At 67.6% G+C, this 112242-nt stretch carries 122 protein-coding genes, 1 tRNA gene and 1 other RNA gene (1 of these 124 only partly in view); 40 read left to right on the top strand and 84 right to left on the bottom strand.

Going from position 1 to position 112242, the window contains the following annotated elements; translation table 11 throughout:
* A protein-coding gene (locus tag AX676_RS16005; protein ID WP_066476291.1) for a vWA domain-containing protein crosses the window boundary here: on the top strand, positions 1–1097 show its 3' portion. Its footprint begins 82 nt before the window's first position; 1097 of the gene's 1179 nt are visible here — the last part of the coding sequence; its start codon lies off the left edge, out of view; the stop codon is at positions 1095–1097.
* Between the two features lie 106 nt (positions 1098–1203).
* Here AX676_RS16005 and AX676_RS16000 read toward each other — a convergent pair whose 3' ends face one another.
* Complete coding sequence (locus tag AX676_RS16000) at positions 1204–1497, bottom strand: Hpt domain-containing protein (RefSeq protein WP_066476297.1); 294 nt, start codon at positions 1495–1497, stop codon at positions 1204–1206.
* 110 nt (positions 1498–1607) lie between these two features.
* Here AX676_RS16000 and AX676_RS15995 point away from each other — a divergent pair, with 110 nt between their 5' ends.
* Complete coding sequence (locus AX676_RS15995; RefSeq protein ID WP_156437612.1) at positions 1608–3890, top strand: hypothetical protein; 2283 nt, start codon at positions 1608–1610, stop codon at positions 3888–3890.
* A gap of 26 nt (positions 3891–3916) precedes the next feature.
* On the opposite strand, the gene AX676_RS15990 is transcribed toward AX676_RS15995, so the two are convergent.
* The 33 genes from AX676_RS15990 to tkt form a co-directional block, all read right to left on the bottom strand.
* Positions 3917–4177, bottom strand: a complete 261-nt coding sequence (locus tag AX676_RS15990) for a DUF1467 family protein (protein ID WP_066476300.1) — start codon at positions 4175–4177, stop codon at positions 3917–3919.
* A gap of 4 nt (positions 4178–4181) precedes the next feature.
* Complete coding sequence (locus AX676_RS15985) at positions 4182–5816, bottom strand: ribonuclease J (protein WP_066476592.1); 1635 nt, start codon at positions 5814–5816, stop codon at positions 4182–4184.
* A 40-nt stretch (positions 5817–5856) separates the two neighbouring features.
* Positions 5857–6663, bottom strand: a complete 807-nt coding sequence (locus tag AX676_RS15980) for a type III pantothenate kinase (protein WP_066476302.1) — start codon at positions 6661–6663, stop codon at positions 5857–5859.
* Positions 6664–6684: 21 nt separating this feature from the next.
* Positions 6685–7428 (bottom strand): biotin--[acetyl-CoA-carboxylase] ligase, encoded by a 744-nt coding sequence (locus AX676_RS15975; protein WP_231726069.1) that lies wholly within the window; start codon positions 7426–7428, stop codon positions 6685–6687.
* On the bottom strand, positions 7395–8840 hold the full coding sequence (gene nuoN / locus AX676_RS15970) for an NADH-quinone oxidoreductase subunit NuoN (RefSeq protein WP_066476304.1): 1446 nt from the start codon (positions 8838–8840) through the stop codon (positions 7395–7397). Before nuoN ends, AX676_RS15975 begins: the two co-directional genes overlap by 34 nt.
* Complete coding sequence (locus AX676_RS15965; protein WP_082731188.1) at positions 8840–10447, bottom strand: NADH-quinone oxidoreductase subunit M; 1608 nt, start codon at positions 10445–10447, stop codon at positions 8840–8842. Before AX676_RS15965 ends, nuoN begins: the two co-directional genes overlap by 1 nt.
* On the bottom strand, positions 10444–12543 hold the full coding sequence (gene nuoL / locus AX676_RS15960; RefSeq protein WP_066476306.1) for an NADH-quinone oxidoreductase subunit L: 2100 nt from the start codon (positions 12541–12543) through the stop codon (positions 10444–10446). The genes AX676_RS15965 and nuoL overlap by 4 nt, the downstream gene beginning before the upstream one ends.
* Before the next feature lie 148 nt (positions 12544–12691).
* A complete protein-coding gene (gene nuoK, locus AX676_RS15955) occupies positions 12692–12997 on the bottom strand; it encodes an NADH-quinone oxidoreductase subunit NuoK (RefSeq protein WP_066476309.1) in 306 nt (101 codons plus the stop codon).
* A 106-nt stretch (positions 12998–13103) separates the two neighbouring features.
* On the bottom strand, positions 13104–13715 hold the full coding sequence (locus AX676_RS15950) for an NADH-quinone oxidoreductase subunit J (protein WP_066476311.1): 612 nt from the start codon (positions 13713–13715) through the stop codon (positions 13104–13106).
* Positions 13716–13900: 185 nt separating this feature from the next.
* Positions 13901–14386, bottom strand: coding sequence for an NADH-quinone oxidoreductase subunit NuoI (gene nuoI / locus AX676_RS15945; RefSeq protein WP_066476314.1), 486 nt, complete (start codon positions 14384–14386; stop codon positions 13901–13903).
* The gene (gene nuoH / locus AX676_RS15940) at positions 14383–15564 is read right to left on the bottom strand and encodes an NADH-quinone oxidoreductase subunit NuoH (RefSeq protein WP_066476317.1); all 1182 of its coding nucleotides are present in this window, start codon (positions 15562–15564) and stop codon (positions 14383–14385) included. Before nuoH ends, nuoI begins: the two co-directional genes overlap by 4 nt.
* Before the next feature lie 115 nt (positions 15565–15679).
* On the bottom strand, positions 15680–17686 hold the full coding sequence (gene nuoG, locus AX676_RS15935) for an NADH-quinone oxidoreductase subunit NuoG (protein WP_066476319.1): 2007 nt from the start codon (positions 17684–17686) through the stop codon (positions 15680–15682).
* On the bottom strand, positions 17686–18990 hold the full coding sequence (gene nuoF / locus AX676_RS15930) for an NADH-quinone oxidoreductase subunit NuoF (RefSeq protein WP_066476597.1): 1305 nt from the start codon (positions 18988–18990) through the stop codon (positions 17686–17688). Before nuoF ends, nuoG begins: the two co-directional genes overlap by 1 nt.
* Positions 18990–19223 (bottom strand): hypothetical protein, encoded by a 234-nt coding sequence (locus AX676_RS15925; RefSeq protein WP_066476321.1) that lies wholly within the window; start codon positions 19221–19223, stop codon positions 18990–18992. The genes nuoF and AX676_RS15925 overlap by 1 nt, the downstream gene beginning before the upstream one ends.
* Complete coding sequence (locus AX676_RS17970) at positions 19223–19393, bottom strand: hypothetical protein (protein WP_156437613.1); 171 nt, start codon at positions 19391–19393, stop codon at positions 19223–19225. Before AX676_RS17970 ends, AX676_RS15925 begins: the two co-directional genes overlap by 1 nt.
* Positions 19390–20061, bottom strand: a complete 672-nt coding sequence (locus AX676_RS15920; RefSeq protein ID WP_066476326.1) for a complex I 24 kDa subunit family protein — start codon at positions 20059–20061, stop codon at positions 19390–19392. The genes AX676_RS17970 and AX676_RS15920 overlap by 4 nt, the downstream gene beginning before the upstream one ends.
* A complete protein-coding gene (locus tag AX676_RS17965) occupies positions 20054–20308 on the bottom strand; it encodes a hypothetical protein (protein WP_156437614.1) in 255 nt (84 codons plus the stop codon). The genes AX676_RS15920 and AX676_RS17965 overlap by 8 nt, the downstream gene beginning before the upstream one ends.
* Positions 20305–21537, bottom strand: coding sequence for an NADH-quinone oxidoreductase subunit D (locus AX676_RS15915; RefSeq protein ID WP_066476342.1), 1233 nt, complete (start codon positions 21535–21537; stop codon positions 20305–20307). The genes AX676_RS17965 and AX676_RS15915 overlap by 4 nt, the downstream gene beginning before the upstream one ends.
* The gene (locus tag AX676_RS15910; protein ID WP_066476345.1) at positions 21537–21905 is read right to left on the bottom strand and encodes a cupin domain-containing protein; all 369 of its coding nucleotides are present in this window, start codon (positions 21903–21905) and stop codon (positions 21537–21539) included. The genes AX676_RS15915 and AX676_RS15910 overlap by 1 nt, the downstream gene beginning before the upstream one ends.
* Before the next feature lie 2 nt (positions 21906–21907).
* Positions 21908–22840, bottom strand: coding sequence for an NADH-quinone oxidoreductase subunit C (locus tag AX676_RS15905; RefSeq protein WP_066476348.1), 933 nt, complete (start codon positions 22838–22840; stop codon positions 21908–21910).
* On the bottom strand, positions 22833–23081 hold the full coding sequence (locus tag AX676_RS15900; protein WP_082731187.1) for a hypothetical protein: 249 nt from the start codon (positions 23079–23081) through the stop codon (positions 22833–22835). Before AX676_RS15900 ends, AX676_RS15905 begins: the two co-directional genes overlap by 8 nt.
* Positions 23078–23629: a NuoB/complex I 20 kDa subunit family protein gene (locus AX676_RS15895; RefSeq protein ID WP_443026010.1), complete on the bottom strand. Its 552-nt coding sequence runs from the start codon at positions 23627–23629 to the stop codon at positions 23078–23080. The genes AX676_RS15900 and AX676_RS15895 overlap by 4 nt, the downstream gene beginning before the upstream one ends.
* The gene (ndhC, locus tag AX676_RS15890) at positions 23626–24000 is read right to left on the bottom strand and encodes an NADH-quinone oxidoreductase subunit A (protein WP_066476354.1); all 375 of its coding nucleotides are present in this window, start codon (positions 23998–24000) and stop codon (positions 23626–23628) included. Before ndhC ends, AX676_RS15895 begins: the two co-directional genes overlap by 4 nt.
* A gap of 128 nt (positions 24001–24128) precedes the next feature.
* Positions 24129–24944 (bottom strand): inositol monophosphatase family protein, encoded by an 816-nt coding sequence (locus tag AX676_RS15885; RefSeq protein ID WP_066476355.1) that lies wholly within the window; start codon positions 24942–24944, stop codon positions 24129–24131.
* A 128-nt stretch (positions 24945–25072) separates the two neighbouring features.
* Positions 25073–25390: a cupin gene (locus AX676_RS15880; RefSeq protein WP_066476357.1), complete on the bottom strand. Its 318-nt coding sequence runs from the start codon at positions 25388–25390 to the stop codon at positions 25073–25075.
* Between the two features lie 5 nt (positions 25391–25395).
* Entirely contained in the window at positions 25396–25959 is a 564-nt protein-coding gene (gene efp, locus AX676_RS15875; RefSeq protein ID WP_066476360.1) for an elongation factor P, read from the bottom strand.
* A gap of 206 nt (positions 25960–26165) precedes the next feature.
* Entirely contained in the window at positions 26166–28487 is a 2322-nt protein-coding gene (locus tag AX676_RS15870; protein WP_082731186.1) for a TonB-dependent receptor, read from the bottom strand.
* 249 nt (positions 28488–28736) lie between these two features.
* Entirely contained in the window at positions 28737–29453 is a 717-nt protein-coding gene (gene thiE, locus AX676_RS15865; RefSeq protein ID WP_066476363.1) for a thiamine phosphate synthase, read from the bottom strand.
* A 7-nt stretch (positions 29454–29460) separates the two neighbouring features.
* Positions 29461–30366 carry a fructose bisphosphate aldolase gene (locus tag AX676_RS15860; RefSeq protein ID WP_156437615.1) on the bottom strand — a complete coding sequence of 302 codons (906 nt, stop codon included), beginning with the start codon at positions 30364–30366 and terminating at the stop codon, positions 29461–29463.
* A gap of 33 nt (positions 30367–30399) precedes the next feature.
* Positions 30400–31590 (bottom strand): phosphoglycerate kinase, encoded by a 1191-nt coding sequence (locus AX676_RS15855; RefSeq protein ID WP_066476368.1) that lies wholly within the window; start codon positions 31588–31590, stop codon positions 30400–30402.
* Positions 31587–32045, bottom strand: coding sequence for an MOSC domain-containing protein (locus tag AX676_RS15850; RefSeq protein ID WP_066476369.1), 459 nt, complete (start codon positions 32043–32045; stop codon positions 31587–31589). The genes AX676_RS15855 and AX676_RS15850 overlap by 4 nt, the downstream gene beginning before the upstream one ends.
* A 9-nt stretch (positions 32046–32054) precedes the next feature.
* A complete protein-coding gene (gene gap, locus AX676_RS15845; protein WP_066476370.1) occupies positions 32055–33062 on the bottom strand; it encodes a type I glyceraldehyde-3-phosphate dehydrogenase in 1008 nt (335 codons plus the stop codon).
* Between the two features lie 24 nt (positions 33063–33086).
* Positions 33087–35051, bottom strand: a complete 1965-nt coding sequence (gene tkt / locus AX676_RS15840) for a transketolase (RefSeq protein ID WP_066476373.1) — start codon at positions 35049–35051, stop codon at positions 33087–33089.
* A 166-nt stretch (positions 35052–35217) separates the two neighbouring features.
* Here tkt and AX676_RS15835 point away from each other — a divergent pair, with 166 nt between their 5' ends.
* The 6 genes from AX676_RS15835 to AX676_RS15815 all read left to right on the top strand — a co-directional run bounded on the left by AX676_RS15835 (position 35218) and on the right by AX676_RS15815 (position 38510).
* On the top strand, positions 35218–35433 hold the full coding sequence (locus AX676_RS15835) for a hypothetical protein (RefSeq protein WP_066476376.1): 216 nt from the start codon (positions 35218–35220) through the stop codon (positions 35431–35433).
* Positions 35430–35732 carry a cell division protein ZapA gene (locus tag AX676_RS15830; RefSeq protein WP_066476377.1) on the top strand — a complete coding sequence of 101 codons (303 nt, stop codon included), beginning with the start codon at positions 35430–35432 and terminating at the stop codon, positions 35730–35732. Before AX676_RS15835 ends, AX676_RS15830 begins: the two co-directional genes overlap by 4 nt.
* Positions 35733–35743: 11 nt before the next feature.
* Positions 35744–35902: non-coding RNA, 6S RNA (ssrS, locus tag AX676_RS18595), on the top strand.
* Positions 35903–36221: 319 nt separating this feature from the next.
* Positions 36222–36785, top strand: coding sequence for a 5-formyltetrahydrofolate cyclo-ligase (locus tag AX676_RS15825; RefSeq protein WP_066476380.1), 564 nt, complete (start codon positions 36222–36224; stop codon positions 36783–36785).
* Complete coding sequence (locus AX676_RS15820; protein WP_066476385.1) at positions 36785–36991, top strand: DUF2842 domain-containing protein; 207 nt, start codon at positions 36785–36787, stop codon at positions 36989–36991. The genes AX676_RS15825 and AX676_RS15820 overlap by 1 nt, the downstream gene beginning before the upstream one ends.
* Before the next feature lie 154 nt (positions 36992–37145).
* Positions 37146–38510: an ABC1 kinase family protein gene (locus AX676_RS15815; protein WP_066476388.1), complete on the top strand. Its 1365-nt coding sequence runs from the start codon at positions 37146–37148 to the stop codon at positions 38508–38510.
* 29 nt (positions 38511–38539) lie between these two features.
* Here the strand turns inward: AX676_RS15815 and AX676_RS15810 are convergent, their stop codons facing one another.
* The 3 genes from AX676_RS15810 to AX676_RS15800 all read right to left on the bottom strand — a co-directional run bounded on the left by AX676_RS15810 (position 38540) and on the right by AX676_RS15800 (position 40348).
* The gene (locus AX676_RS15810) at positions 38540–38896 is read right to left on the bottom strand and encodes a PRC-barrel domain-containing protein (RefSeq protein ID WP_066476393.1); all 357 of its coding nucleotides are present in this window, start codon (positions 38894–38896) and stop codon (positions 38540–38542) included.
* A gap of 128 nt (positions 38897–39024) precedes the next feature.
* A tRNA-Asp gene (locus AX676_RS15805) sits at positions 39025–39101 on the bottom strand.
* 23 nt (positions 39102–39124) lie between these two features.
* The gene (locus AX676_RS15800; protein WP_082731185.1) at positions 39125–40348 is read right to left on the bottom strand and encodes an AI-2E family transporter; all 1224 of its coding nucleotides are present in this window, start codon (positions 40346–40348) and stop codon (positions 39125–39127) included.
* 70 nt (positions 40349–40418) lie between these two features.
* On the opposite strand from AX676_RS15800, the gene glpK reads away from it, so the two are divergent.
* The 7 genes from glpK (at position 40419) to AX676_RS15765 (ending at position 47382) form a co-directional block, all read left to right on the top strand.
* Positions 40419–41891, top strand: coding sequence for a glycerol kinase GlpK (glpK, locus tag AX676_RS15795; RefSeq protein ID WP_066476394.1), 1473 nt, complete (start codon positions 40419–40421; stop codon positions 41889–41891).
* 58 nt (positions 41892–41949) lie between these two features.
* Positions 41950–42585, top strand: coding sequence for a phosphoribosylanthranilate isomerase (locus AX676_RS15790; protein ID WP_066476395.1), 636 nt, complete (start codon positions 41950–41952; stop codon positions 42583–42585).
* Positions 42586–42634: 49 nt separating this feature from the next.
* Complete coding sequence (gene trpB, locus AX676_RS15785) at positions 42635–43864, top strand: tryptophan synthase subunit beta (protein WP_066476397.1); 1230 nt, start codon at positions 42635–42637, stop codon at positions 43862–43864.
* A gap of 34 nt (positions 43865–43898) precedes the next feature.
* Positions 43899–44690, top strand: a complete 792-nt coding sequence (gene trpA, locus AX676_RS15780; protein ID WP_066476400.1) for a tryptophan synthase subunit alpha — start codon at positions 43899–43901, stop codon at positions 44688–44690.
* Positions 44687–45544, top strand: a complete 858-nt coding sequence (gene accD, locus AX676_RS15775) for an acetyl-CoA carboxylase, carboxyltransferase subunit beta (protein ID WP_066476403.1) — start codon at positions 44687–44689, stop codon at positions 45542–45544. Before trpA ends, accD begins: the two co-directional genes overlap by 4 nt.
* A 19-nt stretch (positions 45545–45563) precedes the next feature.
* Positions 45564–46886: a bifunctional folylpolyglutamate synthase/dihydrofolate synthase gene (locus tag AX676_RS15770; RefSeq protein ID WP_066476405.1), complete on the top strand. Its 1323-nt coding sequence runs from the start codon at positions 45564–45566 to the stop codon at positions 46884–46886.
* Between the two features lie 70 nt (positions 46887–46956).
* The gene (locus AX676_RS15765) at positions 46957–47382 is read left to right on the top strand and encodes a DUF6628 family protein (RefSeq protein WP_066476408.1); all 426 of its coding nucleotides are present in this window, start codon (positions 46957–46959) and stop codon (positions 47380–47382) included.
* A 117-nt stretch (positions 47383–47499) separates the two neighbouring features.
* Here AX676_RS15765 and AX676_RS15760 read toward each other — a convergent pair whose 3' ends face one another.
* Positions 47500–49152, bottom strand: coding sequence for an AmpG family muropeptide MFS transporter (locus AX676_RS15760; protein ID WP_066476606.1), 1653 nt, complete (start codon positions 49150–49152; stop codon positions 47500–47502).
* 56 nt (positions 49153–49208) lie between these two features.
* Between AX676_RS15760 and AX676_RS15755 the strand changes: the two genes are divergently transcribed.
* Positions 49209–50342, top strand: a complete 1134-nt coding sequence (locus AX676_RS15755) for an aromatic ring-hydroxylating oxygenase subunit alpha (protein ID WP_066476411.1) — start codon at positions 49209–49211, stop codon at positions 50340–50342.
* Entirely contained in the window at positions 50339–50710 is a 372-nt protein-coding gene (locus AX676_RS15750) for a YdeI/OmpD-associated family protein (protein WP_331709948.1), read from the top strand. Before AX676_RS15755 ends, AX676_RS15750 begins: the two co-directional genes overlap by 4 nt.
* Here AX676_RS15750 and AX676_RS15745 read toward each other — a convergent pair.
* Positions 50682–51116, bottom strand: coding sequence for a response regulator (locus AX676_RS15745; protein WP_066476414.1), 435 nt, complete (start codon positions 51114–51116; stop codon positions 50682–50684). The genes AX676_RS15750 and AX676_RS15745 overlap by 29 nt on opposite strands.
* Positions 51117–51290: 174 nt before the next feature.
* Between AX676_RS15745 and AX676_RS15740 the strand changes: the two genes are divergently transcribed.
* From AX676_RS15740 to AX676_RS15725, 4 genes are all read left to right on the top strand, one after another.
* Positions 51291–52322 carry a pseudouridine synthase gene (locus AX676_RS15740; protein ID WP_231726071.1) on the top strand — a complete coding sequence of 344 codons (1032 nt, stop codon included), beginning with the start codon at positions 51291–51293 and terminating at the stop codon, positions 52320–52322.
* On the top strand, positions 52323–52862 hold the full coding sequence (gene rsmD / locus AX676_RS15735; RefSeq protein ID WP_066476419.1) for a 16S rRNA (guanine(966)-N(2))-methyltransferase RsmD: 540 nt from the start codon (positions 52323–52325) through the stop codon (positions 52860–52862).
* 50 nt (positions 52863–52912) lie between these two features.
* Entirely contained in the window at positions 52913–55195 is a 2283-nt protein-coding gene (locus AX676_RS15730) for an ATP-dependent helicase (protein ID WP_066476429.1), read from the top strand.
* A 347-nt stretch (positions 55196–55542) separates the two neighbouring features.
* Complete coding sequence (locus AX676_RS15725; RefSeq protein WP_066476432.1) at positions 55543–56559, top strand: glycosyltransferase family 2 protein; 1017 nt, start codon at positions 55543–55545, stop codon at positions 56557–56559.
* Between the two features lie 21 nt (positions 56560–56580).
* Here AX676_RS15725 and ispG read toward each other — a convergent pair whose 3' ends face one another.
* Positions 56581–57696, bottom strand: a complete 1116-nt coding sequence (gene ispG / locus AX676_RS15720; protein ID WP_066476435.1) for a flavodoxin-dependent (E)-4-hydroxy-3-methylbut-2-enyl-diphosphate synthase — start codon at positions 57694–57696, stop codon at positions 56581–56583.
* 118 nt (positions 57697–57814) lie between these two features.
* Between ispG and AX676_RS15715 the strand changes: the two genes are divergently transcribed.
* The 3 genes from AX676_RS15715 (at position 57815) to AX676_RS15705 (ending at position 61138) form a co-directional block, all read left to right on the top strand.
* Positions 57815–59023, top strand: a complete 1209-nt coding sequence (locus AX676_RS15715) for an acyltransferase family protein (protein ID WP_231726129.1) — start codon at positions 57815–57817, stop codon at positions 59021–59023.
* A gap of 46 nt (positions 59024–59069) precedes the next feature.
* Positions 59070–60020 carry an isoaspartyl peptidase/L-asparaginase family protein gene (locus AX676_RS15710; protein ID WP_066476612.1) on the top strand — a complete coding sequence of 317 codons (951 nt, stop codon included), beginning with the start codon at positions 59070–59072 and terminating at the stop codon, positions 60018–60020.
* A gap of 227 nt (positions 60021–60247) precedes the next feature.
* The gene (locus tag AX676_RS15705; protein ID WP_066476438.1) at positions 60248–61138 is read left to right on the top strand and encodes a S1/P1 nuclease; all 891 of its coding nucleotides are present in this window, start codon (positions 60248–60250) and stop codon (positions 61136–61138) included.
* 236 nt (positions 61139–61374) lie between these two features.
* On the opposite strand, the gene AX676_RS15700 is transcribed toward AX676_RS15705, so the two are convergent.
* From AX676_RS15700 to thiS, 28 genes are all read right to left on the bottom strand, one after another.
* The gene (locus AX676_RS15700) at positions 61375–62361 is read right to left on the bottom strand and encodes an alpha/beta hydrolase (RefSeq protein WP_066476441.1); all 987 of its coding nucleotides are present in this window, start codon (positions 62359–62361) and stop codon (positions 61375–61377) included.
* 73 nt (positions 62362–62434) lie between these two features.
* Complete coding sequence (locus AX676_RS15695) at positions 62435–62656, bottom strand: hypothetical protein (protein WP_156437617.1); 222 nt, start codon at positions 62654–62656, stop codon at positions 62435–62437.
* Positions 62653–62856 carry a hypothetical protein gene (locus AX676_RS15690; RefSeq protein WP_066476446.1) on the bottom strand — a complete coding sequence of 68 codons (204 nt, stop codon included), beginning with the start codon at positions 62854–62856 and terminating at the stop codon, positions 62653–62655. Before AX676_RS15690 ends, AX676_RS15695 begins: the two co-directional genes overlap by 4 nt.
* A 10-nt stretch (positions 62857–62866) precedes the next feature.
* Entirely contained in the window at positions 62867–63763 is an 897-nt protein-coding gene (locus tag AX676_RS15685) for an SPFH domain-containing protein (RefSeq protein WP_066476449.1), read from the bottom strand.
* A gap of 67 nt (positions 63764–63830) precedes the next feature.
* Positions 63831–66188: a fimbrial biogenesis outer membrane usher protein gene (locus tag AX676_RS15680; protein ID WP_066476450.1), complete on the bottom strand. Its 2358-nt coding sequence runs from the start codon at positions 66186–66188 to the stop codon at positions 63831–63833.
* A gap of 22 nt (positions 66189–66210) precedes the next feature.
* The gene (locus AX676_RS15675) at positions 66211–66888 is read right to left on the bottom strand and encodes a fimbrial biogenesis chaperone (RefSeq protein WP_197417155.1); all 678 of its coding nucleotides are present in this window, start codon (positions 66886–66888) and stop codon (positions 66211–66213) included.
* 139 nt (positions 66889–67027) lie between these two features.
* Positions 67028–67522, bottom strand: a complete 495-nt coding sequence (locus AX676_RS15670) for a Csu type fimbrial protein (RefSeq protein WP_197417154.1) — start codon at positions 67520–67522, stop codon at positions 67028–67030.
* A gap of 151 nt (positions 67523–67673) precedes the next feature.
* Entirely contained in the window at positions 67674–68192 is a 519-nt protein-coding gene (gene pal / locus AX676_RS15665) for a peptidoglycan-associated lipoprotein Pal (RefSeq protein ID WP_066476463.1), read from the bottom strand.
* A gap of 43 nt (positions 68193–68235) precedes the next feature.
* Complete coding sequence (gene tolB, locus AX676_RS15660) at positions 68236–69573, bottom strand: Tol-Pal system beta propeller repeat protein TolB (protein WP_443026008.1); 1338 nt, start codon at positions 69571–69573, stop codon at positions 68236–68238.
* A gap of 62 nt (positions 69574–69635) precedes the next feature.
* On the bottom strand, positions 69636–70136 hold the full coding sequence (locus tag AX676_RS18410) for a hypothetical protein (RefSeq protein WP_066544441.1): 501 nt from the start codon (positions 70134–70136) through the stop codon (positions 69636–69638).
* 52 nt (positions 70137–70188) lie between these two features.
* Positions 70189–70518, bottom strand: coding sequence for a hypothetical protein (locus AX676_RS18405; RefSeq protein WP_066544440.1), 330 nt, complete (start codon positions 70516–70518; stop codon positions 70189–70191).
* Positions 70515–70955: a protein TolR gene (gene tolR, locus AX676_RS15645; protein WP_066476471.1), complete on the bottom strand. Its 441-nt coding sequence runs from the start codon at positions 70953–70955 to the stop codon at positions 70515–70517. The genes AX676_RS18405 and tolR overlap by 4 nt, the downstream gene beginning before the upstream one ends.
* Positions 70956–70959: 4 nt before the next feature.
* The gene (gene tolQ / locus AX676_RS15640; RefSeq protein ID WP_066476473.1) at positions 70960–71646 is read right to left on the bottom strand and encodes a protein TolQ; all 687 of its coding nucleotides are present in this window, start codon (positions 71644–71646) and stop codon (positions 70960–70962) included.
* Positions 71646–72104, bottom strand: a complete 459-nt coding sequence (ybgC, locus tag AX676_RS15635; RefSeq protein ID WP_066476475.1) for a tol-pal system-associated acyl-CoA thioesterase — start codon at positions 72102–72104, stop codon at positions 71646–71648. The genes tolQ and ybgC overlap by 1 nt, the downstream gene beginning before the upstream one ends.
* A gap of 65 nt (positions 72105–72169) precedes the next feature.
* A complete protein-coding gene (gene ruvB, locus AX676_RS15630) occupies positions 72170–73189 on the bottom strand; it encodes a Holliday junction branch migration DNA helicase RuvB (protein WP_066476477.1) in 1020 nt (339 codons plus the stop codon).
* A complete protein-coding gene (locus AX676_RS15625; protein WP_082730935.1) occupies positions 73186–73509 on the bottom strand; it encodes a type II toxin-antitoxin system RelE/ParE family toxin in 324 nt (107 codons plus the stop codon). Before AX676_RS15625 ends, ruvB begins: the two co-directional genes overlap by 4 nt.
* A complete protein-coding gene (locus AX676_RS15620; RefSeq protein ID WP_231726181.1) occupies positions 73481–73732 on the bottom strand; it encodes a ribbon-helix-helix domain-containing protein in 252 nt (83 codons plus the stop codon). The genes AX676_RS15625 and AX676_RS15620 overlap by 29 nt, the downstream gene beginning before the upstream one ends.
* A gap of 58 nt (positions 73733–73790) precedes the next feature.
* The gene (gene ruvA / locus AX676_RS15615) at positions 73791–74393 is read right to left on the bottom strand and encodes a Holliday junction branch migration protein RuvA (RefSeq protein ID WP_066476616.1); all 603 of its coding nucleotides are present in this window, start codon (positions 74391–74393) and stop codon (positions 73791–73793) included.
* Between the two features lie 202 nt (positions 74394–74595).
* Positions 74596–75228, bottom strand: coding sequence for a tetratricopeptide repeat protein (locus AX676_RS15610; protein WP_066476481.1), 633 nt, complete (start codon positions 75226–75228; stop codon positions 74596–74598).
* Positions 75229–75271: 43 nt separating this feature from the next.
* Positions 75272–75685 (bottom strand): cytochrome c-type biogenesis protein, encoded by a 414-nt coding sequence (locus AX676_RS15605; RefSeq protein WP_066476489.1) that lies wholly within the window; start codon positions 75683–75685, stop codon positions 75272–75274.
* Positions 75682–76209 (bottom strand): DsbE family thiol:disulfide interchange protein, encoded by a 528-nt coding sequence (locus AX676_RS15600; RefSeq protein WP_066476617.1) that lies wholly within the window; start codon positions 76207–76209, stop codon positions 75682–75684. Before AX676_RS15600 ends, AX676_RS15605 begins: the two co-directional genes overlap by 4 nt.
* Positions 76206–78176 carry a heme lyase CcmF/NrfE family subunit gene (locus tag AX676_RS15595; RefSeq protein ID WP_066476492.1) on the bottom strand — a complete coding sequence of 657 codons (1971 nt, stop codon included), beginning with the start codon at positions 78174–78176 and terminating at the stop codon, positions 76206–76208. The genes AX676_RS15600 and AX676_RS15595 overlap by 4 nt, the downstream gene beginning before the upstream one ends.
* Positions 78173–78607, bottom strand: coding sequence for a cytochrome c maturation protein CcmE (ccmE, locus tag AX676_RS15590; RefSeq protein ID WP_066476496.1), 435 nt, complete (start codon positions 78605–78607; stop codon positions 78173–78175). Before ccmE ends, AX676_RS15595 begins: the two co-directional genes overlap by 4 nt.
* Entirely contained in the window at positions 78604–78735 is a 132-nt protein-coding gene (locus AX676_RS18490) for a hypothetical protein (protein WP_269450176.1), read from the bottom strand. Before AX676_RS18490 ends, ccmE begins: the two co-directional genes overlap by 4 nt.
* Before the next feature lie 16 nt (positions 78736–78751).
* Positions 78752–79492 (bottom strand): heme ABC transporter permease CcmC, encoded by a 741-nt coding sequence (gene ccmC, locus AX676_RS15585; protein ID WP_231726179.1) that lies wholly within the window; start codon positions 79490–79492, stop codon positions 78752–78754.
* A gap of 49 nt (positions 79493–79541) precedes the next feature.
* The gene (locus AX676_RS15580; protein WP_066476498.1) at positions 79542–80213 is read right to left on the bottom strand and encodes a spermidine synthase; all 672 of its coding nucleotides are present in this window, start codon (positions 80211–80213) and stop codon (positions 79542–79544) included.
* 93 nt (positions 80214–80306) lie between these two features.
* On the bottom strand, positions 80307–80582 hold the full coding sequence (locus AX676_RS15575) for an HU family DNA-binding protein (protein WP_066476499.1): 276 nt from the start codon (positions 80580–80582) through the stop codon (positions 80307–80309).
* 117 nt (positions 80583–80699) lie between these two features.
* Positions 80700–81707: a sulfur carrier protein ThiS gene (thiS, locus tag AX676_RS15570; protein WP_082730934.1), complete on the bottom strand. Its 1008-nt coding sequence runs from the start codon at positions 81705–81707 to the stop codon at positions 80700–80702.
* Positions 81708–81856: 149 nt separating this feature from the next.
* Here thiS and aroQ point away from each other — a divergent pair, with 149 nt between their 5' ends.
* The 11 genes from aroQ (at position 81857) to bfr (ending at position 92927) form a co-directional block, all read left to right on the top strand.
* Positions 81857–82291: a type II 3-dehydroquinate dehydratase gene (gene aroQ, locus AX676_RS15565; protein WP_066476505.1), complete on the top strand. Its 435-nt coding sequence runs from the start codon at positions 81857–81859 to the stop codon at positions 82289–82291.
* A 38-nt stretch (positions 82292–82329) separates the two neighbouring features.
* The gene (accB, locus tag AX676_RS15560; protein WP_066476511.1) at positions 82330–82827 is read left to right on the top strand and encodes an acetyl-CoA carboxylase biotin carboxyl carrier protein; all 498 of its coding nucleotides are present in this window, start codon (positions 82330–82332) and stop codon (positions 82825–82827) included.
* A gap of 3 nt (positions 82828–82830) precedes the next feature.
* Entirely contained in the window at positions 82831–84192 is a 1362-nt protein-coding gene (gene accC, locus AX676_RS15555; RefSeq protein WP_066476514.1) for an acetyl-CoA carboxylase biotin carboxylase subunit, read from the top strand.
* Positions 84193–84245: 53 nt separating this feature from the next.
* Positions 84246–85208, top strand: coding sequence for an alpha/beta fold hydrolase (locus AX676_RS15550; RefSeq protein WP_231726178.1), 963 nt, complete (start codon positions 84246–84248; stop codon positions 85206–85208).
* A gap of 22 nt (positions 85209–85230) precedes the next feature.
* Positions 85231–86700: a phospholipase D-like domain-containing protein gene (locus AX676_RS15545; RefSeq protein ID WP_066476625.1), complete on the top strand. Its 1470-nt coding sequence runs from the start codon at positions 85231–85233 to the stop codon at positions 86698–86700.
* Between the two features lie 373 nt (positions 86701–87073).
* Positions 87074–89305 carry a phosphoribosylformylglycinamidine synthase subunit PurL gene (gene purL / locus AX676_RS15540; protein WP_066476522.1) on the top strand — a complete coding sequence of 744 codons (2232 nt, stop codon included), beginning with the start codon at positions 87074–87076 and terminating at the stop codon, positions 89303–89305.
* A 58-nt stretch (positions 89306–89363) separates the two neighbouring features.
* Positions 89364–89951 carry a peroxiredoxin family protein gene (locus tag AX676_RS15535; RefSeq protein ID WP_066476525.1) on the top strand — a complete coding sequence of 196 codons (588 nt, stop codon included), beginning with the start codon at positions 89364–89366 and terminating at the stop codon, positions 89949–89951.
* A 123-nt stretch (positions 89952–90074) separates the two neighbouring features.
* Positions 90075–90776, top strand: coding sequence for a nitroreductase family protein (locus tag AX676_RS15530; protein WP_231729689.1), 702 nt, complete (start codon positions 90075–90077; stop codon positions 90774–90776).
* Positions 90777–90846: 70 nt separating this feature from the next.
* Positions 90847–92082 (top strand): DUF418 domain-containing protein, encoded by a 1236-nt coding sequence (locus AX676_RS15525; protein ID WP_066476529.1) that lies wholly within the window; start codon positions 90847–90849, stop codon positions 92080–92082.
* 85 nt (positions 92083–92167) lie between these two features.
* A complete protein-coding gene (locus AX676_RS15520) occupies positions 92168–92338 on the top strand; it encodes a (2Fe-2S)-binding protein (protein ID WP_066476532.1) in 171 nt (56 codons plus the stop codon).
* A 103-nt stretch (positions 92339–92441) separates the two neighbouring features.
* A complete protein-coding gene (gene bfr, locus AX676_RS15515) occupies positions 92442–92927 on the top strand; it encodes a bacterioferritin (RefSeq protein ID WP_066476533.1) in 486 nt (161 codons plus the stop codon).
* Positions 92928–93110: 183 nt separating this feature from the next.
* On the opposite strand, the gene AX676_RS15510 is transcribed toward bfr, so the two are convergent.
* The 9 genes from AX676_RS15510 to AX676_RS15470 all read right to left on the bottom strand — a co-directional run bounded on the left by AX676_RS15510 (position 93111) and on the right by AX676_RS15470 (position 99613).
* Complete coding sequence (locus AX676_RS15510; protein WP_066476534.1) at positions 93111–93524, bottom strand: Hpt domain-containing protein; 414 nt, start codon at positions 93522–93524, stop codon at positions 93111–93113.
* Positions 93525–93594: 70 nt separating this feature from the next.
* Positions 93595–93801: a sulfurtransferase TusA family protein gene (locus AX676_RS15505; protein WP_066476536.1), complete on the bottom strand. Its 207-nt coding sequence runs from the start codon at positions 93799–93801 to the stop codon at positions 93595–93597.
* Positions 93798–95165 (bottom strand): ribosome biogenesis GTPase Der, encoded by a 1368-nt coding sequence (gene der / locus AX676_RS15500; RefSeq protein WP_066476627.1) that lies wholly within the window; start codon positions 95163–95165, stop codon positions 93798–93800. Before der ends, AX676_RS15505 begins: the two co-directional genes overlap by 4 nt.
* Before the next feature lie 26 nt (positions 95166–95191).
* The gene (locus tag AX676_RS15495; RefSeq protein WP_066476544.1) at positions 95192–96514 is read right to left on the bottom strand and encodes an outer membrane protein assembly factor BamB family protein; all 1323 of its coding nucleotides are present in this window, start codon (positions 96512–96514) and stop codon (positions 95192–95194) included.
* A complete protein-coding gene (locus AX676_RS15490; RefSeq protein ID WP_066476545.1) occupies positions 96511–97245 on the bottom strand; it encodes a tetratricopeptide repeat protein in 735 nt (244 codons plus the stop codon). The genes AX676_RS15495 and AX676_RS15490 overlap by 4 nt, the downstream gene beginning before the upstream one ends.
* A gap of 89 nt (positions 97246–97334) precedes the next feature.
* A complete protein-coding gene (gene panB, locus AX676_RS15485; RefSeq protein ID WP_066476546.1) occupies positions 97335–98207 on the bottom strand; it encodes a 3-methyl-2-oxobutanoate hydroxymethyltransferase in 873 nt (290 codons plus the stop codon).
* A 55-nt stretch (positions 98208–98262) separates the two neighbouring features.
* The gene (locus AX676_RS15480; RefSeq protein WP_066476548.1) at positions 98263–98703 is read right to left on the bottom strand and encodes a hypothetical protein; all 441 of its coding nucleotides are present in this window, start codon (positions 98701–98703) and stop codon (positions 98263–98265) included.
* Between the two features lie 46 nt (positions 98704–98749).
* Entirely contained in the window at positions 98750–99094 is a 345-nt protein-coding gene (locus AX676_RS15475; protein ID WP_066476555.1) for an ArsC family reductase, read from the bottom strand.
* Between the two features lie 36 nt (positions 99095–99130).
* Entirely contained in the window at positions 99131–99613 is a 483-nt protein-coding gene (locus AX676_RS15470; RefSeq protein WP_066476559.1) for a hypothetical protein, read from the bottom strand.
* 111 nt (positions 99614–99724) lie between these two features.
* On the opposite strand from AX676_RS15470, the gene AX676_RS15465 reads away from it, so the two are divergent.
* Positions 99725–100282, top strand: coding sequence for a TetR/AcrR family transcriptional regulator (locus AX676_RS15465; RefSeq protein ID WP_066476561.1), 558 nt, complete (start codon positions 99725–99727; stop codon positions 100280–100282).
* Between the two features lie 6 nt (positions 100283–100288).
* On the opposite strand, the gene AX676_RS15460 is transcribed toward AX676_RS15465, so the two are convergent.
* Complete coding sequence (locus tag AX676_RS15460) at positions 100289–101980, bottom strand: amidohydrolase (protein ID WP_066476562.1); 1692 nt, start codon at positions 101978–101980, stop codon at positions 100289–100291.
* Entirely contained in the window at positions 101977–102843 is an 867-nt protein-coding gene (locus tag AX676_RS15455; RefSeq protein ID WP_066476564.1) for an NAD(P)-dependent oxidoreductase, read from the bottom strand. Before AX676_RS15455 ends, AX676_RS15460 begins: the two co-directional genes overlap by 4 nt.
* A gap of 59 nt (positions 102844–102902) precedes the next feature.
* Here AX676_RS15455 and AX676_RS15450 point away from each other — a divergent pair, with 59 nt between their 5' ends.
* Positions 102903–104153, top strand: a complete 1251-nt coding sequence (locus tag AX676_RS15450; RefSeq protein ID WP_066476567.1) for a threonine ammonia-lyase — start codon at positions 102903–102905, stop codon at positions 104151–104153.
* Positions 104154–104159: 6 nt separating this feature from the next.
* Here AX676_RS15450 and AX676_RS15445 read toward each other — a convergent pair whose 3' ends face one another.
* Complete coding sequence (locus tag AX676_RS15445; RefSeq protein ID WP_156437619.1) at positions 104160–105944, bottom strand: hypothetical protein; 1785 nt, start codon at positions 105942–105944, stop codon at positions 104160–104162.
* A gap of 317 nt (positions 105945–106261) precedes the next feature.
* Here AX676_RS15445 and AX676_RS15440 point away from each other — a divergent pair, with 317 nt between their 5' ends.
* The gene (locus tag AX676_RS15440) at positions 106262–107038 is read left to right on the top strand and encodes an arginyltransferase (RefSeq protein ID WP_066476573.1); all 777 of its coding nucleotides are present in this window, start codon (positions 106262–106264) and stop codon (positions 107036–107038) included.
* Positions 107039–107064: 26 nt separating this feature from the next.
* Here the strand turns inward: AX676_RS15440 and AX676_RS15435 are convergent, their stop codons facing one another.
* From AX676_RS15435 to AX676_RS15420, 4 genes are all read right to left on the bottom strand, one after another.
* Positions 107065–107880: a transglutaminase family protein gene (locus AX676_RS15435; protein ID WP_066476575.1), complete on the bottom strand. Its 816-nt coding sequence runs from the start codon at positions 107878–107880 to the stop codon at positions 107065–107067.
* Positions 107880–108815: an alpha-E domain-containing protein gene (locus AX676_RS15430; RefSeq protein WP_197417088.1), complete on the bottom strand. Its 936-nt coding sequence runs from the start codon at positions 108813–108815 to the stop codon at positions 107880–107882. The genes AX676_RS15435 and AX676_RS15430 overlap by 1 nt, the downstream gene beginning before the upstream one ends.
* Positions 108816–108837: 22 nt before the next feature.
* Complete coding sequence (locus tag AX676_RS15425; protein WP_066476580.1) at positions 108838–110328, bottom strand: circularly permuted type 2 ATP-grasp protein; 1491 nt, start codon at positions 110326–110328, stop codon at positions 108838–108840.
* A gap of 108 nt (positions 110329–110436) precedes the next feature.
* The gene (locus tag AX676_RS15420) at positions 110437–110919 is read right to left on the bottom strand and encodes an SspB family protein (RefSeq protein WP_066476583.1); all 483 of its coding nucleotides are present in this window, start codon (positions 110917–110919) and stop codon (positions 110437–110439) included.
* A 70-nt stretch (positions 110920–110989) separates the two neighbouring features.
* On the opposite strand from AX676_RS15420, the gene hisB reads away from it, so the two are divergent.
* Together hisB and hisH are read left to right on the top strand one after the other, a co-directional pair.
* The gene (gene hisB / locus AX676_RS15415) at positions 110990–111577 is read left to right on the top strand and encodes an imidazoleglycerol-phosphate dehydratase HisB (RefSeq protein ID WP_066476586.1); all 588 of its coding nucleotides are present in this window, start codon (positions 110990–110992) and stop codon (positions 111575–111577) included.
* Positions 111574–112176, top strand: a complete 603-nt coding sequence (gene hisH / locus AX676_RS15410; RefSeq protein ID WP_066476589.1) for an imidazole glycerol phosphate synthase subunit HisH — start codon at positions 111574–111576, stop codon at positions 112174–112176. The genes hisB and hisH overlap by 4 nt, the downstream gene beginning before the upstream one ends.
* Positions 112177–112242 lie beyond the last annotated feature (66 nt).

Below are 112242 nucleotides of genomic sequence, written 5' to 3'. Positions count from 1 at the left end.
TGGAGCGCGACGTGATCGACCGGACGCCGGAGAGCTTCTATTTTCTCGCCCGCGCAACCTTCGTGAAGGACGAGGGGCTGCTCGACCGCTTCGATCAGGTGTTCGGCAAGGTGTTCCGCGGCATCGCCACCAGCTATGCGACCGAACAGGCGGCGATCCCGGAGGAGTGGTTGCGTGCCGTCGCCGAGAAATATCTGACGCCCGAGGAAATGGCGGCGATCGAATCGCTCGGCTCCTGGGACGAGATCATGGCGACGCTCAAGCAGCGGCTTGAGGAACAGCAGGGCCGGCACCAGGGCGGCAACAAGTGGATCGGCACCGGCGGCACCAGCCCCTATGGCAATTCTGGCTACAACCCCGAAGGCGTCCGTATCGGTGGCGAAGGCAAGCACCAGCGCGCGATCAAGGTTTGGGACCAGCGCGCGTTCAAGAACCTCGACAACACGCGCGAGCTGGGCACCCGCAACATCAAGGTGGCACTGCGCCGCCTGCGCCGCTTTGCGCGCGAGGGCGCGGCGGACGAGCTCGACATCGACGCGACGATCGACGGCACCGCGCGGCAGGGCTGGCTGGACGTCCGGATGCGCCCGGAGCGGCACAATGCGGTCAAGCTGCTGCTGTTCCTCGACGTCGGCGGATCGATGGACCCCTGGGTCAAGCTGTGCGAGGAGCTGTTCTCCGCCGCGACGTCGGAGTTCAAGAACCTCGAATTCTTCTATTTCCACAACTGCATCTACGAAGGCGTGTGGAAGGACAATCGCCGCCGCTTCACCGAACGCACCAACACCTGGGACGTGCTGCACAAGTTCGGCCACGACTATAAGCTGGTGATTGTCGGCGACGCGTCGATGAGCCCGTACGAGATCACCCATGCCGGCGGATCGGTCGAGCATTTCAATGAGGAAGCCGGGGTCATCTGGCTCCAGCGGCTGACCAACACCTATCCGGCGACCGCGTGGATCAACCCGATTCCGAAGGAACAATGGGGCTATTCGCAGTCGATCCGCATCATGCGCGAACTGGTCAACGACCGCATGTACCCGCTGACGATCGCCGGCCTGGACGACGCGATGCGGGAACTGACGCGCAAGCGATAGGGCGGGTCGAGTTCACGCGCAGGTGCGACGGCGCGAAGGAATTCTTCGTCGCCACGGCGGAGGCCGGGGCGACGACTTTATGCTTCGGCCGCGTGCCGAAAGAGGGTCAGAGCCGCTCGATCGCCTTGTGCAGGCGGCGCAGCACCATCGGATCGCCCTGGGTCGCATTGGCGGCTTCGTCCGCCAGCGCCATCAGCCGGATCGCGCCGAAGCTCGCGGCCAGCCCCTTGAGGCGAAGCGCGGCGGCACGCCAGCCCTCGACGTCGACCGCATCCTCGAGCGCGGTGACCGCGCGGCGGCTGCTGTCGAAAAATGCCTCGCGCAGCTCCGCGATCAGCGCGGGTTCGTCACCCACCGCCGCGGCCAGCGTCGCATCGATTGCACCGGGATCATATGCCATAAATTGTGGATAACCCCGCAAAGATTAAGACGAGGTTGTCGGTTGCCGGTTTGCGGCGCGGCAATTCCTGTTACTGTCCCGCCATGACGGGACGCTCGAGGATCGCCGGCTTGCGGCATGAGGACGACGACGCGGTGCTGACCGAGGCCGTGGCGCACGACGACGAACTGGTGCTGGGCACCGTGGCGGAGGCACCCGAGGCGCCACCCGCCCCGGAAGAGGCTCCTTCGGACGCCTCGTCCGGCCGGCTGGTGCCCGCGCTCGCCATCGTCGCGGCGATCGGCTGGATCGGCGCGGCGCTGTGGGCGAGCTGGCCGAACCTGCGCGGCGGCGCGACGCCGGGCGAATGGCTGCAGTTCATTGCAGTCCTGTGCGCGCCGCTGGCGCTGATCGGTGTGCTGGCGCTGCTCGCGCTGCGCACCAGCCGGGCGGAAGCCCAACGCTTCGGCCGCACCGCGCGGGCGATGCGCGCACAAGCGGATGCGCTGGAGCACGCGGTGGGCCAGATGGCGTCGGTCCTCGAACAGAACCGCGCCGAGCTCGGTCGCCAGACCGACGCGCTGCTCGCGCTTGCCGATCAGGTCGCGGCGCGGATGCAGGAGGTAGGCTCCAGCGTCGCGGCGGGCGCGCGCGAGATCGACCAGAGTGCCAATCAACTCAACGATTCAACCATCGCCGCGGCTGCGCGGCTGAGCGTACTGCTCGCCTCCGTACCCAAGGCGCAGGCCGAAACCGAAGCGATGGCGACCGCGCTCGACCGGGCGGGGCTGTCCGCCAGCGCCAATGCGGCCGCGCTCGCCGCGCAGCTCGCATCGGTCACCGAACGCGGCAAGGAGGCCGACGCGGTCGCCAGCGGCGCGGCCGAGCGGCTCGCCGCGCACATCGCACGGATGGAAGCAACCAGCGAGACCGCCGGCGCGCGGCTGGAAGCCGTGACCGGCGAAATGACCAGCGCGGTCGACGGCGTGCTCGAACGCGCGGCGCATGCCGTCGACGAGGCACGCAAGGGGATCAGCGCCCAGGGCGACGCGATGCTGGCGATGCTGGCGAACAATCAGGCGTCGATCGAGCGTGCCGGGGCCGACGGCATCGCCGCACTCAGCGACCGGATCAGCGCGGTCGAGGGGGCGATCGCCCGGATCGGCGACCTGCTCGGCCAGCAACGCACGCGCAGCGAGCATCTGTTCGACAATCTGGTCACGGGCATCGAGGCAACCGAGCAGAAGCTGGCGGCGCTCCACACGACCGGGCTCGACCGCACGCAGTCGCTCGCCGCGGCGATCAGCGCGCTCGACGGCAGCGCCGGCGCGATGACCGAAACGATGCGCGTCGGCGACGAGACCGCGCGGCGCGTGATCGGCACCGCCGAGGACCTGCTGACCGCGCTCGACGCCGCGTCGCGCGAGATGGACGAGACGATGCCAGAAGCGCTTGCCCGGCTCGACCAGCGGATCCAGGCAAGCCGCGCGATCGTCGGCGAGGCCAAGCCCGAACTGCTCGCGCTCGTCACTGCGGCGGAGAGCACGCATGAAGCGATCGAGGCGATCGCCGGGGTGATCGCGATCCAGCGCGACACGCTGGGCGGCGTGTCCCAGTCGCTGCTGTCGACGCTCGACACCAGCCGTGCGCGCATCGACGACATCCAGGGCATCGTCGACACGACGATCGCCGGCACGCGCCGCTTCAGCGACGATGCCGCGCCCCAGCTGATCGAGGCGCTCAACCGCATCCGCGAAACCGCCACCGCCGCGAGCGACCATGCCCGCAAGGCGCTCGCCGCGGTGATCCCCGAAGCCGCGCAGGCTCTGGAACGCGAGGGCGCGGCCGCGCTCGGCCGCGCGATGGAGCAAAGCGTCGCGCGCCATATCGTCGAGCTGAACGACGTCGCCGATCGCGCCGCCGCCACCGCCGCGCGCGCGGCCGAGGAATTGAGCAAGCAGATGCTGGCGATCGCGGAAACCAGCATGACGATGGAGCATCGACTGGAGGTCGCGCGCGACGAGCAGCAGCGCAACAGCAGCGACACCCTGTCGCGTCGCGTCGCCCTGTTGATCGAGGCGCTCAATTCGATGTCGATCGACCTGTCGAAATCGCTGGCGCAGGAAGTGTCCGACAGCGCGTGGACGGCGTATCTGAAGGGCGACCGGGGCGTGTTCACGCGGCGCGCGGTGCGCCTGCTCGATGCGGGGCAGGTTCGCGAGATTTCAGGCCATTACGATCAGGACGCCGAGTTCCGCGAGCAGGTCAATCGCTACATCCACGATTTCGAGGCGATGCTGCGCCAGATCCTGGCACTGCGCGAGGGCTCGCAGCTTGCGGTCACGCTGCTGTCGTCGGACATGGGCAAGCTGTACGTCGCGCTCGCCCAGGCGATCGAGCGGCTGCGGACCTGACCGCGCCGCGTCGCGCGGTTACCGGCTCAATTATAGTAATCGAGCATCGCCGGCGTGACCCAGCCATAGACGTAATTGAGGTAGAACAGCGCGAACGCGACCGTCGCGACGATGGTCGTGCGGATCATCAGCCGCCGGATGCTGAAGCCGACGGGGGCACTGTCGGCCTGGCCGGGCACCTTGGCGACGCCGGCCTCATCCGCGGTGCGTACGCCGAAGGGCAGCACGAGAAACACCGCGAACACCCAGAACAGGAAATAGATCGCCAGCCCCGACTGCCACGCCATCGGATCAGGCGTCCACGATCAGCACGTCGACGATCGGCTTCTTGCCCGTCCAGCGGGTCGCAACCCGCCGCACCGCGAGCCGGACCGCCTCGCGTACCTTTTCGCGGTCGCGCGTGTCGCCCTTGACCGCGCCGGCTGCCGCATCCTGGGCGTCGGCGATGAAGGGTTCGCGATCCTCCTCGACGGGCACGCCCTGGATGCGCACTTCGGGCGTGCCGGCAAGCGCGCCCTTGCGCAGCGCGACCGCGACCGAAACCTGGCCATAGAGCGCCAGCTTGCGCCGTTCGTTGATCGTCGTGCCGTCGGCGGGCAGGATGACGTCGCCGTCGAGCACCAGCCGACCGGAGGGCGCGGCGCCGATTCGTTCGGGCTTGCCGGGTGCCAGGCGGACGATGTCGCCGTTCTTCTGCACGATCGACTGGGGTACGCCCTCGCTCAGCGCAAAGCGCGCCTGCTCGGCCATGTGGCGCAGCTCGCCATGCACTGGCACGAGGATTTCGGGACGGATCCAGCCATACATCGCCGCCAGCTCCGGCCGGCCCGGGTGGCCGGACACGTGCACATAGGCCTGGCGATCGGTGATCATCGCGACGCCCGCAGCGGCCAGCGTGTTCTGGATGCGGCCGATCGCGATCTCGTTGCCGGGAATCTGCTTGGAGGAAAAGACGACAAGGTCGCCCTGCCCCAGCTTGATCTGGTGCGTTCCCTCCGCAATGCGCGACAGCGCCGCGCGCGGCTCGCCCTGGCCGCCGGTCGCGACGATCATCACCCGGCCGGGGGGAAGCGACATTGCGGTGTCGAAATCGATCGTGTCGGGGAAGTCGCGTAGATAGCCCGTCGCCTTCGCCACCCGAAGAATGCGGTCCAGCGATCGGCCGGCGACGCACAGCTCGCGGCCGGTATCGCGCGCCACCTCGCCCAGCGTCTGCAGTCGGGCGGCGTTGGAGGCGAAGGTGGTGACGAGCACGCGACCGGTCGCTGCGGCGATCACCTCGTCCAGCCCCTTGCGGACATCGCCCTCCGACCCCGAGGCTTCGGGATTGAAGACATTGGTCGAATCGCACACCATCGCCAGCACGCCCGCATCGCCGATCGCGCGCAGCTCGGCCTCGGTCGATGGCTCGCCCAGCAGCGGCTGATTATCCAGCTTCCAGTCGCCGGTGTGGAAAATGCGCCCATGCGGGGTGTCGATCACCAGCGCATTGCCCTCCGGAATCGAATGCGCCAGCGGCACGTAGCGGAAACCGAAGGGCCCCAACTGGAAACTGCCCTCATTCTCCACGATCTTCAGCCGGACGCGGTCGGCAATCCCCTCTTCCTCCAGCTTGCCGCGGATCAACCCGGCCGTGAACGGCGTGGCATAAAGCGGGACATCGAGATCGGCCGCGAGGTAGGGCAGCGCGCCGATATGATCCTCGTGCCCATGCGTCAGCACGATGCCGAGCAGGTCGTCCAAACGCTCCTCGATGAATTGCAGGTCGGGCAGGATGATGTCGATGCCCGGATAGCCCGGATCGGCAAAGGTGATGCCGCAATCGACCATCACCCATTTGCCCTGGGTGCCGTAAAGATTGACGTTCATCCCGATCTCGCCCGATCCGCCGAGCGCGAGGAAAAGCAGTTCGTTACCTGGGGTCACTGGGTTCCGTTTCTGGTTGGCGGGGGCGCAGGCCTGCGCGTCAGTCCGCACCCCCATTATGGGCGCGCGACCACAGCATCGCCAGCCCCTGAATGGTCAGATCGGGCTCGATCACGTCGAAAACCTGTGTATGCTGCTCGAACAGCACCGCGAGGCCGCCGGTGGCGATGACGCGGGCGGGGCGGCCGATCTCGGCCCGGGTGCGCGCGACCAGCCCTTCGATCATCGCGATATAGCCCCAATAGATCCCGATATGCATCTGTTCGACGGTGCTGCGTCCGACGACGGTCGCCGATGCCGGTGCTTCGATCGCGATGCGCGGCAGCTTGGCCGCCGCGGTCACCAGCGCATCGAGCGACAGGTTGATGCCGGGCGCGATCACGCCGCCCTTATAAGCGCCGCGAAAGTCGACGACGTCGAAGGTGGTGGCGGTGCCGAAATCGATGATGATCAGGTCGCCCGGGTGCTGGGCATGCGCCGCAATGACGTTGAGCGCGCGATCCGCACCCAGATTGTCGGGTTCGTCGACGTCTAGCGCAAAGCCCCATTGCGCCGCGCCGCGCCCGGCCACCACCGCCTCCACCCCGAAATATTTCTGGGCGAGCACCTGGAGATTATGCAGCGCGCGCGGGACGACCGTGCCGATGATGACCGCGTCGACGACCGCCCGGTCGAAGCCCTCAAGCTGGAGCAGCTGGCTCAGCCACACCGCATATTCGTCCGCCGTGCGTCGCGGATCGGTGGCGATGCGCCAGCGCGCGCGGATCGTCCCGCCGCCCGCCACATTCCCCGGCTCAACCAGTGCAAAGACGATATTGGTGTTGCCGGCATCGACCGCGAGCAGCATGGCCCTATCCCTTTCGTCCCATCAGATCAGGAACACGTCGCCCGCGTGAATGACACGCGCCGCGCCATCGGCCAAGCGCAGGATCAGCGCGCCATCGGAATCGAGCCCGTCGAACCTGCCTTCAAATGCTTCCCGGTCCCCCGGCCGGACCCGAAGGGGCGTGCCCGGCGGATGCGCAAGCGCCAGCCAGCGCTGACGAATGCCAGCGAAGCCATGTCCGCGCCAGCTGTCGAGCGCGGTGGCGAGCGCGGCGGTCAGCGGGTCGAGCAGCGCGGGCGGTTCGACCTTCCGACCCTGTGCGGCCAGGCTGGTGGTCGGCCGATCGAGATCGGCGGGGTGCGCGGCGAGGTTGGCACCGAAGCCGATCACGACCGCGTCCCCGGCGCGCTCGAGCAGGATGCCCGCAAGCTTCGCGCCGCCGATCATCACGTCGTTGGGCCATTTGAGCGTCAGCGCGGCGAGCGGCCCGGCGGCCTGGATCACCGCATCGGCGAGCGCCACCGCCGCGACAAAGCCGAGCGTGGCCGCCGGGGGGTCGCCGGGGCGCAGCCGGACGATGGTGCTGGCGTAGAGATTGCCGGGCGGCGATTGCCACGCGCGACCCTGCCGGCCCCGCCCCCCGGTCTGCGTCTCGGCGCGCAGCCAGAACCCCTCGGCGGCTCCGGCGGCGGCAAGCGCAAGGCAATCGGCGTTGGTGGATCGCGTCGTCGCGACCGTGCGGATCGTCGAGGTCAGAACAGCGCCTGCGCCGCCGCGTTCGACCACAGCGTCAGCGCGGGGATCGCGAACATGCCAAGCGGCGAGATCGCGACCGCCGTCACCGCGATGATGCCGCCTTCGACCGGGCTGGCGACGGGCGGGAATGCCTCTGCCGGCGCGTCGAAATACATCACCTTGACGATGCGCAGATAATAATAGGCGCCGATCACCGACGCCACGATACCGATCACCGCCAGCGGGAACAGCCCGGCCTGGATCGCCGCATCGAACACCGCGAACTTGGCCCAGAAGCCGAACAGCGGCGGCACCCCGGCGAGCGAGAACATGAACATCGCCAGCGCCAACGCCAGCAGCGGCCGGGTGCGCGACATGCCGGCCAGGCTGTCGATCGTCTCGATCGAGCTTCCGTCGGGGCGCTGCATCTGGAGCACCAGCGCGAACGAACCGATCGTCATCACCAGATAGACGGCAAGGTAGAACATCACCGATGCCACACCCGTCGGGGTGCCGGCGGCAAGCCCGATCAGGATGAAGCCGATATTGTTGATCGACGAATAGGCGAGCAGCCGCTTGATGTTGGATTGCCCGATCGCGGCAGCCGCCCCCAGGATGATCGAGGCAAGCGCGGCGAACACGACGATCTGGCGCCAGTCGCTCAGCGCCGGGCCCATCGCCTCGACCGCGACGCGGGTGGCGAGCGCCACCGCCGCCACCTTGGGCGCGGAGGCGAAGAAGGCAGTGACGGGCGTCGGCGCGCCCTCATAGACGTCGGGCGTCCACATGTGGAACGGCACCGCCGACATCTTGAACGCGAGCCCGGCAAACACGAACACCAGGCCGAACAGCAGCCCGATCGAACGCCCTTCGGCATAGCGCGTCGCGATCACGTCGAACGCGGTCGTGCCGCTGAAGCCATAGACCAGCGAGATGCCGTAGAGCAGGATCCCGCTCGCCAAAGCGCCGAGCACGAAATATTTGAGGCCCGCTTCGGCCGAACGCGTGTCGCGCCGCATGAAGCTGGCCAGCACATAGGCTGCGAGACTCTGCAGCTCGAGCCCGACATAGAGGGTGAGCAGGTCGGTCGCCGACACCATCATGCCCATGCCGACCGAGGAGAGCAGGATCAGGATCGGATATTCAGGCCGCAGATTTTCGCCCGAGGTGCGCTCGAAAAAGCGCGGCGCGATCAGGATCGCCACCGCCGCGCCCAGATAGATCAGCACCTTGGCGAATGTGGAAAAGGCGTCGGCGCGGTACAGGCCGTAAAAGGCATCGCCGCCATTGCCCGCCGGGCCGGTCAGCGCGATCCCCGCGCCGATCAGGATCGCGACCGACGCGGTGCTGATCGTGCGCGTTGCCGCCGTGCCGCCCCAGGCAGCCGCCAGCATCAATGCCAGCGCGCCGAGCGTCAGCACGATCTCCGGCAGGGTCAGAACCAGTTGCGAACCGTAATCCATCAATGCGTCCCCGCGGTGGTGGCTTCGCCCGCGCCCGTTGAATGTTCGCCAGCGCCCTCATGGTGCCCGCGCGCCACCTCGACCCGCGCCGCGTAAGCCGCTGCCCCTGCAGCCGTGCCCGGCGTCGCACGCGAATCGCCCGCCGGCGCAGCGCGATCGAGCCGCGCGAGCAGGGTCGTCACATCGGCCCGCATCGGCGCGATGAACGGTTCGGGATAGACGCCCATCCACAGCACCACTGCCGCAATCGGCGCGAGCAGCGCGATCTCACGCGGCGACAGGTCGGGCATGGCGCGGACATCGTCCTTGACCAGATCGCCGAACACGACGCGGCGATAGAGCCAAAGCATATAGGCCGCGCCCAGGATGATGCCGGTCGTGCAGAGCACCGCTGCCCAGGTCGACACCTGATAGGTGCCCATCAGGCTCAAAAACTCGCCGACAAAGCCGCTGGTGCCCGGCAGGCCGATCGACGCCATGGTGAACAGCAGGAACAACACGGCGTAGCGCGGCATGTTTATCGCCAGGCCGCCATAACGATCGATCTCGCGCGTGTGCAGCCGATCATAGATGACGCCGACGCACAGGAACAGCGCGCCCGAGACGAGGCCGTGCGAGAGCATGACGATCATCGCGCCCTCGATCCCCTGCTGGTTGAACGCGAAGAGGCCGATCGTCACGATCGCCATGTGCGCGACTGAGGAATAGGCGATCAGCTTCTTCATGTCCGCCTGCACCAGCGCGACGAGCGAGGTGTAAATCACCGCCACCGCCGACAAGGCCAGGATCAGCCAGGTCAGCTGCGCCGATGCCTCCGGGAACATCGGCAGCGAGAAGCGCAGGAAGCCATAGCCGCCCAGTTTGAGCAGCACGCCGGCCAGGATTACCGACCCCGCGGTCGGTGCCTGCACGTGCGCGTCGGGCAGCCAGGTGTGGACCGGCCACATCGGCATCTTGACCGCGAATGAGGCGAAGAAGGCGAGCCACAGCCAGGTCTGAACCTGTGGCGGGAAGTCATATGCCATCAGCGCCGGGATGCTCGTCGTCCCCGCCGTCGTGGTCATGTAGATCATCGCGACTAACATCAGCAGCGAGCCGAGCAGCGTGTAGAGGAAGAACTTATAGCTGGCGTAGATGCGGTTCGCGCCGCCCCAGATGCCGATGATCAGATACATCGGGATCAGACCGGCTTCGAAGAACATGTAGAACAGGAACAGGTCCTGCGCCGCGAACGTGCCGATCATCAGCGTTTCGGTGAGCAGGAACGCCGCCATATATTCGGGCACGCGATCGGTGATCGCTTCCCAGCTCGCGCCGATGCAGATCGGCATCAGGAAGACCGAGAGCAGGATCAGCAGCAGCGAGATGCCGTCGATGCCGACCGCCCAGGCGAAACGGCCAAAGATCGGCGCATATTCAACGAACTGCCATTGTGCGGCCTGCGCCGACTGATCGAAATTGGCCCAGAGCAACGCGCCCAGCGCCAGATCGACCAGCGTCGCGGCCAGCGCGATCCAGCGCGCCGACCTGGCATCGGTGAACAGGCAGGCAAGTGCCGCGACCAGCGGCACCGCCAGCATGACGGAGAGGATCGGAAAACCGGTCATCGCGTGATGATCCAGGTGACCGCGGCAGTGAGCCCGATCAGCATGACGAACGCATAGCTATAGACATATCCCGATTGCAGCTTTGCCGCCGCGCGCGTCCCCGCCATCACCAATGCCGCCGACCCGTTGGGCCCGAAGCGATCGATTGTGCCCTCGTCGCCCTGCTTCCAGAACAGCCGGCCAAAGGCGAGCGCGGGGCGGACGAACAGATGGCCGTAAAGCTCGTCGAAATACCATTTGTTGAGCAGGAAGCGGTGGAGGATGCGGAACTGCTCGACAAACTGCGCCGGGAAACCGGGCCGCAGAAGATAGGCGTAGACCGCGACGACGAAGCCGATCCCCATGACGATGGTCGCGGCCAGCTTCACCAGCAACGGCACCTCATGCATCGCATGCGCCAGCGTTGCGTCGAAGAAGATGCTTCCCTTCCAGAACGCATCACCCGCTTCCGCTTCGATGAACTGGTGGAAGAAGCCGAAGCCGGAGGCGATCGCGCCGATGGTCAGCACCAGCAGCGGCACCAGCATCACCCACGGGCTTTCATGCGGGTGGTAGCCGCCCGTGCCCTCGGCCACGTGATGTTCGACATGCGCGGGCGCGTGGCCGGCGTCTTCCTGAGCCGGCGCGTTGGCTGCGACGTCGCCATGGCCGTGCGTCGCGTGAGCGTCATGGCCGTGCGCATCGTGAATCGCGTGCTGGATATGCTCCGACGCGGCCCAGCGCGGCGTGCCCCAGAAGGTCAGGAACATCAGACGCCACGAATAGAAGCTGGTGAGCAGGGCGGCGAACGTCCCGACCCAGAACGCGCCGACGCCCTCGCCGGACGCAAAGGCCGCTTCCAGGATCGCGTCCTTGGAATGGAAACCGGCGAAACCGAACGGCTCGTTGCCGAAGATCGGCGCGACGCCGACCCCGGTGATCGCCAGCGTGCCGGCCATCATCGTCCAGAAGGTGACCGGAATGTGCCGACGCAGCCCGCCATAGAAGCGCATGTCCTGTTCATGGTGCATCGCGTGGATCACGCTGCCCGCGCCCAGGAACAACAGCGCCTTGAAGAAGGCGTGGGTGAACAGGTGGAACATCGCCGCGCCATACGCACCAACGCCGGCGGCGAAGAACATGTAGCCGAGCTGGCTGCACGTCGAATAGGCGATGACGCGCTTGATGTCGGTCTGCACCGTGCCGATGGTGGCGGCGAAGATGCAGGTCGCGGCGCCCACCACGGTGACGACGCCCAGCGCGATCGGCGCGGCCTCGAACAGCGGCGACAGGCGGCAGACCATGAACACGCCCGCCGTCACCATCGTCGCGGCGTGGATCAGCGCGGAGACGGGCGTCGGCCCCTCCATCGCGTCGGGCAGCCAGGTGTGCAGGCCAAGCTGCGCCGACTTGCCCATCGCGCCGATGAACAGCAGCAGGCAGATCAACGTCAGCGTATCGACGCGATAGCCCAGGAAGCCGATCGTCGATCCCGCCTGGTTCGGCACGGCGGCCAGGATCTCGGGGATGGAAATCGTGCCGAACACCAGGAACAGGCCAAAAATGCCGAGCATGAAGCCGAGATCGCCGACGCGGTTGACCACGAACGCCTTGATCGCCGCCGCATTGGCCGAGGGCTTTTTGAACCAGAAGCCGATCAGCAGGTAGCTGGCGAGACCGACACCTTCCCAGCCGAAGAACATCTGGACGATGTTGTCGGCAGTCACCAGCATCAGCATGGCGAAGGTGAACAGCGACAGATAGGCGAAGAAGCGCGGCTGATCCGGGTCCTCGCTCATATAGCCCCAGCTATAGAGGTGGACGAGCGCGGACACGGTGGTGATGACCACCAGCATGACCGCGGTCAACGCGTCGACGCGCAGCGCCCATTCGACATCAAGCGTGCCCGATCGCATCCAGGTAAGCACCGGCACCACGCCGGCTTCGGCGCTGCCCGACAGGAAGCCGACGAAGATCGGCCAGCTGAGCGCGCAGGCGATGAACAGGCCGGCGGTGGTGATGAGCTTCGGGAACGCGATCCCGAACGCGCGGTTCGACAGCCCCGCGACGATCGACGCGACCAGGGGCGCGAAGACGATGATGGCGATGGTGTTCACCGAAGCCCCTCCGTCGCCCCGGCGCGGGGGCCCCCGCAAAGTATTCCTTTGCGGGGAACCCCGAAGGCCGGGGCCGCTGGCAATTTACAGAGCGCCAATAGCCCGGCGGTCCCGGCCTTCGCCGGGACGACGCTTTTCTTCGTCACCATCACCCCTTCATCCGGTTGACGTCGTCGACCGCGATCGTGCCGCGGCCACGGAAATAGATGACCAGGATCGCCAGCCCGATCGCCGCTTCGCCCGCCGCGACGGTCAGCACGAACATCGCGAACACCTGGCCGACCAGGTCGCCGAGATAGGCGGAGAACGCGACGAGGTTGAGGTTCACCGCGAGCAGGATCAGCTCGATCGCCATCAGGATGACGATCAGGTTCTTGCGGTTGACGAAGATGCCGAGCACGCCGAGCGTGAACAGGATGCCGGAGACGACGAGGTAGTGGGTGATCCCGATCATGCGGTGAGCCCCTTCAAACACAAACAGGGACCGTTCGTATCGAGCGCAGTCGAGATACGCTTCTCGACTTCGCTCGAAGCGAACGGCGTTTGGGGATTGGCCGTGCTCACAGCTCCACCCCCTGCCCGACCGGCTGATTGACGTTACGCACCGCATCCTTTGCGCGGCGGTTGATCTGGCGGCTGACATTCTGGCGCAGCACGCCTTCACGCTGGCGATAGGTCAGCACGATCGCACCGATCATCGCGACCAGCAGCACCAGCCCCGCGCCCTCGAACAGATAGAGGTAGCGCGAATAGAGCAGCCGCCCGATCGCCTCGATATTGGGGACCGTCGGGTCGATCGGAGCCAGCCGGTCCGCGATCTTCACGCCGCCCGCCGACCATGCGCCGACCGCGATGAAAATCTCTGCCGCCAGCGCGACCGCCAGCGTCAGCCCGATCCAGAAATAATTGACCACCCCGGCGCGCAGCTCGGCGAAATCGATATCGAGCATCATCACGACGAACAGGAACAGGATGGCGACCGCGCCGACATAGACGATGACCAGCAGCATCGCGATGAATTCGGCCCCGACCAGCACCATCAGCCCGGCGGCGTTGAAGAACGCCAGGATCAGCCACAGCACCGAATGCACGGGGTTGCGCGACGCGATCGTCATCGTCGCGCTGACGATGACCACGGTCGCGAACAGGTAAAAGGCGATGGCCTGGATCACGCATTCCCCCGGCGAACAAGGTTCGTCACCCCGGCAAAGGCCGGGGTCTCGTGCCGCAAGGACGCACCCTGCCGGATTGAGGCCCCAGCCTTCGGGGATCCCCGCAAAGCATTACTTTGCGGGGGCCCTTTCGCTGGGGCGACGCGAGTGGTTTGAATCATTGCGAGCCCTTTGATGCTGGCCGCTTACCGATAGGGCGCGTCGGCGGCAAGGTTCGCGGCGATCGCCTGCTCCCAACGGTCACCGTTCGCCAGCAGCTTTTCCTTGTGATAGATCAATTCTTCGCGCGTTTCGGTGGCGAACTCGAAATTCGGCCCTTCGACAATCGCGTCAACCGGGCACGCTTCCTGGCACAGCCCGCAATAGATGCACTTGACCATGTCGATGTCGTAGCGCGTCGTGCGGCGGCTGCCGTCCTCGCGCGGCTCGGCCTCGATCGTGATGGCGAGCGCCGGGCACACCGCCTCGCACAGTTTGCACGCGATGCAGCGCTCCTCGCCATTGGGATAGCGACGCAGCGCATGTTCCCCACGGAACCGCGCCGAGATCGGGTTCTTTTCGTACGGATAGTTGATCGTCGCCTTCTTCTTGAAGAAGTAGCGCAGCGTCAGCGCGTGCGCCTTCACGAACTCATAGAGCGTGAACGAACGAAGGGTCTGGGCGAGGCTCATTGGCTCGACTTTCCGTTGAAAAGCTTGTCGCGGCAAATGCCGTCGGCCGGGTAGCGCGGCGGATCGACGCGGACGTCGACGCCCCTGATATTGGCACCGCTGACATACATGCGATCGGCGGGGGCGCATTCAGTCCCGACGCGCGTCAGCATGAGGAAACCCGACACCAGGAAGACGAACAGCAGCGACAGCGGCAGGAAGATTTTCCAGCCCAGCCGCATCAGCTGGTCATAGCGATAGCGCGGCACCGTCGCCTTCACCCAGCTGAACAGGAAGAAAAAGGCGAGCATCTTGACGAACAGCCAGATGATGCCCGGCACGGCATAAAGCGGCGCCCAGTCGAACGGCGGCAGATAGCCGCCCCAGAACAGGGTGGCGTTGAGCACGCACATCAGGATCACGTTGGCGTATTCGCCCAGCCAGTAGAGCGCGAACGCCATCGACGAATATTCGGTCTGGTATCCCGCAACCAGCTCGCTTTCTGCTTCGGTCAGGTCGAACGGCGCGCGCTGCGTCTCGGCGAGCGAAGAGATAAAGAACACCACCGCCATCGGAAACAACAGCGGGTTGGGGAAGAAGCCGTTGACCGGCGTCCCCATCACATTGCGCTGCGCCTCGACAATGCCCGACAGGTTGAAGGTGCCGGCCCACAGCACGACCGAGATCAGCACGAAGCCGATCGCGACTTCATAGGACACCATCTGCGCCGCCGCGCGGATCGCCGAGAAAAACGGGTATTTCGAGTTGGACGACCAGCCCGCCAGAATGATGCCATAAACGCCGAGCGACGACGCGGCGAGCACATAGAGCAGCCCGACATTGATGTCGGACAGCACGACGCCGACATCGAACGGCACCACCGCCCACACGATCAGCGCGATGGTGAAGGTGATGATCGGCGCGAGCAGGAACAGCCCGCGGTTGGCCCCCGAAGGGATGATCGTTTCCTGCAGGAACACCTTGAGACCATCGGCGAACGACTGGAGCAGCCCGAACGGGCCGACCACGTTCGGCCCCTTGCGCAGCGCCATCGCCGCCCAGATCTTGCGGTCGGCATAGATGATCATCGCGACCGCCAGCATGACCGGGAACGCGATCAGCAGGATGCCGATGATCGTCGCGGTGAACCAGGCGGCTTCGAAGGACCAGCCGGCGGAGGTCTGGAAAAACTCGGTCATTTCGCGCTCGCTCCTCTCGCCGTTCGTGTCGAGCGAAGTCGAGATACGGGGACGGAACGCAATGCCAACGTGTCTCGACTGCGCTCGACACGAACGGGAGAGGCCAGGTGCAGGGTCATTCCGCCGCCTCCGCGAAATCCTGGCCGTGGATCAGTTCGGCCGAGCAGCGCTGCATCGTCGGGCTGGCGCGGCAGATGGCGTTGGTCAGGTAGAAGTCGGTGATCGGATAGGTCACTTCACCGGCCGCCACCGCATCGAGCGCGGGCGGATTCCAGTCGTAGCGGACCAGCCCTTCCTCACCTAGCGCCGGCACCGCCTTCGCCATCTGGCCACGCAACTGGTCGAACGTGTCGAACTGCAGCGTGTGGCCCAGCCGCTCCGACAGCGCGCGCAGGATCGTCCAATCCTCACGCGCGTCCCCCGGCGGGAAGGCGGCGCGGTTGCTGAACTGCACGCGGCCTTCCAGGTTGACGTAGGTGCCGTTCTTCTCGGCATAGCTCGCCGCCGGCAGGATCACGTCGGCGGCGTGTGCGCCCTTGTCACCATGATGGCCGATAAACACCTTGAAGCTGCCCGCAAAGCCCGTGAAATCCACTTCGTCCGCGCCCAGGAAAAAGGCGAGCTTGGGCGCGGCCGCAACGATGTCGGAAATGCCGCCCGCCTGCGCATAGCCGAGCATCAGCCCACCCATCCGCGCTGCGGCGATATGGACGACGTTGAAGCCGTTCCAGCCGTCTCGCACCAGATTGAGCGGATTGACCAACGCCAGCGCACCGCCAAAGCCCTGCTTGAGCGCGCCCGGCCCGACCATCACCACCGGCCGCTGCGCCGCGCCAAACGCTTGGGCCACCGCATCCGGCAGCTTGTTGAGCAGCGACAGGTCGTTGCCCAGCCACGTCACGGGATAGGTCAGATCAACCTCCGGCCCGATCGCGAACACCTTGGCGCCGCGCTTGATCGCCTTGCGCACGCGCGTGTTGATCAGCGGCGCTTCCCAGCGCAGATTGCTGCCGACCAGCAGGATCGCGTCCGCGTCCTCGACGCCCGCAATCGTCGTGTTGAACGCGACCGCACCCAGATTGGTGACGTCATAGGCCATGCCGGTCTGCCGCCCCTCAAGCAGCGTCGATCCGAGCGCATTGACCAGCAATTTGGCGGCGAACATCGTTTCGCAATCGAGCAGGTCGCCGGCGATCGCCGCGACGCTCGAGCCCGCCGCCTTGGCGCGATCGGCGATCACATCGAACGCTTCTTCCCAGGTCGCGGGCACCAGCTTGCCGTCGCGGCGCACATAGGGCCGGTCAAGCCGCTTGCGCGCCAGGCCGTCGACATGGTGGCGCGTCTTGTCGTGCGCCCATTCCTCGTTCACGTCCTCGTTGATGCGTGGCAGCACGCGCAGCACCGCGCGCCCACGGCTGTCGAGGCGGATATTGGTGCCGACCGCGTCCATGACGTCGATGGCCAGGTTCTTCTTGAGCTCCCAGGGCCGCGCCTCGAACGCATAGGGCTTGGACGTCAGCGCGCCGACCGGGCACAGGTCGACGACATTGCCCGACAATTCGCTTGTCACCGCCTTTTCCAGATAGCTGGTGATTTGCATATTCTCGCCGCGATAGATCGCGCCGATCTCCTCGACACCCGCGACTTCCTCGGCAAAGCGGACGCAGCGCGTGCACTGAATGCAGCGCGTCATCACCGTCTTGACGATCGGACCCATGTACTTCTCGGTCACCGCGCGCTTGTTCTCGGTATAGCGGCTGGCGCCCCGGCCGTAAGCGACCGACTGATCCTGCAGGTCGCACTCGCCGCCCTGGTCACAGATCGGGCAGTCGAGCGGGTGGTTGATCAGCAGGAACTCCATCACCCCTTCGCGCGCGGCCTTCACCATCGCTGAATCGGTGCGGATTTCCTGATTGTCGGCGGCGGGCAGCGCGCACGACGCCTGCGGCTTGGGCGGCCCGGGCTTCACCTCGACCAGGCACATCCGGCAATTGCCGGCGATCGACAGCCGCTCATGATAGCAGAAGCGCGGAATCTCCTTCCCCGCCGCCTCGCACGCCTGAAGCACGGTCGCGCCCTGCGGCACTTCGACTTCGATTCCGTCTACGGTAAGTTTAGGCATTACTCCGCCGCCTCCTGCATCGGCGTGAGGTCGCCGCCCTGGCGCTCGGCGATGCGGCGCTCCAGTTCGGGGCGGAAGTGGCGGATCAGGCCCTGGATCGGCCAAGCGGCGGCGTCGCCCAGCGCGCAGATGGTGTGGCCTTCGACCTGCTTGGTGACCTGATAGAGCGTGTCGATCTCGCTCACGTCCGCGTCGCCGCTGCGCAGCCGCTCCATCACCCGCCACATCCAGCCGGTGCCCTCGCGGCACGGCGTGCACTGGCCGCAGCTTTCATGCTTGTAGAAATAGCTCAGGCGGCTGATCGCGCGGACGACGTCGGTCGACTTGTCCATCACGATGACGGCGGCGGTGCCGAGGCCCGAACCCAGCGCCTTCAGCCCGTCGAAATCCATCGGCGCGTCCATGATCTGTTCGGCAGGCACCAAAGGCACCGACGAGCCGCCGGGGATCACCGCGAGCAGATTGTCCCAGCCGCCGCGAATGCCGCCGCAATGCTTTTCGATCAGCTCGCGGAACGGGATGCTCATCGCTTCCTCGACCACGCAGGGCTTTTCGACATGCCCGCTGATCTGGAACAGCTTGGTGCCCTTGTTGTTCTCGCGCCCGAAGCTCGAGAACCACTCCGGCCCGCGCCGCAGGATCGTCGGCGCGACCGCGATCGATTCGACGTTGTTGACCGTGGTCGGGCAGCCATACAGACCCGCGCCCGCCGGAAAGGGCGGCTTCAGCCGCGGCTGGCCCTTCTTGCCCTCCAGGCTTTCGAGCATCGCGGTTTCTTCGCCGCAGATATACGCGCCGGCGCCGCGGTGGACGAACACGTCGAAATCATAGCCCGAGCCGCAGGCATTCTTGCCCAGGAACCCCTTGGCATAGGCTTCGGCAACCGCGGCGAACAGCGTCTCCGCCTCACGGATGTATTCGCCGCGAATGTAGATGTACGCGGCCCGCGCGCGCATCGCATAGCCGGCGATCAGCGCGCCTTCGATCAGCTTGTGCGGATCGTGGCGGATGATCTCGCGGTCCTTGCAGCTACCAGGCTCGGATTCATCGGCGTTGATGACCAGGAAATTGGGCCGCTCCGCCTTGGGCTCCTTGGGCATGAAGCCCCATTTCACGCCCGTGGGAAAGCCCGCCCCGCCGCGCCCGCGCAGGCCCGACGCCTTGATCTGGTCGATGATCGCGTCCTGGCCACGCGCCATCAGCGCCTTGGTATCGTCCCAGTCGCCGCGCTTCATCGCCGCGTCGATATTCCACGGCTGATAGCCGTAGAGATTGGTGAAGATGCGATCCTTGTCCGCGAGCATCATCCGGCATCCGTCAAATCAAGGCGGCGCTCGACCCGCGCCAGCCGTGCGTCCATCTTGTCCATGCGCGAATTGATGCCGGCGATCGACATCATCATCGATGCCATATGCTCCTCGCTCGCGGTGACGCGCAGCTTGATGTCGCCCAGGTCGCTCTCGATGCGATCGAGGCGGCCGTTGAGGCGAAGAAACTGCTCGCCGATGAAGTTCAGGATTTCCGCTTCTTCGGGCATCACCGCCGCCCCTTGTCCTTGGTCATCCACAGATAGACGACCACCGCCAGGCCGATCACCAGCAGCGGCCCGAGCAGGTTGAAGGTCAGCTTCAGCACCCAGCCGAGCACGACGATGCCGCCGATGATCGCCAGGATGGTGACGATCAGGTTCTTGTCCTTCGCGCTCATGCCCATTCCTTCCGATAATCGTGGTTTTCGGCAACCATCGCGGTCAGCGTCGTCGGGCCGCCCAGCGGCTCGACGGTGTGGCGGCCGGGCTCCTGCGTGCCGGGCCGGGGCGCTTCGCCCTTTGCCAGCGCGTCGAGGATCGCGGCCATGCGATCATAGGTCAGGTCTTCGTAGTTGTCGTCGTTGATCTGGACCATGGGCGCGGACGCGCAATTGCCCATGCACTCGACTTCGGTCAGCGTGAACAGGCCGTCCGCGGTCGTCTTGCCCTTGGCCAGTCCCTTGTCCTGGCACGCCTGGAACACATCGTCAGAGCCGCGCAACATGCACGGCGTCGTGCCGCACACCTGGACGTGATAGCGACCGACCGGGGCCAGATTGTACATGGTGTAGAACGTCGCGACCTCGAACACGCGCATATAGGGCATCCCCAGATACGCGGCGACATATTCGATCACCGGCACGGGTAGCCAGCCCTGGGTGCTGGTCTCCGCCCCCACCTGGCGCTGGGCCAGGTCGAGCAGCGGCAACGTCGCCGATTGCTGGCGCCCGGCCGGATAGCGCGCGACGATCTCGCGCGCCTTGACCGCATTGTCGATCGACCACTCGAACGACGCCCACCGCGCGCGGACTTCCGCTTCGGAGGGGAGGTTGGGTGTGTCAGCCATTTGCCCGCCTTAGTTTAACCACCATCCCGAGCCGGATAACCCAAGCGCCGAACACAAGCAGCGACACGACAGCGCTACTCCAGTCTCCGACGCTCCAGCTCGACTTGACGAGTTTATCGCCCAGTCGATCCGCAGCGCCCAGCGCCATCAGCGAAAACAAACCGAGCAACATATATGCTTCTCTAAGCTCGCGGCGGCGACGTTCCTCCTCTGTGGGAAGCCAAGGAGAAACTTGAACCTCGCTCACCGGTCACACTCCCCGAACACGATGTCCATCGCGCCAAGGATCGCGGTCGTATCCGCCAGCATGTGGCCGCGCGACATGAAGTCCATGGCCTGCAAATGGCTGAACGCGGTCGGGCGGATCTTGCAGCGATAGGGCTTGTTGGTGCCGTCGCTGACCAGATAGACGCCGAACTCGCCCTTGGGGCTTTCGGTCGCGACATATACTTCGCCGGCGGGGACGTGATAGCCCTCGGTATAGAGCTTGAAGTGGTGGATGAGCGCCTCCATCGAGCGCTTCATCTCGCCGCGCGGCGGCGGGCCGACCTTGCGATCGAGCGTCATCACCGGGCCTTCGGGCATTTGCGCCAGGCACTGCTTCATGATCCGCGCCGACTGGCGAACCTCCTCGACCCGCACCATGAACCGGTCGTAGCAGTCGCCGCGCGTGCCGACCGGCACGTCGAACTCCATGCGGTCATAGACGTCATAGGGCTGCGACTTGCGCAGATCCCACGGGATGCCCGCGGCGCGGATCATCGGGCCGGAAAAGCCCCATTTGATCGCATCCTCGCGGCTGACGATGGCGATGTCGACATTGCGCTGCTTGAAGATGCGGTTTTCGGCGACCAGGCTGATCGCGTCCTCGAACAGGCGCGGCAGGCGGGTGTCGAGCCAGTCGGCAATGTCGGTCAGCAGCTTCAGCGGCACGTCCTGGTGCACGCCGCCGACGCGGAAATAATTGGCGTGCATCCGCGCACCCGACGCACGCTCGTAGAAGTTCATGCAGTCTTCGCGCAGCTCGAACATCCACAGATTGGGCGTCATCGCGCCGACGTCCATGACGTGTGAGCCCAGGTTGAGCATGTGGTTCTTGATGCGCGTCAGCTCGGCGAAGAATACGCGCAGATATTGCGCGCGCAGCGGCACCTCCAGGTCGAGCAGCTTTTCGACCGCCAGCACGAAGCTGTGCTCCATGCACATCGGCGAACAGTAATCGAGCCGGTCGAAATAGGGGATCGCCTGGGTATAGGTCTTGTATTCGATCAGCTTTTCGGTGCCGCGGTGGAGCAGGCCGACATGCGGGTCGAGCCGCTCGACGATCTCGCCGTCCAGCTCCATCACCAGCCGCAGCACGCCGTGCGCGGCCGGGTGCTGCGGGCCGAAGTTGATCGTGTAGTTCTCGATCATCACTTCGTCGGTGGCGGCGCCATCGCTGGTCGCCGGCGCGGTGGCGTCGATCGTCTCGGCCATCACAAGGTCTCCAGCGTGGCGCGGGTCAGGTGCGAGGGCGCGTCGCCCGTATTCGGTTCGCCTTCGCGGTCGATCATCAACATGTGGACTTCTTCCTCGGCGAACGGGCGATGCTCGGTCCCGCGCGGCACGACGATCATTTCGCCCGCACGCAGCCGGCGCACGCCGTCGCGAAACTCGATCCCCAGCTCGCCCTTGAGGACGAGGAACAGTTCGTCGGTGTCGGCATGGGCATGCCAGGTGAAGTCGCCCTGCACCTTGGCAACGCGCAGCTCATGGCCGTTATAGCTGCCGATGACGCGCGGATTCCAATGATCCGCGAACGCCGCCAGCTTGTCCGCCAGCACGATCGGTTCAGGTGCGGGCATCGTCACACCTCCCCTTTCGGCTCGGCCTTGGGCTTGCGGGCGCGCTTTGCCGCCGGCTTCGCCTCGGTCGCGGGATCGGCAGCCTTCGCGCGTGGCGCGCGCTTGGCCTTGGGCTTTTCCGCGGGCAGGTCGCCCGGATGCGGCTGGCCCGCACCGCTCTGGCCGGTATGCTCGGTGGTCTTGACCTCGCTGACCGCGGGCGCGACCGCGGGCGATGCGTCGGCCTTGGCGACCTGATCAGCGGTTGCCGGTGTCGGCGCCCCTTTGGCCTCGGGCGCAGCCGGCGGCGCAGGAGCGGGCGGCGGAGGTGCAGGCGGCGCGGGTGCCTTCTCGTCGCCCGGCAGCACATACTGCGCGCCCTCCCAGGGGCTCAGGAAGTCGAAAGTGCGGAAATCCTGCGCCAGCTTGACCGGTTCATAGACGACGCGCTTGGCCTCTTCGGAATAGCGCAGCTCGACATGCCCGCTCAGCGGGAAATCCTTGCGGAACGGATGCCCGCGAAAGCCATAGTCGGTCAGGATGCGGCGCAGGTCCGGATTGCCGTCGAACAGCACGCCGTACATGTCGTACACTTCGCGCTCCAACCACCCCGCGACCGGCCAGATCCCCGTCACCGACGGCACCGCCGCGACTTCGTCGGTCGTGACGCGCACGCGGACGCGGTGGTTTCGCGTCAGGCTGAGCAGATGGTAGCAGACGTCGAACCGCTCGGCCCGCGCGGGATAATCGACCCCCGCAATCTCCATCAGCTGCTGATATTCCAGGCCCGGCGTATCGCGCAGCAATATCATCGCTTCGACCAGGCGGTCGCGTACCACGGTCAGCGTCACTTCGCCGACCAGGTCCTGCGCCTCGACGATCATGTCGCCCAGCGCGGCGCGCGCGGTGTCGATCACGCCGTCATTGGCGACATAGCGGGGGGCCGAACTAAGCATCGCGCGCCTCCTCCACACGGGTCAGGCGATGGATCACCAGTTCGCCGACCTCAAGCCGCTCGACGCGCGCGCGGCGGACGATCAGCCGGCCGATGACGACCGCGCCCAGCGCGATGAACCCCGCGGCCAGCGCGCCGCCGGCCAGCATGCCGACCGCGCCCGCGCCCGTGGCGGTCGCACCGGTTGCGCTGGCCTTCGTGACGCGCGTCGGCCTGTCCAGGAATGACGAAGGCGCGTTCACCGCTCGATCGTCCCGACACGGCGGATCTTCCGCTGCAACTGCATCACGCCATAGAGCAGCGCCTCGGCGGTCGGCGGACAGCCGGGGACATAGATGTCGACCGGAACGATCCGGTCGCAGCCGCGCACCACGCTGTAGCTGTAGTGGTAATAGCCGCCGCCATTGGCGCAGCTGCCCATCGAGATAACGTATTTGGGCTCCGACATCTGGTCGTAAACCCGGCGCAGCGCCGGTGCCATCTTGTTGCACAGCGTGCCCGCCACGATCATCACGTCCGACTGGCGTGGGGACGCGCGCGGGGCGACGCCGAACCGCTCCATGTCATAGCGCGGCATGTTGACGTGGATCATCTCGACCGCGCAGCACGCCAGGCCAAAGGTCATCCACCACAGGCTGCCGGTGCGCGCCCAGTTGAACAGGTCCTCTGTCGAGGTGACCAGGAAGCCCTTGTCCCCCAATTCGCCGTTCAGATCGTTGTAAAACTGCACGTCCGGCGGGACGATCGCATCACCCGGCACCGCGGGGTTAAGCTGGTTCATCTCACTCATTCCCAATCCAGCGCGCCGACCTTCCAGGCATAGATCAGGCCCAGCGCCAGTTCGCCGATGAAGATCATCATCGAAATCCACGCGACCCAGCCAAGGTCGAACACCGTCACCGCCCAGGGATAGAGGAATGCGGCCTCCAGATCGAAGACGATGAACAGAATCGCGACAAGGTAGAAGCGCACGTCGAACTGGCTGCGCGAATCCTCGAACGCGGGAAAGCCGCATTCATATTCGGCAAGCTTTTCCGGCGTCGGCTGGTGCGTGCCGGTCAGCCGCGACACCACCATCGGCAGGAACACGAACGCACAGGAAAGCGCCAGCGCCACGCCCAGGAACAGCAGGATCGGCAGATATTGCAGCAGGTCGGGCAAGGCACCTTCTCGCGGTTGCGGAATATCGCTCGGCTTCTAGGCCGATGGGGGTGGCGGAGCAAGGGCGCGGGCGGCAAAAAACATGCGGTCCCGGCCCCGAAAATCGCGGGTCCCAGCGCGCGCCGCGTCTAGCGCAGCGACGTCGCAACCAGCTTGTGCAGCTTGGAATGCAGGCCGTCGGTGGCGGCCAGGAACTCGTTGCGCTCCATCGCCCGATCGGACCCGCGAAAGTCGGTGACGAAGCCGCCCGCTTCCTTGACCAGCAACATGCCGGCCGCGACATCCCACGGCTGGAGCCCGCTTTCCCAATAGCCGTCGAAGCGCCCCGCCGCGACCCAGGCAAGGTCGAGCGCTGCCGAGCCGAACCGCCGGACGCCCGCGACTTCGGGCGCAACTGCGCCGAAAATGCGGCTCCACTCGGCGAAATTGCCGTGGCCCAGGAACGGAATTCCCGTCGCAATCAGCGCATCGGCCAACTCGGTGCGCGCCGACACCCGCAGCCGCTGGTCGGTCAGCCACGCACCGCGGCCCTTCTCGGCCCAGAAGCTCTCGTCGGTCAGCGGTTGATAGACGAGGCCATGGGTGATCTCGGGCTTGCCCTGGGGCCCGCGCGGATCCTCGACCGCGATGGAGATGGCGAAATGCGGGATGCCGTGCAGGAAGTTGCTGGTGCCATCCAGCGGATCGACGATGAAGCGCGGCTTGTCGGGATCGCCGGCGACCTCGCCGCCTTCCTCGAGCAGCATGCCCCAGTCGGGCCGCGCCTTGCGCAGTTCCTCGACGATCGTCTGCTCGGCACGCTTGTCGGCCATCGACACGAAATCGGCCGGTCCCTTGCGGCTGACCTGCAGGTGCTGGACCTCGTTGAAGTCGCGGCGCAGGCGCGGCGCGGCCTTGCGCGCGGCGCGGTCGATGACGGTGATCAGGCCGGAATGGGCTACCATGTTAAACCTTTGGCCCGCTCCCCCATGGGGAGAGGGTTGGGAGAAGGGAATGAGGGGAGATCGACCGGCCTAAGCCAGCCCCTCTCCCCGACCCTCCCCCCGACGGGGAGAGGGAGATTCAAAGGCTCTTACACCGAGCCTTTTCGTTCGACGACCAGGATGCGCGCCTCGCCCTGCGGACGCGCGACATGCTCGTCGCCCACATCGGCCATGAAGATATCGCCGCTGTTCAGCAGCACGCGATGCTCTTCGCCCGCCAGGCGATAGTGCATGTCGACCGTACCATCGATGACCACGAACACCTCGGCACCGTCATTGACGTGCCACTTATAGGGCTGGTCGGTCCAATGCAGCCGCACTGTCGCGCCGTCGATCTCGGCCAGGTCGCGCGCGCCCCAGGCGCGGTCAGCGCGAAAGCTGCGCGCGTCCGTGATGATCGTCGGCATGTCGTTCAATCCGCGCGGCGGACATAGGTCTGTTCATAGACATCGACGACGATGCGGGTGCCCGCGCCGATATGCGGCGGCACCATCACGCGCACGCCATTGTCGAGGACAGCGGGCTTGTAGCTCGACGACGCGGTCTGGCCCTTTACCACCGCATCCGCCTCGACGATCGTCGCCTCGATCGTGTCGGGCAGCTGGACGCTGATCGCTTCCTCGTCATAGAGTTCCATCACCACGTCCATGCCGTCCTGAAGGAAGGCGGCCGCATCGCCCAGCAAGTCGCGGGGCAGCGTGGTCTGTTCATAGGTTTCCTTGTCCATGAAGACGAGCATGTCGCCCTCGGGATAGAGGAACTGGAAATCCTTGGTATCCAGCCGGACGCGCTCGACCGTCTCGGCCGAGCGGAAGCGGACGTTGTTCTTGCGGCCGTCGCGCAGGTTCTTCATCTCGACCTGCATATAGGCACCGCCCTTGCCCGGCTGGGTGTGCTGAATCTTCACGGCGCGCCAGATGCCGCCTTCATATTCGATGATGTTGCCGGGGCGAATGTCGACGCCGCTGATCTTCATGGCTGTGCCTGCAAGTTGGAAAGAGCGAGAAGCCGGGCCTTTATCCGTGCAGGCGCGCGGGGGCAAGAACCTCCACGATATTGCCCGATTGCGGGCACCCACCGTCGGCGGCGCGCGGACAGTGCCCGATCGGGCGAGGCAGGGAAGCCGGGTGGGTCGTGCCGCGGGACCGGGGGCATCCGTCCCGGTCCCGCGGCGAACCTGGTCTACAAATCGGCGCGGATCGAAAGCTGCCACGTCCGGTCGGGGCCGGGCCGGAAGGTCGCGAGCCCCGTCGTCGCGACGTTGATCGTGCCCAGATAGTCCTTGTTGAACAGGTTATCGACATTGGCGCGGATACGGATCGCCTTGAACGGTCCGGCGTCGATGCCTTCGCCGAAGTCGACATAGGCGTTGAAGATCGCGTAGCCGGGGATTTGCTGGCTATTGATGAAATTGGTGTTGCGCTCGCTCAGGTAACGTCCGGAGAAGTTGGCGACGAGCCAGCTGGTCGGCTCGATCGTCACCCCGGCCTGGACCAGCCATTCGGCATTGTCGGGCACCCGGTTGCCCGCGATCGACAGCGTCGAATAATTGTCCAGGAATTTCGCGATGTTGTAGGTGACGTTGGCGTTGACGTAGAGGAAGTCGACCGGCTTGACGATGCCGGTCAATTCCGCGCCATAGGACTCGACCGATCCGACATTCTGGAAAAAGGTCTCGAGCTGCGGCGAACCCGGGACGGGTGCCGCAAAGGACTGAAGCCGGTTGTCGAAGCGCGTGTAGAACAGCGCAAGCGACGCATTGAATGCCGGGCGATTGGTACGAAAGCCGAGCTCGTAATTCTTCGATGTTTCCGCATCCGGTCCGGGCGCGAGCGGGCTGGCGGCGGAGAAGATGTCGTCGGCACCGCGCGGCAACGCCATGTTCTCCGAATAGGACGCGAAAATCTGTTCGCGTCGGGTGATGTTGAAGACCGCCCCGACCTGGGGGAGGAACAGATCTTCATAACGGTCGGTCAGGCGCGGCTGGCGTCGCGCGATATAGTCCGCGGGGTTGCGATACCCCCGGATTTCGTAGCCGATGGTCAACCCCTTGGCCCCGAGATCGAGCTTGAGCCGGTCGTCGAGCAGGTTGAGCGACAGCTTGGCATGGAGTTGCAGCGTTTCGCGGGTCGAGACGTAATCGCGCTGGCGGTGGACCGGCTCGTTCAGCAGCGGCTCGCCGTCGGGATTGCCGTTGGCGTGGTTGAAGCGGTCCTGGGTGCGATGATAATCGTCATTCTCGCCCCAGAAGCCAAACTGGACCAGGTGCGGGCCGACATCGACGCTGAAGTCGCCGACGACGCCGTACCGTGTGCCCTCGATCGTCGACAGGCCGTATTGCAGGCCGCGCGGCGCAAACAGGCCGGGCACGATCAGGCGCTGGGCGTTGTGGGACGCAAGCGAGGTCGCATAGGCTTCGGGCGATACGCCGTATCCCTTCTTGTCCTCATAATAGAGGACCGGCTTGAACGAGAAGCCGCCCGTTACCTGGAAATCGCCGGAAACGCTGTAGAGATAGTCGGTGCGCGAGTTGATCGCCTGCTTGAAATACTGATTGTACAGCGCGTTCGAGAACGGAATGGTCGGCGCGGTCGCCAGCGGCGCCAGCACCGGCACCTCGGCCAGATAGGCGAAATAGCGGCCGCTGCGCCCGAACGGATCGCCCGCCGTCCCCTCATATTGCGCCTGGCTGATCGCCGGCGAATCGAAGTCGAAATAGTCGTTGTAGAGAAAGCGTGCGCGGATCGCGTGATCGCCGAACGCATAGCGCGCCTTGGCCTCGACATGTTCGCGATCGATCGTGCCCGGCCCGCGCCACACATCGGCGTCGAGCTTCGAATAGCTGGCATAGGCGGAGAAGCCGCCGAGATTGCCGGTATCGAGGCGGAGATAGCCGCGCGTGAAGGAATCGGCGCCGACGGTGAACTGGCCGGTCGCGCCCATTTCATCATTGGGGTCGGTGGTGAAATACTGAACGATGGGGCCAAGCGAGGCATAGCTGGGTAGCGACACGTCGCCCGCGCCGGGGCTGGCGGTCACCCGCTCGAGATTCTCGTTCTCGACATAGCGGAAGATCGGGCTGCCCCCGAACTGATCCGAACGCCCCATCGGCACGCCGTCGAGCACGAAGCCGATCTGCTGGAAATTGAAGGCGCGGACGAACACCGAGTTGCCGAATTCATAGAGACCGAGCGCGTCGTTGGCCTGGACGTTGAACCCGGGCAGCCCCTCGAGCATCTTGAGGCCCGAAATCCCCGCCGGCGCGGACAGCAGCGCCTCACGCGTGATCGAGATCGTCGACGTCGTCTGGTCGGTGCCGATCGCGACCTCGGCATCGGACACGCGCCGGCCGGTGACATAGATTTCCTCGTCCGGCGGCGTTTCCGGCCGCTGGCTGGCGGCACCGGCGACCGACTGGGCGCGCGCGGCGGGCGACAGGGATGAAAGCGAAGCAAGCGATACGACGATCATCGCGGTCGTCGACCGCGCGCAGGTGACCAGCATGGAATCTTCCCCCTTCGGAAGTGAATCCAGGCCTCTCCGTCTCCACCTGTTTCCGCCGCGCCGCTTGCCGGCTGTCGGTCGAACTGGTGAATATGTCTCCGCCGCATCGAACGAAACCATGCCGTCCGACGCCGCGTCCGGCGCCCTGCGGAACGCCAGAACAAGATGCTGCAAAAATGGATCTAATCTGACAAGCGATTTCGACCGCTGCGCGCATAAAATGCGCGGCCGTCGTGCGCGGTGCAGTCGTTATTTCGGGGCTGCGACAGACGTGTCCTGCCCCCCGGACCCCAGCACCGCGGCGAAATCGCGCATCGCCTGCACTTCGTCGCCCGCCCACACCGCGCCCGAAACCGCGATGAAATCCGCACCGGCCGCGATCAGCGCGGGCGCGTTTGCGGGGGTGATCCCGCCGATCGCCACGCAGGGCAGCTCGAACACCGTCGTCCACCAGCTGAGCAGCACGGGATCCGCACGGTGGCGCGCATCCTTCGTCGTCGAAGGAAAGAAGGCGCCGAACGCGACATAATCCGCCCCCGCCTCGCCCGCTTCCATCGCCAAATGGCGGCTGTCGTGACACGTCACGCCAATCTGCATCGATGGCCCGACCAGTTGACGCGCCTCGCGCGGATCGCCGTCGCCCTGCCCCAGGTGGACGCCGTCCGCCCCCAGCCGCCGGGCGAGCGACACATCGTCGTTGACGATGAAGGCGACATCGCGATCGGCGCAGATGCGCTGCAGCGGCTCGGCCAAACGTGCGGCCTGATGCTGGTCGACGCCCTTGACCCGGAACTGGAACGCCGCCGCCGGCCCGGCATCGAGCGCACGCGCCAGCCGGTCGGGGAAACCCCCGCCCACGTCCAGCGGCGACACCAGATAGAGCTGGCAGGCCGGACGCCGATCGTCGCGCACGAACTGCGCGGCGAAATCGGGGTCGAGCGGGCCGAGCGGATCGTCGTCGGTCATGCCGCGGTCATGCCGGCACGGCGACCTTGTCGACCGACGCGGTGTAGATGTCGTCGATCGCTGTGCCGAGTGCGGCGTCGAATTCCGCGTCGCTCATCGGATGGCGCAGCTCCTCGAGCAGGGCGCGGCTGAAACTTGCGATCATGCCGCGATTCTTCGCCAGCTCGGCACAGGCCTCGGGGCGCGCATAGCCGCCCGACAGCGCGACGACGCGCAACACGCGCGGATGATCGACCAGCGGATCGAACAGGCCCGGCGTGGCGGGGATCGACAGTTTGAGCATCACGCGGTCGTCACCCGGCATCGCGTCGAGCGCCAGCAGGATCTCGTCGCGCAGGATCGCGTCGGCGGCCGCGCGCTCGGGCGACTTGATGTTCACCTCCGGCTCGATGATCGGCACCAGCCCGCTCGCCAGGACCTGACGTGCCACCTCGAACTGCTGCGCGACGACGGCCGCGATGCCGGCCTGGTTGGCAAGGTTGATGACCGAACGCTCCTTGGTCCCGAACACGCCCAGCGCCCGCGCGCGGGTGAGCAGCGTGTCGAGATCGGGCATCGGCTTCATCAGCTGGACGCCGTTCGCCTCGTCTTCCAGCCCCTTGTCGATCTTGATGAACGGCACGACCCCGCGCGCGATCAGCGCCGCAGGGGTCGGCTGCCCCGCCACTTCGCCGTCCATCGTCCGCTCGAACAGGATCGCGCCCAGCACCTTGTCGCCGGTGAATACGGGCGAAGTGATGATCCGCGCCCGCATGGCGTGGATGAGCGCGAACATCTCCTCATCGGTCGACCACGCGGTTTCGTCGACGCCATAGCCCTTGAGCGCCTTGGGCGTCGATCCGCCCGACTGGTCGAGCGCGGCGATGAAGCCCCTGCCCTCGGCGATCCGGGCAGTCATGTCGGCCTGGTTCATCAACTCTGTTCTCCTGTACGGGTTCGGTTCGGCTTAGCGGGCAAGGGCAGCGACGCCGGGCAACGCCTTGCCCTCCATCCATTCGAGGAACGCGCCGCCGGCGGTCGAGACGAAGGTCATGTCGGCCGCGACCCCGGCCTGGTTGAGCGCGGCGACGGTGTCGCCTCCGCCGGCGACCGACACCAGCGACCCCTCGCGGGTCAGCGCGGCGGCGGTGCGGGCCAGCGCCACGGTCGCAGCATCGAACGGGGGCGTCTCGAACGCGCCGAGCGGGCCGTTCCACACGAGCGTGCGACAGGTCTTGAGCACGTCGGCGAGCGCCTCAGTCGCTGCGGGTCCGATGTCGAGGATCATCTCGTCGGCGGCGACCTCATGGACATTGGCGGTGCGCAGCGATGCGGGGTGCGCGGCGAACTCGGTCGCGACCATCACGTCATAGGGCAGGTGGACGGTACAGTTGGCGGCATCGGCCGCATCCAGGATCGCCTCCGCGGTTGCGGTCAGGTCATGCTCGCACAGGCTTTTGCCGACATCGACGCCGCGCGCGGCGAGGAAGGTGTTGGCCATGCCGCCGCCGATGATCAGATGATCGACGCGCGCGACCAGATGCCTGAGCACGTCGAGCTTGGTCGACACCTTCGCCCCGCCGACCACCGCGGCGACGGGATGCTCGGGATTGCCCAGCGCCTTGTCGAGCGCATCGAGCTCGGCCTCCATCTGACGCCCGGCAAAGGCCGGCAGGCGACGCGCCAGACCCTCGGTCGAGGCATGCGCGCGATGCGCGGCCGAGAAGGCATCGTTGACATAGAGGTCGCCCAGCGCCGCGAAGCGTTCGACCACCGCCGGATCGTTCTTTTCCTCACCGCCGAAGAATCGGGTATTCTCGAGCAGCCCGATATCGCCGGGCTGGAGCGTCGCGACCGATTCCGCCGCGCCCTCCCAGTCGATATATCGCACCGCACGACCGAGCACGTCGGACAGGGGGCGCGTGATCTGGGCCGTCGAATGTTCGGGCGACGGCACCTTGGGCCGGCCGAAATGCGCCAGGATCAGGACGATCGCGCCACGATCGGCCAGTTCGGTGATCGTCGACACCGCGGCGCGCAGCCGCGTGTCGTCGGTCACCGCGCCGTCGGCCATCGGCACGTTCAAATCCTCGCGCACCAGCACGCGCTTGCCGGTGACGTCACCGATATCGTCGAGGGTCTTGAAATTGCGGCTCATGCTTCGATCCTTATTGCGTCGCCGATGCGGATGGTCCCACCGGTGACGACCTTCGTACATGCCCCGCCCCGCCAGTCCGGGGTCAGCGCGGCACGCAGTCCGGGCGCGACTTCCTCCATGCGGCTGCACGGTTCGCATTCGACCGTGACGCGCAGCACAACCTCCGTACCGATGCGCAGCAGCATGTCCGGCTGCTGCGGGAGGTCGAGCCCCTCGACCAGCAGGTTGGCGCGCCGGTGCCACCACGGCAGCGTGTGGCCGACCTCCGCCATCGCCTGTGCCCAGTCGCCCGCCTCGATCAGCGTCACCTGGCGGCGGCCGCGACCGCCGGGCTTGATCGCCCCGCGAAGATCACCGTGCAGGCCACCATCGACGCTGACCGCCACCGCGTCGACCACCTCGATCGGCGCGCGGGGCCGGGCATGTCGGGCGATCCCGGCGAGGCGACCGGTCATCGTCCTGGCTCAGCCCAGCTTCGCCATCGCGCTGGCGGTATCGACCATGCGGTTGGAGAAGCCCCATTCATTGTCGTACCAGCTGACGACGCGCACCAGCTTGCCGTCGATCACCGCGGTCTCCAGGCTGTCGATTGTCGAGGACGCCTGATTGTGCATCAGATCGATCGAGACCAGAGGCTCGTCCGAATAGTCGAGGATGCCGGCAAGCGGCCCGCTTTCCGACGCGGCCTTCAGGATCGCGTTGACCTCGTCCTTCGTCGTTTCGCGCGCGGGCGTGAAGGTCAGGTCAACCAGGCTGACGTCCGGCACCGGCACCCGGATCGCCGAACCGTCGAGCTTGCCCTTCAGCTCGGGCAGCACTTCGCCCACCGCGCGCGCAGCACCGGTGGTGGTCGGGATGATCGACATCGCGGCCGCCCGCGCGCGGCGCAGGTCGGGATGGATCTGATCCAGGATCTTCTGATCGTTGGTATAGGCGTGGACGGTGGTCATCAGCCCGCGCTCGATCCCGATCGCGTCATTCATCACCTTGGCAACCGGGGCCAGGCAGTTGGTCGTGCACGACGCGTTGGACACGATGGTGTGCGCGGCCTCCAGCTTGTCGTGGTTGACGCCATAGACGACCGTCAGGTCGACATTCTTGCCGGGGGCGGAAATCAGCACCTTCTTGGCACCTGCATCGATATGCTTCTGCGCCGACGCGCGGTCGGTGAAGAAGCCCGTGCATTCCAGCACGATGTCGACGCCGTGCTTGGCGTGCGGCAGGTTGGCGGGATCGCGCTCGGCGGTGACGGCGATGCGCTTGCCGTCGATCACCAGGTCGGTACCGTCGGCGGCGACGCTGCCCGGATATTTGCCGTGCACCGAATCGCGGCTGAACAGCCACGCATTCGACTTGGCATCGGCAAGATCGTTGATCGTCACCAGCTCGAGCCCGCAATCCGGACGCTCCAGGATCGCGCGCGCCACGAGGCGGCCGATGCGCCCAAAGCCGTTGATCGCAACCTTCGTCATGTCGTGCTTACTCCCGTGAAGCCGTTAGAGTCGTTCGATGATCCGCGGCGTGATCGCATCCGCGGTCAGCCCGAAATGCTGGTAGAGCACAGGCGCTGGTGCCGACGCACCGAAGCTGTCGATCCCGAAGCGCAGCCCGTCCGTCCCGGTATAGCGTTCCCAGCCCAGCGTCGTTCCCGCCTCGATCGACACGCGCAGCGCGTCGACGGGCAACAGGTCGGCACGATAACCCGCGTCCTGCGCGTCGAACCGTTCCCAGCACGGCATCGACACGACGTCGGCACCGATGCCGCGCTCCTCCAGCGCCGCGCGCACCGCGACCGCGATCTCGACCTCGGAACCGGTGGCGATCAGCACCACGCGGCGCGGCGCGCTGGCCGCCTGCAGGCGATAGGCGCCGCGCGCCGAGCGGTTCTCGCCCGCCGCTTCGGTGCGCAGCTGGGGCAGGTTCTGGCGGGTGAGCGCCAGCACCGCCGGGCCGTCGGCGCGCCGCAGCGCGAGTTCCCAGCATTCTGCGGTCTCGACCGCATCGCAGGGCCGATAGACCTCCAGATTGGGGATCAACCGCAGGCTGGTCAGGTGCTCGACCGGCTGGTGGGTCGGCCCGTCCTCGCCCAGCCCGATCGAATCGTGCGTGAGCACATAGATGACGCGCGCCTGCTGAAGCGCCGACAGACGGATCGCCGCGCGGCAATAATCGGCGAAGACCAGGAACGTGCCGCCATAGGGGATGACGCCACCATGCAGCGCCATCCCGTTCATCGCCGCTGCCATGCCGAATTCGCGGATGCCATAGCTGACATAGCGGCCCGAATAATCGTCGGTCGTCAGCGGTGCCTGATCCTTCGTCCGCGTGTTGTTGGAGCCGGTCAGATCGGCCGAACCGCCGATCGTCTCGGGCAGCTGGGCATTGATCGCGCCCAGGGCCAATTCGGACGCCTTGCGCGTCGCGACTTTCTGCGGGGCCGCGATCAGTCCGTCGACATGCGCGGCGAGGCTGAAATCGGCGGATAGCTCGCCCGACATCCGTCGCAGAAATTCGTCTTTATCTTGATGGCTTGCCAGGCGCTGCTGCCATTCGGTGTGAAGACCGGCGTGCGCCCTGCCCGCCGCCAGCCACGCATCGCGAATGTCCTGCGGTACCTCGAACGGCGGCGCGGTCCAACCCAGCGCCTCGCGCGCGGCGGCGACTTCGGCGGTACCGAGCGGCGATCCGTGGACGCCCGAGGTGCCGCCCTTGTTGGGCGCGCCCTTGCCGATCGTCGTGCGGCAGCGGATCAGCGACGGCAGGTCCGAGTCACGGGCTTCGGTCAGCGCGCGCTCGACATCGGCGAAGTCATGCCCGTCGCATTCGACGACGTGCCAGCCCGATGCGCGATAGCGCGCGGGGATATCCTCGCTCGACGACAGCGCGACCGCGCCGTCGATGGTGATGCGGTTGTCGTCCCACAGCACGTTCAACCGCCCGAGCTTCAGATGCCCGGCCAGCCCCACCGCCTCATGGTTGATGCCTTCCATCAGGCAGCCGTCGCCGGCGATCACCCAGGTGCGATGGTCGACCAGCGCATCGCCGAACACCGCGTTCAAATGACGCTCGGCGATCGCCATGCCGACCGCGGTGGCAAAGCCCTGGCCCAGCGGCCCAGTGGTCGTCTCCACGCCGGGCAGCTCGAAATTCTCCGGGTGCCCCGCACACGGGCTGCCGAGCTGGCGGAAATTGCGGATGTCGTCGATCGTCGGGCGCGCATAGCCGGTCAGGTGCAGCAGCGCATAGATCAACATCGACCCATGCCCGGCCGACAACACGAAACGATCGCGGTCGGGCCAGCGCGGGTCGGCGGGATCGTGCTTCAGGAACCGGGTGAACAGGACGGTCGCGGCGTCCGCCATCCCCATCGGCATCCCCGGATGGCCCGAATTGGCGGCTTCGACCGCATCCATGGCAAGCGCCCGGATCGCGTTGGCGAGTTGGGTGTCGGTCGCGGCCATGCTGCTCCTTGTTCGGCCAGCCGGATCGCCTGGCCCATCGCGCCACGGTGCCGGGATCGGCCGCGGCCATAATGCTGATGGCCCGCCCCTTTGCGGCGGCGACGCGCCTTCGTCAACCGGCCAGCCGCGCTTGCCCGTGCGTGCCGGGCGGCGTAATCGTCATGCGATGGCCGACCTTGCTTCCGACGACATGACCAACCCTGCCCTCGCGCGAATCGAACGCGCCGTGGCGCGTATCGAGCGGGCGTCCGCTGCGCGCGTCGCCGCCTCCGCCGCGCTTACGCGACGCCACCAGCTGCTGCGTGCACGCATGACCGACGCGCTCGACGCGCTCGACACGCTGATCGCCGCGCAAGAGGCGCGGGGGACCGAGGACGCATGAGCCACGTCCTGCTCACCGTCGCCGGGCGCCAGCATCAGGTCGCGTGCCGTCCCGGCGACGAGGCGCGGCTCGAACGGCTGGCCGCCCTGCTCGATCGCCATTCGGACGCCGCGATCAAGGTCGCCGGCGGCGTGCCCGGCGAGCGGGCGATGCTGTTCGTCGCGCTGATGATCGCCGACGAACTGGCCGATGCCCAGGCCAATCCGCCATCGGGGGTTGCGGACCATCTGCTTTCCAGCCTGGCCGAACGACTCGAAGCAATCGCGGCGGTGCTTGAGGAAGACGCGCCGACCTCCTAGATAGGGGACGGCGGGAACTGCCCGGTACGAGCTTTAGCGAAAATCCCTGAGGCGATAAAATCATCCAAGGGAGCTGTCCCTGCCCGGACCCTGGTCCGAAGCACATGGCCCCCACCTGACGTTACCGGCGTCAGAGGATATTCCAGCAACCGACCCATGGTGGTCCCCGCCACCCCCGTTTGCGAAAGTTGATGGGACGACGATCAGATCGCCCACGGGTGGTCGTAAAGATGTTCCATCGCGTCACATACCGCTCATCCTGAGTAGGGGCTGAGCCCTTCGAGGCCGCCTGCGGCGTCGCTCAGGATAAACTTCGGCTTTGCCGAAGCCGAAGCCTGTCCTGAGCGCCTGCCTTGGCAGGCAGTCGAAGGGACCCGTATCGAAGGACTCACGCGCGCGCTCGTCCTTCGATAGGCCATTTCGACAAGCTCAATGGCTACCCACGATGAGCAGGTTTAGAGATCTGTCCACATGCAGACAGGCCCAGAAATGACGATGGACACCGACAAATCCGCCCTGCGCGCCGAATTGCGCGCGCGCCGCGATGGCTTTGCCACGGACAAGGAAGCCGCCTTCGTCATGCCGGGATGGCTGCGCGCGCGGATCGCGCCGGGCACCGTCGTTGCCAGCTACTGGGCGGTCGGCAGCGAAGCCGATCCGTCGGGGATCGAGCGCGATGCCCGGATGCTGGGCGCGGCGATCGCGCTTCCGCATGTCGCGGCCTCGCGTGCGGTGCCGATGCGCTTCCTCGCCTGGTCGCCGGGCCAGCCGCTGGTCGACGGGCCGATGCGCCTGAAGCAGCCCGCCGCCAGCGCGACCGAGCTCGTCCCCGACATCATCCTGACGCCGCTGATCGGTTTTGACGATGCGTTCAACCGGCTCGGCCAGGGCGCAGCTTATTACGACCGCGCCTTTGCCCGCTTCCCCGATGCGCTCCGCATCGGCGTCGCATGGTCGGTGCAGGAGGTGCCCGCCGTGCCGGTCGACCCGTGGGACGTGCCGCTGCACGCCGTGATCACCGAACGCGGCCTGTTCATGACCGGAGACTGGTAATGGAACCCAATTGGCGCAAGCCCGTCGGCATGCTGGCGATTTTGATCGCCGCCTTCGTGTGGATCGGCCTCGTCGCGAGCTTTTCGGCGACGATCGGGGGCTTGCACTGGGCGGTGCAGGCGCTGGTCTACGCGGTGACCGGCGTGATCTGGATCGCGCCGATGAAGCCGTTGCTGCGCTGGATGGAAACCGGGCACTGGCGATAGCGCCCGATCTGGGACGAAGGTTGCGCGCGTCGCCCCGGCAGAGGCCGGAACCATTGACGAATGCGGGAACGCCCCCTGCCCCATAGCCCGCATTGAAGCGCGACCGCCGCGCCTTACCTGCGTGGGATAAAGCCTTTCACCGGAGCATGTCCAAATGGCCCTTCCCCCCGATCGCCGGCACGGCACCGCAGTGCCCACCGGACGGTTCGCGCGATTGGCCAGGTTCGGCGGCCTTGCCTCGGGCGTGGCCGGCGGCATGCTGGTCGACGGGGCGCGACAATTCGCCGCCGGCAAGCGGCCGAACGTCGGCGACCTGTTGCTGACCCCTGCCAATGCGATGCGGGTGACGGCGCAGCTCGCGCAGCTGCGCGGCGCGGCGATGAAGATGGGGCAGTTGCTGTCGATGGATGCGGGCGAGCTGCTGCCGCGCGAGTTGACCGACATCCTCGCCCGGCTGCGCGCCGACGCCGATCACATGCCGCCGGGTCAGCTCAACACGGTCCTCGGCCAGGCATGGGGCCGCGACTGGCGCCGGCAGTTCGCCGAGTTCGGTCAGCGCCCGATCGCCGCCGCGTCGATCGGCCAGGTGCACCGTGCGCGCACGCGCGACGGCCGCGATCTGGCGATCAAGATCCAGTATCCGGGCGTCGCCCGCAGCATCGACAGCGATGTCGACAACGTCACCGCGCTGCTCCGCGTATCGGGCCTCGTCCCCAAAAAGATCGACGTCGCGCCCCTGCTGGCGGAGGCGAAGCGGCAGCTGCACGACGAAGCCGATTATGCGCGCGAGGGCGCTTATCTGGCGCGGTTCAAGACCTTGCTCGCCGATCGGCCGGAATTCGTCGTGCCCGACTCGCACGCCGACCTTACCCGCCCGACCATCCTCGCCATGGATTTCGTGACGGGCGTTCCGGTCGAGTCGCTCGTCGATGCGCCGCAAGCCGAGCGCGACCGCGTCGTCACGCTGCTGCTCGAACTGGTGCTGCGCGAGCTGTTTGAATTCGGGCTGATGCAGACCGATCCGAATTTCGCCAACTATCTCTACGACCCCGCGACCAGGCGGATCGCGCTGCTCGATTTCGGGGCCGCGCGCGAAATCGCGCCGGAAACCGCGGCGGGGTATGCGCGCCTGCTGAACGCCGCACTCGACGGCGATCTGGACCGCGCGCGCGAGGTTGCGGCGGCGGCGGGCTTCATCAATGCGGACGCGCCGCGCTGGCGGCAGGAAAAGGTGATTGCGATGCTGGATCGCGGCCTTGCGCCACTGCGTGGCGACGCGATGTTCGATTTCGGCGCGCGCGACATGCTTGCGGAGATGCGAGCGGAGGGCGTCGAACTGGCGGCCGATCGCAGCCAGTGGTTCCTGCCCCCGGTCGACACGCTGTTCATCCAGCGCAAGATCGGCGGCATGTATCTGCTGGCTACCCGACTGCGCGCGCGGGTGAACGTGCGCACGCTGTTCGAGCGCTATCTGCCCGCAGACGTGCAACTGCCGACGCCGGCAGCCGCCGTCATATGACGGCGGCGCCGGAGCCCGTTTCTGGATGATCAGGCGTAGTTCAGGCCATAATACCCATGGACCTGCTCGCCATAGGCGCGATCATAGGTCGGCTCGTCCTGATCGTAGCGCGGTGCGTTCTCCAGCTGCTCCTTGGTCAGGCTGACGACATAGCCGCCCTTGTCGGTGTCATAAGTCAGTGTCTGCCACGGCAGCGGATAGTGGCTGTGGCCCATGCCGAACAGGCCGCCGAACGACATGACCGCATATTCGACCTGGCCCGACATCTTGCCGACCATGAACCGCTCGATCGTGCCGAGCCGGTCGCCGTCGGCGCCGTAGACCGCCGTGCCCTCGACCTTGTCCGAAGCGATCAGATCAATGGTTTCGCGTGAGTCGATGTCCATGGTTACCCTCCATACTGGTCGCCGCTCCTTGGCGGCGGCGACAGGAAGGGAACGCCCCGTGTCCGGGTTAAGTTCAACGATTTTCGAGAAATTTCGGCGCGGCCGAACGCGCGGCGCTGCGCGGGCAATGGCGCGAGTGACGGGGCTCGAACCCGCGACCTCCGGCGTGACAGGCCGGCGCTCTAACCAACTGAGCTACACCCGCATATCCTTGCGAGAGCGCGGCACCTAGAGGACGGCCTCGGGGCTGTCAACACCCCCGGCGGGCGATGTTTCGCGCTTCGGCGCATGCTCGCGCGGCGGCTCGTTCACCAGCGTCCCATGCTCGAACAGGAAGCCCGCGATATCGGGACGTCCTGCCGCGCGCAGCACCCGCTGAAAGATGATCAGCAGCGGCACCGCGAGCAGCGCGCCGGCCGTTCCCCATACCCAGCCCCAGAAGCTGAGCGCGATCAGGATCGACAGCGGATTGATCGTCAGCCGGTGACCGATGACCAGCGGCGTGAACAGGTTCGCCTCGACCAGATGCGCGGCAATCATGATGAAGGCCGGCATCAGCGCCCACCACAGCTGGTCGAAGGTCATCAGGCCGCCCAGCGCCAGCAGCGCCGCCGCCAGGATCGGCCCGAAATAGGGGATGTAGTTGAGCAGCGCGACGATCCCGCCCCACATCAGCGGCGTCGGCATCCCGATCAGATAGACGCCGCCCGCGACGACCAGGCCGAGCGACAGGTTGATCAGCGTGATCGTGCCCAGATAGGCCGACGTGTCGTCGACGACGTCCTGGATCACCCGCGCCGTCGCCAGCGCCCCGCCAAAGCTCGACCGGCTGGTGATCGCCGACTGGCGCAGCCGCGTCCACCCCGACAGGAAGAAGTAGATGACCAGGATGACGAAGAACATTTCGATGAGCGCCGACGGGGCCGACGTCCCGACCAGGTCGAGCAGCGAACGGGGCGGCTCCACGACGGCTTCGTTGCGGCGGGCGGGCGCGCTCGCCACCTCGCTGATCAGGCGGTTCACGAACTTCTCGAAGCTCGAATAGAAATCGATGAGCGGGGCGATGTTCGTCTGGATGCGGGCGATCCGCTCGGGCAGCACCTGGACCCAGCTCCACGCCGGCACGACGATCGACGCGAGCGCGATGTTGGCGATCGCCAGGAACACGAATACGCACAGGAACGCCGCAAGCGGCGACGGCAGCCGCCGCCGTTCCAGCCATTCCAGCAACGGCACCAGCGCGATCGCGACGACGATCGCCGCGGTCAGCGGCAGGAAGAAGCGGTATCCGGCCTGGAGCGCGAAGGGCAGCGCGAGCACCAGTCCGACGCCCGCGATCAGGGTCAGCCCGGCGAGCAGGCGGTCGCGGCGCAGTTCCTCGTCATGATGGGTATCGCCGGTCAGGCGTTCGGGATCATGCTCGCCCGGCCCGGTGACGTTGTGCTGGTTCATGCTGCCTGTGTAGAACAGCCAGCGGGCAAGGGGAATTCCCCCCGCCGGTCGTCCGGCCTATGCTGATGCGATGGAAAAGCTGATCCTGGTGCTCGACGCGGGCACCACCTCCACCCGCGCGATGCTGTTCGACCCCGACCGCGGCCATGTCGCCCACGAAGGCCGGCCGATCACGCAGCATTACCCGCGTCCCGGCTGGGTCGAACATGACGCCGGCGAAATCTGGCGCGAATCGCTGGCGTGCGCACACGCGATGGTCGCGCGTGCCGGCGGCGCCGACCGGATCGCCGCGATCGGCATCACCAACCAGCGCGAAACCGTCGTGTTCTGGGACCGGGCAACGGGCGAGCCGCTCGCCCCGGCGATCGTGTGGCAGGACCGCCGCACCGCAGATCTTTGCGCCGCATGGCGCGACGCGGGCGAGGAACCCGGGGTGCAGGCGCGCACGGGGCTCCGGCTCGATCCCTATTTTTCGGGCAGCAAGGTCGCCTGGGCGATGGCGAACTGGCCCGAGGTCGCCGCGGCGGCGCAAGCCGACCGGCTGGCAATCGGTACCGTCGAAAGCTGGCTCGTGTGGAAACTGACCGGCGGGGTGCATGTCACCGATGCGACCAACGCATCGCGCACCTTGCTGATGGCGCTGGGCAGCGGCAGCTGGGACGACGGGCTGATCGAGCTGTTCGGCGCGCCGCGCGCGGCGTTGCCCGCGATCGTCGATTGCGCCGGATCGTTCGGCGAGACGACCCTGTTCGGCCATCCCATCCCGATCACCGGCATGGCCGGCGACCAGCAGGCCGCGTCGATCGGCCAGGCGTGCCTCAATCCCGGCGAGACCAAGGCGACGTTCGGCACGGGCGCATTCGTGCTGACCCATACCGGCGCGACGCCGCCGGTGTCGCGCCACCGGCTGCTGGCGACGCTGGCGTGGCAGATCGACGGTCGGCGCGCCTATGCGATCGAAGGGTCGGTGTTCGTCGCCGGCAGCCTGATCAAATGGCTGCGCGACCAGGTCGGCCTGATCGGAACCGCCCAGGAAACCGAGGATCTGGCCCGCAGCGTCGCCGACAATGGCGGCGTCTATCTGGTCCCGGCGCTGAGCGGCATCGGCGCGCCGTGGTGGCAACCCGACGCCCGCGCAGCGATTTCCGGCCTCAGCTTTTCCAGTACCCGCGCGCACATCGTCCGCGCCGCGCTGGAGGCGATGGCGCACCAGGCGCATGACCTTAAGACCGCCTTCGCCGCCGATGGTGCCGACTGGGCGCGGCTGCGCATCGACGGCGGCATGGTCGCCAACGACTGGATGGCCCAGGACCTGGCCGACATGCTCGACGTGACGGTCGAGCGCCCGGATTTTGCGGAGACCACCGCGATGGGTGCCGCCATGCTTGCCGGGCTGGGCTGCGGCCGCTTCGCCTCGCTGGAGGCGGCGGCGGCGATGCGCGGACCGGTGCGCGAATTCACCCCGTCGATCGACCCGGACCTGCGCGCGCGCCGGCTGGCGGGCTGGGCGCACGCAGTGAAGCAGGTGCTGGCGCCCGCCTGACCACCGGCGCCTGACTGCCGGGGCTTGCGCGCGCCGCCGAGGCTTCTATGGCGGCGCGATGCCCGCCACGGTCAAGATTTGCGGCCTGTCGACCGCCGACACGCTCGATGCCGCGATCGGCGGCGGCGCGAGCCATGTCGGGTTCGTCTTCTTCGCGCCAAGCCCGCGCAACCTCGCCCTCGAACAGGCGATGGCGCTCGCGGCGCGCGTGCCCGATCGGGTCGCGCGGGTCGGCGTCTTCGTCGATCCCGACGACACCCTGATCGACGCGGCGGTCGCGGCGGGCAGGCTCGATGCCTTGCAGCTTCACAAGACCGCGCCCGGACGCGTCGCCGCGATCGGCGCGCGCACCCGGCTTGAGACCTGGGCGGCGGTGGCGATCAAGACCGCGCGCGATCTCGACCAGGTGCGCGATTTCGCGGGCGCGGCCGACCGCATCCTTTATGACGCCAAGACGCCGGAGGGCGCGACGCTGCCCGGCGGCATGGGCGTGCGCTTCGACTGGGCGCTGCTCGACGGGTTCCGGCACCCGCTGCCCTGGGCGCTGTCGGGCGGGCTCGACGCGGGCAATGTCGCCGAAGCAATCCGGCGAACCGGCGCGACCCTGGTCGATGTGTCGTCCGGCGTCGAGCGCGCACCGGGCACGAAGGACCCGGCGAAGATCGCCGCGTTCCTGAAGGCGGTGCACGGATAGGCGATGCCGTATCGACTTGGGGCTCGCAGGTGCTAAACGCACCCGCATCATGAACGCACCCAACAGTTTCCGGGCCCAACCCGACGAGCGCGGGCATTTCGGCGATTATGGCGGCCGCTATGTCGCCGAAACGCTGATGCCGCTGATCCTCGACCTGGAGCGCGAATATCGCGCGGCGCAGGCCGATCCCGCCTTTGCCGCCGAGTTCGACGACCTGCTCGAACATTATGTCGGCCGCCCGAGCCCGCTTTATTATGCGCCGCGGCTGACCGAGGCGCTGCGCGCGGGCGCCCCCGACGGCATGGGCGCGGAAATCTGGTTCAAGCGCGACGAGCTCAACCACACCGGCGCGCACAAGATCAACAACTGCATCGGCCAGATCCTGCTCGCGCGCCGCATGGGCAAGACGCGGATCATCGCGGAGACGGGTGCCGGCCAGCATGGCGTCGCAACCGCCACGGTCTGCGCGCGCTTCGGCCTGCCCTGCGTCATCTACATGGGCGCACGCGACATCGAGCGGCAGCAGCCCAATGTGTTCCGCATGAAGCTGCTCGGCGCGGAGGTCCGCCCGGTGACGAGCGGCGCGGCGACGCTCAAGGACGCGATGAACGAGGGGCTGCGCGACTGGGTCGCCAATGTCCACGACACCTTCTACATCATCGGCACCGCCGCCGGGCCGCACCCCTATCCCGAGCTCGTCCGCGATTTTCAGAGCGTGATCGGGCGTGAAGCGCGCGCGCAGATGCTCAGCCGCACCGGCCGCCTGCCCGATCTGCTGGTCGCGGCGATCGGTGGCGGATCGAACGCGATCGGGCTGTTCCACCCCTTTCTCGACGACGCGGACGTCAGGATGCTCGGCGTCGAGGCGGCCGGGCATGGGCTCGACAAGGAACACGCCGCGTCGCTGGCGGGGGGCTTCCCCGGCATCCTGCACGGCAACAAGACCTACCTGCTCCAGGACGAGGACGGCCAGATCACCGAGGCGCATTCGATCTCGGCCGGCCTCGATTATCCCGGCATCGGGCCGGAACACGCGTGGCTGAAGGATATCGGCCGGGTCGACTATACCTCGATCACCGACGCGGAGGCGCTCGATGCGTTCCAGCTGCTCTGCCGCACCGAAGGCATCATCCCGGCGCTCGAACCGAGCCACGCCATCGCCGCCGTCGCCAAGGTCGCGCCGACGATCCGCGCCGACCAGGTCATCCTCGCGAACCTGTGCGGACGCGGCGACAAGGATATCTTCACCGTCGCCGAGGCGCTGGGAGTGGCGATGTGAATCGGAGCCACTCCACGTCAGGCGAGAGGGCTATATGACCCGCCTCTCCGCCGCCTTCCCCGCCGACCGCGCCGCGCTCGTCACCTTCGTCACTGCCGGCGATGGCCCCACCCCCGCCATCCTCGACGCGCTGGTCGCGGGCGGGGCGGACGTGATCGAGCTGGGAATGCCGTTCACCGACCCGATGGCGGATGGCCCGGCGATCCAGGCGGCAAATCTGCGCAGCCTCGCCGTCGGTACCACGACGCGCGATATCCTGGCGATCGCTGCAGATTTTCGCGCCCGCCATCCCAGCGTCCCGCTCGTCCTGATGGGCTATGCCAACCCGATGCTCCGGCGCGGGGCGGAGTGGTTTGCCGAGCAGTGCGCGACGGCCGGTATCGACGGCGTCATCTGCGTCGACATCCCGCCCGAGGAGGACGATCAGCTCGGCCCGGCGCTGCGCACCGCGGGCATCGCGCCGATCCGGCTCGCCACCCCCACCACCGATACCGCGCGCCTGCCCGCGGTGCTCGATGGCGCATCGGGCTTTCTCTACTATGTCTCGGTCGCCGGAATCACCGGGCTGCAACAGGCCGCGCAGGCCTCGATCGAAACGGCAGTCGCCCGGCTCAAGCCCGCGACCGACCTGCCGATCGCGGTCGGCTTTGGCGTGCGCACGCCCGAACAGGCGGCGGCCATCGCCCGCGTCGCCGACGGCGTCGTCGTCGGATCGGCGATCGTCGAGCTGATCGCCGCGAACGGTGCCGACGCGCCCGCCGCCGTCACCGCCTATGTCCAATCACTGCGCGCCGCGATCGACGCGGCGCAGAAGGAACCTGCATGAGCTGGCTCAACCGCGTTCGCAACGCGATCGCCTCCGTCGTCGCGACCAAGGAAACGCCCGACAATCTCTGGCATAAATGCCCCAAATGCCAGCAGCTGATCTTCACCCGCGAGTTCGAGGAAAATCTGCACGTCTGTCCGTCCTGCGGCCATCATGAGCGCATCGGCCCGAAGGAGCGGTTCGCGCAGTTGTTCGACGAAGGATCGATGAAGCTGCTGCCCGCGCTGCGCGTGCCCGAAGACCCGCTCAAGTTCCGCGACTCCAAGCGTTATGTCGACCGGCTCAAGGCCGCACGCGTCGAAACCGGCGATCCGGATGCCTTCGTCAACGCGCGCGGCACGATCCACGGGCACCGTGCGGTGATCGGCGTGCAGAACTTCGCCTTCATGGGCGGATCGATGGGCCAGGCGGTGGGCGAGGCGTTCATCGCGGGCGCCGAGGCCGCGATCGCCGCCAAGGCGCCGTTCATCGTCTTCACCGCATCGGGCGGCGCGCGGATGCAGGAAGGCATTTTGAGCCTGATGCAGATGCCACGCACCACCGTCGCGATCGAGATGCTGCGCGAGGCGGGCCTGCCCTATATCGTCGTGCTGACCGATCCGACCTCGGGGGGCGTGATGGCTGCCTATGCGATGCTGGGCGACATCCACATCGCCGAGCCCAAGGCGACGCTGGCGTTCACCGGGCGGCGCGTGATCGAGCAGACGATCCGCGAAAAGCTGCCCGACGATTTCCAGACCGCGGAATATTATCGCGACCATGGCCTGATCGACATGGTCGTCGAGCGCAAGGCGCTGCGCGACACGCTGGCGCAGGTGATCGGCTATCTGTGCGGGGAGCGCCAGGCCGCCTGACGCGCTACCCCCGCCGATCATGCCCGATTTCGCAACCTCGACCGATCCGGCGGTGCAGCGCCAGCTCGACCTGCTGAGCCTGCTCGGGCCGGGCGCGGACATATTGGGGCTCGACCGCATCACCCGGCTGCTCGACCGGGTCGGCAACCCGAACCGCCACCTGCCGCCGGTGTTCCATGTCGCGGGCACCAACGGCAAAGGATCGACCTGCGCCTATCTGCGCGCCGGGCTGGAGGCGGCGGGCCATCGCGTCCATGTCTATACGAGTCCGCATTTGGTGCGCTTCAACGAGCGGATCCGGGTCGCGGGCCAGCTGATCGGGGATGCGGCGCTTGCCCCGCTGCTCGCCGAAGTGCTCGACGCGGGCAGCGATATCGGCGCAAGCTTCTTCGAGGTGACGACGGCGGTCGCGTTTCTCGCATTCGCGCGCACGTCGGCGGACGCGTGCGTGATCGAGGTCGGCCTGGGCGGGCGGCTGGATGCGACCAACGTGATCGACCATCCCGCGGTGTGCGGCATCGCCCAGCTCGGGCTCGATCATCAGGCGTTCCTCGGCGACACGATCGAGGCAATCGCCGCCGAAAAGGCCGGGATCGCGAAGCCCGGCGTGCCGCTCGTCACCTTCGACTATCCGCCAGCGATACGCGACGTCGTCGCAGCCGCCGCCCATACGCGCCGCGCATCGGTGCTGCGCGCCGGCGCCGACTGGCACTGGGCCATCACCGACGGCCGCCTCGCCTATCGCGATGTCGGGGGCGTACTCAGGCTCGACCTGCCCGTGCTGGCCGGCTCGCACCAAGCGGCAAACTGCGCGCTGGCAACCGCGATGCTGCGACATCAACGCGCCCTGCACATCCCCGACGCTGCGATCGCCGCGATGCCCAGTGGAGCGCGTTGGCCGGCGCGGATGCAGCGCCTGTCGGACGGGCCGCTGACCCGCCGGCTGCCCGCCGGGTCGACGCTGTGGCTGGATGGCGGGCATAATCCCGCCGCGGCTCAGGCGGTGCGTGACGCACTCGCAGGGGTGGCTGAAAGCCGCCCGATCGCGATCGTGCTCGGCATGCTCGCCAACAAGGATCCGGACGGGTTGCTTGCCCCGTTCGCAGCGATGACCGACCGGCTTGTCGCCGTGCCGGTCCCCGGCCACGCGCATCACGTGCCCGACGCCCTCGCCGCGCTGGGCAAGACGCTGGGGATCGGCGTGACGGACACCGCCGCCGATGTTCCCGACGCCCTCGATGCGATCGCGTCAGCAACGCGGTCGCCGGTCACCGTGCTGGTACTGGGATCGCTCTACCTCGCCGGACGCGTACTCGCCGCAAACGAGGAGCTGCCCGACTGATCCATCCTTTTTGCGATTGACTATCAATAGCGGTTTGATAGCCTGGCGTCCTTGTCGAGAGGAACGTCCTATGTCGCCTGCCAACCCGATCGCCACCGCCCTGCCCCATCGCGCACCCGATGCGCCGGCGGTGCGCCTGTTGCTGTTCGCGATCCGCCAGACCGGCGCGCAGGGCCTGCATGACGCGGCCGTTGCCAATGCCTTCGTCACCGCGTTCGGCCGCCGCTTTCGCCGCCCGCTGGTGCTGCTCCGCGCGCTGATGAGCGACATGTCGTCGGTATCGTCCCGCCCGATCCAGATCGCGCCTTGGTGCTGTCAACGCATGACCCGCGACGAAGCGGGGATCATCGCTGCGCTGACCGCCGCGCCCGACCGGCCGGAGCGCGCACTGATCCTGCTGGCGGACGTGCTCGGCGCGCCGCAGCGCGCGGTGCCGATCGCGACCGCGCAGCTATTGGCGCAGAGTTTTGCCGAAGCCGGGCTGGCGCTGGCGTAAACGGACCACGCTTCTCGTCGATCTACGCTCACCCGTTCGTATCGAGCGGAGTCGAGATACGTTTCTCGACTTCGCTCGAAACGAACGGAAACTGCGCCAAGTTTTTGAATACCGGTCTCAAGCCGCGGTCGCCACCGCCTCGCCCTCGACCCCCGACGCGCTCGCCCGCTGGCGCCACCAGTCGGCGAGCACCAGGACCACCGCGACGCCGCCCAGCGCGGCGGTCAGCAGGAAGATGTTGGCATAGCCGTAAAGCTCGAGCGCCTCGCCGATCGCGGCGCGGCCGAGCGCGCCGACCAGGAAGGTCATGGAGGACAACAGCGCGAACTGCACCGCGCTGAAATCGCGCGACGTCATCGCGCTGATATAGGCGACGAAGGCGGTACCCGCCAAACCGCCCGCGATATTCTCGCCCGAAATCGCGATCATCAGCCGCAGCATCCGGGGGTCGACCCCGATCTGGTCGAGGAACAGCAGCCCGGCAAAGCCGTCAATTCCCGCGCCGCCATTGGCGAGATCGGCATAGAGCAGGTTGGACAACGCCGCGACGATCCCGCCAAGCAGCAGCGTCGGCATCCGCCCCAGCGTCGCCAGCATCACCCCGCCGATCGCGACCCCGGCGATCGTCATGATCACCCCGAACAGCTTGGACGCGAACGCGACCTCGTCATTCGTGTAGCCCAGGAAATCGAGGTAGAAGGGAAAGGCGAACGGCGCCCAGATCGAATCGGCGATGCGATAGAGCAGAATGACCGCGAGGACGAGAATCGCGCCCCAGCGAAGCCGCCCGACGATCTCGGCCAGCGGCAGGATGAGCGCGCGATAGCAATGGTTGGCGGTCGCCTGAAGCCCGCCCTGCCCCGCCGCATCCTCGACGCGGCGCGGCAGCCGGTTGGTCCACGCCGACACCATCGCGGGAATGATGACGGTCGCGACGATGATCCACGGCCCCCAGTCGCGGGTGAAGTTCCCCGCCGATGGCGCGGTCTCGCCAGGCGGCACCGGACTGAGCGCCGCGGCCATGAAGCTGCCCAGCACCGCGATCGCCCAGAGCCAGCAGACCGCGACGATGCCCAGCGCGATGGCGCGTTCACGCGGCTCGGGGACGACATGCCCGGCGAGCGGCGCGCGCTCGTCCATCCGGTCGCGCGGCCGCTCCGGCGTGAACAGCGTCATGACGAGCGCACCGATCATGGCACCGCCAAAGCCGATATAGACCGCCGGCCAGCCGATACGCGCCGCCAGCACCAGCGCCAGCGCGCCGCCGGTCAGTGCCGCCAGCCGGTTGCCGAGCTGATAGATGGCGGAAAGCAGGTCGACGGTCGCGGTCTCGTCCGCCACCTCGATGCGCCAGGCGTCGATCACCACGTCCTGCGTCGCCGACAGGAAGGCCGCAATCACCGCGAGCACGGCAAAGCTGCCGATCGCGGTCACCGGATCGGTCAGCGCCAGCGCGACGAGGAGCAGCGCCAGCCCCCCCTGGCACAGCACCAGCCAGGATCGCCTGCGACCCAACCGGCCGAGCAGCGGCAACTGCGCGCGATCGACCAGCGGCGACCACAGGAACTTGAAGGCATAGGCCAGACCGATCCACGACACGACCCCGATCGTCGCCAGGCTGACCTTCAGCTCGCCCAGCCACGCGTTGAGCGTCCCGATCAGCAGCACGAACGGCAGGCCGGAGGCAAAGCCCAGCACCAGCATCGCCGATGTCTTGCGATTGCGCAGCGCCGCGCGCAGCAGCGCCACCCCCTTCACCCTGTCCGTCACCTTGAACCCTTGTCCCAAAGGCGCAACACTAGCCAAAACGAGAGGGAAGAATAGCCATGAACGCGCTCACCCCGACGCCGGGCCAGCTCGCCCTGGCGGCGGAACTTGGCCGCGGCGGCACCGCGCGCGACGACGGCATCGCGCACGTCGCGGCGGACGCCTATACCCGTGCGGCGCGGCATGACGCCGAACAGGCGCGGATCTTCAACCGCGTGCCGCTGGTCATCGCCCCCTCGGCGTTGCTGCCCGATCGCAACATGGCGGTGCCGCATGACGGCTTCGGCAAGCCGCTGCTGGTTGCGCGCGACGGTGACGGGCGGGCGCATGTCTTCCTCAACGTCTGCCGCCATCGCGGCACGCGTCTGGTGGAGGGCTGTGCTGCGATAAAGTCGCCGCGCCTCGTCTGCCCCTATCACGCCTGGACCTATGCGCTCGACGGCCGGCTGACCGGGTTGCCGCGACCCGAAACCTTTCCTGGGCTCGACAAGGGCGAGTTCGGCCTCAAGCGCCTGCCGACGCACGAAGCGGGCGGCCTGATCTGGTTCAGTTTCGATGCGGATGCGGACTTCGCCGATGCCGACACCCTGGCGCGTGACTTCGCAGCGTTCGACCTAGCCGGACAGCAGCTGTTCCGCCGCCGCACCCATGAGGTGCGCGCCAACTGGAAGCTGATCATGGATGCATTTCTGGAGGCGTATCACGTGCAACGGCTTCACGCCGGCACGATCGCGCCGTTCTTCCAGGACGGGGTGTCCACCGCCGACACGATCGGCGCGCACCAGCGTTCGGCGGTCGGCCGCGCGGCGGAGGCCGACGCGCTGTCGTCGGGCGACTGGGCGGTGCTGCGCCGCGCGATCACCTATACCTATCAACTGTTTCCGGGCACGGTCATCATCGTCAGCCCCGATTACATCAACCTGATGATCCTGATGCCGCAGGCGCACGACCGCGTCCTGGTCGAGGATTTCATGCTGATCCCCGAAGCCCCGGCGACCGACAAGGCGCGCGACCATTGGGAACGCAGCTGGCAGCTGCTCGACCAAGGCGTGTTCGCCGCAGAGGATTTCCGCGCCGCCGAGCTCGGTCAGCAGGGCTTGGCCAGCGGCGCGATCGACCGGCTGACGCTCGGCCAGCTCGAACGCGGCATCCGGCACTTCCACGACGCGGTGGAGGCGATGCTCGGTGCGTGAAACGATTGGACGGCAGGGCGGCGGCGCGCGACACGACCGCGGACATGGCTGACGACTTCAAGCACGGAACGGTCCATCAGGCCGCCGAGGACCTGCAGCGCGCGCTGCGGGCAAGCCCCGAACTATATGCGCGGTGGCAGGCGCTGACCCCACTCGGGCGCAACGAATTCATCTGCTGGGTCGAGGATGCGAAACAGCCGGCGACCCGCGCGCGACGGCTGCGCCGAACCTGTGAGGAATTGCTGGAGGGAAAGAAGCGGCCCTGCTGCTGGGCGGGATGTATTCACCGTCCCGACAAGGCACCGGGCCGATGGCAAAAGGCCGTTCTGATCGACGGGGTCAAACGGCGCGCTCCAGAAACAGGCTGAACGGGGGCGAGAGCTTCTTGGGCTGCTGGCCGTCAAGCACCGCCTCGATCGCGTCGATCGCCGCCGTCAGGTCACGCGGACCATAGGGTTTCGACAGGCAGCCCGCCGCGAGCGCGCGGGCATCGCCCGGACAATTGCCGGTAACGAACAGCACCATGACGCCGCGCGCCACCGCCGCGCGCGCGACATCGATTCCCGAACCGTCCGCGAGCGTCAGGTCGACCAGCGCCAGGTCCAGCGGCTCGTCACGCGCGATCACCGCCAGCGCATCCGCGACCGAATCGACCGTCGCGGCGATTTCGAAGCCGGATTCGGTCAGATGATATTCGGTGTCGAACGCGACGAGCGGCTCGTCCTCGACCACCATGATGCGCGTAATGCGCCGGGTTTTGCGGGTAAACAGCATCTTGTCGTATTCGCTCGTCCCTGAAGCGACCGTCTGCGCGGCCCCTTCCGCACAACGTCCTGCCGACGAAATCGCCGCCCGGCAGCAAAGTTTTTTTGTCGGTCGGCCAGCAGTGTCTATATCACCGTCGCCATGGGGCCGTCCAAACCGAAAGAACCGCAGCGCATCGCGAAATTGCTGTCGCGCGCCGGCATCGCGTCGCGCCGCGAAATCGAGCGCATGATCGACGAGCGTCGCATCGCGCTCGACGGCAAGCCGCTGGAGACCGCTGCGACCGTGCTCACATCGCTCAGGGGCGTGACGGTCGACGGGCAGGCGGTGAAGGCTCCTGCCCCGGCCCGGCTGTTCCGCTTTCACAAGCCCAGCGGCGTGCTGACCACCGAGCGCGATCCGCGGGGCCGCGCGACGATTTACGACCGCCTGCCGCGCGACCTGCCGCGCGTGATGCCGGTCGGGCGGCTCGACCTCAATACCGAGGGCCTGTTGCTGCTCACCACCGACGGTGAACTGAAGCGCCAGCTCGAACTGCCCAAATCAGGGGTCGAGCGCAGCTATCGCGCGCGCGCCTATGGCCAGGTCAGCCAGGCGCAGCTCGAGGATCTGATGCTCGGCGTCGAGATCGATGGCGTGCGCTACGGCTCGATCAACGCCAATCTGGAGCGGCGCACGGGCGCGAACATGTGGATCGAGCTGACGCTGACCGAGGGCAAGAACCGCGAGGTCCGCCGCGTGCTCGAACATCTCGGGCTCCAGGTCTCCCGGTTGATACGCACGCGTTATGGCCCGTTCCTGCTCGATGGGCTGGGCATCGGCGCGGTCGACGAAATCCGCCAGCACGACGTCGTCGCGTTCCGCAAGGATATGAACGCGATGGCTCCGGTCCGCGTGACGATTCCGGTCGCGGCCGCGGCCGAAAGGCGACCCAGGCCGGAGCACAGGGGCGACCCGGACTCGCCGCCGAAGACCAGGTCGCATGCGCGGCCAGCCGGTGAGGCCAAGCCCCGGCCAAAGCCCGCCAAAGAGGCAAAGCCGCGGCGCGTGAAGGCGGCACCGGCGGAACGGACCGCGCGCGAGTCGCCGGCACCGGAGCCCGAACGCGCGCCGCGTCCGGCCAAGAAGCCCGCAGGCTGGGCGAAGAAAAAGGCCAAACCGGGTCCGCCCCGGCGCAAGCGCGACCCCGGCGGTATCACGAAGAAGGCGCGATAAATGCGGATCATCGCCGGCACATGGCGCGGACGGCCGCTGATCGCGCCCAAAGGGGACGCCACCCGCCCCACCGCCGACCGCACGCGCGAGGCGTTGTTTTCGATGCTGACCAGTCGGGTCGGGAGCTTTGACGGGCTGCGCGTCGCCGACCTGTTCGCCGGATCGGGCGCGCTGGGCCTGGAGGCGCTGTCGCGCGGCGCTGCCGCCTGCCTGTTCGTCGAACAGGACCGCGCCGCCCTTGAGGCGCTGAAGGCGAATATCGCCCGACTCGGCGCGACCGGCACCGATGTGCGCGCGCAGTCGGTGCTCGCACTGGGCCCGGTTAGCCAGCCGGTCGACCTGATGCTGGTCGATCCGCCCTATCGCAGCGGCGCGGGCAATGTCGCGCTCGACAAGCTGGCGCGGCTCGGCTGGATCGGCCCCGCGACCTGGATCAGCGTCGAAACCGCGCGCGACGAGGATGTCGATGCCACAGGCTTCGCGATCGACGCCGAGCGGGTGCACGGCAAGGCCAAGCTGACACTGCTCCGCCGCGCCTGAACCCGCGAACCGGGTTGCCCCAGGCCTGCGCGTTCCCTAACTGTTCACCGATGAGTCTTCCCGCGTCCGCCCCCGACGATCCCCCTTATCTGCGCGGGCTCAATCCGCCGCAGCGCGAGGCGGTGCTGACCACTGACGGGCCGGTCTTGATGCTGGCGGGCGCCGGCACGGGCAAGACTGCGGCGCTGACCGCGCGGCTGGCGCATCTGCTCTACACGCGCCGCGCCTATCCGAGCGAGATCCTGTCGGTCACCTTCACCAACAAGGCGGCGCGCGAGATGCGCGAGCGGGTCGGGCGCATGGTCGGCGACCTGGTCGAGGGGATGCCGTGGCTCGGCACCTTTCACGCGATCGGGGCCAAGATGCTTCGCCGCCACGCCGAACTGGTCGGGCTGCAATCCAACTTCACGATCCTCGACACCGACGACCAGCTGCGCCTGCTCAAGCAGCTGATCGCCGCCGCCGACCTGGACGAGAAACGCTGGCCGGCGCGCCAGCTGGGCGGGCTGATCGACGGGTGGAAGAACAAGGGGCTGACCCCTGCCGATCTCGATGCGGGCGAGAACGAGCTCTACGCCAATGGCCGCGGTCAGGAAATGTACCGCGCCTATCAGGACCGGCTGCGCGCCCTCAACGCCTGCGACTTCGGCGACCTGCTGCTCCACGTGCTGACGATCCTGAAAACTGACCGTGAGGTGCTGAGCAGCTATCAGCAGCGCTTCCGCTACATCATGGTCGACGAGTATCAGGACACCAACAGCGTCCAGTATCTGTGGCTGCGGCTGCTCGCGCAGGAGCGGCGCAACATCGCCTGTGTCGGCGATGACGACCAGTCGATCTATTCGTGGCGCGGCGCACAGGTCGAAAATATCCTGCGCTTCGAGCGCGACTTTCCAGGCGCCAAGGTCATCCGGCTGGAACAGAATTACCGGTCGACCCCGCACATCTTGGGCGCAGCCGCAGGGGTGATCGCCCATAATGGCGGGCGGCTGGGCAAGACCTTGTGGACCGAGCTGGACGCGGGCGAGAAGGTGCGCGTCATCGGCGTTTGGGACGGGCCGGAGGAGGCCCGCCGCGTCGGCGAGGAGATCGAGCGCGGCCAGCGCGATGGCCAGTCGCTCGACCAGTTCGCGATCCTGGTCCGCGCCCAGCACCAGACCCGCGAGTTCGAGGACCGCTTCATCGCGATCGGCATGCCCTATCGCATCGTCGGCGGCTTCCGCTTCTATGAGCGCCAGGAAATCCGCGACGCGCTCGCCTATCTGCGCATCGTCAACCAGCCCGCCGACGACCTGGCCTTTGAGCGCATCGTCAACGTGCCCAAACGAGGTCTGGGCGACAAGGCGGTGGCGAAGGTGCATCAGCTGGCCCGCGCGCAGGGGCTGCCGCTGCTCCACGCCGCCGCGCGCATCCTCGACACCGACGAGCTGACGCCGCAGGCGCGCCGCGCGCTCGGCAGCCTGATCGGCGACATCAGCCGTTGGCGCGACATGGCGCGCGACCTGCCGCACCCTGAGCTCGCCCGGCAATTGCTCGACGAAAGCGGCTACACCGCGATGTGGCAGGCGGACAAGACCGCCGAGGCGGCGGGGAGGCTCGAGAATCTGAACGAACTCGTCCGCGCGATGGAGGAATATGAAAGCCTCGGCGCGTTCCTGGAGCATGTCAGCCTGGTCATGGACAATGACGGCGGGCGCGACGAGCCGCAGGTGACGATCATGACGATCCACGCCGCCAAGGGGCTGGAGTTCGACACGGTGTTCCTGGTCGGGTGGGAGGAAGGCGTCTTCCCCTCGCAACGCGCGATCGACGAAGGCGGCCTCGCCAGCCTGGAGGAAGAACGCCGACTGGCTTATGTGGCGATCACCCGGGCGCGGCGGCGCGCGGTGATTCTGCACGCCGCCAACCGCCGCATCTATGGCCAGTGGACGAGCAGCATCCCCAGCCGCTTCGTCGGCGAACTGCCACCCGAGCATATCGAAAGCGAGACGACGATGAGCGGCGGCGAAAGCCTGTGGCGCGCCAACTGGTCCGAACGCAGCGATCCGTTCGCCGACGTCGCGCGCGGCACCGGGCGTGGGCCCGGATGGCAGCGCGCGGCGTCGCCCGCCTCCACCTTCGTCCGCGAAAGCCCGCGCGTGTTCGAGGGGCGCGCGTCGGCGGTCAGCGTTGGCGCCCCGGCGCGCAAGGACATCGCGGTCGGAATGCGCGTCTTCCACCAGAAATTCGGCTATGGCGCGATCGCGGAGATCGAGGGCAACAAGCTCGAGATCGATTTCGAGCAGGCCGGACGCAAGCGCGTGATGGACAGTTTTGTGACGGTGGCCGCCTGAGGCGGGAGCCGCGAACATAGCGCCATCGCTGAGCCAGGCCCGCGCGCGCTTCCCACCACCAGAACCCGTCACCCCGGCCCTGTGCCGGGGTCCACCGCGCCGCAAAGCACCGTTGCGCGCCAGTTGGAGCCGAGCCAATGCGCTGGGCACGGGAAGCGCGCTGATGATGGACCCGTGCGGGTTGCGCGGTGGACCCCGGCACGAGGCCGGGGTGACGAGGAAGGAGTGGCGGGGTCTTGCGATCATCCCCTCCCGGTCAGCCTCTGAGAAGGACAGCAACGATGTCGCGGTAGCGCTCCGCCCCCGCCCCCTCGACTCGGCAGCGAAAAGGCGTAGACCGCGCGGCCATGATTCGCCCCGCGCTCTCGATCGTCATCCCCTGCTACAATGAGGAAGCGTGCCTCGACGCCCTGCACGCGCGTGTATCGGCGGCGGCGCGCGCGGCGGTGGGCGAGGATTACGAGGTCGTTCTGGTCAATGACGGGTCGCGCGACGCCAGCTGGCCGGTCATGCAGCGGCTGGCGGCGGGCGACCGCCACGTCGTCGCGATCAACCTCTCTCGCAATCACGGGCACCAGCTGGCGCTGACCGCCGGGCTCGATCTGTGCGCGGGCGACCAGATCCTGATCATCGATGCCGACCTTCAGGATCCGCCCGAACTGTTGAGCGAAATGCGCCGCGTGATGGCGGCGGAGGGGGCCGACGTCGTCTATGCCGTGCGCCGCAAGCGCGAGGGCGAGACCTTTTTCAAGAAGCTGACCGCCGCCGCCTTCTATCGCGTGCTCGACCGCGTAACCGACACGCCGATCCCGCTCGACACCGGCGATTTCCGCCTGATGAGCCGCCGCGCGCTTGATGCGCTGCTGGCGCTGCCCGAACAGGCGCGCTTCGTGCGCGGCATGGTCGCGTGGATCGGTTTCCGCCAGGTGCCGCTCGCCTATGACCGCGCCGAACGCATCGCAGGCGAGAGCAAATATCCGCTCGCCAAGATGATCCGATTCGCGCTCGATGCGGTTACCGGCTTCTCGACCGCGCCCTTGCGTTTCGCCAGCCATGTCGGACTATGGCTGACGGCGGCGTCGGTGCTGCTCGTCATCTACATTCTCGGCGCGTTCGCGATGGGCCACGCGCTGCCGGGCTGGACGTCGCTGATGCTGGTCGTGGTCGTGCTGGGCGCGGTGCAGATGTTCGTGCTGGGCATGATCGGCGAATATCTCGGCCGCCTTTATGTCGAGGCCAAGCGGCGGCCGCTCTATCTCGTCAGCGATGTCGCGGGCGAGGTGAAGCGCCACGTGACGCTCGGCTTCCGCGCGGAGGATGTCGCACCCAACACGCCATCGGGGCCGGAACCGGACGCGGGCTGACCCGCGGCCCGGTCCAGGGGGTCAGGCCGCTTTCGCCTCGTTCGCGGCCTCGATCTCGGCGGCCTTGGCCTCGACCAGCCGGACGATGTGATCGACCATGTCGGCGTCCTCGACCGTGTGGTCGGTCACGCCCGACAGATAGACCATATGCTTGCCCGCACCGCCGCCGGTCAGCCCGATATCGGTCTCACGCGCCTCACCCGGGCCGTTAACGACGCAGCCCAACACGCTGAGCGACAACGGCGTGCGGATATGCTGGAGCCGCTCCTCAAGCGTCTGGACGGTGCGGATCACGTCGAAGCCCTGGCGCGCGCAGCTGGGGCACGACACGACGCGCACACCGCGGTTGCGGATCCCCAGGCTCTTGAGGATTTCGAAGCCGACGCGCACCTCCTCCTCGGGCTCGGCGGACAGGCTGACGCGGATCGTGTCGCCGATACCGTACCAGAGCAGGCTGCCGATGCCGATCGCCGACTTGACGGTGCCACCGACGAACCCGCCGGCTTCGGTGATGCCCAGGTGCAGCGGGCAATCCACGGCTTCCGCGAGCTGCTGATAGGCGGCGACCGCCAGGAAGATGTCGGATGCCTTCACCGCCACCTTGAATTCGTGGAAATCATGGTCCTGCAGCAGCTTGATATGGTCGAGCGCGCTTTCGACCAGCGCCTCCGGGCACGGCTCGCCATATTTTTCGAGCAGGTCCTTTTCCAGGCTGCCGGCATTCACGCCGATACGGATCGCGCAGCCATTGGCCTTGGCGGCGTTGACCACTTCGCGCACCCGGTCGGCCGAACCGATATTGCCGGGGTTGATGCGCAGGCATGCCGCGCCCGCATCCGCGGCCTCGAGCGCGCGCTTGTAGTGGAAATGGATGTCGGCGACGATCGGCACGCGGGCGGCGCGGACGATCTGCTTGAGCGCCGCGGTGCTTTCGACATCGGGGCAGGACACGCGGACGATATCGGCACCCGCTTCCTCGCAACGGCGGATCTGGTCGATCGTGCCGCGGACGTCATGGGTTTCGGTATTGGTCATCGTCTGCACCGTGACGGGCGCATCGCCGCCGACGGGGACGTTGCCGACCATGATCTGGCGGGACTTGCGGCGGATGATATCGCGCCAGGGACGAACAGACATGGGGTTTCCCGCTGAAGAGCCGATGATGCGGCCGGTATAGCCGCCCCGCCGCGACAGCGGAAGGCGATACGCGCCGACCCCGCTATCGTCGCGGTCGGTTTCCCCCTAAAGCGAAGCGATGACGAACACGGCGACCGCCCCCCGCCCGGACGCGGCCCCGCCGATCGCGCGGCATTACGGGATGGACTGGCTGCGGATCGCGGCGTTCGCGCTGCTGATCCTCTATCATATCGGCCTCGTCTATGCGCCGTGGAACTTCCACGTGAAGTCGCCGCACGTTGCCGATTGGGTGGTGGTGCCGATGCTGGCGCTCAACGCGTGGCGGCTGGCGCTATTATTCGTCGTCTCGGGCTACGCCACGCGCGCGCTGCTGCGCCGCGCCGGCGGTGTGACGGCGTTCGCGCGCAACCGCACCGTGCGGCTGGTCGTGCCGCTCCTGTTCGGCGTCATCGTCGTCGTGCCGCCCCAGCCCTGGATCGAGCTTGTCACCAAGCATGGCTACGGCTTCGGGCTGCCGCATTTCTGGATCCACGACTATTTCCGCTTCGGCACGCTCGACGGGCTCGTCCTGCCGACCTGGAACCATCTGTGGTTCGTCGGTTATCTGTGGGTCTATACCATGGCGCTGGCGGTGCTGATCGCACTGGTGCGCACACCGTGGCTCCAGCGCGTGTTCGACCGCGCCTTCGGCGGCGTCGGCATGCTCGTGCTGCCGCTCGCCTGGCTGCTCGCGGTCCACCTGCGCTGGTTCCCGATGCGCGGCGAGACGCACGCGCTGTTCGACGATCCGGTCGCCCATGCCATCTATCTGCCCGCCTTCCTGTTCGGCTTCGGACTGGCCAGATCGGCGGCGGCGATGGCGGCGATCCGCCGATGGTGGAAAGTCGCCGGACTAGCCGCGATCGCGGGCTATGGCGTCAAGGCGGCGGCAGAGCTCAACTGGCCCGGTGCGATCCCGATCGCGCGCGACTTCCTGCCGGTCTATCTGTCCGCGCACAGCGTCCAGCAATGGGGGGCGATCGTCGCGCTGATCGGGCTTGCCGACCGCTTCCTCGACCGCGACCATCCGCGCCGCACGATGCTGACCGAGGCGGTCTTTCCCTTCTACCTCATCCACCAGACGATCATCGTCGCGGTGGTGTGGGCGCTGCGTCGATTTGCCCCCTCGGCGCCGATCGAGTTCACAATCACGCTGGCGGCAACGGTCGCGGGCTGCTGGGCTTTCTATCTCGCCGGGCGGCGCATCGGCTGGCTGCGGCCACTGATCGGCCTGCGTCCCCGGCTGGAACCGCGCGCGATGCCTGCTAGGGTCGCGAACCAGTCGTGAAGGAACCCATCTGATGCGTCTTCCCCTGTTGATCGGAGCCCTGCTGATGTCCCTGCCCGCCCACGCCCAGGATCGCCCGCAATGGACGCTCGTCATTCATGGCGGCGCGGGCGTGATCGAACGCGAACGGATCACGCCCGAGCAGGACAAGGCGGTGCGCGCCGCGCTCGACCAGGCGCTGGTCGCGGGATCGGCGGTGCTCGAACGCGGCGGCAGCGCGCTCGATGCGGTCGAGGCCGCGGTCCGGATCCTGGAGGACGACCCCCATTTCAACGCTGGGCGCGGCGCGGTGTTCACCTGGAACGGCACCAATGAACTCGACAGCGCGATCATGGACGGCGCGACGCGTGGCGCCGGGGCCGTCACCGGCGTGTCGACGATCAAGAACCCGGTCACGCTGGCGCGCAAGGTGATGGAGAAGGGCCCGCACGTGATGCTGTCGGGCGCGGGGGCGGAGGAGTTCGCGCGCGACAACGGCGTCGAGACGGTCGACCCCAGCTGGTTCGCCACGCCCGAGCGTCGTCGCCAGCTTGACGAGCTCAAGTCGCGTTCGGCGGGCTGGTTCGATATCGACCTGAAATACGGCACCGTCGGCGCCGTCGCGCTCGACAAGGCAGGACATGTCGCCGCCGCGACCTCGACCGGCGGGCTGACCGGCAAGCGCTGGGGCCGGATCGGCGACGCGCCGGTGATCGGGGCGGGCACCTACGCCGACGACCGCGCCTGCGCGGTCTCCGCCACCGGTGCGGGCGAGTTCTTCATCCGCGAGGGCGTCGCGCACGAAATCTGCGCGCGCGTGCGTTTCAGGGGCGAAACGCTGCAACAGGCCGCCGACGCCGTGATGAAGGAAACCGCCGATCTGGGCGGTGACGGCGGCGTCATCGTCACCGGCCCGACCGGGGAGGCAGCATGGAGCTTTAACACGCCGGGCATGTATCGTGGCCGCGCCATCGCCGGCGGGACGCGCAAGGTCGCGATTTACGGGGATGAGGAATAATCGGAAAGTCGGCCCCGCGACCGTCTTTCAATCGTCGCAATCGGCCGGTAGCGGCCAGCCACACACCCAACCCGGTCATCCTGAGTAGGGACTTAGCAAAGTCGAAGGCCGCTATCGGAGGACAGAGACCGCGCGCTCGTCCTTCGATACGCCGCTTTGGCTTCGCTCAGCGGCTACTCAGGATGAGCGGGTTGCGTAACTGAAATCCATCTTCAGGCAGGCCATTCATGCTCAGACATCTCCTCGCCGCGCTCGCCATCGCCAGCCTCCTCCTGCCGTCGACGGCGAACGCCTATGGCCGTTACGCGCACGCGACGATTGCCGATATCGCGATGGCCAATGTGAGCCCCGCCACCCGCGCCAAGGTGCGCGCGATGCTGGCGAAATCGGCGCTGCTGGAAACGCCGACGTGCCGCGCGGCGACGCCCGAGGACGCAAGCGTCTGGCCCGACTGCATCCGCGGCATGGGGCTGCGTTTCAACTATTCGGCACCCTGGCATTACCAGACGATCGACATCTGCAAGCCGTTCGATCTGGAAAGCGCCTGCGCCAACGGCAATTGCGTCTCGGCACAGATCGACCGCGACGTGAAGCTGCTGCAGGACAGCTCGATCCCGATGCGCGAGAAGGTGGCCGCGCTCGCCTTCCTCATCCACTTCGTCGGCGACATGCACATGCCGCTCCATTCGGGCAATCGCCAGGATCGCGGCGGCAATGCGGTCAAGGCGGCCTATGGCGATTATGAAAGCGAGCGTCTGAACCTGCATTCGATCTGGGACGGCGCACTGGCCGAACGCGCGATCTCGACGCCGCCCAGCCTCGTCCGCAGCTATACCGCCGATGAAAAGTCGGCGATCACCGCCGGCACCACCGCCGACTGGGCGCAGCAGGCGTGGCAGGTGGCGCGCGACGTCGCCTATGCCGAAGCGCAGGGCGGCGACCCGTGCGGCCCGCCCCAGTCGGCGGTGAAGCTCAGCAACGATTCGATCAACCGCTCGGTCGATCCCCAGCGCCTTCAGGTCGAGCGCGCCGGCCTGCGCCTCGCCCGCTTGCTCGACGAGGCGTTCGACCCCGCCAACGCGTACGACTCGCGCGCGGAGCGGCGGCGGCAACGTTAGAGGTCGGCCGATCGCCGAGGGTGTCATCCCGCACGCCGTCACCCCGGCCTCGTGCCGGGGTCCACCACGCAGCCGGCACAGGCCTCTGACCGGACGCAAGGATACGTGACCTTACGCCGTTGAGGCGGCTCAGACCGGCGCGGCGGCCGCGATGTGGCGCAGTGGACCCCGGCACGAGGCCGGGGTGACGATCCAATCGGGTTCGACGGACAGGCCTTGCGACATACGCAGATCCGTTAGCGGGCCGAACCCAGATCCTTGCCGACAAATGCGACGATCGCATCGACGATCTCCGGCACCACCGGCAGCGACGGGTCGGCATAGGTCGCCAGGTTGGCCGCACGGTCGTCCGACGTCACGCGTTTCAACACGTGGTTGGCATCGGCCACGCGGACCAGCACCGCGCCGGGCCTCGCGCCTGCCAGCGCCTCGCCGTCGCTGGACGGCACCTGAATGTCGCGCTCGGCGGCGATGACCAGCAGCGGCACCTTCAACGCCGCCGCAAGTGCGGTCGGGGACTGCGCCATCAGGTCGCGCAGGAACGGCTGCACGGCCGGATTGAACAGCGCCAGCAATGGCGGCGGCAACGTCGCCGCGTCGACCGATCCGCCGGCCTCCAGCGTGTCGATCGCTGCCATCGCGGCGGGCAGCAGCGGCGCATTGGCGGGGTTGGCGCGCAATTGTTCGCGCAACACGTCGCCCAGCTTGCGGCCCGGCGCGGCGATCAGCACCACCCCGCAAACATCGCTGCGCCCCTGTGCCGTCACCAGCGCGATCAGCCCGCCCTCGCTATGACCGGCAAGCCAGACGCAGGGCCGCCCCGTCCGGTTCCTGATCGTGTCGATCCAGCCGCCCGCGTCGCGGGCATAGTCGGCGACGGTGACCGCATTGGGGTCGGCGACCGCGTCCTTGCTGCCGAACAGGCCGCGCTTGTCGGCGCGCACGCTGCCGATGCCGCGCCGTGCCAGCGCCTCGGCGAGCAGGCGGTAGCTGCTCGCCCGGATACCCAGCGGGCTGTTGCCGTCGCGGTCGGTCGGACCCGATCCGGGCAGGATCAGCACCACGGGCCGATCGGGCGCCGGCGGGATCAGCGTGCCGGCCAGCTGCCCCCGGGGGCCGGCGGTCGCGATCTCGACCGGCGCGGCCGGATCAGCCCCTTGGGCCGCGCAGGGTGTCGCCATCGCCAGCAAGGCGCTGGTCAGGCCCGTCAGTCTCGGTCGCATCGTCCGTCCCCTTCCCGGTTTGCACGGCGACCCAAGTCGCCGGCACGTTCGCATCATCGCAAGCATGGGGTCCTCAGCTGCGGGCATATGATTCCAGCAGGCCGCAGCGGCTGCAGCGATAGGTCTGGATGTTGATCCGCTTGCGACCGGAGAGCTTGAGCCCGTTCCAGAAGCTTTTCTGCGGCGCGCCCTCGATCCATTCCGCCACGGCATGCTGGCCGCCGTGATTGGTGCGAAAGGTGAACCCCTCCGTCATCGAGCCGCCGCACTTGGAACACGAATTTCCGCGCATCATTCACTCTCCTTGGGGGGCCGCCCCCGCCGGGCGCGCTCGGGCGGCGCCAGCCGCACGCCGCGCCGCGCCAGCGCCTCGCGCAGCAGGCACTCGACCTGCGCGTTGACGCTGCGCAGGTCGCCCGCCGCCGACCGCTCGATCGCCGCGAACAATGCGGGGTCGAGCCTGAGCGGAAACGCCTTTTTGGGGGGAACGGCCACCTTTCGCTGCTTACTGGTACAGCGAACCCGCGTTCACCACCGGCTGGGTGTCGCGCTCCGAACACAGCACGACCATCAGGTTGGACACCATCGCCGCGCGGCGTTCGTCGTCCAGCTCGACCACCTGCTTGCTCGACAGCTGTTCCAGCGCATGTTCGACCATCGACACCGCGCCCTCGACCAGCTTGGCGCGCGCGGCGATGACCGCTTCGGCCTGTTGCCGGCGCAGCATCGCCTGCGCGATTTCCTGCGCATAGGCGAGGTGGGTCAGCCGGCACTCGTCGATCTGGATGCCCGCCATCTCGACGCGTTCCTGCAGCTCGCGGCGCAGTTCGTTGGCGACATGATCGCCGTCGCCGCGCAGCGTCACGCTGTCCGCATCGAAATCGTCATAGGGATAGCGCGACCCGATCGCGCGCACCGCGCTCTCGATCTGGATGTTGATGAACTCACGATAATCGTCGACGTCGAACAGCGCCTGGGCGGTGTCCGCCACACGCCACACCACGTTCGACGCGATTTCGACCGGATTGCCGCGCAGGTCGTTCACCTTCAGCTTTTCCGACGTGATGTTGTGGATGCGCACCGACACCTTCTTCTTGGACAGCCACGGCCAGGTCCAGCGCAGCCCGGTGGTGCGATCGGTCCCCTGATAATCGCCGAACAGCAGGATCGCCGCCGCCTGATTGGGCTGGAGCAGGTAGAAGCCCGCCAGGACGAAGATCGTAAGCAGCCCGGCGATCACCATGACCGTCACCGCCGGCGCCGGCGCGGCGCGCACCATCGTCGTCGCCCCGACGCTGGCGACGCTCAAGACCAGTGCCACCGCCAGCATGCCATAGCCGCTTCGCGTCGCTATTTCGCGTTCCGACGTCATGCGCAGCGCGCGGTCGTTCGCCGTATTCATGCTTTTGCCTCCCGTTAATGTGATATCACTTTTATATCACGCAACGGTGGCGGGCAAGCCATTTCGGCTAACGCGGACCCGAACCGCCCGTGTCCGCGATCCGGGGATGGCATGTCCGCACCGCCGGCGTGTCGGCGACAGGATTCGCGCGGCCGTCGAGCGGGACGAAGCAGGTCGACGGACCATGGCGGACGCGCAGTTCAGCATCCGCGAGCGCCGCGTTGATCTCCAGCTCGCCATCGAAACCCACCCGGTAGCGTGCGCCTGAGGGAAAGGCGTAAAGCGCGGTGCCCGGCGGGATCGGGTTGCCGTCCGCATCGCGCAGGACCAGCCGCGCCGCCACATAGCGCTCGACCGCCAGGTCGACCGCGATCACGCCGCGGTCGGGCACCGACGCCACCACACCGGCCTGCCGCACCACTGCGTCGGGCGGAATGCTCACCGGGTCGATCTCGAACCGTGAGCGAACGAAGGCGGGAACGTTGGCGATCATGGCGGGACGCCGCGCGCTCGCCTCACCGGCGGGACGCCCTTCATGCATCACCCGCACCGCGGTCGGCGAACCGGTCCGCAGGATGGCGATGCCGCCATGGCTGGATGCCGTCGCGAATGCGCTGCCATCGGCGAACACGACGGTGCCGCGTGCGTTCACGCGACCCTGGGCCGTCCCCTCGACCAGGCGCAGTCCGGCCTCGCCGCGCACGCCGTGCCAGCGCCGGGCGACGGCGACCTCGGCCGCATCGACGCCACCCGTGACGGCCTGGACGGCATACCCCCATTCGCCCGGAGCGGTGTCGCCCTGATAGACGCCGGCGGTGGCGAGCGTCCCGCCCTGCGCGGCCAGGACCGACGCGGACACGGTCGTGCGCGGCCCGAAAGCCGCCGACAGCCCAGCCATCGCCGAAAAGCGCCACCCGGCGTCGCGCCGCCCGTCTGCCCGCACATACAGGCTCATCCGGCGCGCCAGCGTCTGGCGATACCCGATCGAAACACCCCGGCTGTTGCGCGGCGGCGCATCGTCAAGCCGGCGGATTCCCGGCCCGCTCCGCTCCGCCACCTGAAGGTCGATCGCGCCCAGGCGACCCAGGTCGAAATCGACGGTCCCGACGACAAAGGCTTCGGGTCGCGGGTCACCCGCCGATCGCGCAAGGTCGGCATAGTCCCCCGATGTGTGTCGCGCCGCGATCCGCCCCGACACCACGGGGCCGATCGATTCGAACGCCGCGCTGAACGCCGCGCCCGATCGCGTCCGGCCCCCGCGCGCCGACCGGCTCGCCTGCGTCCCCAGGCTGAGCGCGCCGAGCCCCCCGATCGTGAGGTGACCGACCCCGCCGATCGAGGCGAAGTCACCGGCAAGCTGTGCGTTGATCTCGCCGGTGATGCGATCGCTCAGGCCGTGGCGCACGACCATGTTGGCGGCGGCACCCCGATAGCGCGGATTGCGGAAGCCATATCCTCTGCGGATCAGGCCCGCCTCGATCGAAAAGTCGGTGCGCCCCGCGGCCAGCGCGTCGCTCAGGCTGTAGACCCGCTGCGTCTCAATCACCTGTGGCCCGGTCACGTCGGTCAGCGCGACGTCGATCCGGTTGCGCCCGGGCACCAGGGGAACGCGGCTGAGCGCGTAATTCCCGCTCACCTGGTCGCGGCGTACCCGCCGATCGTTGAGCAGCAGGTCGAGCGTGGAGGCGACTGCGACCGATCCCGACAGCTCGGCCACCGGCCGGGTGATCAGATCGGGCGCGACGTTGAACCGCGTCCCGAACTGGACGCCCGCCAGCCGCAGCGCGCGTGTCGCCGGACCCGGCCGCGAGATGAAGTCGCCGATCCGGATGCCCAGCGTGCGATCGGGCCAGAAGGTCGAGAAACTGGTGTCGAGCCGCGCCAGCCGCGTGCCGCCGCCCGGACCCGCCGTGATCGCCCACCCGGTGTCGAGCGCGCTCGGCCCGCGCGCCAGCCTTCCGGCGACCAGACCCGCCGGGCGAACGCCGTCGCGGTCGGCGATCAGGTTGAGATCATAGTCGGCGATCACCGCGACCACCGGCCGCACCCGCCCCGTCGCCTGCGGTTGCGCCGGCGCGCTCAGGTCGATCTGCTGGACGCGATCGGCGGTCGTGACGATCAGCACCCCGTTCGCACGATCCAGCCGCCACCCCGAAGCGCCCGCGCGCAACAGCACCCCGCCCGGAACCGTTATGCCCGACACCCCGATGCGCCGGGCATCCTCCGCGGTGAGGAGCAGCCCCTCGGGCGTCACCCGGCACGCGACCAGGATGGCGGTGCGGTCGCCGTCGATCTCGACCTCGACCAGCCACTCGGTCGCTCCGGTCGATCCGCGTTTCAGTTCGAGCGGATTGAGCCTGAACGGATCGTCCCGGTCGGCGGCCGCCGCCGGCCACGCCGCCGCAAAGCCCACCAGTAGCGACACCGGGGACAGGGCGTGCGCAAGCTTAGCCGCACAGGATCGGCTGGGGTGCATCGGAGGAGCCGTCCGCGTTGGCGCGAACGAGCGTCAGCTCCCCCGCCGCGCAACTCGGCACCCGGTCGAGCATGACCGGTAACGCGCTGCCGCCCAGCAGGTAACGCGGCGGCGCGGCCATTGTCGCGACGGTCTGCCCGGCCGCGTTCACGATGCTGCCGGGATAGAGGCGCGCGCTTCGGTCGCCCAGGTTGGCAACGCGCAGCCCCGCTGCGGACAGGGTCCAGCGCAGGCGACTGTCGCGTGCCGCCGGGGCAGCCACGAACACCGGCACGGTGATCCGCAACCGGGTTGCCATGCCTGCGACCGGCGTGGCCTCGGGGGCGGGCAACTCGTCGACGACGACGCGATACCGCTGCTCGGGCACATCGGCGGCGGCGCGCGGCGCAACCCGGAACAGCTGCGTCGCGCCTGGCGCGATCTCGACGATCGCGGGCGTCACGCTCAGGCGATCGGTGCGCGAATAGACGTCGCCATGCCCGTCCTGCTGCCACTCGAACGCGCGAAGCTGCACCGCGACCGGCCGATCGCCGCCGTTGCGCAGCGTCAGCCGCTGTGCCGGGATTTCCGGGGTCAGGTCGATCCGCAACGGGCTCATTTCCAGGCCCCCCGGCAACGCGGCGCGGGTTGCGGTCGCAACCGTAAGCATTGCCAGCCCGATCGCCGCCGCCGTCCGGATGCGCCGCGGCCGGCCGGAACCGCGCCGGCGTGATCCGGCAGGCCCGTGATCGACCCGCGGCTGGGCACCGCGGGCAATCGTCAAGGGGCGACGCGTTCCCATCGCATGTTCAGAAATTGACCGTCACGGTGACCGTGTCGGTATAGACTCCCGCGGTAACCGGGGTCGCGCTCGCGGGAATGCGCCCATAAGCGGTGAAGGTCGCCAGACCCAGCGGCGCGGTGCCGGGCTGGGTGTTGAGGCCGCTCGTGCTGCCCCACGCCTGGGTGCGGCCCGCGTCGCGATAGATCTGGTACGGCAGATATTCGGTGCCCAGCACGCTGCGCAGGCGGCGCTGCGACGCCTGGGCGTTCTGGCCGTTGTCCATCGCGACCTCGAAATCCGCGTTGGGCGTACAGGTCAGCGTGACCAATGCGGTCGTGTCGCTATCGGTGCCGCCGACGCCACCCAGCGTCCCGAACGCCATCGGCGTCGCCGCGATATTGCAATTCTCCAGCACGGTGGCGGTGACCGCCATCGTCGTGGAGCGCGACTGCGCCAGAACCGGGGTCGCTACCGCCAGCGAAACCGCCGCGAATGCAGTCGATGTAAGACGAAAGAGCATCGGAACCACCATCCCATATTGCCCAGTCAAGTTAATGACTTAGTGTAAAGAGATGATGAAGGGTGTTAACAGTGTCTCGCGAGCTGGAACGCGTTTTGACCGCGATGAAAAAGCGCGGCGCAGCGTCGTTTCCCGCTGCGCCGCGTCTGGCTTACTCGACGACGACGGTCACCGCACGGCGGTTCTGCGCCCAGCTCGCTTCGTCCGAGCCGAGTGCCAGCGGGCGTTCCTTGCCATAGCTGATCGTAGTGATTCGCGTGGCCGCGATCCCGCGATTGGCGAGGTAGGTCGCGACCGCATTCGCGCGGCGGTCGCCGAGCGCGAGGTTGTATTCGCGCGTGCCGCGTTCGTCGGCATGACCTTCAATCGTCACGCGGACATTGGGATAGCGCGACAGCCACGCCGCCTGGCTGTCGAGGATGCCGCCGGCGGTCGCGTCGATCTCATACTGGTCGAGCGCAAAATTGACCGTGTCGCTGCGCACAGTCTGGCGGAAATCCTCCGCCGACCCGGGGACGACGGCGTTGCCGACCGGGCCGGTGGTTTCCGGCGTGGTCTGGGCGGGTGCCTCGCCCGCGGCGGGCGGCAGCACGTCGGGACGCTTCTTCGCGCATCCGGCGGTCGCGGCGAGTGCCGCCAGCAGCACCAGCTTGGTCATCGTCTTGGCCATGATCGTTTCTCCTTGTGAGATAGGTTGCGTCGCGCCCGCAGGCTCATTTGCGTAACGGTCCCCAATCGGGGTCCGATCCATCGAGCGGGGTCGGAATGCGCCGCTCATTCACCCCGGTCAGGTCGACCGACCAAACTTCGGCGCGGCCGGACCCCTGCGCGGTGCGCAGATAGGTGAGGACGCGGCCATTGGGTGACCAGCTCGGTCCCTCGTCGCCCCAGGCGTCGGTCAGGATCTGTTCGTTGCCGCCCGACGGGCTCATCACCCCGATCGAGAATTTGCCGCCGCCGACACGCGTGAACGCGATCAGGTCGCCGCGCGGGCTCCATGCCGGCGTTGCATAGCGCCCGCCGCCAAAGCTGATGCGCTGCTGGTTCGACCCGTCGGCGTTCATCACGTAAAGCTGCTGGCCGCCCGAACGGTCGCTTTCGAACACGATCTTCGACCCGTCCGGCGAGTAGGTGCCCGACGTGTCGATTCCCGGCGCGGTGGTCAGCCGCTGCGGCGTGCCGCCGCCGGCGGGCACGCGATACAGGTCGGTATTGCCCGCCCGCGCCATCGAGAACAGCACATAGCGGCCGTCGGGCGAGAATTTGGGCGCGAAGGCCAGGCTGACATTGGTCACCAGCGCGCTCTGAGCTCGGGTGGCGAGATTGTAGCTATAGATCGTCGGCCGGTCATTCTCGTAGCTCATGAACACAAGGGTGTCGCCCGACGGCGAGAAGCGCGGGTTGAGCACGATCGACTGGCCGTTGGTCAGGAAACGGTGGTTGGCCCCGTCCTGGTCCATCATGGCCAGCCGTTTGATCCGCTTGTTCTTCGGCCCCGTTTCCGAGACATAGACGATGCGGCTGTCGAAATAGGGTCCCTCGCCCGACAGGCGGGTATAGACCGCGTCGGCACATTTGTGCGCGGCGCGCCGCCATTCGGCGGGCTGGACGACGAAGCCCTGGCGGGTCAGTTCGGTGCGGGCGAATACGTCGTAGAGATAGCAGCCGACGGTCAGCGTGCCGTCGCCATTGGCGCGCACGAACCCCTCGATCAGCGCCTGTGCGCCGGTCGATCCCCAATAACCGTAATCGGGCGCGGTCACCTCCGCCATCGTCACGTTGCGCAGGACATTGGGGCCGAGCGGGCGGAACAGGCCGGAATTGCGCAGGTCGTTGGTCACCACCTGCGCCACTTCGCGGCCGAGCGCGTCGGTCGAGCCGGCGGCGGTCGAGGCGACGCTGGGCGTCGGCATCGGCGGGATCGCGATCGGCATCGGTGCGCTGATGCCACCGACGATGTCGACCTCCACCTGGGCAAAGGCTGGCGTGGCAGCGACCACACCGAACAAGGCAAGCGCAAGGGCGATCGAATTACGCATCGGGGTCCTCATCCTCTTCGTCGCCGTCGTTAGGGCGTTGAACGGTCGTGATCCAAGTTCGTTTCGCATCGGCATCATTCGGGAAGCCGGTAATTGATAATGATGTCTTCCCAGCCGCCCTCGTAAAGCTCCGCCGGCAGCGTGTAGGGCGCGCACTGAATGAACGCGGCGATCGCGAGTTCGGCGACGCGCTGGGCATAACGCTGGTTGCCGTCATTGACCCCGGTCTGCCCGCGCAGCTCGGGGCGCACCGCCATCGTCCCGTCGGGCTTCATCTGGAGCCGGATGCGCGACCGGATCAGGTTGGCGCCGGGGCCCGGATTGGGGATGCGGTTGGCGCAGGGCTGGACCTGGCGCGCGATCGCGTCGGCCAGGCCCGCGACCGCCTGTGCACCGACATTGGCCGCGCGCGGCGTCTGTGCCTTGCCCGCCGACGGCCGATCGACGATCCCTTTCAGGAAATCGCTGCCCAGCCGGGCCCCGGTCGGTCGCGGGCGCTTTGCTGCCGGATCGCTGCCCGACGCCTTGGCGGTCGTCGTCTTGGGCGCGGGCTTCGCCTCCGCCTTGGCCGGCACCGGCTTGCGCTCCGCCCTGGCGGGGGTCGGCGGCTTGGGGCTGGCCGCAGGCTCAGGCCGGGGCGGCGGCGCAGCCTTGGGCGCGGGCGGGGCAACCGGCCGGGCTCGGGCGCCGCACCGGCTCGGCGGGCGCGGCATCCTCGGGCGGGCCGGCATCGGGCGCGATCGAAGTCGCGGGCGCGTCCGCGGTGACCGGGGCGGCGGCCTCCAGCGCCACATCGTCGATCAGCGATACGTCGATCGCCTTGGACTTCAGATTGAGCGGATTGGGGGTTTCGAGGAAGCCGAGCGACAACAGGCCGAACAGCGCGACATGAGCGATCGCGGCGACCGCGATCCCCGCCCATTCCGCGCGCCCGGGACCTGCCGTCGCCGCGCTCACCGCCCGTCCCGGCTCGCGCTGACCAGCGCCACGCGATTGAGCCCGGCGCGGTTGAGCTCGCCCATCACCCCGATCACCCGGCCATAGCCCAGCGAGCGGTCGGCGCGCAGATAGACCTGGGGCGGCTGCCCATCGGGGCCGCCGCGCGCGGCAATTCGCGCCAGCACGTCGGGCAGGATCGCCTCAGTCACCTCGTCCTTGTCGACGAAGATGCGGCCGTCCGCGTCGATCGCGACCTGGACCGGCTGCTGGTCCTGGTCGAGTGCCTTGGCCCGGCTGTCGGGCAGGTTGACCGGCACCCCCGCGGTGAGCAGCGGCGCGGTGACCATGAAGATGATGAGCAGCACCAGCATGACGTCGACCAGCGGGGTGACGTTGATGTCGGCCATCGGCGCGCGCCGCCCCTTCGCCTTGGATGACGGCAGGTTCATCGCCATCGCCCTACCCCTCCAGCGCGCGGCTGAGCTGGGCGTGGAACTTGTCGGCGAAACGGCTCAGCCGTGCCTCGACGCCGTTGATGCGGTGGGCGAAACGATTGTACGCGATCACCGCCGGGATGGCTGCGAACAGGCCGATCGCGGTCGCGAACAGCGCCTCGGCGATCCCCGGTGCGACGACCGCGAGCGACGAGCTCTGTTCCTGCGCGATCGCGGTGAAGCTGCGCATGATCCCCCACACCGTGCCGAACAGGCCGACGAACGGCGCGACCGAACCGACCGTCGCCAGCACGTTCAAGCGATCCGCCAGCGCGTCGATTTCGGCGGCGACGCGCGATCCCATCGCGGTGGCGAGGCGCTCGCGCGTGCCTTCGCGGTCGATCACCTTGCCGCTGGTCGATCGCCGCCATTCATCGACGCCGGCGACGAAAACGCGCTCGATCGCGGTCTCGCCCTTTGAATGGATGCGGTAGAAGGCGTCGATGTCCTCCGCCCGGTCGAAGTCCGCGTCGAAGCGCGCGATCGATTTGCGTACGCCCCCCAGCCGGGTCAGAAAGGCGATGATGATCCCCCATGTCCAGATGCTGGCGGCGAGCAGGCCCAGCATCACCGCCTTCACCACCCAGTCGGCCTGAAGGAACAACGCAAGTGGCGACAGCGTCGCCGGGTCGGCATTCAACGCGAAATCCATCAATTCCCCTTCCAGACCAGCGGCTCGAACGCCGCCACCCATGACGCAGGCTGGCGCCGCGGCCGACCCGATGGCGCGACGAACGCCGCCTCGACCGAGGCGTCGGTCAATATCGTGTCGCCGCGCATGACTCTCTGATGAATGACCACCGAAGCGGCGCGCAGCTGGATCAGCCGGCTGACAACGACCAGCGCGTCGTCCAGTTTCGCGGGCGTGTGGAAGCGCAGCGCCACGTCGCGCACTGCATAGGCGCCCTCGCCCGCCTCATGCGCGGCGCGCTGGTCGACCCCGGCGAGACGCAGCATGTCGGAACGCGCACGCTCCATGAAGCGCAGGTAATTGGCGTGATAGACCACGCCCGACAGGTCGGTATCCTCGAAATAGACGCGCACCGGGTAGCGATGCTCGGTCCCGACGAACCGGCCGCTGACCGGCTGAAGGTCGCAGGCGTCATCCATGCCGGGGCCTTAACCAAGCCGGTGGCGCATGAACAGGGCATCGCCGTCCGACCACGATCGTTTCGTCAGTCGAACAGCCCGTCCTGTCCGCCGGTCGGCGGATCGAGCCCCAGGTGCTTCCACGCCGGCCCGTTGAGGCAGCGCCCGCGCGCGGTGCGGGCAATCATGCCGATCTGGATCAGATAGGGCTCGATCACTTCCTCCACCGTGTCGCGCGGTTCGCTCAAGCCCGCCGCCAGCGTCTCCACCCCCACCGGGCCGCCGCGATAAATGTCGGCGATCATCGTGAGGTAGCGCCGGTCCATCGCGTCGAGGCCGAGCGCATCGACCTCCAGCCGGTTGAGCGCGGCATCGGCGGCGCGTGCATCGACGACCTCGTGCCCGGCGGCGTGGGCGAAATCGCGTACCCGGCGGAGCAGCCGCCCGGCGATGCGAGGCGTGCCGCGCGAACGCCGCGCCACTTCGCGCGCACCATCGGCGGCGATGGCGAGTCCGAGCAGCCCGGCGGCGCGGGTGACGACGCGCTCCAGCTCGTCGACCGTGTAGAAATTGAGCCGCACCGGGATGCCGAACCGGTCGCGCAGCGGCGTGGTCAGGAGCCCCTGCCGCGTCGTCGCCCCGACCAGGGTGAAGCGCGGCAGGTCGATCCGCACCGACCGCGCCGACGGCCCCTCGCCGATCATCAGGTCGAGCGCGCGGTCCTCCATCGCCGGATACAGCACTTCCTCGACCGCCGGCGCGAGGCGGTGAATCTCATCGATGAACAGGACGTCGCCGTCCTCGAGATTGGTGAGCAAGGCGGCGAGATCGCCCGATTTGGCGATGACCGGGCCGGAGGTGGCGCGGAACCCGACACCCATCTCGCGCGCGATGATCTGCGCCAGCGTCGTCTTGCCCAGCCCCGGCGGGCCGAAAAACAACACATGGTCAAGCGCTTCACCGCGGGCTTTCGCGGCAGCGATGAACACGCGCAAATTGTCGCGCGCGCCCTGCTGGCCCACGAAGTCGTCTAGCGCGCGCGGCCGCAGCGCGGCGTCGACATCCTCCGGGCGGCGGGCGGCGGTGAGCAGACGGTCGTCGGTCATTGGCTGCTTCCGACAGTCGACGGCCTGTCTCGAGCGTGACGCAGGACGCGCACCACGAGGATGCCGTCGCCTTCGACACGATAATAAATGCGGTGCGACCGATACTTCACGCTGCGGATCAGATCTCCCAGCGCCGCTTCTGGATGACCCACCTGGGGTTTCGCGGCAATGCGGTCAAACGCCGCAGCCAGACCGTCGAGATAGTCGCGTGCGAGCTGCGGACCGAAGGCGGTCTTGCTGTAGCTACGGATGTTCCGAATGTCGGCGCGTGCCGCCGCCGTCGTGCGCAAACTAGTCACGAAGATCAGGATCTTGGTCAATCAATTCGCGAACGATATCCCGAGGATCCTGGTCGACAATACCGGATGCCAGCCCCTCCTCAATCATGGCGCGCACCCAGCGCGTATCGGCGTCCGCCGACTCCTGATCGCGGCGAACCAGATCGCGTAGGTAGTCGGCGGCATCAAGATACAGACCGTCGGCGACACGCGCGTTGATCCAGCTTTGCAGGGCCGGCGGAAGCGAAAGGGTCAAGTCGGTCATGACGTGTAACATAGCTGCTTACACGCGACGCGCCAACGTCGTGGTGAGCGGTGCAGGTTCATTTCGCCGCCTTGCGCAGCGCCAGCCGGACGAGCGCGTCGAGGGTCGCAGAGGGACCCAGTTCGTCCTCGGCGGCGCGCACCGCGGCAGCGGCTTCGGCGGGCCTAAAGCCGAGGTTGAGCAGCGCGGACGCGGCATCGGCAGCTGCGCCGGCCGGGGGTGCGGCCGCGGTCCCGGCAACAGCCGGCCCGATCACTAGCCCGCCGGCCTTGTCCTTCAGCTCGCGCACGATGCGTTCGGCAAGCTTCGGCCCGACCCCGTTGGCGCGCGCAACCATCGCCTTGTCCTGGCGCGCGACGGCGGTGTTGAGCTCATCGGGCGACAGCACCGACAGGATGGCGAGCGCCACGCGCGCGCCGACGCCCTGCACGCCGGTGAGCAGCCGGAACCAGTCGCGCTCGCCCGCATCGGCGAAACCGACCAGGCGGATGAAATCCTCCCCCACCAGCATTTCGGTGTGGAGCGTGACGGTCGACCCCACGGCCGGCAGCGCCCCCAGCGTGCGCGCCGACGCGCCGACCAGATAGCCGACGCCGCCGACATCGACCACCGCGCTGTCCAGGCCGGCGCTGGCCAGCACCCCGGTCAGGTGCGCGATCATGCGCGCGAAGTTGCGGAAGTTGCGGGCTGTGCGCGCCGATGCTCCCACCCGCGCACCCAACCGTTCGGGGCGACGGCGATGCCGGACGGGGCGATGCGGACAACGGTCAAGGCCATGTCCCGGACATAGGCCCAGCCGCCCCGCGTAGGATAGCCCCCTGTAGGCCCGGAAGCCGAAATTAGCGCGCGCAGCAGCGCGTCGCCTATCGTGGCGCGGGGCGCGCCATCATGCCGATGAAGCCGTCGAGCAGGCGCACCCGTTCCTCGATATCGCGGCGATAGGGCGCATCGCGCGGCGACAGCGCCAGCGCGCGGGCCCAGGCGGCACGGGCCGCCTCCAGCTCGCCCGCATTGACGAGCGCGAGCCCCAGGAAAAAGAGCGGTCCCGGCTCGCGCGGGGCCAGCCTGACCGCGCGGGCGAAGGCGAAGCTGGCGGCGGGCGACATTTGCTGATTGTCGTTGATCGCATAGGCTGTGCCGAGCGCGGTCCACACCGCGAAATCGTCGGGCGCGCGCTGGACGGCGCGGATCAGCACCGCGACCGCCTCGTCCGGCCGGCCCGCCAGGATTGCGGCATCGGCGGTGCTGAACGCGCCGCGATTGCGCGTGCCGAGAATGGCGGCGCGAAAGGCCACAAGGCCCGGTTCCATCTCCAGCTGCCGCGCCTGGGCCGTACGCGGGCTGTCGGCTAATGTCGGCCGCCCCTGCCACGCATAGCCCGCAGCGCCGAGCACGAGCGCCGCGGCCAGGATCATCGTCAGCGCGCGCGGCGCACCGCACAGCCACAGCAGCGCGCCCGCCGCCAGTGCCAGAACCGCCAGCGCCACCCAGCCCATCAGCGGCGGACCCTGCGCGACACCAACGGAGCCTTGCCCGTCATCAACGCTTCCGCGCCTTGCGCTTGAAGCTGCGCGCCGCGACCGCGACGCCGGCGATCAGCAAGAGGATCGGCGCGATCCACAAGGGCGCGGTCGCCTCCGTCACCGGCGGATCGTAGCTGACATAGTCGCCATAGCGTTCGATCAGCCAGTCGCGCACCTGACCCGCGCTTTCGCCCTGCTGCATCCGCTCGCGGACCAGCGCGCGCATGTCGCCGGCCATTTCCGCTTCGCTGTCGGCGATCGACTGGCCCTGGCAGACGAGGCAGCGCAGCGTTTCCATCAGCGCCTTGGCCTCGCGCTCCTTCGCCGGATCGGCGAGCTGCGTGTCGGCCATGCGCGCGGGCGGCTGGTCCGACTGGGCCAGCGCGGGGCAGGCGACGAGCAGGCCGAGCGCGATGATCGCCCGCCTCACCGCGCCTCCTCCAGCGCCTTGAGCAGCTTTCCGACATCGTCGTCGCGGATGTCGCCGACATGCTGGGCGCGAATCACCCCCTGCCCGTCGATCACGAAGGTCTCCGGCACCCCGGACGAGCCCAGCGACAGCTGGACCTTGCTTTCCCGGTCGTCGCCGATGCGTTGATAGGGATCGCCATGTTCGGCAAGGAAGCGGGCGATCGCCGGCCCCTTGTCGCGGATCGCGATCGCGTCGATGCGCGCGCCCGCCTGTTTAAGCTTCAGCAGCTGTGGTGCCTCCGCGATGCAGGGCACGCACCAGCTGGCGAAGACGTTGAGCAGGCGCGGCTCACCGCCCCGGAACGACGCGCTCGACAGGCCGGGCTTGCCCGGTGCGATCGGGGGCAGGTCGAATGCCGGCAGCGGCTTTCCGACCATCGCCGAGCGTACGATCGGGTCGGCGGGGGCAAGCAAGCCACGCAGCGCCACCGCGACGAGCAGCACGAAGACGAGCAGCGGAAGCCAGATGAGCAGCCGCCTCACGCCCAGGCCTCCTGCCGGGCCTGACGCCGGGCGCCGCGCCGCTCGCGCCACAAGCGGCCGATCAGGGCGAGCAGGCCGCCCAGCCCGATCATCGCGCCGCCCAGCCAGATGAGCGTCACGAACGGCTTCCACCATAGCCGCAGCTGCACGCGGCCCGCACCGTCGAGCTGGCCGAGCACGGTGTAGAGCTGGCCGTCGGCGACGGTCAAGATCGCGGCCTCGCTCGTCACCGTCGGCGGGGCAGAGAAGAACCGGCTCTGCGGCCCCATCACGAACGGGGTGCCGTCGCCGCGCTGGACACGCAGACGCCCCTCCAGTGCCGACCAGTTGGGGCCGATTGCCGGCGCGATGCCGATCAGCGTGACCGCATAGGGCCCGACCCGGGTCGTCTCGCCCGGGCGCACCGCGACCAGCCGCTCGACGGTAAAGGCGCGCTCGCTCGCCATGCCCGCGATCGACACCGCGACCCCCAGATGGGCCAGGATCATGCCATAGGTGAACAGCGGCACGCGGGCCAGGTCGCGGCGGAACAGCGGCAGCACGCTCGCCACCGCCAGCCCGGCCGCGAGCGCCAGCCCCAGGATCGGGAACGGCCCGGCACCCGGCGCGGCGATCAGCAGCACGACGCCCGCCACCGCCGCGACCCCGGCGGGGATGACCACCCGGCGCAGCGCCGCGCCGCCATCGTCGCGCCGCCAGCGCAGCATCGGCCCGACCGCCATGCCTACCATCAGCGCGAGCGCGATCGGCCCGGTCGTCTTGTTGAAGAAGGGCGGACCGACCGACAATTGCGTACCCATCGCCTGCGCCACGATCGGATAGAGCGTGCCGATCAGCACGATGCCCAGGATGACCGAGAGCAGCAGGTTGTTGAAGACCAGCCCGCCTTCGCGGCTGACCAGCTCGAACGTCGCGCCCTGGCGCACGCTGCCGATGCGCAGGCCGAACAAGGCGAGCGCGCCGCCGATATAGATGGCGAGCAGCGCGAGGATGAAGCTGCCGCGTTCGGGGTCGACGGCAAAGGCGTGGACACTGGTCAGGATGCCCGATCGCACCAGGAAGGTGCCGATCATCGACATCGAAAAGGCGATGACCGCGAGCATGATCGTCCACGACCTGAGGCCGTCGCGCGCAGCCAGAACATTGACCGAATGGAGCAATGCGGTTGCGGCCAGCCAAGGCATCAGCGACGCGTTCTCGACCGGGTCCCAGAACCACCAGCCGCCCCAGCCGAGCTCGTAATAGGCCCAGTAGCTGCCCGCCGTGATGCCGAGCGTCAGGAAAATCCACGCGCCGAGCACCCAGGGGCGCATCGCGCGCGCAAAGGCCGGGCCGACATCGCGCATCACCAGCGCGCCGACCGCGAAGGAAAAGGCGACCGACAGGCCGACATAGCCGAAATAGAGCGTCGGCGGGTGAAAGGCGAGGCCGGGGTCCTGGAGCAGCGGGTTCAGCCCCTGCCCCTCGGGCGCCGCCGGGTTGAGCCGCGCAAAGGGGTTGGAGGCGATCAGCAGGAACGCGTAGAAGCCGAGCGCGATGAACGCCTGCGCGCCGATCGTCGCGACCAGCGTCGCTTCGCCGAGCCGCCGTTCGATGAGCGCGATGCCCGCCCCCGCGAGCGCCAGCACCGTCACCCACAGCAGCATCGAGCCTTCGTGATTCCCCCACGCGCCCGCGATCTTGTAGATGAGCGGCTTGGCCGAATGGCTGTTGGTCGCGACCAGCAGCACCGACATGTCGGAGCGCACGAACAGCGTGATGAGCAGCACGAAGGCAAGCGCCGCCAGCGCGCCCTGGACGATGGCGACCGGGCGCACGCCCGCGATCAGCTGCGCCGCGGTTTCGCGCCGGTCATCGCGGTCGCCGGCAATGTGCGCGAGGCGAAGCCCGAGCACGCTGAGCACGAATTGCAGCAGCGCCAGGGCTGCGGCGAGCCACAGCGCCGCCAGACCGGCTTCGGCGATCATTGCTTCAGCGTCTCGGCGGCGGCCATCTTGCCCGCCATTTCCGGGGGCATGTAACGCTCGTCATGCTTGGCGAGCAGATTGTCGGCGGCGAAGCTGCCGTCGGGGCGGAACTGACCCTCGGCGACCACGCCCGATTTCTCCTTGAACAGGTCGGGGGCGATGCCGCTGAAGGTGACGGGCACCCGCGCCTTGCCGTCGGTGACGGTAAAGGCGATCGACACGCCGTCGGGCTGGCGGCGGATCGATCCCGCCTCGACCATCCCGCCCAGCCGCACCGCGCGACCGACCGGCGGCGATTTGCCGACGACATCGCCGGGGGCATAGAAGAACGCGGCCTCGTCCTTGAGCGCGGAAAGCGCCAGCGCGCTCGCCCCCATTACTGCCGTCACGCCCAGCGCGACCAGGACCAGCCGTTGATGCTTCGCCTTCATCGCCGCGTCTTCACCTCATCGGCCGCGCGTTCGGCGCGGCGCATCGTCACATAGCTGAGCAGCAGGATCGCGCCAGCCCCGCCAAAGGTCACGGCATAGGCCGCGATCACGAAGGCCCATTGATTCATGCCGATGCCGCCCGCCTCATGCCGCGGCCATCCGCCGCATCCGCGCCTCGACCCGGCCGGTCGCCAGGATGGCGCGCATCCGCATCAAGACGATGCCCGCGAACAACAGGGTGAAGCCCGAGAGCGTGAAGCCCAGCGGCCACAGGATCTCGCTCGCGATCGTGTTCTTCGTCAGCGTCAAGCTCTGGCCCTGGTGCAGCGTGTTCCACCACACCACCGAGTAACGGATGACGGGCAGTAGCGCCGAACCGGCGATCCCGAACAGCGCGGGGATGCGCCCGTCGCCGCCGCGGTCCTGATCGGCGCGGGCAAGCGCGATATAGGCAAGGTAGATGAAGAACAGCAGCAGCATCGACGTCAGCCGCCCGTCCCATTGCCACCAAGTCCCCCAGGTCGGCCGTCCCCAGATCGATCCGGTGGCAAGGCAGATCGCGGCGAACAGCGCGCCCGGCACCGCGCACGCCCGGGCCGACACCGTCGCCAGCGGGTGGCGCCAGATCAGATAGGCGATGCTCGACACCGCGATTCCCGACCATCCGGCCATGCCCAGCCAGGCGGCGGGAACGTGGATATAGAGGATTCGAACCGTTTCGCCCTGCAGATAGTCGGGCGGCGTCCGGGTCAATCCGGCCCACACGCCGAACAGGGTGAGCGCCAGCCCCGCCCAGACGAGCAGGGGAGTCAGCGGCCGCGCGATCTTCAGGAAACGGGCAGGATTGGCGAGCGCGTGGATCACGATGGCGCGAACATAGGCCAATTCGCGCGCGAATCCACTAGGTCATTGGGCCAGCGCGGCAGAGAACGGATCACCGCCGGGTTGCGAACCAGATGACGTGGCGCGGGCCCTTGCCATTCTCCCGCGCGCGCACCGCCTGTTCGTCGACCGCAAACCCGCTGTCGGTGAGCCGGCGGGCAAAGACATTGTCGGGCGCCGCCGACCAGATTGCGAGCACCCCGCCCGGCGCCAGCGCCGCGCGCGCCGACGCCAGTCCGCGCATCGAATAGAGCGAATCATTGGCGGCGCGGGTCAGGCCGTCGGGGCCGTTGTCGACATCGAGCAGGATCGCGTCATAGGCTCCGCGCGCCGCCGTGATGACACGCCCGACATCGCCGTCGATCAGGGTCACGCGCGGATCGTCGAGGCAACCGGCGGTCAGCGCCGCCATCGGCCCGCGTGCCCATGCGATGATGCCGGGCACCAGCTCGGCGACATCGACCCGCGCGCCCGCCCCCAGTTCGGCGAGCGCGGCGCGCAGCGTGAAGCCCATGCCATAACCGCCGATCAGCAGCCGCGCCGCGGCCCGGTCGCGCAGCCGCGCGCAGGTCATCGTCGCCAGCGCGATCTCCGACCCGCGCATCCGCGTGCTCATCAATTCGTTGCGGTCGAGCACGATCATATAGTCGTCGCCGCGCCGGAACAGCCGGAGCGGTTCGCCGCCGGGCACGTCGGCGGTACCGATCAATTCACGCGGGACCATGGACGCGGCGCTCTCCGGAAATGACACCGCCCCCGGCACCGTCGGGTACCGGGGGCGGCGAATTGGACCCGGTCATGCCGGGATCGACAAGGATCAGCCGTTCAGCTTGTCCTTGACCGCCTTGGCCGGCGCAAAGGTCAGCTTCTTCGACGCTGCGATCTGGATCGTCGCGCCGGTCGACGGGTTGCGACCTTCGCGCGCCGCGCTTTCCTTGACCTTGAACTTGCCAAAGCCGTTGAGCGAGATTTCCTCGCCCTTGGCGGCCGCATCGGCAATGGCGGCGAACACGCCATCGACCAGCTTCTTGGCGTCGGTCTTGGTCAGACCATGATCACCGGCAAGACGGTCGGCGAGATCGGCATTATTCATAGATTCTAGCCCTTCTGTGCAAATTGCCGTGCCCGTGTAATTGCGATCCGCAACAGCGTCCACTGGTCAGAACGCCCAAAAATGGGTTGATTGGACCGAAACCGCGTCGATTGGGGGTCAAATCAGCCCGGCGAGCGGGCTGGACGGGTCGGCATAGCGCCGCTGCGCCATCCGGCCGGCGCGATACGCGAATCGGCCGCTCTCGACGGCGAGGCGCATTGCCCGCGCCATCAGCACCGGGTCCTTGGCCTCGGCGATCGCGGTGTTCATCAACACGCCGTCGCAGCCCAGTTCCATCGCCACCGCCGCGTCCGACGCCGTGCCGACGCCCGCGTCGACCAGCACCGGCACCTTCGCGCCCTCGACGATCAGGCGGATCGTCACCCGGTTCTGGATGCCCAGCCCCGACCCGATCGGCGCGCCCAGCGGCATGATCGCGACCGCACCGGCTTCCTCCAGCTGCTTCGCCGCGATCGGATCGTCGGTGCAATAGACCATCGGCTTGAAGCCTTCGCGCACGAGCACTTCGGTCGCCTTCAGCGTTTCGCGCATGTCGGGATAGAGTGTCCGCGCCTCGCCCAGCACCTCCAGCTTGACCAGGTCCCATCCCCCCGCCTCGCGCGCCAGCCGCAGCGTGCGCACTGCGCTGTCGGCGTCGAAGCAGCCGGCAGTGTTGGGCAGATAGGTGACCTTTTTAGGGTCGATATAGTCGGTCAGCATCGGCGCATTGGGGTCACTGACATTGACCCGGCGCACCGCGACGGTGACGATCTCTGCCCCCGATGCCTCGACCGCGGCGGCGTTCTGGGCGAAATCCTTGTACTTGCCGGTGCCGACGATCAGCCGTGATTGGAACGTCCGGCCCGCGACCGTCCAGCTGTCTTCATCCACCCGTGTGCCATGATCGCCGCCGCCGACGAAATGGACGATCTCCAGCTCGTCGCCGTCGTCGATCACGATATCGGCCAGCGTCGATCGCGGCACGATCTCCAGGTTGCGCTCGACTGCGACCTTTTCGGGGACGAGCCCCAGCTCGCGCGTCAGCGCGGCGATGGTCGTGCCGGCGCGCACCCGGCGGTGCTCGCCATTGACGGTAATGGTGACGGTGCCGTCCAAGTGAGCCAAGGCACTATATCTCCGGTCGTCCCGAGCGCGGTCGAGGGACGCTGAACTTGAAGGCCGTGTCCCGACTGCGCTCGACACGAACGGTTTTGGTAAACCCGACAGGGCCGGATATAGGCCCGGCCCAACGCATCGCAACCGAAAGCCCGATCATGCCCGAAACCGTGTTCGTCCTGAACGGCCCGAACCTCAACCTGCTCGGCACGCGCGAGCCCGACGTCTACGGGGCCGACACGCTGGACGACATCGCGAGGATGCTGGAGGATCGCGCCCGCGTGCTCGACCTGGCGATCGACATGCGCCAGTCGAATCATGAAGGCCATCTGATCGACTGGATCCACGAGGCGCAGGCGACGGGCGCGCGCGCGGTGATCCTCAATCCCGGCGGCTTTACCCATACGTCGGTCGCGCTGCTTGATGCGATCAAGTCGGTGACGGCGCCGGTGATCGAGGTGCACCTGTCCAACCCGCACGCGCGCGAATCCTTTCGCCACCGCAGCCTGATCGGGCGGGGCGTGCGCGGAACGATCGCCGGTTTCGGCGCGCAATCCTATGTGCTCGCGCTTGAAGCGGCGGCGCGCATCTGACAAAGCGCCGCACTTGATCATAACGAACAGAGGGTCGAATGACCGAAAAACAGGGTGACTCGTCGAGCGGCGGCGGGGCGATGCGGGTCGATGTCGACCTGGTGCGCCAGCTGGCCGGCGTGCTCGACGAAACGCAGCTGACCGAAATCGAGGTGCAGGACGGCGAGCGCAAGGTGCGCGTCGCCCGCACCGTGACCGCCGCACCGGCGATGATGGCCGCGCCGATCGCCGCCGCGCCGCAGGCCCCGGCCACGTCGTCCGCGCCTGCCGCACCGGCGGCGCCCGCCCCCGCCGCACCGGCCGCCAATGCGGTCAAGTCGCCGATGGTCGGCACCGTCTATCTTGCGGCCGAGCCGGGGGCCAAGCCGTTCATCGCGACGGGCCAGAAGGTCGCCGCCGGCGATACGCTGGTGATCATCGAGGCGATGAAGGTGATGAACCGCATCACCGCGACCGCCGCCGGCACCGTCGGCGCGATCCTGGTCGACAATGGCCAGCCGGTCGAATTCGATCAGCCGCTGGTCGTGATCGAGTAACGGATGGCCCAGATCAAGAAGCTGCTGATCGCCAATCGCGGCGAAATCGCGCTGCGCATCCACCGCGCCTGTCATGAAATGGGGATCAAGACGGTGGCGGTGCATTCAACCGCGGATGCCGATGCCATGCACGTCCGGCTGGCCGACGAGGCGATCTGCATCGGCCCGGCCCCGGCCGCGCAGAGCTATCTCAACATCCCCAACATCATCTCGGCGGCCGAAATCTCGGGCGCGGACGCGATCCATCCCGGCTACGGCTTCCTCAGCGAGAATGCGAAGTTCGCCGAGATCGTCGAGCTGCACAACATCGTGTTCGTCGGGCCCAAGCCCGAACATATCCGCATCATGGGCGACAAGGTGGAAGCCAAGCGCACTGCCGGCGCGCTGGGCCTGCCGCTGGTGCCCGGATCCGACGGCGCGATCGGCGACCTGGCGGAGGCCAAGCGGATTGCGGCCGAAATCGGCTATCCGGTGCTGATCAAGGCCGCATCGGGTGGCGGCGGGCGCGGCATGAAGGTGGTGCCCGACGAGAGCCAGCTCGAAACGCTGATGCAGCAGGCGGGAAGCGAGGCGAAGGCGGCGTTCGGCGACGACACCGTCTATATGGAGAAATATCTCGGCAATCCGCGCCATATCGAGTTCCAGATCTTTGGTGACGGCAACGGCAATGCCATCCATCTGGGCGAGCGCGACTGTTCGCTGCAGCGCCGTCACCAGAAGGTGCTGGAGGAAGCCCCCTCGCCCGTGCTGAGCCATGCCGAGCGCGAGCGGATGGGCGGCATCGTCGCGCGCGCCATGGCCGACATGGGCTATCGCGGCGCGGGCACGATCGAGTTCCTGTGGGAAAATGGCGAGTTCTACTTCATCGAAATGAACACCCGCCTGCAGGTCGAGCATCCGGTGACCGAGGCGATCACCGGGGTCGACCTGGTCCGCGAGCAGATCCGCGTGGCGGAAGGCCATCCGCTGTCGGTGCGCCAGGAAGAGATCGAGTTTCGCGGCCACGCGATCGAATGCAGGATCAATGCCGAGGACCCGCGCACCTTTGCGCCGTCGCCGGGGCTGGTGAAGTATTTCCACGCCCCCGGCGGGATGCACGTCCGCGTCGATAGCGGGCTGTATGCCGGCTACAGGATCCCGCCCTATTACGACAGCATGGTCGCCAAGCTGATCGTCTATGGCCGCACGCGCGAGGGTTGCATCCTGCGGCTGAAGCGCGCGCTCGAGGAATTCGTGATCGAAGGGGTCAGGACGACGATCCCGCTGCATCAGGCGCTGCTCGAGGACGCCGAGTTCAAATCGGGCGACTATACGATCAAGTGGCTCGAACAGTGGCTGGAACGCGACGCGGAGGACGCCGCATAGCTCCCACCCTGCCCCCGATCCGGCGGATGCGCAGGCCGGGGCGGCGGCGGCCCGTGTGGCGGTTCGCGTTGCTGGCGCTGCTGGCCGTCGCCGCGATCGGTTTTGCAATCGGCTACACCCCCGATACCGACCCGGCGGCAATGCGCGCGAAATACGCGTCCGCGCCGTCGCGTTTCGTCGATGTCGGCGGCGGGCTGACCGTCCATCTGCGCGATACCGGGCCGCGCGACGCCCCTGTGCTGATGCTGCTCCACGGATCGAACGCGTCGCTCCACACCTGGGAACCCTGGGCGACGCGGCTGCAGGCGCGCTATCGCGTCATCCGCTTCGACCAGATCGGCCATGGCCTGACCGGCCCCAATCCTGCCGGTGACTATGCGCCCGCCGCCTTTGTCGACACGGTCGAGCGGGTGCGCCGCACGCTCGGCATCGCGCACATGGCGGTGGCGGGCAATTCGATGGGCGGCGGCGTCGCGTGGCGCTATGCGCTCGCGCATCCCGACCGGGTGAGCGCGCTGATCCTGGTCGATTCGGTCGGCCAGCCCGACCCGCAGGGCGGCGAGGCCCCGATCGCCTTTCGCGTCGCGCGCATGCCGGTGATCCGCAATCTGGCGACTTCGATCACGCCGCGCAGCCTGATCGCCGACAGCCTGCCCGCGGCCTATGCCGACCCGCGGCGCGCGACCGACGAGCTGATCGATCGTTATTGGGAGCTGCTGCGCTATCCCGGCAACCGGGCCGCAACGATCGAGCGGTTTGCGATCCCGCCCGACGATGCCACCGACGCGGCGCTCGCCCGCATCGCCGCGCCGACGCTGATCCTGTGGGGCGCGCAGGATCGGTTGATCCCCGCGTCGTCCGGACGGTGGCTGGCGGCGCGCATCCCGAAGGCGAAGCTGATCGTCTATCCCGGCATTGGCCACATCCCGATGGAGGAGGCGGCCGATCGCAGCGCCGCCGACGCGGCGCGATTCCTCGACGGAACCGTTGCGCCTCCGGATCATTCGGGTAGCTGACGGCGGCATGGAGGAGGCGCGCGTGGCCGAAAACGACCCCCATGCGCTCGATCCCGGCCGCAACTGCTGGCGGATCGCGCGCGCGACGCGCGCAACCGTGATCGTCGATGCCGAGCAGTATTTCCGCCACGTCCGCTCCGCGATGCGCCAGGCCCGGCAACAGATTCTGCTGGTCGGATGGGATTTCGACGCGCGGATCAAGCTGGTCCACGAACATGACGACGATGCCCCGGCCGAAGTCGGGCCGTTCATCGACTGGCTGGTCGCCCGCAATCCCGCGCTTCAGGTGCATATTTTGCGCTGGGACACCGGCGCGCTGAAGAGCTTCTTTCAGCCGACCACGCTGATGACGCTGATCCGCTGGTGGCGGCACCCGCGCATCCATGTGAAGCTCGACGCCTTTCACCCCGCGGGCGCGTCGCACCACCAGAAGATCGTGGTGATCGACGATCGCCTCGCCTTTTGCGGCGGCATCGACATGACGGTCGACCGCTGGGACACGCGCGACCATCGCGACGACGAGCCGCGCCGGCGCGAGCCCGACGGCACGCCCTATGGCCCCTGGCACGATGCGACCACCGCGCTGTCGGGGCCGGTCGCGGGCGCGCTGGGCGAATTGTGCCGCGATCGCTGGACGCGCGCGGGCGGCGCGCCGATGGCGGCGCCGGATACGGCGGAAGAATGCTGGCCCGAGGGTCTGGCGACGATGTTCACCGATGCCGATGTCGCGATTTCGCGCTCTTCGCCGACCATGCCCGATCTGGACGCGGTGACCGAGATCGAGGCGCTCTATGTCGACCTGATCGCGCGCGCCGAACGCCATGTCTATGCCGAGAGCCAGTATTTCGCCTCACGCAAGGTGGCCGAGGCGATCGCGCGCCGGCTGGACGAACCCGATCCGCCCGAGTTCATCATCATCAACCCGGTCAAGGCCGACGGCTGGCTCGAGCCGATCGCGATGGACACCGCCCGCGCGCGCCTGTTCCAGGCGCTGAAGCAGCGCGACCATGTCAACCGGCTGCGCATCTATCACCCGGTCACCACGGCGGGCACGCCGATCTATGTCCATGCCAAGGTGACGATCATCGACGACATCGTGCTGCGCGTCGGTTCGTCCAATTTCAACAACCGCTCGATGCGGCTCGACACCGAATGCGACGTGACGATCGACGCGACATTGCCCGGCAATGCGGACGAGGAAGCGACGATCGCGGGCATCCGCAACGACCTGATCGCCGAACATCTGGGCTGCGACCCGGTGACGGTCGCGCGCACGGTGATGGCCACGGGATCGCTGATTGCCACGATCGACGCCCTGCGCCGCCCGGGGCGAACGCTGATCGATTACGAGATCCCGGACCTGACCGCGGTCGAGGAATGGCTGGCCGACAACAAGATCCTCGATCCCGAAGGCCCCGAGGAGATGTTTGAAAGCCTGGCCAAGCGCGATCTGCTCAGGCGCCTGAGACGACGGGGGCGCCGGCGCAACTGATGCGATAGGGACGATAACCAGAGCGGCAGCGATCGATTGGCCTCACGCTGCCACCTGCCCCGTCACCCCGGCCTTGTGCCGGGGTCCACCTTGCCGCCCGCTTTGCCCTCACGAACCGGAGGCCGACGCCTCGCCGCACCGTGGACCCCGGCACAAGGCCGGGGTGACAGAGGATTTGCGGCTGGCATTCGCTGAATTCTCCATTCCAGATACGTGTCTCGGGCCAATCAGGCGGCCACATGCCATCCTGCCGGCATGGCGCACCTGTCGTCCCGCTCCGCATCCCGATCAAACGCGCCCGGGCAGGTCGAAACCAGACGTCGCACAGCACGCGCAATTGCGCCCTTCGCCGCATCCCCCTAAAGCGCGGCGCATGACCGAGATCACGCCCGAAATCGTTGCCGAGCACGGCCTGTCGCCCGAAGAATATGATCGCGTGCTGGCGGCGCTGGGGCGGGTACCCAACCTGACCGAGCTTGGCATCTTCTCGGTCATGTGGTCGGAGCATTGCAGCTACAAATCCAGCCGCATCCACCTGAAGAAGCTGCCGACCGAAGCACCCTGGGTGATCTGCGGCCCCGGCGAGAATGCGGGCGTCATCGACATCGGCGACGGCCAGGCGGCGATCTTCAAGATGGAGAGCCACAACCACCCGTCCTATATCGAGCCCTATCAGGGCGCGGCGACCGGGGTGGGCGGCATCCTGCGCGACGTGTTCACCATGGGCGCGCGGCCGATCGCGAACCTGAACGCGCTGCGCTTTGGCCGGCCCGATCATCCGAAGATGCGCCACCTGATCGCCGGCGTCGTCCACGGCATCGGCGGTTATGGCAATTGCGTCGGCGTCCCGACGGTGGGGGGCGAGGTCAATTTCCACCCCGCTTACGATGGCAACATTCTGGTCAACGCGATGACCGTCGGCATCGCCCAGCAGGACAAGATCTTCTACAGCGCCGCCGCCGGCATCGGCAATCCGGTGGTCTATGTCGGGTCGAAGACCGGGCGCGACGGCATCCATGGCGCGACGATGGCGAGCGCCGATTTCGACGAGAAGTCGGACGAGAAGCGCCCGACCGTCCAGGTCGGCGATCCCTTCACGGAGAAGCTGCTGATCGAGGCGTGCCTGGAGCTGATGGCGTCGGACGCCATTGTGGCGATCCAGGATATGGGCGCGGCCGGCCTGACCTCCTCCAGCGTCGAAATGGCGTCGAAGGGTGGGGTCGGCATCGAACTGATCATGGACCATGTGCCCCAGCGCGAAGCCGGCATGACGCCCTATGAGATGATGCTGTCCGAATCGCAGGAACGGATGCTGATGGTGCTCAAGCCCGGCCGCGAGGCCGAGGCGGAGGCGATCTTCCGCAAATGGGAGCTCGACTTCGCGGTGATCGGCACCGTCACCGAGCCGGATCCGGTTCTTGGGGGCCGCATGGTGCTCAAATGGCGGGGCGAGACCGTTGCCGACATCCCGCTCGGGCCGCTGGCCGACGAAGCGCCGCTCTATGACCGGCCGTGGGTGCCGACGCCTCCGCCCGCCGATCTGACCGACGCGCCGGAAAGCGCGAACGTCGCGGTCGACCTGCTCAAGCTGATGGCGACGCCCGATCTCGCCAGCCGGCGCTGGATCTGGGAGCAGTATGACACCCAAGTCGGCGCCGACACGGTGCAGCGCCCCGGCGGCGACGCGGCGGTGGTGCGGGTCCACGGGACGGCCAAGGCACTGGCAATGACCACCGACTGCACGCCGCGCTATTGCTTCGCCGACCCGGTCGCGGGCGGCAAGCAGGCGGTGGCGGAGGCGTGGCGCAACCTGACCTGTGTCGGCGCGACCCCGCTCGCCATCACCAACTGCCTGAACTTCGCCAATCCGCAGCGGCCCGAGATCATGGGCCAGATCGTCGGGTGCCTGGACGGCATGGCCCAGGCGTGCCGCGCGCTCGATTTTCCGATCGTGAGCGGCAATGTGTCGCTCTACAACGAATCGAAGGCGACGGGCGGCGGCTCCGCCATCCTGCCCACCCCGGCGATCGGCGGGGTCGGCATTCTCAAGGACTGGGAGCGATCGGCGACGATCGGGTTCAAGGGGCTGGGCGACATCATCCTGCTGGTCGGCGAGCGCGAGGGGCATCTGGGCCAGTCGCTGTGGCTGCGCGAACTGCACGGGCGCGAGGATGGGCCGCCGCCGTTCGTCGACCTGAAGGCCGAACGGCGGACCGGCGACTTCATCCGCGGCCAGATCGGCTGCGGTGCGATCAAGGCGTGCCATGACGTGTCCGACGGCGGCGTCGCGGTCGCGGTCGCCGAAATGGCGCTGGCCAGCGGCATCGGCGCGCTGATCGATTCGCCCCAGCCGTTCGGCAATGCCGGCTCCTTCTTTGGCGAGGACCAGGGGCTGTACGTCGTGACCGTGTGCGACACCTGTCTGGCCGACTTCATGGCAGCGGCGCACGCGGCCGACGTGCCGGTCGATCCGCTGGGCCGCACGATCCGCGACCGCATCCTGTTCGAGACCGAGGATGGCGACTGGGCGGTGACGATCGAGGAACTGCGCGCCGCGCACGAAGGCTTCTTTCCCACGCTGATGGGCGACGCCGCGGCGCTGTAACCCGCACGGTCGTCGTCGCGAACCGGGACGAGACCCGTTCAACCTGCAAGGAAACATCATGTCCCGACTGATCGGCCCGACGCTCTCCGCCCTGCTGCTGGCACCCGCGGGCATCGCCGTGCTTGCGACCAGCCCGTCCGCGCCGGCGCTGGCCCAGTCGGTGCCGGGTCCGGCGGTCGGCGGCAAGCTCGCGCTCGGCCACGCGCTGCGCGGCCAGGACGGCAAGCCGACGACTTTGCAGCGACAGGCGGCGGGCAAGCCGATCATGGTCGTGCTGTTCAGGTCGGCGAAATGGTGCCCCTATTGCCAGACGCAGCTGAAGGGGCTGGGCGACATCGCCGCGCAGGCGCGCGCGAAGGGCGTGCGCTTCGTCGCGGTCAGCTATGACGATCCCGCGGTGCTCGCCGATTTCGCTGCGAAGCAGAACATCGCGTTCCCGCTGCTGAGCGATGCCGGTGGCGCGATGGCCAACGCCTGGGGCCTGCGCGACCCGCGCTATCCGGAGGGCAATTTCGCCTATGGCGTCCCCTATCCCACCGTCCTCGTCCTCGATGCCAAGGGACGGGTGAAGGCGAAATCGGTCGAAACCGATTACAAGAAGCGGCCGAGCACCGCCGACCTGCTGGCGATGCTGGCAAAGGCGTGACGCGAGCATTGTGGGCCGGACGAAAGGGAAACCATTGAGACCAAACCCTATGAAAACCGCTCGTGTCGAGCATCGTCGAGACACGTATCTCGACTTCGCTCGATACGAACGGGGACGTTGTGGATGTTTAGATCGGCGCTCAATTCGCCCATGACCCAGCCCGTCCTCATCCCCTGGCAACCCTATCCCGACATGACCGACGTCGAGCGCGCGGACGCCGCGCGTGCCTTTCATGCCGCAATGGCGACGCGCCGCACGTGCCGCGCCTTCGCACCGACGCCGGTGGCGCGCGAGGTGATCGAGGCGGCGATCCTGGCGGCGGGCAGCGCGCCGAGCGGGGCCAATCACCAGCCCTGGCATTTCGCGGTGGTCGGATCGGCCGCGGCCAAGCGCGCCATCCGCGAGGGCGCGGAGGCCGAGGAACGCGAATTCTATGCCGGCAAGGCGGGACAGGAATGGCTGGAGGCGCTGGCCCCGTTGGGGACCGACGCGGACAAAAGCTATCTGGAGGTAGCACCCTGGCTGATCGTGGTGTTCGGCCAGCGCCGCGGCGGCCCGCAACCGGGCGACGACCGCCAGAATTATTATGTGACCGAGAGCGTCGGCATCGCCTGTGGCCTGCTGCTCGCCGCGCTGCATCAGGCGGGGCTGGCGACGCTTACGCACACCCCCAATCCCATGCGATTCCTGAACACGATCTGCGCGCGTCCGGCGAACGAGAAGCCGCTGATGATCGTGACCGTCGGCCATGCCGCCGCCGACGCGACCATTCCGCTCCATGCCATCCAGCGCAAGTCGATCGAGGAGATCACGTCCTGGCTGTGAGCTGACTGCTTGCGCCCCTTTTCGCTGCCGGGCGATCGGTGTATCGGTGGCGCAATACAGGGGGGCAAAGATGAACGGCAACGCGACCGATCGAATCGGGACGCTCGACATCGTCCGCGGGGTAGCGGTGATGGGCATCCTGACCATGAACATCGTCGGCATGTCGATGGTCGACACCGCCTATATGAATCCGCGCGCCTATGGCGGCGCGACCGGCATCGACCTCGTCGCCTATCTGTTCAATTTCGTGCTGTTCGACGGCAAGATGCGCGGGCTGTTCTCGTTCCTGTTCGGCGCTTCAATGCTGCTGGTGATCGATCGGGCGACCGCAAAGGGCGAAAGCCCGGCGCGGATCCACTTCGCCCGGATGTTCTGGCTGTTCGTCTTCGGCCTCGCCCACCTGTATCTGATCTGGTGGGGCGACATCCTCCATCACTATGCGATCATGGGGTCGATCGCGTATCTGATGCGCAACCTGTCGGTCCGCCGGATGATCGCGATCGGTATCGGGTTGATCGTGGTCGAGATGCTGGTGACGGGGTCGCTTCCCGCCTTCATCTTCGCCGCGCAGCAGCCGGGCGCGCCGGCCGAAATGGCGAAGGCGCTGGCGGGGTTCGAGAAGGGGTTCGGCGTGCCTCCCGCCGACTATATCGCAGCCGACCTGGCCAATTATCGCGGCACCTATGCCGACATTCTTGCCAAGCGGGTCGCCAAGCATGTCGGCACGCCGATCAACACCGTGCTGTTTGTCGGGTGGGAGACGCTCGCCTATATGTTGTTCGGCATGGCCGCGCTGCGATCGGGCATGCTGACCGGCGCGTGGCCGCTGGCACGCTATCGCAAGTGGCTGGCCATCGGTTTCGGGATCGGCATCCCCGCCTATGCCGCGATCGCCGCGATGATGGTCGCGGCGAATTTCTCGATCCTGAGCGTGACGCTGGGCGTGATGGCGTTGGCGACGCCGGTGCGGCCGTTGATGATCGTCGGCTGGGCGGCGCTGATCATCCTGGCCACCCGCAACGGCGGCGCGTGGGTCGAACGGATCGCGGCGACCGGGCGGATGGCGTTCACCAACTATCTGATGACATCAATCCTGATGACGACGCTGTTCTACGGCTATGGATTCGGGCTGTACGGCGAACTGAGCCGGGCGACGCTCTACCTGCCCATGCTGGGGATGTGGGCGCTGATGCTGGCCTGGTCCAAGCCGTGGCTCGATCGCTTCCAGTACGGACCGCTCGAATGGATGTGGCGGTCGCTCACGCGGCTCCAGCTTCAGCCGATGCAGCGCCCCAGCCCGGCCTGACCAGATTTTTGCGAACGCGATGCAATAGACGTTGCGAGCCAGTCTCATTAGCTCTACATATGCTCGGTCGAAGCAAGAGAGCGCCATGGTCGTCTGCGTCTGCAATGCAATTCGGGAACGCGAGCTGCGCGATGCGGTACGCGGCGGCGCGATGAGCGCGGCGCAGGCCTATCGTGCGCTCGGGCGCCAGGCGAAATGCGGCCAATGCGTCCCGTTCGCGCGCAGCATCATCGAGGCCGAACGCGCGACTGCTTGACACTCGCATTTGCGCGAAAGTGCCGCAAATCTGCGATTTTTAGCCTGTTCCCCAGCCGCCTGCGAGCGTAGACTCACCGTCGAAACGATCGAGGACCGGTTCCATGAAGGGCGACGAAGGCGTCATCGAATATCTCAATCAGGTGCTCAAGAACGAGCTGACGGCGATCAACCAATATTGGTTGCACTACCGCCTGCTCGATCACTGGGGCGTCCGCCGCCTGGCCGAATTCGAGCGGCACGAATCAATCGACGAGATGAAGCATGCCGACTGGGTATCGGAACGCATCCTGTTCCTCGACGGCCTGCCCAATTTCCAGCTGCTCGGCCGGCTGCGCATCGGCGAGACGGTCGAGGAGGTGCTCAAAGCCGATCTGGCGCTCGAGCACGATGCGCTCGTCACGCTGCGCGACGCGATCGCGCATAGCGAGGCGGTTCGCGACTATGTCAGCCGCGACCTGTTCCGCAGGATCCTGGACAGCGAAGAGGAGCATGTCGACACGCTCGAACGTCAGTTCGAGATGATCGAACGGATGGGGCTGGAAAACTATATCCAGCTCAACTCCAGGCCCGAAAAGGAGGACGACTGACCGTCGTCGCCGCGCACGACCATTTTCCCGCCGTCACCCCGGGCTTGATCCGGGGTCTCGCTGCCTGATCCGACGCAAGAAATTGCGGGACCCCGGGTCGAGCCCAGGGGTAACCCGGAGATTTCCACCGACGATGCGGCTCGGGCGTTTCGGGATGAACGGGTCGCGACGATACCCGCGCGCTTACAACGCGGCGCGGCGCCCGAATTGCGGACGGCGCGCGACCAGCGGATTGGCTTCCGCCTCCAGCATGTTCAGCGTCTTTTCAAACAACGGGCGCAGCTGGACGACATATTGCAGCGCCTCGGTCGGCGCGTCCTGGCGCTCGACGCAGGCGCGCGCGATCATCTCGATCGTCTCCGCAAGCTCCGACAGCGGCTCCGCGCCGAACTGACGCGATTCGCCCTTCAGGGTGTGCGCGGGAATGACCATCGCGGTGGCGTTCTGGTTGCGCATCGCGTGCTCGATCGCCGCCACCGACTTGACGCCGTCTTCACGAAAATAGCCGAGGATGCGCACGAAGCTGGCACCCAGCTCGGTCCGCGCTTGTGCAAACGCGGTCCAGTCGACCAGCGCAGCCCCCTCCGACCCGTTCATAACGATCTCCAAAACGCCGTCTGGCACCCCGTCCCGGGCTTATCGGAAACCGGTAAACAGGATGTTGATGTCAGCGCCCTTGCGTCAGGATAAACACATGGTCGTCAGGATGTTCGAGGTGCAACCCCGCATGCGCCGCCGCTGCTGCGACCTCGGCAGCGGCGGCGGGATCGTCGGCGATCAGGTGAATGGGCAGCGCGGCACCGTCGCGGAGCGCGCGCGCGAGCCGGATCGCCGGCCACGGACAACGCAGGCCCCGCGCGTCGATCCGCGTCATCCGTGGTCGAACGGATTCTTGGACGCGCGCAGGTTGAGGCGCACCGGCACCGCACCGAAATCGAACTCGCGCCGGATGCCGTTGATCAGGTAGCGGCGATAGCTTTCGGGCAACAGGTCAACGCGCGTGCCGAACAGTACGAAGCTCGGCGGGCGCGTGTTGTTCTGGGTGATGTAGCGCGGTTTGATCCGTTTGCCGCCAGGCGCGGGCGGCGGATTGGCTTCAATCGCACGCTCGAACCAGCGGTTGAGCGCCCCGGTCGACACGCGGCGCGACCACGCCTCGCGCGTTTCGAAGCCGACGCGGATCAGCGTGTCGAGCCCCTTGCCCGTCGCGCCCGAAACGGTCAGCAGCGGCACGCCCTTTACCTGTGCCAACCCCTCATCCAGCGCGCCCTTGACGCCGTTGAACAGGCTGGAGGGGTTTTCTGCGACATCCCATTTGTTGAGCGCGATGATGAGCGCGCGGCCCTCCTGCAGGGCGCGGTCGGCGATCTTGAGGTCCTGGACCTCGAGTCCCTTGGTCGCATCGAGCAGCAGGACGACGACCTCGGCGAAGTCGATCGCGCGCAGCGCGTCGGCGACCGACAGCTTCTCCAGCTTCTCCTGCACCTTGGCGCGCTTGCGCATCCCGGCGGTATCGATCAGCCGCACCGCGCGCGGCTGACCGTCGCCATCGGACCATTGCCAGTCGACCGCGATCGAATCGCGGGTGATCCCCGCCTCCGGCCCGGTGATCAGCCGGTCCTGGCCGAGCAGCTTGTTGATCAGCGTCGACTTGCCCGCATTGGGCCGGCCGACGATCGCGAGCTTGAGCGGGGCATCGGGCGACTCCGGGTCGACCGGCGCGGCATCGACATCCTCGGGAAGCTCGACATAGGGGCGCAGCGCCTCGAACAGGTCGACGACGCCCTCGCCATGTTCGGCCGACAACGGGATGGGATCGCCGAGCCCGAGCGCCATCGCTTCGTAGATGCCCGGTTCCCCGGCGCGCCCTTCGGCCTTGTTGGCGACCAGCACGATCGGGGTATCGGCGGTGCGCAACCAGCGTGCGATTTCGGCATCGAGCGGCGTCACCCCCGCCCGTGCATCGACCATGAACAGGGCGACATCGGCGTCGCGGACCGCCGCCTCGGTCTGGGCGCGCATGCGGCCGGGCAGCGTGGCGGCGTCCTCGTCCTCGTAACCGGCGGTATCCATCACCAGGAATTCGAGGCCGAGCAGATTGGCTTCGCCCTCGCGCCGGTCGCGCGTGACGCCGGGCTGATCGTCGACCAGCGCCAGCCGCTTGCCGACCAGACGGTTGAACAGCGTCGACTTGCCGACATTGGGCCTGCCGATGATGGCGACCACGGGTAAGCTCATCGGCATGGCGCGCGCCCCCGCCCCGCTCAGCGGAACGCGGTCAACCGACCGCTGTCATCGAGGATGAGGAGCATGTTGTTGGCGACCACCGGCGACAGGGTGGTCGGCCCGACTGCGCGCTTCATCGTCGTGGTGATGCTGCCGTCCGTTACCGCGGCGGACACGATGTCGCCTTGGGAATTGACCAGCAGCAATCGGCCGCCCGCGAGCACCGGACCACGCCAGGTGATCGGCCCCTTCTTGCTCTTTTCCTTGCGGTAGCGCGGCAGCTGGCTGATCCAGCGGATCTTGCCGCTGGCGCGCGCGATGCAGACCAGCCGGGCGTCGTCCGTCACCACGAACAGCCATTCGCCGGCCAGCCACGGGGTCGCCACCCCGCCCAGATTCTGCTCCCACAAGCGCTGGCCGCTCACCACCTCGACCGCGACCATCCGCCCGCCCTCGCCGACGGCATAGACGCGGCCCTGATCGATCACGGGTTCGGCATCGATATCGGCCAGCGCCGAAACCGACGTCGTGATGCTCGTGCGCGACAGCGTGTCGGCCCACACTGAACGGCCGTTTTCATAACGATAGGCGTTGAGCTCGCCGGACGAATAGCCCGCGACGACGGTGCCCTGCGCATAGGCGGGCGCCGCCACCCCGAACACGCCCTGCGGCTCGATCGACCCGGATTGCGACCACAGGACCGACCCGTCGGCCTGAGACAGCGCGAAGAGCTGGTTGTCCTGGCTCAGCACATAGAGGTTGCCGCTCGCCAGCGTCGGCGAACCGCGCAGCGGCCCGCCGGGCTTCGCGCGCCACAATTCCGCGCCGTCGTCGGCATTGAGCGCGACGACATCGCCCAGCCCGTTGGCGGCGAACACGCGGTTCCCCTCAATGCTGACCCCGCCGCCAAAGCGTGCGCCACGATTTTCGTCGCCCGCGGTCGCCCGCTTCCACAGCGTGGCGCCATTGTCCGCCGACAGCGCATGGACCGTTGCGTTGCTGTCGATCAGGTAGATGCGACCATCCGCCACCACCGGCGACGCAGCCAGCCGCACGCGCGTGGTGCCGCCGGGAATCCGCACCGACCAGGCCGGCGCGATCGGATCGCCGAGCCCCAGATGACCCATCGATTTCGCCGCATTGCCGCCCGGCTGCGTCCAGGTCGGGTTGGCGACCGGGACGGGGGGAATGACCTGGATCGACGCGATCGTCGGATCGGCCTTGATTTCGTTTTCGGTGACCAGGATCGGCACGCGCTGGCCGACCACCGGGGTGCGTTTCGGCCCGCCCTTGAAGACGCCGCACGCGCTGAGCGCCGCGAGCAGGACGATCGCCGTGGTGGCCCGTACGGTTGACTTCATTGGGTATTCTTTTCCTCACCTTGCGCCGCTGCGGCCTTGGACGCCGCCGGCGTCTGATCAATCGCATCGACGCCCAGCACGCCCGCCATCTGCACCGCGCGCTGGCGGATCGTCGCCGGCACGCGCTCGGTCTGCGCGATCTGGCCGAACAGCTTGCCCGCCGGTCCCGGCTGGTTGAGCCGCAGATAGGCGACGGCGACCATTTCGCCCGCAGTCCCGAACCACGGGCTGTCCTTTACCGCCAGGCCGCGCAGCCGATCGATCACCGCCTGGGGCGCCAGCATATCGTATTCGGCCGATGTCTGGCGGATTAACGCCAGGTCGCGAAAGGGCTTGGCAACGCCTTCGTCCTTGGCGACCTGAGCGAACTTGGCGGCCGCACCCTTCAGGTCGTCCTTGGTCAGCAGGATGTCGGCTTCGGTGAATAGCGCCGACGCGCGATAACCCGGCCGATCCGACTTGGCGAGCTCGGCGAGGATCGGCTGCGCTTCGGCCGGTTTCTCCGCGCCCAGCGCCTCCAGTGCACGGCTGAAACGCTCACCCTCCGCGCCGGCAGCTTCGGCCTGGCGGTGCTGCCAGTAAAGCCAGCCGCCGAACGCGGCGAGCGCGACCAGGACGATGCCGACGATGGCGATGCCCCAGCGCCGCCACAGGCCGATCATCTGGTCACGGCGCAGCTCCTCATCCACCTCGCGGAGGAATGCGTCGCTGGTCTCAGGGGGTAACGCCAAGTTCGGGCTCCGTCGGGTGGGGTCGGTCAAAAGGTGGCGGACATTAGCCGCGCCAAATCGCAAAGCAAAGCGGGCGAAGACAAGGTGGCTCAGCCCTTGGGGACGTATATTTGTTCCGCGCCGGGAAAGCGCCGTGCCCGCACGTCGGCGGCATAGGTTTCAACCGCGGCAGAAATGCGGCCGGCGAGGTCGTCAAAGCGTTTGACGAAGCGAGGGGTCCGCTCGAACAGGCCCAGCATGTCCTCTGCCACCAGCACCTGGCCGTCGCATTGCGCCGACGCGCCGATGCCGATGGTGGGACAGGCAACCGCGCGGGTGATGTCGATCGCGATCGGCTCCATCACACCCTCTATGACCATAGCGAAGGCGCCGGCATCGGCGATGGCGCGTGCGTCGCCGACGATCTTGTCGGCTTCGGCCTGGCTGCGCCCGCGCGCGCCATAGCCGCCGAGCAGGTTGACCGCCTGGGGCGTCAAGCCGACATGACCCATGACCGGCACGCCCCGTTCCGACAGGAAGCGCACCGTCGGCGCCATCGCGACGCCGCCCTCCAGCTTCACTGCCGCGGCGCCCGTTTCCTTCATCAGCCGCGATGCGCTGGCAAACGCCTGTTCGGGGGAGGCTTCGTAGCTGCCGAACGGCATGTCGATGACGACCAGCGCATGATAGCTGCCGCGCACCACCGCGGCACCGTGCGCCGCCATCATCTCCAGCGTGACGGGCACCGTCGACGGCAGGCCGTAGACCACCTGGCCCAGGCTGTCGCCGACGAGCAGCATGTCGCAGTGCGGATCGAGCAGCTGCGCCATCCGCACCGTATAGGCGGTCAGCATCACCACCGGCTCGGCAGTCGTGCCGTCCGCCTTGCGCGCGCGGATCGCCGGTACGGTCAACCGTTTCATCGGCGCCGGCGTCGGATTGGCGCGGCTGGTCGCGGTATCAAGCGTGAAGGTGGTCGACATGTGCCCCGCTGTTAGCCCGATGCGCGAGGAAGCGCCACCCCGGCCGTGACCGCGCTCAGCGCAGCCAGCCCCGCCCGGCCGCCGTGCGCGCCAGCCACAGCTGGACCACCGCGACGGCGATGATGAAGATCGGAAACGGCACCGTCGCCGCCGCGCCCTTGACCGCGACCAGATCGGTCGCGCCGAACACCCAGGCGAACTGGACGATCGCCGCGATCAGCGACAGCGCGAAGAAATAGGTCGCGAGCCGCCGCCGCGCGAGCAGCGCCAGCCCGCCGAAAAATCCGCCCCAGGTCGCCAGGCCGTAAAGCCAGGTCACCCAGCGCGGCCGCTGGGCAAGCAGTTGGCGGTCGTAGTCGGGCAGCGCCGCGCGCGCCGCATCGCTCATCGCCACGTCCATGTAGAATGCGAGGATGCCCGTCGCACCCCACAAGGTGATCAAAATCGCCGCCGCCCAGTACCAGGTCGGCAACTTCGCCCGCGCGTCCCCCACCATATGAGCCCCCTCATCGTTCGTTCCAACGAGGGCGTTTAGCGCAGTTTCATCCAAATTGCGCCGCATATTGGTCCGGATCGAACCCGATCACGAGATGCCCGGCATGTTCGACGATCGGGCGGCGGATCATCGAGGGTTGCGCGACCATCAGCGCGATCGCGCGCGCCTCGTCCAGCCCCTGCCGCTCGCCCTCGGGCAGCTTGCGAAAGGTGGTGCCGGACCGGTTGATCAGCCGCTCCCAGCCGGCCTGCCGCGTCCACTCGCGCAGCTTCGCCGCGTCGATACCCCGCGACTTGTAGTCGTGGAAATCATGGGCGACGCCGGCGGAATCGAGCCAGGCGCGTGCCTTCTTCATCGTGTCGCAGTTCTTGATGCCGTAGACGGTGGTCATGGAAAGGATGCTCGCAATCGGGAGTGGATCGACGCCCTAGCCGCAGCGCACGCGCGGCGTGCGCACGTCGTCAACCGTGACGGTCAGCACGTCGCCCGCCCCGCGCGCGAGGCGATAGGTGGTTTCGTTGGTCATCCCCTCGCCGCTGACAACTGCCGCGACGTCGATGCCGCCGCCGGCCGCCACCGGGGTCACGCGCTGAACCTCCGCCACGCTTTCGTAGAAGCGCAGCCGTGCCGAATCGATCACCAACCGCATCTCGCTGAAGGGTGCGGCGCAGGCCGACGCATCGCGATCCCATGTGCCGAGATAAGGCGTGGGAATCGTCGCGGCGGTGCCGGGGTCGCCCGCCGGCTCCCGGGAGTCCGGCGCGGTGGGCGGTGCCGGCGATGCGACATTCGCCGACACGTTATCCGCCGGAACGTCGTCGGGCGCGGCGCGGTCACAGCCGACCGACAGACCGACAGCCGCAAGGGCGATGAGGCGAAGCGCCGCGTGCGCGCAGGACGAAGGGGTCATGCCGCCCCTCTTAGCCCGCCGCCACGATCGGTCAAATGGCGACGCCCCGCCATCGATCCGCGCGCTGGACATAAATCTTTCAAATCTCTGCGGATGATGCAAACCTGAATTATGGCGCATGCATCGACTCAATCCGCGACCAAGCCCGACCTTCGTCGCGCCGAGATCCTGGAGAAGCTGGCGGACCACATGCTGGCGGCGGGCCTGTCCGGATCGAGCCTGCGCGCAATGGCCCGCGCGGTCGGCACGAGCGACCGGATGCTGCTCTATTATTTCCGCGACAAGACCGAACTGGTCGGCGCGACGCTGGAGGTGATCGCCGCGCGGCTGGTGGCGATGATGGAGGCGCAGCGCGCACCCGAACCACGGCCCTATGCCATCCTGGTCAGGGAACTGAGCACGTCGCTGCTCAACCCGCAGGCGTGGCCGTACATGCGGCTGTGGCTCGAACTTGCGAGCCTGTCGGCGCTGGGCGACCCGGTGTTCCGCGCGGTCGGCGAACAGATCGGGCGCGGCTTCCTGGAATGGGGAACGGCGCAGCTCGACTCCCCGACGCCCGAGGCCCGCGCGATCGAGGGCGCGAAGCTGCTCGTGACGATCGAGGGGCTGGCGCTGTTGACCAGCATCGGGCTTGACGACGTGTGCCGAACGGCGCTGGACGCGCCGTAGGGCGGATCAGCGCGCAGCCGCCCCGGCCGAGTCCATGACCGGATCGCCGCGCTTCCAAACCTGTTCGCCACCGACCCAGGTTTCGAGCACCTGGAGCTGGCGCAACGCCGCCGCGTCGGCGGTCACCGGATCGCGATCGACGACGATGAAGTCGGCGCGCAGCCCCGGCGCCAGCGTGCCGAAGCGCGTTTCGGCAAAGCCCGCATAGGCCGCGTCGATCGAAAAGGCGCGCCACGCCTGCTCGCGCGTCACCGCTTCCTCCGCGCGCCAGCCGCCGATCGGCTCGCCCTTCTCGTCCTGGCGGGTGAAAGCGGCCGCCCAGCCGACGAACGGGTTGGGATGTTCGACCGGATAGTCGGAGCCGAAGGCGAGGCGCGATCCGACCCCGAGCATCGATTTCCACGCATAGGCACCGCCCAGCCGCCCCTCGCCCAGTCGCGCCTCCGCCATCGTGCGATCGCTGGTCTGATGCACCGGTTGCATCGACGCGATCGTGCCGTGGCGACCGAACCGCGGGAGGTCCGCCGGGTCGACGATCTGGGCATGCTCGATCCGCCAGCGCCGGTCGCCGGGATAGGACCCGGCCAGTTCCTCGATCGCGTCGAGCACCCCGGCATTGGCGCGGTCGCCGATCGCGTGGATCGCGATCTGGAACCCATCCATCGTGCCCCGGCTCATCAGGTTGCGCAGCTGGGTATCGCTGGTGATCGCCAGCCCCTGCTGTCCCGGCGCGTCGGCATAAGGTGCCTTGAGCAGCGCGCCGCGCGAGCCGAGCGCGCCGTCGACATAGAGCTTGATCCCGCCCATGCGCAGCCTGTCGGCGTAAAGCCACGGCGTCGGGCCGTTGCCGCCGACGCGGAGCGCGGGCTCGATGCCAGCGGAATAGGCCATGATGCGCACGCGCAGCAGACCCTGGTCGCCCATACGTCGATAGGTCAGCCAGTCGTCGACGCTGGTGCCCATGTCGGCAGTGGCGGTGATGCCGTTGGACAGCAGGATGCGCTGGGCATCCAGGAACGCCTGGTTGCGCTCGCGCGGGGTGGGGGCCGGCACCTTGTCGTCGATCAGCTGCGACGCCGCGTCGACGAAGATGCCGGTCGGCTGGCCCTTCGCGTCCTTTTCGATTCTCCCGCCGGTGGGCGCGGCCGTGCGCGGGGTGATCCCGGCGGCCTTCATCGCGGCGCTGTTTGCCCAGCCGGCATGACCGTCCACGCGCTCCAGCCAGACCGGGCGGCCCGGCACGATAGCGTCCAGGTCCGCCGCGGTCGGAAAGCGGCCCAGCCCCCAGCGTTCCTGATTCCAGCCGCGCCCGATGATCCACGGGCGATTGGGATTGGCCGCGGCATAGGCCACGATCTTCGCCTTTGCCTCCTCGAGGCTGGCGGTGCCGCTCAGGTCGAGCGACCCCGCCTGGAATCCCAGCCCCATGACATGACCGTGCGCGTCGATCATGCCGGGCATGACGAAGCGCCCCTTCATGTCGGTGCGCCAGTCGGGGCGCGCGGGCCGCTTTTCACCTTCGCGCAGCAGCCGCGTCACCTTGCCCTCGCGGTCGATCAGGATGCCGGTAAAGCGGACCACCCGTCCCTCGGGATCGAGCGCGACGCCGGTGACATTGTCGACCAAGGCATCGGCCAGCGCCACGGGCGCGGCGACCAGCGCGACCAGCGCGGCGAAGGGGCGCAGCCAGCGCCTCATTTCGCGATCCTGCGCACCAGCGCGCTCGTATCCTGCCGGTTGCCGCCCATCGCCTGTACCTCCGCATAGAATTGATCGACCATTGCGGTCATCGGCAATGTCGCGCCGTTGCGACGCGCCTCGTCGAGGGCGAGGCCCAGGTCCTTACGCATCCAGTCGATCGCGAAACCGAAGTCGAAGCGGTCCTCAGCCATCGACTGCCAGCGATTCACCATCTGCCAGCTCTGCGCCGCGCCGCCCGAGACCGCTTCAAACACGCGGTCGAGGTCGAGGCCCGATTTCTGGGCAAAGCGCAGTGCTTCGGCCAGGCCCTGAAGCACGCCGGCGATCGCGATCTGGTTGACCATCTTCGTCGTCTGGCCCGCGCCCGCCGCGCCGACATGGACGATGCGCGCGGCATAAGCCGACATGACCGGCTCCGCCGCGGCCATCGCCGCCGCCGTGCCGCCGCACATGATCGACAGCTTGCCATTTTCCGCGCCTGCCTGCCCCCCCGAAACGGGCGCATCGACCGCGTGCAGTCCGCGCGCTTCGGCCTCCGCCGCCAGTCGCCGGGCGATGTCGGCGGACACCGTGGTATGATCGATTAACACCGCGCCCGCGCGCATCGCATCGAACGCGCCGTCCGACCCGAGCGTCACTGCCGCCAGATCGTCGTCGTTGCCGACGCAGGTGATGACCGCGTCCCGGTCCATCGCCGCTTGCGCCGGGGTGGCGGCGACCGCGCCGCCATGCCGGGTCACCCACACCTCGGCACGCGCACGGGTGCGGTTATAGACGGTCACCTCGTGCCCGGCGGCCGCCAGGTGCCCGGCCATCGGCCCGCCCATCACGCCCACGCCGATAAATGCGATTTTTGCCATAGGCTGCCCGCATAAGCGGTGTTCCGTGCCCGCGCCAGATGGGTTAGGTGCCATGGTCTATGGCTACCCAACCCACGTCCGCCGCAGCCGCCGCGCCGCTGCCCGTATCGATCGACGATGTCCGCACCGCGCATGCGCGAATCGTCGACGCGATCGTGCGGACCCCGACGCTGATTTCGCGCACACTGTCGGAGCTGACGGGCGCCACCGTCTATCTGAAGTTCGAAAACCTTCAGTTCACCGCCGCCTATAAGGAACGCGGCGCGCTCAACACGCTGCTCCAGCTCACCGAGACGCAGCGCGCCAAGGGCGTGATCGCCGCGTCGGCGGGCAATCATGCCCAGGGCCTGGCCTATCACGCCAGCCGGCTGGGCATTCCGGCGACGATCGTCATGCCCAAGCCGACGCCGACGGTGAAGGTGACCCAGACCGAGGGCCATGGCGCGACGATCGTGCTGGAGGGCGAGACGTTCGACGCCGCCTATGCGCACAGCCGCAAGCTGGAGGCCGAGCGCGGCTATACCTTCGTCCACCCCTTTGACGATGCGCGGGTGATTGCGGGCCAGGGCACCGTCGCGATCGAAATGCTGGAGGACGCGCCCGACATCGACACGCTGGTCGTGCCGATCGGCGGCGGCGGGCTGATTTCGGGCATGGCGACCGTCGCGCGCGCCGCGGGCCGGCCGATCGAGGTGGTCGGCGTGGAGGCCGAGCTGTTCCCGTCGATGTACAACCGCCTGAACGGCACCACCCTGCCCTGCGCGGGCGATACGCTGGCCGAGGGCATCGCGGTCAAGGAACCGGGCACGCTGACCGCGCGGATGGTCGAGGCGCTGGTCGACGACGTGCTGCTGGTCGGCGAACGCCATCTGGAGGAAGCGGTCAGCCTGCTCGTCCAGATCGAGAAGACGGTCGTCGAGGGCGCGGGTGCCGCCGGGCTCGCCGCGCTGCTCGCCCGCCCCGGCCGCTTTGCCGGGCGGACGGTCGGCATCGTGCTGTGCGGCGGCAACATCGACACGCGCCTCCTCGCCAACGTCCTGCTGCGCGACCTGGCGCGGTCGGGCCGGCTCGCCCGGCTGCGCGTGCGGCTGCAGGACAGGCCGGGCGCGCTCTATCAGGTTGCGCGGACCTTTCACGAGCAGGGCGTCAACATCATCGAGGTCTATCACCAGCGGGTGTTCACCACGCTGCCGGCCAAGGGCCTGATCACCGACATCGAATGCGAGACGCGCGACCGTGCGCATCTCGACCGGCTGATCGACGCGCTCAGGCTGGCCAATTACGAGGTCAGCCAGGTCGAGCTGGCCTGACCGGGCTCAGAAGTTCAGCGGCGTCCCTGATTTCGCGGCGACGCGGCGGATCAGCGCGATGTCCTCGGCATAGCCGGGCTGGCCGGCATAGTCGAAGAACTGCTTCAGCACCTGATAATCGCCATCCTGGTTCGACACGCCATAGGGTTTGATCTGGCCGCGATCGAGCGCTTCCTCATGCAGCAACAGGCTCATGCGGAAGAAGTTGGCGGTGATCCGCTTGTATTCGGCGAGCTGCGCGTCGCGCACCGTCGCCGACAGCGCCTGATTGTCCTTGCGGTTCCAGCGGGTCGGCACGTGGCGGTTATACGCGGTGAAGTAGTTGAACTTGAGGTTGAACGGCTGCGTCGCCCCCTTGGGGTCGGCATCGGGATGGTAGCTGCGGGTGACGAGCCTGAGGCCGGTCTGGAAGGTGCGATGCAGGAAATAGTCGTTCAAGGTCAGCTGGCTCAGCAGATACTCGCCGACCTTGGTCGAATTTGAACCGTTGACGCGCTGCAGCGCCGGATCGAAACGCAGGCCGAGCATGAACCAGCTGAGCTGCATCGCATCGGTTTCGTCGCGCAAGGTCGCATCGGGACGGACGCTGTCGATGACGAACTGGGGAAAGCCGAGCAGGCGCAACCGGTCGCGCATCGCATCCTTGCCGCCGACATTGCCCGGTAGCCCCCGGCTCGCCTCCGACGGGTCGAAGCCGAAGCGCGCGGTGTCGCCCAGTTCCCAGATGGTGTTGGGCAGCATCTCGGGCAGACGGCCGTTGCCGCTGTCCGGCAGCGTGGCGCGCTTGCCGGCAAAGGCCGCGCGGAATGGTGCCTCCTTGGCGAGATAGGCAAAGGCAATCTGGCCGCGCATGAACGTCGTGCGTCCCATCGCCTGGCTGCGCATCAGGTGCTGGCCGATCAGCGCGTTGCGGTATTTGAGCGCGCTGATCCGCTCGACGCGCCAACGATCGGCCGGATCGTAAGGATTGAGCCCCGCAAAGGGCTGAGTCAGCATCTCGACGCCGAAATAGAGTTTCCAGAAATTGAAGTCGCTCGGGTCGGCGAGATACGCGTTCTGAAGCGCCTCCCATTCGGCCGCGCGCGCGGGGATGGCGATGCGCGGCACGTCTGAAATCCAGTCGTCCATCGTGCCTTCGCCGGGGCCATGCGCGATGTCGGCGGACCACAGCGGGAACGGCACACCGACCCGGAGCTTGTCGAAGTCGATCGCCAGGAATTCGTCGCGGGCGCGATGGGCGTCGGCCAGCGTGCGGACCGGCGCGGCACCGGTCGTCACCGGCATGAAGCGGGCCAGCTCGCCGGCGAGCGCGAGGTCGCGTTCGGCACTGGTCGCGCCCGGCAGCACCGCACCCCCGGGCTGGAGCAGGCGGAATGTGCGGGGGTTCTCGGCGGGCAGACTGAACTGGGTGCGCACGAACTTGACGCCGCGTACCAGCGCCTGCGCCTCGACTTCGCTGGCGCCGTCGATCATCGCGCGGCGGACGATCTCGGAATCGCTCGTCCCGATCCGGGCGAGGTCGAAGAAGTCGGCACCGTGACACGCGACGCAGCTGTCCTTCTCCCGCACCTTGCGCCACATCGCCAGTGCTGCTGCATAATCGTCGGGCGTCGTCTCGCCATCGGTCCGGAAGCTGACCTGACGTGTGCCCTGGGGTGTCTCGACGACGGTCGTGACGACGCCCGGATCGCCCTCCTCGAAGCAGCCGGCCACCAGGCACGCGAGGAGGACGGGCGCGAAGGACAAGCGCAGGCGAAATGCGGCGCGACGCGCGCCCCCGGAAACCGACATCGGCATATGACCCCCTCACAAAAAGCGTGATTCGACACGGGCTTGCGATGCTGACCCCCCGGGGTGCAGCTGCACGGATACATAGCCGCAATCGTCGGTAACCGCAGCTTACGAAAACTGCTTACCGGGTGATAAGGCGCAATATCGCGAAACCGAAGGCGTCGACCTCGGCCCCGGTACCGCGTGGACGGGTGCGGCGGGCGCGTTAACCATCATTATTGGTAAACACGCTTTTCACGAAGCTTTGTTCACCGCATATTCGCTTTCGACGCGTAGCAGGCCCGGCATCGTCCGGGGTTGAGCAGAAGGGTTGACGGGTGAGCGCACCGTTCAGATTTCCTCGGTTTTTCGTGACCAGCCCGACGCCCTGCCCCTATCTGCCGGGTCGGCAGGAGCGAAAGGTCTTCACCGAGCTGAACGGACCGCACGCCGGCGAACTGAACGACGCGCTCGGCCGGATCGGCTTCCGCCGCAGCCAGTCGGTCGCCTATCGTCCGTCCTGTGCGGGCTGTTCCGCCTGTGTCTCGGTCCGCGTCGTCACCGGCCAGTTCAAGCCCAATGCCACCCAGCGCAAGCTGCTCAAGCGTCACGGCGACCTGGAAGTCACCGCCTGCCGCCCATGGGCGACCGGCGAGCAGTTCGAGCTGCTGCGCCGTTATCTGTCGGCGCGCCACCCCGGCGGCGGCATGACCCAGATGGACGAGCATGACTATGCCGACATGGTCGAACAGAGCCCGGTCCGCAGCTTCGTCATCGAATATCGCGAGCCGTCCGTGGGCGGCACGCCGGGCCGGCTGGTCGGCGCGTGCATCACCGACCAGCAGGGCGACGGGCTGTCGATGATCTACAGCTTCTTCCTGGCCGACGACGAACGGCGCCAGGGGCTGGGCAATTACATCATCCTCGACCACATCCTGCGTGCCCGTGCGGCCGGCCTGCCCTATGTGTATCTGGGCTATTGGGTGAAGGGGTCGCAGCGCATGGCGTACAAGGCGCGCTTCCGTCCGCTCGAGACGCTGGGCCCGATGGGCTGGATGGCGCTCAACGATCCGGTCGATCCCGCCGTGCAGCCGCGCGCCCACCAGCCGGCCTGAGCCACGCGCGGCATCGCCGCAGTCGTTCAGCCCTGGCCGTCCATGTCGCCTTCGGTAAGCTCCACATCGCTGGCGGTGCCATGATCGCCGCTGCGCGCCTCCGCGATGAAGGCCGCGCCATGGGCATCGAGGCCAATCGCGCCGCGAACATGCGTCTCGGCGGGTGACTCGCCGGCTTCCGGGTCGAAGCCGATCCAGCCGATACCGGCGACATGCGCCTCCGCCCAGGCATGGGGGTACAGCGTCGCGCCGCCATCGCCGATCGCGCGATAGCCCGACACGAAGCGCGCGGGCAGGCCCAAGCAGATCGCTGCGGCGATGAAGAGTTGCGCCGCCTCCCGCGTGCTTCCGCTCATGCCTTCGACCGTTTCGCTGGCGGGACGCGCGTGGGCGCGCCCGTCGACCGCCGCGAAGGTGAATCCGGCATGGATCGCAGCGCTCAGGCGGTGCGCACGATCGAGCGGGTCGCCTTCGCCCGCCAGATCGCGGGCAAGTTCGCCCAGCCGCGCGGTGCAGCGCGTCGCCTCCGTCGTGCGCAGATAGAAGATCGGCGGCAGCGGCTCGGCCGATCCGGTCACCGCGCCCGAGAACGGCGTCGTCAGCACGTCGCCGGTGACGGTCAGCTCGACCGCGTCGACCGGCCCGGTCGCATAGAGCATCGTCACCTGATTGCCGAAACCGTCGATACCGTGACGCAGGCGCGCATCGCAGCTGACGTCCAGATGCCAGGCCACGACCGATTGGTGGTCGGTATCGCCCGGCATCAGCCGCAGCAGCTGGATCAGCCGGTTCTGCGGCTGGTCGAAGCGGCGGACGCTGTGGTGGGCGAGCGACAGGCGCATCAGGGAAACCGGAACTGCCGCGCGATCGCGTCGCCGATCAGGTCGTTTTCGCGGATGAAGTTTTCGAGATACTCGTGAAGGCCGCTCAGGATCACCTCGGACCCGCGCGTCTTCTGCATCCGGTTCATCCGCGCGCGCGCCATGCGCCCCGCCTCGCCCTGAAGCCCGGTTTCCTTGGCGAGCAGGCTCAGCATCTCCAGCGCCTCCTCCGCGCTTGCCGCCAGCGACCGCGGCAGCTCGCGCCGGGTGAGCAGCAGGTCGATGACCAGTTCGGGCCTCAGCCCCTCGGTATAGACCCAGCGATAGGCGGTCACCGCCGACACCGTCTGCAGGATCGTCGTCCACTGGTCACGATCGATCACGCCGCCGACCGGCTCGCCCGCGGGCAGGAGCAGGTGGTATTTGACGTCGATCAGCCGCGCGGTGTTGTCGGCGCGCTCGATCGCTGCGCCAAGGCGGATGAACCACGTCGCCTCGTTGCGCATCATCCGCGTCACCGCACCGTCGAACCCGCGCGTCTCCGCCTTGACCGCCTCGACCAGATTGAGCGTCGCGGCCGATCCGCCGGGGCTGGAGCGGTTGTGAAAGATCAGCCAGGCGCGGTTGATCGCGGTCCACGCGTCGCGGGTCAGCGCGGTGCGCACCGCGCGGGCGTTGTTGCGCGCGGCCTCCAGGCATCGGATGATCGACCCGGGGTGGCTGGCGTCCAGCGTCAGGAAGCGGGCGACATTCTGGGGCGTCAGCGTGTGATCGGTCGCGGCGAACGATTCCTCGCAATAGGTGACGGTCAGCGCGCTCTGCCACGCCGCCTCGCCCGCGGGCCGGGCGGACAGCGCGTCGAGCCGGATTGTCGCCTCGACCAGCCGGGCGATGAAGTCGGCGCGCTCGACATAGCGCCCCAGCCAGTAGAGCGAGGCCGCGGCGCGCGACAGCATCAGCATGGCGCACGCCGCACGGTCACGCCCCGCCCCCCTGCTGGAACTGGAACTGCGCCTGGACCGCGTCGGCGGGCGCGCGATCGGGCAGCAGCACGAAGCTGTCCTTGGTCCCGCCGCCCTGGCTGGAATTGACCACCAGCGAACCCGGTTTCAGCGCGACGCGGGTCAGTCCGCCGGGCACGACCTGAACCCCGCCGCTGCCGGTCAGCACGAACGGACGGAAGTCGACATGACGCGGCGCGATGCCCTGATCGGTAAAGGTCGGCACGGTCGACAGCGCCAGTGTTGGTTGGGCGATGTAGCGTTGCGGCTCGGCGATCAGCGCGGCGCGGAACGTCTCGATCTCCGCCTTGCTGGCGGTGGGGCCGACCAGCATGCCGTAGCCGCCCGACCCGTCGACCAGCTTGACCACCACTTCGTCGAGATGGTCGAGCACATATTTGAGCGCGTCGGGTTCGCGGCAGCGCCAGGTTTCGACATTGGGCAGCTTGGCCTCGCCCCCCGAATAAAAGCGCACGATGTCGGGCATGTAGCTGTAGATCGCCTTGTCGTCCGCGATGCCGTTGCCCGGCGCGTTGAGCAGCGTGACGTTGCCCGCGCGATAGGCCGCCATGATGCCGGGCACGCCCAGCATCGAATCGGGACGGAAGACCAGTGGATCGAGAAAGTCGTCGTCGATGCGGCGATAGATAACGTCGACCTGCACGGGCCCGGCGATCGTCTGCATGAACACGCGGTCGTCGTCGACGATCAGGTCGGCGGCCTCGACCAGCGGGACGCCCATCGAATCGGCCAGGAAGCTGTGCTCGTAATAGGCAGAGTTGAAATGGCCCGGCGTCAGCACGACGCAGGCCGGTTCCCCCCTGCATCCCGGCGGCGCGACCGAACGCATGGTTTCCAGCAGCCGGTCGGGATAGCTGTCGACCGCCGCGACCCGGAAACTGCGGAACAGCTCCGGGCACAGCCGGATCATCGCCTCGCGATTTTCCAGCATGTAGGAGACGCCCGAGGGGGTGCGCGCATTGTCCTCCAGCACGAAGAACTGGTCGGGGCCGGTGCGCACCAGGTCGATGCCGCAGATATGCGCCCAGATGCCGCGCGGCGGGCGGATGCCGACCACTTCGGGTCGAAACTGGGCGTTGCAGAAGATCAGCTCGGGCGGCAGCACGCCTTCGGCCAGGATGCGCCGCGCGCCATAGATGTCGTCGAGGAAGGCGTTGATCGCCTCGACCCGCTGAACCAGCCCATCCGACAGCCGCGCCCATTCGTCCGCCAGAAAGACGCGCGGAATCATGTCGAACGGGATGATGCGTTCGGATGCGTCGCGATCGCCATAAACGGCGAAGGTGATGCCAAGCTGGCGGAACATCGTCTCCGCGGCCGCCAGCCGCCGTTCAAGCTCGCCGGGCGGTGTTTCGTGCATCCATGCGGCGAGTTCGGAAAGCTCGGACCGCGGCGCGTTCGGGCCGCTGGTCCCCCAGATTTCGTCGAACGCTGCGCGCGCTGCCATCCGCTCTCCCGCCGGCCGGATTTGGATCGAGTGACCATGCTGCCCGCGTCTGTTGCAACGCACAAGGCCTAATGCGCGGGTCGGCGGCACGCCGTGCCGCGCGCCGGCCTATTTCTTGCGCTTGAAATCCACCGCGACGACGTTCGACCCGTCGTCGGCGGGCTTGACCGCGGGGCCGTCATTTTCCGCTTCCTCGTGCGGGCCGGGGCCCTCGGGACCGTCAGACACGTGAAAGCGCAGCTCGAAATTGACCGCGGGATCATGGAACCCGGTCACCGCCGAAAACGGAATCGTCAGCGTCGACGGAACCTGGTTGAAGCTGAGCCCGACCGAAAAGCGCCCGTCGTCGACCTTGAGATCCCAGAAGCGATTCTGGAGCACGATCGTCATTTCGTCGGGGAAACGCTCGGTCAGCCGCTGGGGGATGTCGACGCCCGGCGCGCCGGTCTTGAAGGTGATGTAGAAATGGTGCTGACCGGGCAGCCCGCCCTGTTCGGCGACCGAGCCCAGCACGCGCCCGACGACCGCGCGCAATGCCTCCTGGACGATCTCGTCATAGGGAATCAGGCTGTCGGGTACGTTGGATGACATTGCGTCTAGCTACCCGTCCCAGCGTGTGGGTCAAGATTGCACCGGCGCGAACGCACGCTATGTGGACCTCATGCGCACCGCCACCCTCAACCGATCGACCCAGGAAACCCAGATCGACGTGACCGTCGATCTCGACGGGTCGGGCAGTTATGAAATTTCCACCGGGATCGGCTTTTTCGACCATATGCTCGAACAGCTTTCCCGGCATTCGCTCATCGACCTCAAGGTCAAGACGGTCGGCGACCTTCATATCGACCAGCATCACACGGTCGAGGATACCGCGCTGGCGATCGGCGCGGCGGTCGCGCAGGCGCTGGGCGACAAGAAGGGCATCCGCCGCTATGGCGACGCGCTGTCGCCGATGGACGAGACGCTGACCCGCGTCGCGATCGACATTTCCGGGCGACCCTGGCTCGTGTTCAAGACCGAGTTCACCCAGAAGCGGCTGGGCGAGATGGACACCGAGATGTTCGAGCATTTCTTCCACAGCTTCGCGCAAAGCGCGGGCGTGACGCTGCATGTCGAGACACTGTACGGCCAGAACAACCATCACATTGCCGAAAGCGCCTTCAAGGGGCTGGCCCGCGCGCTGCGCCAGGCGGTCGAGATCGACGCACGCAAGGCCGACGCGATCCCGTCGACCAAAGGTACGCTGTGAGCGTCGCGCTGATCGATTACGGCGCGGGCAATCTCCATTCGGTCCACAACGCCCTGATCGCGGCGGGTGCGCGCGACGTTGCGGTCACCGCCGATCCCGATGCCGTGCTGGCGGCCGATCGCATCGTCCTGCCCGGCGTTGGTGCGTTCCGGGCGTGCATGGACGGGCTGGCGGCGCTGCCCGGCATGATCGACGCGCTGCAGGCGCGTGTCGTCTCAGGCGGCGCGCCCTTTTTGGGCGTATGCGTCGGCATGCAGCTGATGGCCGACATCGGCGAGGAGTTTGGCAATCATCGCGGACTTGGCTGGGTGCGCGGGCGCGTGCGCCCGCTCACGCCGTCGCCCGAGCTTCGCGTGCCGCATATGGGCTGGAACGACGTCGCGCCGGTCGCGCCGCACGCGCTGATTCAGCCGGGCGAAGCCTATTTCCTGCACAGCTTCGCGTTCGACGGCGACGAGGTGGTGGCAACCACCGATCATGGCGGGCCAGTCACCGCCGCGATCGGCCGCGACAATGTGCTGGGCGTGCAGTTCCACCCGGAAAAGAGCCAGCGCTACGGCATCGCGCTGCTGGAAAGGTTTCTTGAATGGCGGCCGTGAACCACCTGATCCTCCCCGAGCTTCGCTCGGGGAGGGGGACCGCGCGCCAAAGGCGCGGGGTGGAGG

Origin of the sequence: Sphingomonas sp. CCH21-G11, from assembly GCF_001555965.1 — a bacterium.
In the GTDB taxonomy this organism is placed as follows: domain Bacteria; phylum Pseudomonadota; class Alphaproteobacteria; order Sphingomonadales; family Sphingomonadaceae; genus Sphingomonas.
Note: the sequence above shows the minus strand (reverse complement) of the source record. Positions and strands in the feature narration are given on the sequence as shown.

Bases quoted from the DNA above. Each gene is read 5' to 3' on its own strand.
- AX676_RS16000 (WP_066476297.1), bottom strand. From the start codon at position 1,497: ATGGCATATGATCCCGGTGCAATCGATGCGACGCTGGCCGCGGCGGTG.
- AX676_RS15990 (WP_066476300.1), bottom strand. From the start codon at position 4,177: ATGGCGTGGCAGTCGGGGCTGGCGATCTATTTCCTGTTCTGGGTGTTC.
- AX676_RS15980 (WP_066476302.1), bottom strand. From the start codon at position 6,663: ATGCTGCTCGCGGTCGATGCCGGCAACACCAATATCGTCTTTGCACTG.
- nuoN (WP_066476304.1), bottom strand. From the start codon at position 8,840: ATGGATTACGGTTCGCAACTGGTTCTGACCCTGCCGGAGATCGTGCTG.
- AX676_RS15965 (WP_082731188.1), bottom strand. From the start codon at position 10,447: ATGACCGGTTTTCCGATCCTCTCCGTCATGCTGGCGGTGCCGCTGGTC.
- nuoK (WP_066476309.1), bottom strand. From the start codon at position 12,997: ATGATCGGGATCACCCACTACCTCGTCGTCTCCGGCATCCTGTTCACG.
- nuoI (WP_066476314.1), bottom strand. From the start codon at position 14,386: ATGAGCCTCGCCCAGACCCTTCGTTCGTTCACGCTCTATGAGTTCGTG.
- nuoH (WP_066476317.1), bottom strand. From the start codon at position 15,564: ATGACCGAGTTTTTCCAGACCTCCGCCGGCTGGTCCTTCGAAGCCGCC.
- nuoG (WP_066476319.1), bottom strand. From the start codon at position 17,686: ATGCCTAAACTTACCGTAGACGGAATCGAAGTCGAAGTGCCGCAGGGC.
- nuoF (WP_066476597.1), bottom strand. From the start codon at position 18,990: ATGCTCGCGGACAAGGATCGCATCTTCACCAATCTCTACGGCTATCAG.
- AX676_RS15925 (WP_066476321.1), bottom strand. From the start codon at position 19,223: ATGCCCGAAGAAGCGGAAATCCTGAACTTCATCGGCGAGCAGTTTCTT.
- AX676_RS17970 (WP_156437613.1), bottom strand. From the start codon at position 19,393: ATGAGCGCGAAGGACAAGAACCTGATCGTCACCATCCTGGCGATCATC.
- AX676_RS15920 (WP_066476326.1), bottom strand. From the start codon at position 20,061: ATGGCTGACACACCCAACCTCCCCTCCGAAGCGGAAGTCCGCGCGCGG.
- AX676_RS15915 (WP_066476342.1), bottom strand. From the start codon at position 21,537: ATGGCCGAGACGATCGACGCCACCGCGCCGGCGACCAGCGATGGCGCC.
- AX676_RS15910 (WP_066476345.1), bottom strand. From the start codon at position 21,905: ATGCCCGCACCTGAACCGATCGTGCTGGCGGACAAGCTGGCGGCGTTC.
- AX676_RS15905 (WP_066476348.1), bottom strand. From the start codon at position 22,840: ATGCTTAGTTCGGCCCCCCGCTATGTCGCCAATGACGGCGTGATCGAC.
- AX676_RS15895 (WP_443026010.1), bottom strand. From the start codon at position 23,629: ATGAGTGAGATGAACCAGCTTAACCCCGCGGTGCCGGGTGATGCGATC.
- AX676_RS15885 (WP_066476355.1), bottom strand. From the start codon at position 24,944: ATGGTAGCCCATTCCGGCCTGATCACCGTCATCGACCGCGCCGCGCGC.
- AX676_RS15880 (WP_066476357.1), bottom strand. From the start codon at position 25,390: ATGCCGACGATCATCACGGACGCGCGCAGCTTTCGCGCTGACCGCGCC.
- efp (WP_066476360.1), bottom strand. From the start codon at position 25,959: ATGAAGATCAGCGGCGTCGACATTCGCCCCGGCAACATCATCGAATAT.
- AX676_RS15870 (WP_082731186.1), bottom strand. From the start codon at position 28,487: ATGCTGGTCACCTGCGCGCGGTCGACGACCGCGATGATCGTCGTATCG.
- thiE (WP_066476363.1), bottom strand. From the start codon at position 29,453: ATGACCGACGACGATCCGCTCGGCCCGCTCGACCCCGATTTCGCCGCG.
- AX676_RS15860 (WP_156437615.1), bottom strand. From the start codon at position 30,366: ATGAACCAGGCCGACATGACTGCCCGGATCGCCGAGGGCAGGGGCTTC.
- AX676_RS15855 (WP_066476368.1), bottom strand. From the start codon at position 31,590: ATGAGCCGCAATTTCAAGACCCTCGACGATATCGGTGACGTCACCGGC.
- AX676_RS15850 (WP_066476369.1), bottom strand. From the start codon at position 32,045: ATGACCGGTCGCCTCGCCGGGATCGCCCGACATGCCCGGCCCCGCGCG.
- gap (WP_066476370.1), bottom strand. From the start codon at position 33,062: ATGACGAAGGTTGCGATCAACGGCTTTGGGCGCATCGGCCGCCTCGTG.
- tkt (WP_066476373.1), bottom strand. From the start codon at position 35,051: ATGGCCGCGACCGACACCCAACTCGCCAACGCGATCCGGGCGCTTGCC.
- AX676_RS15835 (WP_066476376.1), top strand. From the start codon at position 35,218: ATGGCCGACCTTGCTTCCGACGACATGACCAACCCTGCCCTCGCGCGA.
- AX676_RS15830 (WP_066476377.1), top strand. From the start codon at position 35,430: ATGAGCCACGTCCTGCTCACCGTCGCCGGGCGCCAGCATCAGGTCGCG.
- AX676_RS15825 (WP_066476380.1), top strand. From the start codon at position 36,222: ATGACGATGGACACCGACAAATCCGCCCTGCGCGCCGAATTGCGCGCG.
- AX676_RS15820 (WP_066476385.1), top strand. From the start codon at position 36,785: ATGGAACCCAATTGGCGCAAGCCCGTCGGCATGCTGGCGATTTTGATC.
- AX676_RS15815 (WP_066476388.1), top strand. From the start codon at position 37,146: ATGGCCCTTCCCCCCGATCGCCGGCACGGCACCGCAGTGCCCACCGGA.
- AX676_RS15810 (WP_066476393.1), bottom strand. From the start codon at position 38,896: ATGGACATCGACTCACGCGAAACCATTGATCTGATCGCTTCGGACAAG.
- AX676_RS15800 (WP_082731185.1), bottom strand. From the start codon at position 40,348: ATGAACCAGCACAACGTCACCGGGCCGGGCGAGCATGATCCCGAACGC.
- glpK (WP_066476394.1), top strand. From the start codon at position 40,419: ATGGAAAAGCTGATCCTGGTGCTCGACGCGGGCACCACCTCCACCCGC.
- AX676_RS15790 (WP_066476395.1), top strand. From the start codon at position 41,950: ATGCCCGCCACGGTCAAGATTTGCGGCCTGTCGACCGCCGACACGCTC.
- trpB (WP_066476397.1), top strand. From the start codon at position 42,635: ATGAACGCACCCAACAGTTTCCGGGCCCAACCCGACGAGCGCGGGCAT.
- trpA (WP_066476400.1), top strand. From the start codon at position 43,899: ATGACCCGCCTCTCCGCCGCCTTCCCCGCCGACCGCGCCGCGCTCGTC.
- accD (WP_066476403.1), top strand. From the start codon at position 44,687: ATGAGCTGGCTCAACCGCGTTCGCAACGCGATCGCCTCCGTCGTCGCG.
- AX676_RS15770 (WP_066476405.1), top strand. From the start codon at position 45,564: ATGCCCGATTTCGCAACCTCGACCGATCCGGCGGTGCAGCGCCAGCTC.
- AX676_RS15765 (WP_066476408.1), top strand. From the start codon at position 46,957: ATGTCGCCTGCCAACCCGATCGCCACCGCCCTGCCCCATCGCGCACCC.
- AX676_RS15755 (WP_066476411.1), top strand. From the start codon at position 49,209: ATGAACGCGCTCACCCCGACGCCGGGCCAGCTCGCCCTGGCGGCGGAA.
- AX676_RS15745 (WP_066476414.1), bottom strand. From the start codon at position 51,116: ATGCTGTTTACCCGCAAAACCCGGCGCATTACGCGCATCATGGTGGTC.
- rsmD (WP_066476419.1), top strand. From the start codon at position 52,323: ATGCGGATCATCGCCGGCACATGGCGCGGACGGCCGCTGATCGCGCCC.
- AX676_RS15730 (WP_066476429.1), top strand. From the start codon at position 52,913: ATGAGTCTTCCCGCGTCCGCCCCCGACGATCCCCCTTATCTGCGCGGG.
- AX676_RS15725 (WP_066476432.1), top strand. From the start codon at position 55,543: ATGATTCGCCCCGCGCTCTCGATCGTCATCCCCTGCTACAATGAGGAA.
- ispG (WP_066476435.1), bottom strand. From the start codon at position 57,696: ATGTCTGTTCGTCCCTGGCGCGATATCATCCGCCGCAAGTCCCGCCAG.
- AX676_RS15715 (WP_231726129.1), top strand. From the start codon at position 57,815: ATGACGAACACGGCGACCGCCCCCCGCCCGGACGCGGCCCCGCCGATC.
- AX676_RS15710 (WP_066476612.1), top strand. From the start codon at position 59,070: ATGTCCCTGCCCGCCCACGCCCAGGATCGCCCGCAATGGACGCTCGTC.
- AX676_RS15705 (WP_066476438.1), top strand. From the start codon at position 60,248: ATGCTCAGACATCTCCTCGCCGCGCTCGCCATCGCCAGCCTCCTCCTG.
- AX676_RS15700 (WP_066476441.1), bottom strand. From the start codon at position 62,361: ATGCGACCGAGACTGACGGGCCTGACCAGCGCCTTGCTGGCGATGGCG.
- AX676_RS15695 (WP_156437617.1), bottom strand. From the start codon at position 62,656: ATGATGCGCGGAAATTCGTGTTCCAAGTGCGGCGGCTCGATGACGGAG.
- AX676_RS15685 (WP_066476449.1), bottom strand. From the start codon at position 63,763: ATGAATACGGCGAACGACCGCGCGCTGCGCATGACGTCGGAACGCGAA.
- AX676_RS15675 (WP_197417155.1), bottom strand. From the start codon at position 66,888: ATGCTTACGGTTGCGACCGCAACCCGCGCCGCGTTGCCGGGGGGCCTG.
- AX676_RS15670 (WP_197417154.1), bottom strand. From the start codon at position 67,522: ATGCTCTTTCGTCTTACATCGACTGCATTCGCGGCGGTTTCGCTGGCG.
- pal (WP_066476463.1), bottom strand. From the start codon at position 68,192: ATGGCCAAGACGATGACCAAGCTGGTGCTGCTGGCGGCACTCGCCGCG.
- tolB (WP_443026008.1), bottom strand. From the start codon at position 69,573: ATGAGGACCCCGATGCGTAATTCGATCGCCCTTGCGCTTGCCTTGTTC.
- tolR (WP_066476471.1), bottom strand. From the start codon at position 70,955: ATGGCGATGAACCTGCCGTCATCCAAGGCGAAGGGGCGGCGCGCGCCG.
- tolQ (WP_066476473.1), bottom strand. From the start codon at position 71,646: ATGGATTTCGCGTTGAATGCCGACCCGGCGACGCTGTCGCCACTTGCG.
- ybgC (WP_066476475.1), bottom strand. From the start codon at position 72,104: ATGGATGACGCCTGCGACCTTCAGCCGGTCAGCGGCCGGTTCGTCGGG.
- ruvB (WP_066476477.1), bottom strand. From the start codon at position 73,189: ATGACCGACGACCGTCTGCTCACCGCCGCCCGCCGCCCGGAGGATGTC.
- AX676_RS15620 (WP_231726181.1), bottom strand. From the start codon at position 73,732: ATGACCGACTTGACCCTTTCGCTTCCGCCGGCCCTGCAAAGCTGGATC.
- ruvA (WP_066476616.1), bottom strand. From the start codon at position 74,393: ATGATCGCGCACCTGACCGGGGTGCTGGCCAGCGCCGGCCTGGACAGC.
- AX676_RS15610 (WP_066476481.1), bottom strand. From the start codon at position 75,228: ATGGGCTGGGTGGCGCTGGCGGTTCTGGCACTGGCGGCGGGCGCGCTG.
- AX676_RS15595 (WP_066476492.1), bottom strand. From the start codon at position 78,176: ATGATCGCCGAAGCCGGTCTGGCGGCGCTGTGGCTCGCCGCAGCCCTG.
- ccmE (WP_066476496.1), bottom strand. From the start codon at position 78,607: ATGAAGGCGAAGCATCAACGGCTGGTCCTGGTCGCGCTGGGCGTGACG.
- AX676_RS18490 (WP_269450176.1), bottom strand. From the start codon at position 78,735: ATGAATCAATGGGCCTTCGTGATCGCGGCCTATGCCGTGACCTTTGGC.
- AX676_RS15580 (WP_066476498.1), bottom strand. From the start codon at position 80,213: ATGGTCCCGCGTGAATTGATCGGTACCGCCGACGTGCCCGGCGGCGAA.
- AX676_RS15575 (WP_066476499.1), bottom strand. From the start codon at position 80,582: ATGAATAATGCCGATCTCGCCGACCGTCTTGCCGGTGATCATGGTCTG.
- aroQ (WP_066476505.1), top strand. From the start codon at position 81,857: ATGCCCGAAACCGTGTTCGTCCTGAACGGCCCGAACCTCAACCTGCTC.
- accB (WP_066476511.1), top strand. From the start codon at position 82,330: ATGACCGAAAAACAGGGTGACTCGTCGAGCGGCGGCGGGGCGATGCGG.
- accC (WP_066476514.1), top strand. From the start codon at position 82,831: ATGGCCCAGATCAAGAAGCTGCTGATCGCCAATCGCGGCGAAATCGCG.
- purL (WP_066476522.1), top strand. From the start codon at position 87,074: ATGACCGAGATCACGCCCGAAATCGTTGCCGAGCACGGCCTGTCGCCC.
- AX676_RS15535 (WP_066476525.1), top strand. From the start codon at position 89,364: ATGTCCCGACTGATCGGCCCGACGCTCTCCGCCCTGCTGCTGGCACCC.
- AX676_RS15530 (WP_231729689.1), top strand. From the start codon at position 90,075: ATGTTTAGATCGGCGCTCAATTCGCCCATGACCCAGCCCGTCCTCATC.
- AX676_RS15525 (WP_066476529.1), top strand. From the start codon at position 90,847: ATGAACGGCAACGCGACCGATCGAATCGGGACGCTCGACATCGTCCGC.
- AX676_RS15520 (WP_066476532.1), top strand. From the start codon at position 92,168: ATGGTCGTCTGCGTCTGCAATGCAATTCGGGAACGCGAGCTGCGCGAT.
- bfr (WP_066476533.1), top strand. From the start codon at position 92,442: ATGAAGGGCGACGAAGGCGTCATCGAATATCTCAATCAGGTGCTCAAG.
- AX676_RS15510 (WP_066476534.1), bottom strand. From the start codon at position 93,524: ATGAACGGGTCGGAGGGGGCTGCGCTGGTCGACTGGACCGCGTTTGCA.
- AX676_RS15505 (WP_066476536.1), bottom strand. From the start codon at position 93,801: ATGACGCGGATCGACGCGCGGGGCCTGCGTTGTCCGTGGCCGGCGATC.
- der (WP_066476627.1), bottom strand. From the start codon at position 95,165: ATGAGCTTACCCGTGGTCGCCATCATCGGCAGGCCCAATGTCGGCAAG.
- AX676_RS15495 (WP_066476544.1), bottom strand. From the start codon at position 96,514: ATGAAGTCAACCGTACGGGCCACCACGGCGATCGTCCTGCTCGCGGCG.
- panB (WP_066476546.1), bottom strand. From the start codon at position 98,207: ATGTCGACCACCTTCACGCTTGATACCGCGACCAGCCGCGCCAATCCG.
- AX676_RS15480 (WP_066476548.1), bottom strand. From the start codon at position 98,703: ATGGTGGGGGACGCGCGGGCGAAGTTGCCGACCTGGTACTGGGCGGCG.
- AX676_RS15475 (WP_066476555.1), bottom strand. From the start codon at position 99,094: ATGACCACCGTCTACGGCATCAAGAACTGCGACACGATGAAGAAGGCA.
- AX676_RS15470 (WP_066476559.1), bottom strand. From the start codon at position 99,613: ATGACCCCTTCGTCCTGCGCGCACGCGGCGCTTCGCCTCATCGCCCTT.
- AX676_RS15465 (WP_066476561.1), top strand. From the start codon at position 99,725: ATGGCGCATGCATCGACTCAATCCGCGACCAAGCCCGACCTTCGTCGC.
- AX676_RS15460 (WP_066476562.1), bottom strand. From the start codon at position 101,980: ATGAGGCGCTGGCTGCGCCCCTTCGCCGCGCTGGTCGCGCTGGTCGCC.
- AX676_RS15455 (WP_066476564.1), bottom strand. From the start codon at position 102,843: ATGGCAAAAATCGCATTTATCGGCGTGGGCGTGATGGGCGGGCCGATG.
- AX676_RS15450 (WP_066476567.1), top strand. From the start codon at position 102,903: ATGGCTACCCAACCCACGTCCGCCGCAGCCGCCGCGCCGCTGCCCGTA.
- AX676_RS15445 (WP_156437619.1), bottom strand. From the start codon at position 105,944: ATGTCGGTTTCCGGGGGCGCGCGTCGCGCCGCATTTCGCCTGCGCTTG.
- AX676_RS15435 (WP_066476575.1), bottom strand. From the start codon at position 107,880: ATGCGCCTGTCGCTCGCCCACCACAGCGTCCGCCGCTTCGACCAGCCG.
- AX676_RS15430 (WP_197417088.1), bottom strand. From the start codon at position 108,815: ATGCTGTCGCGCGCCGCGGCCTCGCTCTACTGGCTGGGGCGCTATGTC.
- AX676_RS15425 (WP_066476580.1), bottom strand. From the start codon at position 110,328: ATGGCAGCGCGCGCAGCGTTCGACGAAATCTGGGGGACCAGCGGCCCG.
- AX676_RS15420 (WP_066476583.1), bottom strand. From the start codon at position 110,919: ATGTCATCCAACGTACCCGACAGCCTGATTCCCTATGACGAGATCGTC.
- hisB (WP_066476586.1), top strand. From the start codon at position 110,990: ATGCGCACCGCCACCCTCAACCGATCGACCCAGGAAACCCAGATCGAC.